The 115,343-nt window shown below is 65.2% G+C and carries 104 protein-coding genes and 1 riboswitch (2 of these 105 running past the window's edge); of the genes, 62 read left to right on the plus strand and 42 right to left on the minus strand.

Translation table 11 applies throughout. The features are described from left to right. From ABFX18_RS00280 to ABFX18_RS00300, 5 genes are all read right to left on the minus strand, one after another. Nucleotides 1-783, minus strand: partial view of a ParB N-terminal domain-containing protein gene (locus ABFX18_RS00280; protein WP_346056896.1) — the 5' portion only. It extends 216 nt beyond the left edge of the window; only the first 783 of its 999 coding nucleotides appear in the window; it begins with the start codon at nt 781-783; its stop codon lies beyond the left edge, outside the window. Next, complete coding sequence (locus ABFX18_RS00285; protein WP_346057151.1) at nt 780-1,646, minus strand: hypothetical protein; 867 nt, start codon at nt 1,644-1,646, stop codon at nt 780-782. Before ABFX18_RS00285 ends, ABFX18_RS00280 begins: the two co-directional genes overlap by 4 nt. A 450-nt stretch (nt 1,647-2,096) precedes the next feature. Then, entirely contained in the window at nt 2,097-2,690 is a 594-nt protein-coding gene (locus tag ABFX18_RS00290) for a DUF2637 domain-containing protein (protein ID WP_428833607.1), read from the minus strand. A gap of 53 nt (nt 2,691-2,743) precedes the next feature. Further along, a complete protein-coding gene (locus tag ABFX18_RS00295; protein ID WP_346056900.1) occupies nt 2,744-3,664 on the minus strand; it encodes a bifunctional DNA primase/polymerase in 921 nt (306 codons plus the stop codon). Beyond that, entirely contained in the window at nt 3,661-4,761 is a 1,101-nt protein-coding gene (locus tag ABFX18_RS00300; RefSeq protein WP_346056902.1) for an ArdC-like ssDNA-binding domain-containing protein, read from the minus strand. Before ABFX18_RS00300 ends, ABFX18_RS00295 begins: the two co-directional genes overlap by 4 nt. Nucleotides 4,762-5,102: 341 nt before the next feature. On the opposite strand from ABFX18_RS00300, the gene ABFX18_RS00305 reads away from it, so the two are divergent. The 11 genes from ABFX18_RS00305 to mobF all read left to right on the plus strand — a co-directional run bounded on the left by ABFX18_RS00305 (nt 5,103) and on the right by mobF (nt 22,338). Then, nucleotides 5,103-5,528, plus strand: coding sequence for a hypothetical protein (locus tag ABFX18_RS00305; protein ID WP_346056904.1), 426 nt, complete (start codon nt 5,103-5,105; stop codon nt 5,526-5,528). 3 nt (nt 5,529-5,531) lie between these two features. Then, nucleotides 5,532-6,008, plus strand: coding sequence for a hypothetical protein (locus tag ABFX18_RS00310; RefSeq protein ID WP_217132837.1), 477 nt, complete (start codon nt 5,532-5,534; stop codon nt 6,006-6,008). Continuing rightward, nucleotides 6,005-7,066, plus strand: a complete 1,062-nt coding sequence (locus ABFX18_RS00315; protein ID WP_346056907.1) for a hypothetical protein — start codon at nt 6,005-6,007, stop codon at nt 7,064-7,066. The genes ABFX18_RS00310 and ABFX18_RS00315 overlap by 4 nt, the downstream gene beginning before the upstream one ends. Before the next feature lie 14 nt (nt 7,067-7,080). Further along, entirely contained in the window at nt 7,081-8,217 is a 1,137-nt protein-coding gene (locus ABFX18_RS00320; protein WP_346056909.1) for an alpha/beta hydrolase family protein, read from the plus strand. Nucleotides 8,218-8,312: 95 nt separating this feature from the next. Beyond that, nucleotides 8,313-8,513, plus strand: coding sequence for a helix-turn-helix domain-containing protein (locus ABFX18_RS00325; protein WP_346056911.1), 201 nt, complete (start codon nt 8,313-8,315; stop codon nt 8,511-8,513). 2 nt (nt 8,514-8,515) lie between these two features. After that, nucleotides 8,516-11,785 carry a helicase-related protein gene (locus tag ABFX18_RS00330; RefSeq protein ID WP_346056913.1) on the plus strand — a complete coding sequence of 1,090 codons (3,270 nt, stop codon included), beginning with the start codon at nt 8,516-8,518 and terminating at the stop codon, nt 11,783-11,785. Continuing rightward, the gene (locus ABFX18_RS00335) at nt 11,782-12,447 is read left to right on the plus strand and encodes a DUF4391 domain-containing protein (protein WP_346056915.1); all 666 of its coding nucleotides are present in this window, start codon (nt 11,782-11,784) and stop codon (nt 12,445-12,447) included. The genes ABFX18_RS00330 and ABFX18_RS00335 overlap by 4 nt, the downstream gene beginning before the upstream one ends. Before the next feature lie 4 nt (nt 12,448-12,451). After that, nucleotides 12,452-14,383: a site-specific DNA-methyltransferase gene (locus ABFX18_RS00340; protein ID WP_346056917.1), complete on the plus strand. Its 1,932-nt coding sequence runs from the start codon at nt 12,452-12,454 to the stop codon at nt 14,381-14,383. A gap of 4 nt (nt 14,384-14,387) precedes the next feature. Further along, a complete protein-coding gene (locus tag ABFX18_RS00345; protein WP_346056919.1) occupies nt 14,388-17,462 on the plus strand; it encodes a type III restriction-modification system endonuclease in 3,075 nt (1,024 codons plus the stop codon). Further along, nucleotides 17,459-18,226, plus strand: a complete 768-nt coding sequence (locus ABFX18_RS00350; protein ID WP_346056921.1) for a hypothetical protein — start codon at nt 17,459-17,461, stop codon at nt 18,224-18,226. Before ABFX18_RS00345 ends, ABFX18_RS00350 begins: the two co-directional genes overlap by 4 nt. 563 nt (nt 18,227-18,789) lie before the next feature. Continuing rightward, nucleotides 18,790-22,338, plus strand: a complete 3,549-nt coding sequence (gene mobF, locus ABFX18_RS00355) for a MobF family relaxase (RefSeq protein ID WP_346056923.1) — start codon at nt 18,790-18,792, stop codon at nt 22,336-22,338. A gap of 9 nt (nt 22,339-22,347) precedes the next feature. On the opposite strand, the gene ABFX18_RS00360 is transcribed toward mobF, so the two are convergent. Continuing rightward, a complete protein-coding gene (locus tag ABFX18_RS00360) occupies nt 22,348-23,352 on the minus strand; it encodes a DNA-processing protein DprA (protein WP_346056925.1) in 1,005 nt (334 codons plus the stop codon). Nucleotides 23,353-23,468: 116 nt separating this feature from the next. Between ABFX18_RS00360 and ABFX18_RS00365 the strand changes: the two genes are divergently transcribed. Continuing rightward, nucleotides 23,469-23,891, plus strand: a complete 423-nt coding sequence (locus ABFX18_RS00365; protein WP_346056927.1) for a LexA family protein — start codon at nt 23,469-23,471, stop codon at nt 23,889-23,891. A gap of 103 nt (nt 23,892-23,994) precedes the next feature. Here the strand turns inward: ABFX18_RS00365 and ABFX18_RS00370 are convergent, their stop codons facing one another. Beyond that, nucleotides 23,995-24,612: a hypothetical protein gene (locus ABFX18_RS00370; RefSeq protein ID WP_346056929.1), complete on the minus strand. Its 618-nt coding sequence runs from the start codon at nt 24,610-24,612 to the stop codon at nt 23,995-23,997. Nucleotides 24,613-24,641: 29 nt separating this feature from the next. Beyond that, nucleotides 24,642-24,758, minus strand: a riboswitch (SAM riboswitch). A 106-nt stretch (nt 24,759-24,864) separates the two neighbouring features. Between ABFX18_RS00370 and ABFX18_RS00375 the strand changes: the two genes are divergently transcribed. From ABFX18_RS00375 to ABFX18_RS00395, 5 genes are all read left to right on the plus strand, one after another. After that, entirely contained in the window at nt 24,865-25,638 is a 774-nt protein-coding gene (locus ABFX18_RS00375; RefSeq protein ID WP_346056931.1) for a CBS domain-containing protein, read from the plus strand. A 69-nt stretch (nt 25,639-25,707) separates the two neighbouring features. Continuing rightward, the gene (locus ABFX18_RS00380) at nt 25,708-26,001 is read left to right on the plus strand and encodes a Y-family DNA polymerase (protein ID WP_346056933.1); all 294 of its coding nucleotides are present in this window, start codon (nt 25,708-25,710) and stop codon (nt 25,999-26,001) included. 547 nt (nt 26,002-26,548) lie between these two features. Next, nucleotides 26,549-27,259 carry a tyrosine-type recombinase/integrase gene (locus ABFX18_RS00385; RefSeq protein WP_346056935.1) on the plus strand — a complete coding sequence of 237 codons (711 nt, stop codon included), beginning with the start codon at nt 26,549-26,551 and terminating at the stop codon, nt 27,257-27,259. Beyond that, nucleotides 27,249-27,584: a helix-turn-helix domain-containing protein gene (locus tag ABFX18_RS00390; RefSeq protein WP_346056937.1), complete on the plus strand. Its 336-nt coding sequence runs from the start codon at nt 27,249-27,251 to the stop codon at nt 27,582-27,584. The genes ABFX18_RS00385 and ABFX18_RS00390 overlap by 11 nt, the downstream gene beginning before the upstream one ends. 938 nt (nt 27,585-28,522) lie before the next feature. Further along, complete coding sequence (locus ABFX18_RS00395) at nt 28,523-29,539, plus strand: hypothetical protein (protein ID WP_346056939.1); 1,017 nt, start codon at nt 28,523-28,525, stop codon at nt 29,537-29,539. A gap of 7 nt (nt 29,540-29,546) precedes the next feature. Here the strand turns inward: ABFX18_RS00395 and ABFX18_RS00400 are convergent, their stop codons facing one another. Genes ABFX18_RS00400 through cmtR form a run of 5 tightly spaced genes read right to left on the minus strand, consistent with a single transcriptional unit; the run spans nt 29,547 to nt 33,271 of the window. Next, nucleotides 29,547-29,858, minus strand: coding sequence for a thioredoxin family protein (locus ABFX18_RS00400; RefSeq protein ID WP_147039248.1), 312 nt, complete (start codon nt 29,856-29,858; stop codon nt 29,547-29,549). Between the two features lie 11 nt (nt 29,859-29,869). Further along, the gene (locus ABFX18_RS00405) at nt 29,870-30,394 is read right to left on the minus strand and encodes a signal peptidase II (protein WP_346056942.1); all 525 of its coding nucleotides are present in this window, start codon (nt 30,392-30,394) and stop codon (nt 29,870-29,872) included. Next, nucleotides 30,391-31,002, minus strand: coding sequence for a cadmium resistance transporter (locus ABFX18_RS00410; protein ID WP_147039250.1), 612 nt, complete (start codon nt 31,000-31,002; stop codon nt 30,391-30,393). The genes ABFX18_RS00405 and ABFX18_RS00410 overlap by 4 nt, the downstream gene beginning before the upstream one ends. After that, nucleotides 31,002-32,915 (minus strand): heavy metal translocating P-type ATPase, encoded by a 1,914-nt coding sequence (locus tag ABFX18_RS00415; protein WP_346056943.1) that lies wholly within the window; start codon nt 32,913-32,915, stop codon nt 31,002-31,004. The genes ABFX18_RS00410 and ABFX18_RS00415 overlap by 1 nt, the downstream gene beginning before the upstream one ends. Continuing rightward, the gene (cmtR, locus tag ABFX18_RS00420; protein WP_147039205.1) at nt 32,912-33,271 is read right to left on the minus strand and encodes a Cd(II)/Pb(II)-sensing metalloregulatory transcriptional regulator CmtR; all 360 of its coding nucleotides are present in this window, start codon (nt 33,269-33,271) and stop codon (nt 32,912-32,914) included. The genes ABFX18_RS00415 and cmtR overlap by 4 nt, the downstream gene beginning before the upstream one ends. Before the next feature lie 96 nt (nt 33,272-33,367). Between cmtR and ABFX18_RS00425 the strand changes: the two genes are divergently transcribed. Continuing rightward, nucleotides 33,368-34,399 carry a DinB/UmuC family translesion DNA polymerase gene (locus ABFX18_RS00425; RefSeq protein ID WP_346056946.1) on the plus strand — a complete coding sequence of 344 codons (1,032 nt, stop codon included), beginning with the start codon at nt 33,368-33,370 and terminating at the stop codon, nt 34,397-34,399. A gap of 31 nt (nt 34,400-34,430) precedes the next feature. On the opposite strand, the gene ABFX18_RS00430 is transcribed toward ABFX18_RS00425, so the two are convergent. The 3 genes from ABFX18_RS00430 to ABFX18_RS00440 all read right to left on the minus strand — a co-directional run bounded on the left by ABFX18_RS00430 (nt 34,431) and on the right by ABFX18_RS00440 (nt 38,521). Beyond that, nucleotides 34,431-34,796, minus strand: coding sequence for a sulfate permease (locus ABFX18_RS00430; RefSeq protein ID WP_346056948.1), 366 nt, complete (start codon nt 34,794-34,796; stop codon nt 34,431-34,433). Nucleotides 34,797-35,600: 804 nt separating this feature from the next. Further along, nucleotides 35,601-36,869 (minus strand): MFS transporter, encoded by a 1,269-nt coding sequence (locus ABFX18_RS00435; RefSeq protein WP_346056950.1) that lies wholly within the window; start codon nt 36,867-36,869, stop codon nt 35,601-35,603. Next, on the minus strand, nt 36,866-38,521 hold the full coding sequence (locus ABFX18_RS00440; protein WP_346056952.1) for an ABC-F family ATP-binding cassette domain-containing protein: 1,656 nt from the start codon (nt 38,519-38,521) through the stop codon (nt 36,866-36,868). The genes ABFX18_RS00435 and ABFX18_RS00440 overlap by 4 nt, the downstream gene beginning before the upstream one ends. Nucleotides 38,522-39,005: 484 nt before the next feature. On the opposite strand from ABFX18_RS00440, the gene ABFX18_RS00445 reads away from it, so the two are divergent. Genes ABFX18_RS00445 through ABFX18_RS00455 form a run of 3 tightly spaced genes read left to right on the plus strand, consistent with a single transcriptional unit; the run spans nt 39,006 to nt 40,836 of the window. Beyond that, entirely contained in the window at nt 39,006-39,524 is a 519-nt protein-coding gene (locus ABFX18_RS00445; RefSeq protein ID WP_346056954.1) for a TIR domain-containing protein, read from the plus strand. A 53-nt stretch (nt 39,525-39,577) separates the two neighbouring features. Further along, the gene (locus ABFX18_RS00450; protein ID WP_346056956.1) at nt 39,578-40,363 is read left to right on the plus strand and encodes a macro domain-containing protein; all 786 of its coding nucleotides are present in this window, start codon (nt 39,578-39,580) and stop codon (nt 40,361-40,363) included. Beyond that, a complete protein-coding gene (locus tag ABFX18_RS00455; protein WP_346056958.1) occupies nt 40,360-40,836 on the plus strand; it encodes an HIT family protein in 477 nt (158 codons plus the stop codon). Before ABFX18_RS00450 ends, ABFX18_RS00455 begins: the two co-directional genes overlap by 4 nt. Before the next feature lie 986 nt (nt 40,837-41,822). Here the strand turns inward: ABFX18_RS00455 and ABFX18_RS00460 are convergent. The 11 genes from ABFX18_RS00460 to ABFX18_RS00510 form a co-directional block, all read right to left on the minus strand. Then, nucleotides 41,823-42,632, minus strand: coding sequence for an ABC transporter permease subunit (locus tag ABFX18_RS00460; RefSeq protein ID WP_346056960.1), 810 nt, complete (start codon nt 42,630-42,632; stop codon nt 41,823-41,825). Then, nucleotides 42,629-43,594, minus strand: coding sequence for an ABC transporter ATP-binding protein (locus ABFX18_RS00465; RefSeq protein WP_346056962.1), 966 nt, complete (start codon nt 43,592-43,594; stop codon nt 42,629-42,631). Before ABFX18_RS00465 ends, ABFX18_RS00460 begins: the two co-directional genes overlap by 4 nt. Further along, nucleotides 43,591-43,908: a PLD nuclease N-terminal domain-containing protein gene (locus ABFX18_RS00470; RefSeq protein WP_346056964.1), complete on the minus strand. Its 318-nt coding sequence runs from the start codon at nt 43,906-43,908 to the stop codon at nt 43,591-43,593. The genes ABFX18_RS00465 and ABFX18_RS00470 overlap by 4 nt, the downstream gene beginning before the upstream one ends. Before the next feature lie 144 nt (nt 43,909-44,052). Then, nucleotides 44,053-44,922: a hypothetical protein gene (locus ABFX18_RS00475; protein ID WP_346056966.1), complete on the minus strand. Its 870-nt coding sequence runs from the start codon at nt 44,920-44,922 to the stop codon at nt 44,053-44,055. Then, a complete protein-coding gene (locus ABFX18_RS00480; protein WP_346056968.1) occupies nt 44,919-45,260 on the minus strand; it encodes a PadR family transcriptional regulator in 342 nt (113 codons plus the stop codon). Before ABFX18_RS00480 ends, ABFX18_RS00475 begins: the two co-directional genes overlap by 4 nt. A gap of 149 nt (nt 45,261-45,409) precedes the next feature. Continuing rightward, on the minus strand, nt 45,410-47,707 hold the full coding sequence (locus ABFX18_RS00485) for a DUF262 domain-containing protein (protein WP_346056970.1): 2,298 nt from the start codon (nt 47,705-47,707) through the stop codon (nt 45,410-45,412). After that, entirely contained in the window at nt 47,704-49,434 is a 1,731-nt protein-coding gene (locus ABFX18_RS00490; RefSeq protein WP_346056972.1) for a GmrSD restriction endonuclease domain-containing protein, read from the minus strand. Before ABFX18_RS00490 ends, ABFX18_RS00485 begins: the two co-directional genes overlap by 4 nt. A gap of 77 nt (nt 49,435-49,511) precedes the next feature. Then, nucleotides 49,512-50,426, minus strand: a complete 915-nt coding sequence (locus ABFX18_RS00495) for a class I SAM-dependent methyltransferase (RefSeq protein WP_346056974.1) — start codon at nt 50,424-50,426, stop codon at nt 49,512-49,514. Between the two features lie 211 nt (nt 50,427-50,637). Continuing rightward, on the minus strand, nt 50,638-52,089 hold the full coding sequence (locus ABFX18_RS00500; protein WP_346056976.1) for a hypothetical protein: 1,452 nt from the start codon (nt 52,087-52,089) through the stop codon (nt 50,638-50,640). After that, the gene (locus tag ABFX18_RS00505) at nt 52,082-53,101 is read right to left on the minus strand and encodes a hypothetical protein (protein WP_346056978.1); all 1,020 of its coding nucleotides are present in this window, start codon (nt 53,099-53,101) and stop codon (nt 52,082-52,084) included. Before ABFX18_RS00505 ends, ABFX18_RS00500 begins: the two co-directional genes overlap by 8 nt. Before the next feature lie 311 nt (nt 53,102-53,412). Further along, the gene (locus ABFX18_RS00510; RefSeq protein ID WP_346056980.1) at nt 53,413-53,775 is read right to left on the minus strand and encodes an iron chaperone; all 363 of its coding nucleotides are present in this window, start codon (nt 53,773-53,775) and stop codon (nt 53,413-53,415) included. 112 nt (nt 53,776-53,887) lie between these two features. On the opposite strand from ABFX18_RS00510, the gene ABFX18_RS00515 reads away from it, so the two are divergent. From ABFX18_RS00515 to ABFX18_RS00525, 3 genes are all read left to right on the plus strand, one after another. Continuing rightward, nucleotides 53,888-54,262 carry a PH domain-containing protein gene (locus ABFX18_RS00515; RefSeq protein WP_346056982.1) on the plus strand — a complete coding sequence of 125 codons (375 nt, stop codon included), beginning with the start codon at nt 53,888-53,890 and terminating at the stop codon, nt 54,260-54,262. A 55-nt stretch (nt 54,263-54,317) separates the two neighbouring features. Further along, nucleotides 54,318-55,064 (plus strand): DUF429 domain-containing protein, encoded by a 747-nt coding sequence (locus ABFX18_RS00520; RefSeq protein WP_346056984.1) that lies wholly within the window; start codon nt 54,318-54,320, stop codon nt 55,062-55,064. Between the two features lie 96 nt (nt 55,065-55,160). Further along, nucleotides 55,161-58,160, plus strand: coding sequence for a hypothetical protein (locus ABFX18_RS00525; RefSeq protein ID WP_346056986.1), 3,000 nt, complete (start codon nt 55,161-55,163; stop codon nt 58,158-58,160). Here ABFX18_RS00525 and ABFX18_RS00530 read toward each other — a convergent pair. Next, entirely contained in the window at nt 58,157-59,320 is a 1,164-nt protein-coding gene (locus tag ABFX18_RS00530; RefSeq protein WP_346056988.1) for a heparan-alpha-glucosaminide N-acetyltransferase domain-containing protein, read from the minus strand. The genes ABFX18_RS00525 and ABFX18_RS00530 overlap by 4 nt on opposite strands. Nucleotides 59,321-59,413: 93 nt before the next feature. Between ABFX18_RS00530 and ABFX18_RS00535 the strand changes: the two genes are divergently transcribed. The 7 genes from ABFX18_RS00535 (at nt 59,414) to ABFX18_RS00565 (ending at nt 65,054) form a co-directional block, all read left to right on the plus strand. Beyond that, a complete protein-coding gene (locus ABFX18_RS00535) occupies nt 59,414-61,030 on the plus strand; it encodes a sodium-dependent transporter (RefSeq protein ID WP_336662427.1) in 1,617 nt (538 codons plus the stop codon). Then, nucleotides 61,027-61,149, plus strand: a complete 123-nt coding sequence (locus tag ABFX18_RS00540; RefSeq protein ID WP_090151163.1) for a methionine/alanine import family NSS transporter small subunit — start codon at nt 61,027-61,029, stop codon at nt 61,147-61,149. The genes ABFX18_RS00535 and ABFX18_RS00540 overlap by 4 nt, the downstream gene beginning before the upstream one ends. Nucleotides 61,150-61,194: 45 nt before the next feature. After that, the gene (locus tag ABFX18_RS00545) at nt 61,195-61,563 is read left to right on the plus strand and encodes a hypothetical protein (RefSeq protein ID WP_346056991.1); all 369 of its coding nucleotides are present in this window, start codon (nt 61,195-61,197) and stop codon (nt 61,561-61,563) included. Further along, a complete protein-coding gene (locus ABFX18_RS00550; protein ID WP_346056993.1) occupies nt 61,560-61,841 on the plus strand; it encodes a hypothetical protein in 282 nt (93 codons plus the stop codon). The genes ABFX18_RS00545 and ABFX18_RS00550 overlap by 4 nt, the downstream gene beginning before the upstream one ends. Continuing rightward, on the plus strand, nt 61,838-62,206 hold the full coding sequence (locus tag ABFX18_RS00555; protein WP_346056995.1) for a hypothetical protein: 369 nt from the start codon (nt 61,838-61,840) through the stop codon (nt 62,204-62,206). The genes ABFX18_RS00550 and ABFX18_RS00555 overlap by 4 nt, the downstream gene beginning before the upstream one ends. Continuing rightward, nucleotides 62,200-63,429 (plus strand): C2 family cysteine protease, encoded by a 1,230-nt coding sequence (locus ABFX18_RS00560; protein WP_200331269.1) that lies wholly within the window; start codon nt 62,200-62,202, stop codon nt 63,427-63,429. The genes ABFX18_RS00555 and ABFX18_RS00560 overlap by 7 nt, the downstream gene beginning before the upstream one ends. Before the next feature lie 326 nt (nt 63,430-63,755). Next, complete coding sequence (locus tag ABFX18_RS00565) at nt 63,756-65,054, plus strand: AI-2E family transporter (RefSeq protein WP_346056997.1); 1,299 nt, start codon at nt 63,756-63,758, stop codon at nt 65,052-65,054. Between the two features lie 18 nt (nt 65,055-65,072). Here ABFX18_RS00565 and ABFX18_RS00570 read toward each other — a convergent pair whose 3' ends face one another. Beyond that, nucleotides 65,073-66,548, minus strand: coding sequence for a dihydrolipoyl dehydrogenase family protein (locus ABFX18_RS00570; protein ID WP_346056999.1), 1,476 nt, complete (start codon nt 66,546-66,548; stop codon nt 65,073-65,075). 288 nt (nt 66,549-66,836) lie between these two features. On the opposite strand from ABFX18_RS00570, the gene ABFX18_RS00575 reads away from it, so the two are divergent. The 3 genes from ABFX18_RS00575 to ABFX18_RS00585 are packed head-to-tail and all read left to right on the plus strand — an operon-like array spanning nt 66,837 to nt 68,903. After that, nucleotides 66,837-67,331, plus strand: a complete 495-nt coding sequence (locus ABFX18_RS00575; protein WP_090151139.1) for an FBP domain-containing protein — start codon at nt 66,837-66,839, stop codon at nt 67,329-67,331. 32 nt (nt 67,332-67,363) lie between these two features. Further along, nucleotides 67,364-68,338 carry a zinc-binding dehydrogenase gene (locus tag ABFX18_RS00580; RefSeq protein ID WP_200331279.1) on the plus strand — a complete coding sequence of 325 codons (975 nt, stop codon included), beginning with the start codon at nt 67,364-67,366 and terminating at the stop codon, nt 68,336-68,338. After that, nucleotides 68,325-68,903, plus strand: coding sequence for a YdeI/OmpD-associated family protein (locus ABFX18_RS00585; RefSeq protein WP_346057002.1), 579 nt, complete (start codon nt 68,325-68,327; stop codon nt 68,901-68,903). The genes ABFX18_RS00580 and ABFX18_RS00585 overlap by 14 nt, the downstream gene beginning before the upstream one ends. A gap of 12 nt (nt 68,904-68,915) precedes the next feature. Here the strand turns inward: ABFX18_RS00585 and ABFX18_RS00590 are convergent, their stop codons facing one another. After that, nucleotides 68,916-69,917 carry an SDR family NAD(P)-dependent oxidoreductase gene (locus ABFX18_RS00590; RefSeq protein WP_200331283.1) on the minus strand — a complete coding sequence of 334 codons (1,002 nt, stop codon included), beginning with the start codon at nt 69,915-69,917 and terminating at the stop codon, nt 68,916-68,918. 104 nt (nt 69,918-70,021) lie between these two features. On the opposite strand from ABFX18_RS00590, the gene ABFX18_RS00595 reads away from it, so the two are divergent. From ABFX18_RS00595 to ABFX18_RS00645, 11 genes are all read left to right on the plus strand, one after another. Then, the gene (locus tag ABFX18_RS00595) at nt 70,022-70,618 is read left to right on the plus strand and encodes a TetR/AcrR family transcriptional regulator (protein WP_346057005.1); all 597 of its coding nucleotides are present in this window, start codon (nt 70,022-70,024) and stop codon (nt 70,616-70,618) included. Nucleotides 70,619-70,928: 310 nt separating this feature from the next. After that, complete coding sequence (locus tag ABFX18_RS00600; RefSeq protein WP_090151121.1) at nt 70,929-71,018, plus strand: potassium-transporting ATPase subunit F; 90 nt, start codon at nt 70,929-70,931, stop codon at nt 71,016-71,018. After that, entirely contained in the window at nt 71,018-72,703 is a 1,686-nt protein-coding gene (gene kdpA / locus ABFX18_RS00605; protein WP_211648911.1) for a potassium-transporting ATPase subunit KdpA, read from the plus strand. The genes ABFX18_RS00600 and kdpA overlap by 1 nt, the downstream gene beginning before the upstream one ends. Then, the gene (gene kdpB / locus ABFX18_RS00610) at nt 72,700-74,817 is read left to right on the plus strand and encodes a potassium-transporting ATPase subunit KdpB (RefSeq protein WP_346057008.1); all 2,118 of its coding nucleotides are present in this window, start codon (nt 72,700-72,702) and stop codon (nt 74,815-74,817) included. The genes kdpA and kdpB overlap by 4 nt, the downstream gene beginning before the upstream one ends. Nucleotides 74,818-74,874: 57 nt before the next feature. Next, complete coding sequence (gene kdpC / locus ABFX18_RS00615; RefSeq protein WP_346057010.1) at nt 74,875-75,576, plus strand: potassium-transporting ATPase subunit KdpC; 702 nt, start codon at nt 74,875-74,877, stop codon at nt 75,574-75,576. 2 nt (nt 75,577-75,578) lie between these two features. Then, the gene (locus ABFX18_RS00620) at nt 75,579-78,104 is read left to right on the plus strand and encodes a DUF4118 domain-containing protein (RefSeq protein ID WP_346057012.1); all 2,526 of its coding nucleotides are present in this window, start codon (nt 75,579-75,581) and stop codon (nt 78,102-78,104) included. Next, nucleotides 78,104-78,796 carry a response regulator gene (locus tag ABFX18_RS00625; RefSeq protein ID WP_090151107.1) on the plus strand — a complete coding sequence of 231 codons (693 nt, stop codon included), beginning with the start codon at nt 78,104-78,106 and terminating at the stop codon, nt 78,794-78,796. Before ABFX18_RS00620 ends, ABFX18_RS00625 begins: the two co-directional genes overlap by 1 nt. 282 nt (nt 78,797-79,078) lie before the next feature. Next, entirely contained in the window at nt 79,079-79,492 is a 414-nt protein-coding gene (locus tag ABFX18_RS00630) for a PadR family transcriptional regulator (RefSeq protein ID WP_346057015.1), read from the plus strand. After that, nucleotides 79,489-79,860, plus strand: coding sequence for a DUF1048 domain-containing protein (locus tag ABFX18_RS00635; protein WP_090151105.1), 372 nt, complete (start codon nt 79,489-79,491; stop codon nt 79,858-79,860). Before ABFX18_RS00630 ends, ABFX18_RS00635 begins: the two co-directional genes overlap by 4 nt. Before the next feature lie 5 nt (nt 79,861-79,865). Continuing rightward, a complete protein-coding gene (locus tag ABFX18_RS00640; protein ID WP_346057018.1) occupies nt 79,866-80,666 on the plus strand; it encodes an ABC transporter ATP-binding protein in 801 nt (266 codons plus the stop codon). Next, nucleotides 80,663-81,424 carry an ABC transporter permease gene (locus ABFX18_RS00645; protein ID WP_346057020.1) on the plus strand — a complete coding sequence of 254 codons (762 nt, stop codon included), beginning with the start codon at nt 80,663-80,665 and terminating at the stop codon, nt 81,422-81,424. The genes ABFX18_RS00640 and ABFX18_RS00645 overlap by 4 nt, the downstream gene beginning before the upstream one ends. A gap of 161 nt (nt 81,425-81,585) precedes the next feature. Here ABFX18_RS00645 and ABFX18_RS00650 read toward each other — a convergent pair whose 3' ends face one another. Continuing rightward, nucleotides 81,586-82,983 carry an MFS transporter gene (locus tag ABFX18_RS00650; RefSeq protein WP_346057022.1) on the minus strand — a complete coding sequence of 466 codons (1,398 nt, stop codon included), beginning with the start codon at nt 82,981-82,983 and terminating at the stop codon, nt 81,586-81,588. A gap of 206 nt (nt 82,984-83,189) precedes the next feature. On the opposite strand from ABFX18_RS00650, the gene ABFX18_RS00655 reads away from it, so the two are divergent. Further along, a complete protein-coding gene (locus tag ABFX18_RS00655) occupies nt 83,190-84,656 on the plus strand; it encodes an amino acid permease (RefSeq protein WP_336662447.1) in 1,467 nt (488 codons plus the stop codon). Between the two features lie 48 nt (nt 84,657-84,704). Further along, on the plus strand, nt 84,705-85,736 hold the full coding sequence (locus tag ABFX18_RS00660) for an NYN domain-containing protein (protein WP_200331301.1): 1,032 nt from the start codon (nt 84,705-84,707) through the stop codon (nt 85,734-85,736). A gap of 33 nt (nt 85,737-85,769) precedes the next feature. On the opposite strand, the gene ABFX18_RS00665 is transcribed toward ABFX18_RS00660, so the two are convergent. Further along, entirely contained in the window at nt 85,770-86,849 is a 1,080-nt protein-coding gene (locus tag ABFX18_RS00665) for a flavin-containing monooxygenase (protein ID WP_346057025.1), read from the minus strand. Between the two features lie 43 nt (nt 86,850-86,892). Continuing rightward, on the minus strand, nt 86,893-87,549 hold the full coding sequence (locus tag ABFX18_RS00670) for an NAD(P)H-dependent oxidoreductase (RefSeq protein WP_090151083.1): 657 nt from the start codon (nt 87,547-87,549) through the stop codon (nt 86,893-86,895). A gap of 79 nt (nt 87,550-87,628) precedes the next feature. On the opposite strand from ABFX18_RS00670, the gene ABFX18_RS00675 reads away from it, so the two are divergent. Further along, nucleotides 87,629-87,973 carry a winged helix-turn-helix transcriptional regulator gene (locus ABFX18_RS00675; protein ID WP_090151080.1) on the plus strand — a complete coding sequence of 115 codons (345 nt, stop codon included), beginning with the start codon at nt 87,629-87,631 and terminating at the stop codon, nt 87,971-87,973. Nucleotides 87,974-87,991: 18 nt separating this feature from the next. Here ABFX18_RS00675 and ABFX18_RS00680 read toward each other — a convergent pair whose 3' ends face one another. The 4 genes from ABFX18_RS00680 to ABFX18_RS00690 all read right to left on the minus strand — a co-directional run bounded on the left by ABFX18_RS00680 (nt 87,992) and on the right by ABFX18_RS00690 (nt 92,880). Next, nucleotides 87,992-89,431: an MFS transporter gene (locus ABFX18_RS00680; protein WP_346057028.1), complete on the minus strand. Its 1,440-nt coding sequence runs from the start codon at nt 89,429-89,431 to the stop codon at nt 87,992-87,994. A 199-nt stretch (nt 89,432-89,630) separates the two neighbouring features. Beyond that, nucleotides 89,631-91,070, minus strand: coding sequence for a type II toxin-antitoxin system HipA family toxin (locus ABFX18_RS00685; RefSeq protein WP_211648896.1), 1,440 nt, complete (start codon nt 91,068-91,070; stop codon nt 89,631-89,633). Next, nucleotides 91,067-91,591, minus strand: a complete 525-nt coding sequence (locus tag ABFX18_RS14205) for a helix-turn-helix domain-containing protein (RefSeq protein ID WP_211648894.1) — start codon at nt 91,589-91,591, stop codon at nt 91,067-91,069. The genes ABFX18_RS00685 and ABFX18_RS14205 overlap by 4 nt, the downstream gene beginning before the upstream one ends. A gap of 152 nt (nt 91,592-91,743) precedes the next feature. Continuing rightward, nucleotides 91,744-92,880 (minus strand): 3-isopropylmalate dehydrogenase, encoded by a 1,137-nt coding sequence (locus ABFX18_RS00690; protein ID WP_346057031.1) that lies wholly within the window; start codon nt 92,878-92,880, stop codon nt 91,744-91,746. Nucleotides 92,881-93,027: 147 nt separating this feature from the next. Between ABFX18_RS00690 and ABFX18_RS00695 the strand changes: the two genes are divergently transcribed. Both ABFX18_RS00695 and ABFX18_RS00700 read left to right on the plus strand, forming a co-directional pair. Continuing rightward, nucleotides 93,028-94,500, plus strand: coding sequence for an aldehyde dehydrogenase family protein (locus ABFX18_RS00695; protein WP_346057033.1), 1,473 nt, complete (start codon nt 93,028-93,030; stop codon nt 94,498-94,500). A 62-nt stretch (nt 94,501-94,562) separates the two neighbouring features. Beyond that, entirely contained in the window at nt 94,563-95,360 is a 798-nt protein-coding gene (locus ABFX18_RS00700; RefSeq protein WP_346057035.1) for an SDR family NAD(P)-dependent oxidoreductase, read from the plus strand. A 60-nt stretch (nt 95,361-95,420) separates the two neighbouring features. On the opposite strand, the gene ABFX18_RS00705 is transcribed toward ABFX18_RS00700, so the two are convergent. The 5 genes from ABFX18_RS00705 to ABFX18_RS00725 all read right to left on the minus strand — a co-directional run bounded on the left by ABFX18_RS00705 (nt 95,421) and on the right by ABFX18_RS00725 (nt 102,206). Beyond that, nucleotides 95,421-96,821, minus strand: a complete 1,401-nt coding sequence (locus tag ABFX18_RS00705; RefSeq protein WP_200331313.1) for an amidase — start codon at nt 96,819-96,821, stop codon at nt 95,421-95,423. Nucleotides 96,822-96,866: 45 nt separating this feature from the next. Next, nucleotides 96,867-98,663 (minus strand): dipeptide ABC transporter ATP-binding protein, encoded by a 1,797-nt coding sequence (locus ABFX18_RS00710; RefSeq protein ID WP_346057038.1) that lies wholly within the window; start codon nt 98,661-98,663, stop codon nt 96,867-96,869. After that, on the minus strand, nt 98,663-99,586 hold the full coding sequence (locus tag ABFX18_RS00715; RefSeq protein WP_090151064.1) for an ABC transporter permease: 924 nt from the start codon (nt 99,584-99,586) through the stop codon (nt 98,663-98,665). Before ABFX18_RS00715 ends, ABFX18_RS00710 begins: the two co-directional genes overlap by 1 nt. Nucleotides 99,587-99,588: 2 nt before the next feature. Continuing rightward, nucleotides 99,589-100,536, minus strand: a complete 948-nt coding sequence (locus ABFX18_RS00720; RefSeq protein ID WP_346057041.1) for an ABC transporter permease — start codon at nt 100,534-100,536, stop codon at nt 99,589-99,591. Between the two features lie 149 nt (nt 100,537-100,685). Further along, a complete protein-coding gene (locus ABFX18_RS00725) occupies nt 100,686-102,206 on the minus strand; it encodes an ABC transporter substrate-binding protein (RefSeq protein WP_346057043.1) in 1,521 nt (506 codons plus the stop codon). Nucleotides 102,207-102,443: 237 nt separating this feature from the next. On the opposite strand from ABFX18_RS00725, the gene ABFX18_RS00730 reads away from it, so the two are divergent. Beyond that, nucleotides 102,444-103,202 carry an FCD domain-containing protein gene (locus tag ABFX18_RS00730; RefSeq protein ID WP_090151055.1) on the plus strand — a complete coding sequence of 253 codons (759 nt, stop codon included), beginning with the start codon at nt 102,444-102,446 and terminating at the stop codon, nt 103,200-103,202. A gap of 23 nt (nt 103,203-103,225) precedes the next feature. Here the strand turns inward: ABFX18_RS00730 and ABFX18_RS00735 are convergent, their stop codons facing one another. After that, entirely contained in the window at nt 103,226-104,515 is a 1,290-nt protein-coding gene (locus tag ABFX18_RS00735) for an MFS transporter (RefSeq protein WP_346057045.1), read from the minus strand. 204 nt (nt 104,516-104,719) lie between these two features. On the opposite strand from ABFX18_RS00735, the gene ABFX18_RS00740 reads away from it, so the two are divergent. The 11 genes from ABFX18_RS00740 to ABFX18_RS00790 form a co-directional block, all read left to right on the plus strand. Then, nucleotides 104,720-105,241 carry an Lrp/AsnC family transcriptional regulator gene (locus ABFX18_RS00740; RefSeq protein WP_346057047.1) on the plus strand — a complete coding sequence of 174 codons (522 nt, stop codon included), beginning with the start codon at nt 104,720-104,722 and terminating at the stop codon, nt 105,239-105,241. Between the two features lie 9 nt (nt 105,242-105,250). Beyond that, the gene (locus ABFX18_RS00745) at nt 105,251-106,777 is read left to right on the plus strand and encodes a class I adenylate-forming enzyme family protein (protein ID WP_346057048.1); all 1,527 of its coding nucleotides are present in this window, start codon (nt 105,251-105,253) and stop codon (nt 106,775-106,777) included. A 38-nt stretch (nt 106,778-106,815) separates the two neighbouring features. Further along, nucleotides 106,816-108,138 carry a beta-ketoacyl-[acyl-carrier-protein] synthase family protein gene (locus ABFX18_RS00750; RefSeq protein ID WP_428833615.1) on the plus strand — a complete coding sequence of 441 codons (1,323 nt, stop codon included), beginning with the start codon at nt 106,816-106,818 and terminating at the stop codon, nt 108,136-108,138. Beyond that, a complete protein-coding gene (locus ABFX18_RS00755; RefSeq protein ID WP_346057050.1) occupies nt 108,135-109,310 on the plus strand; it encodes an acyl-CoA dehydrogenase family protein in 1,176 nt (391 codons plus the stop codon). Before ABFX18_RS00750 ends, ABFX18_RS00755 begins: the two co-directional genes overlap by 4 nt. A 200-nt stretch (nt 109,311-109,510) precedes the next feature. Beyond that, on the plus strand, nt 109,511-109,789 hold the full coding sequence (locus ABFX18_RS00760) for a hypothetical protein (protein ID WP_211648881.1): 279 nt from the start codon (nt 109,511-109,513) through the stop codon (nt 109,787-109,789). Between the two features lie 9 nt (nt 109,790-109,798). Further along, nucleotides 109,799-111,505 carry an alpha/beta hydrolase gene (locus ABFX18_RS00765; protein ID WP_346057051.1) on the plus strand — a complete coding sequence of 569 codons (1,707 nt, stop codon included), beginning with the start codon at nt 109,799-109,801 and terminating at the stop codon, nt 111,503-111,505. 119 nt (nt 111,506-111,624) lie between these two features. Next, complete coding sequence (locus tag ABFX18_RS00770; protein ID WP_346057052.1) at nt 111,625-112,194, plus strand: hypothetical protein; 570 nt, start codon at nt 111,625-111,627, stop codon at nt 112,192-112,194. Between the two features lie 67 nt (nt 112,195-112,261). Continuing rightward, the gene (locus ABFX18_RS00775; protein ID WP_346057053.1) at nt 112,262-112,903 is read left to right on the plus strand and encodes a hypothetical protein; all 642 of its coding nucleotides are present in this window, start codon (nt 112,262-112,264) and stop codon (nt 112,901-112,903) included. Between the two features lie 67 nt (nt 112,904-112,970). Then, nucleotides 112,971-113,621, plus strand: a complete 651-nt coding sequence (locus ABFX18_RS00780; protein WP_346057054.1) for a hypothetical protein — start codon at nt 112,971-112,973, stop codon at nt 113,619-113,621. Nucleotides 113,622-113,892: 271 nt separating this feature from the next. Continuing rightward, nucleotides 113,893-114,363, plus strand: a complete 471-nt coding sequence (locus tag ABFX18_RS00785; RefSeq protein WP_346057055.1) for a MarR family winged helix-turn-helix transcriptional regulator — start codon at nt 113,893-113,895, stop codon at nt 114,361-114,363. Between the two features lie 90 nt (nt 114,364-114,453). Continuing rightward, on the plus strand, nt 114,454-115,343 hold the 5' portion of the coding sequence (locus ABFX18_RS00790; RefSeq protein ID WP_346057056.1) for a peptidoglycan DD-metalloendopeptidase family protein. It continues 457 nt past the right edge of the window; the window shows 890 of its 1,347 coding nt (coding positions 1-890); the start codon lies at nt 114,454-114,456; its stop codon lies beyond the right edge, outside the window.

Raw genomic sequence — 115,343 nt, forward strand, 5'->3', positions numbered from 1 at the left:
CGGCTCCATCCGGGCTGGTGTGGAAGTACGTTGCCCACGCTTCTTCGGTTTCTGCTCCGCTCGCAGCTCGGCAAGTTTTTCTTCGGCGATCCGGTGCAGCAAGACGTCACGATCTGCCTTCGCCGCCGCGAGCAGTTCCTTTAGCTGTTGCCAGCACGGGTGCACTGGAGCCTCGTCGCGAATGTCGTCGAGAAACCCTTGTGCCGCGGCACGAATTTCCTCGGGCTGGTTCGGGTCTTCGGCGACGCCTTGGATGAAGTTAATCTCTTCGAGGCGAGTGTAAGAGGACGTGCCGGTAACCATCTCGGCAGCCTGGCGCCGTGCATCCCCACGTGGTTCAGTTGACGGTCCCGCCGAATCGGCGGGACCGGACATTCCGCGGTTCTCGCCGCTCACGAACTGCGTTGCAGCTTTTCGCTGTGCAGCATCCTCGGCGAGAATTACCTTCATCTCCCGATACAGCTCCACCGCTTCCAACTGGCTGAGTGGCTTATGGAGCATGTTGTCGTTCTGTTCGGCGAGCATGTACCCGAGTTGGGTGGAGATGCCAGAGCGCACCCACACTCGCACCTCAGCCCAAGCAAGCTGTTTGATTGCGGCAAGTCGCCGCGCACCGCACACAAGCACACCCTCGGGGGTAACGGTGATTGGCTGCAGTAAGCCGTCTCGTGCGATCGACGCGGCGAGTGCGTCGATATCACCGAGGTCTTTGCGGTGTCGGTTGCCGACTTGAATGGAGTCGACGGTTCTGATGACGACGAAATTGTCGTCCCTGTTGCTCATGATCGCTCGCCTCGCTTCGGAGCGGCGAGTGCGATCTGAAACACGAGATCCTCGTCGTGCAGCAGTGAGTGGACTGTTTCGCCGAGCAGCAGGCGCAGCAGAATGCCCCGACCTGCTGAGGTTGCTTGCAACGCTGGGTGCGTATTGCCGAGGATCGCGCGAAGCAGTGCCGACCATGAAGCTGCGGGCAGATCGAGCAGCACGAGCGCGTGCTTGTCGCGTCGGAGAGCTTCGTAAGCGCTCACTCGTGATCCGGCGCGTTCGGTTGCTTCGCAGACTCTGTCGATCGCGAGTGTGGCAACATCTTCGGGCCAGTCGAGCAAGGTGAATAGCCGCACCGCATCAGCGATCGCTGTGCGCGCGGACGCACGTGCCACCGAGGTCTCGGTTTGCTGCTCGTCGTTTGCTGGCTCTTCTTCGAACTCGAAGTGATCGGTCGCGCGGAACGAAGGATGGTAGTCAAAGAGCGGTGTCTCTCGGTCGGAGATGCGCTCGGGGTCATGCAACTCGGAGATGTGGGGGCGGCGGGCCTTGTTTGTTGAGCACAGCAGCCCTTGCCCGCGCTCTTCTGCGATGCAGGTGACTTGCACACCGCGGGTGACGACCGCCCAGGGGTCATTGGCGAGCCTGGTGGAGCGAAGACGCATCACATCAAACGCGGCGCTTGCAGCCTCCCATGGGTCGAGACCGTGCTTCCGTGCGAGGGCTGCATACTTTTCAGCGGCGAAGCTCATGAGATCAGTAGCAACTGGGTCGCGTTGCCATGCGCCCCGCCCTTGCTGATGCAATCGCTTGAGCACTCGTCGGAGTCCTTCGCTACTTGTGTAGTCCTCGGAAGCCGCGTTCTGGGTTGCAGTAATCATTGTGTGGAACCTCCTGGCAAGCAGGTGCACACCGGTTCCCACGAACTGACCCTCCGCAAATTTCTGCATGATCTGCCTCCGTGTCGTCGTCTGCTCAGCGCATGCCGACGGCGCCTCGATCCATGCCACGGTCAGTGTTACCTCGCCCAAATGCCGACAACGGTGGGAGCCTCCGTGCTCGCTGCCCGAGCGCACGCACGTGGTCGGATGTTGCAGCGCGAGCACGACGCGCGAGTTCTCTCTGAAAGTCGATTCCAGCACCGGCAACCCGAGATGCGCCGCGGGCCACGAGATCCGTAGGCCGCACCCATTCAACACCGCGGGCGGTGGCTATAGACGGGTTGACCGGCAGCCCGCGAAGTCGCCGTGACGATGCTGCTTCAACTGCATCGGGAATACCGTCGATCCCGGCAACATCGCCAAGTACGGGTCGGGGGTCTCTGTTGACATTCATGATCTCTCCTCTGCTGATTCGCTACTGGCGAGTAGGTGTGCATCGCTTTCAACCACCTCGGGGTCATCAGCGGAAAGCCAGCGGCCGATAGTCGAGGGGTGCACATCGAGTTCGTTCGCAATTTGTTTGTTCGTCCAGCCGATGCCGCGTAGCGCCGACGCGAGAGCACGGCGATCCGGTGCCGCTGTCTCGGCTCCAACTTCTTCGAAGGCTTCGATTGATGACTCGACTTCTTTCGAACCCGACGCCCTGGCCAGGATCACCGTGAGATGCGTGATTGCCAAGAGCACCACTGGAGGTACCGCAGCGACGGCTCCGGCGAGGATGCTGGGCACGTCGGCATCGGCAGCAATGACCGCGTGGATCGCGTTGGCAGTCACCGACACCACCGCACCACCGACCAGGAGCGCCCACGGGTACCAGGAGGCGCGATTGCCAGCGAGGGCGACGACAGCCACGGTTGCGACCACGATGATGCCGTCCACGATGAGTGGCCACGCCCAAGCTTGTCCCGCACCGATCCCAGATCGGTGCGCAAGGTCGGCAAGCGAGGTGAATGACAGCCAGAAGGCGCCCACGGCGATGAACACGGTCCCGCAGACCGCGGTCCGTACCGCCCAACGGTGACTAGATGGTGATGTGCTCACGAGAGCACCTGCGCTCGTGTTGAGGTAGGCGGTGGCCGGTCAGTCGACGACAGCGCTGCCGTAAATGGTTCTCGCGCAGGTGCGCCGTGAACCGTGCGATACGCCGACCGAACCGTCGTCATGATCTCGCGCTCGGCGAGTCCGGCACTGCCACCGGCTGCAGCAAGTGCGTCAAGTGCCGTGTCTGATGGGATATCGTTTTCGGCCATTTTGCAGGCCGCCCAAAATAATCCGTGATTCCTTTCGCCCTCTTGCAGACGCGACACCCACGCTGCAAGCCGACCAACATCCATCCCGCGATCACCTGTGGGTACCCGACGGGGCCGACCAGGCCTCGGATCGAGGAACTCGCGAAGTCGATCTGCGTCGAGGCTGCGCGTAAGGCCATGATTTACTCGTTCAACCGCGTACCGCTCAAGGCGGGCACCAATCATTCGCGATGAAGGCGGGATGATGATGTAACCGCCGTCACCTCGGAAGTCGATGCCAGAACTCGCTGACTGCCAGGACCGCTGCTCGGCGGCATCAATCACGGGGTAATACAGGTGCAGACCGCCAGAGGGAGTGCGGACCATCAGCTCCCACCCCGAGAGAAGGCCTGCGCGCTCGGTGCGCGCTGCGGCGTCGTAACCGTTCACGCGGCCGTGCACGTCAATGTCGACAACAACGACGCCAGATGCTTGGCCCGTCGGTATCGCGAGAGAGGCTTCTGGTGTCGATGACCACCAGGCTTCAATCTGTTCAGCGTCCGTGCTGGCATCATGAAAACCGTGGCGCGTCACTGGTCGCTTCGATTCTGACCAGACCGGAAACACGGGCACGCCAAGTGAAGCGAGCTTGCTCGCAACTGCGAAGGCGCTCACCTGATTCGGCATCTGTCCCAGTACTGCCGAGCACGAACTCAGACGCACGTTCACGAGAGGCTCCTCGCCGCAGCTGCAGCCGGTTCTCGCAGTGGGGTGGATCCCGCCGCACTGCCAACCGGATGTGCAATGGAAGCTCGCTCCGTCGTGGGTGCTTGCCGCTGCGGTACATCCCGTTCAAGACCGGGAGGGGTGCCGTTGCCGAGCTGCTCAGTATCGAGTTGATCGAGGATCTTCAGGGCGGTGGCTCGCACTCGATCTCCGGTGGCCTTGACGATCTCGACTGGCTCTTTGCCATCAACGTTTGCTGCCCAACCTGCGACGTACGGGATCGTATAACTGCTGGTGTCCATGCCGTGTGCGGCCCCGATCATCAGCGCCACTGATTCGGCCTCGACCTCACCAATTCCGCGGTGCAGGCGTACCTCGCTGCTCTCGGGGTCGTGCATAAGCACATGCCCCAGCTCGTGTGCGAGCGTCTTCACTCGGGCCGCGTCATCAATGTCGGCCCTTATGAGCACGGTGCGATCGGTGTAGTTCGTCACTCCGTTTGCACCGTGGATCGATGCCGCATCCGGCGCATCACCCAGCAAGAACCCCGCAGCCTCGATCCGCGCCGCAAGCCCGGACCACAGCCCTCGGGGTGCCTCACCTTCGAGTAGCTTTGGCGAAGGCGGTTCAGGCAAGGGATCGCCCGCGGTCTGGGAAGCGTCCCACACATAGGCGGGACGCACCCCGATCAATTTCGAGCGCACGGCTTCACCCGGGCGAGGCTTCTCGAACTTCTTGAGCCTGCGCCAAGACTCCGCATCTGCAGGCGTCGCCGAAGCGAATCGACCGGTGACCGGAGCAAGGATCTGATATCCAGGCTGTCCCTTCTGCACTTGACGTCCGAGATCCTGCCATTGCCTATACCCGGCAACGTAAGACGGCATTGGATCAGGTACCAACCCCCGTTCGAACGCTGCTTGGTGCTGCACCCAAATCAGCAGGGTGTTATTGAACGAACGACTGCGAAAGTTTGCTGCGAACGTCAGAGCGCGCTTCCAGTCATCACCTGACACCAGTTGCTCGACCGCGCCGGTCAACGTCTCATGCAGTTCATCGAGCTTTGCATCACGCGCGGCTTGGCGATCCTCGTATGTAGCCATCGCTCGTCCTCCTCTTTGCTGCACAACCGGTGAATCCCGGAGGGCAATACATCTGAGAGGTGGGCATAACTGACCGGTGGAATGATGCGGGGGCCGATTTTTGGCATGGCGGTATCGCATGGTGCACCTCCTCGGTGCTGAAGTGGCGCAGGTCAAAATGCATGACCAACAAGTCTTCGTTGAGCATGCTTAACGCCACATGGCTTCAAGTCTTACCCGGATCGTTGAGCATGCGCAACCCTTGATTTGTGCATGCTCAAGGGCTATATTGAGCATGACCAAAAAGTCGCACTGGCGTGAAACGTCACCGTTGCCGAACCCATCCCGAGGGGAGGGGCATCATGAGCAAGACTCAAGAGCAGAACCAGGCCGCTGCCGACCTGCTGGCGAAGCGCCTGCGCCTGCTACTCGACGTGAAGACCGCTGAAACCGGGACCGAACCCTCACATTCTGTGATCGCCGCGTTCTTGAACGAGCGTGGCGTGAACCTATCGAGATCACGATGGACGTATATGGTCAACGGCCACCGCAAAGTCGATGATCCGCTCGTCTTTGAGGGGCTCGCGGAGTTTTTCGACGTCGATGTTGCATTCCTCACTGGAAACAGCGACGTTTCTGCTCCCGACAAGGTAAACGCGCAGCTTGATCTTGTTCGTGCCATGAGGGCTGCACGAGTGAAGTCATACGCGACTCGCACGCTCGGAGACTTGTCTCCAAAAACACTTGAAGCCATCACCAAGTTCCTGGATGAAGAGATAACCGAGTGAATCATGAACATCGATCAGGAAGTAGCCATCGCACTCGCGGGCTTACACCTGGGCGAGCACTTTACCTTTGAAGAACTTACGGGCGCGGTGCAGCGCCTCCGTCAGCGAAGAATCGTAGTCGCGGAAGTTCCTGAGATTGGGGAATCTAGCGGGCTTTGCGCCGTGTTGTTATTTTCCGACGATCGTGACGTTATCCTGCATGCTCACAGCGACTCCGCGCTACACACTCAACAGTTCGTGCTGCACGAGTTCGCACACATCATCCTGGGCCACTGCGAAAACGACAGTGATGCTCTCGCAGGCAACATCCCAGATACGCTCCTGCCCGACATTCCCGCGGAATTACGTGTCCGAGCACTCGCCCGCGGAGATGTAAGCACCGAAGAGGAGATCGCGGCCGAGAGCCTCGCGGACCAGCTTGCGGCGAGGATCCGCGGGGTTGCCTTTGCCGAGACGAGTTACACGGAGATATTCGGGTGATCCAGGTGCTTGTTTCCTGCGTCATGTGGGCGCTGGTTACAAGCCTGCTCGTTCTCCGCCGCGGTCGCACGGACCACAGCATCACCTACGCATCAATCATCATCGCTCTCGCGATGACCTTGAACATCGATCCCGTCTATCTCGTTCTCGATCCGCTATTTGGCGGCACCAACTTCATTACGCTTGCCGGGGACATGCTGCTCATGGTCGGCCTGTACTTTCTCGGTAGAGGCGTCATGCGAGCTGGAGAGTACCGGCCTCGACTCGTGCGGATCGCTATCAGCTTGCCCACGCTCCTCATCTTTCTTGTTTGCGTGGCCAAGATGTTCAGTTTCGCGGACCGAGGTCACACCACCGCCACGTTCATGAGTGATCACGGAGATCAGCCATTGGTCGGCGCATATTCGATCACCGTGTTTTCCTACTGTGGCGTAGTCCTTGCCGCGATGCTCGCACTGGCTATCGGCCAATGCCGGGTCACGCAGGGCATGCTGCGCGTCCCTGCTCTGCTACTCGCGATCGGCGCAAGCTGCGGAATTGCGCTCTGTGTCACGGTTGTCATCATGGATGTCACGCATGTGATCGGAGCCCTAGATCTCATGCGGCTTGTTGATGCAGCCTACGGGCCGCTCACACTCGCAACATTCTTATTCCTGTGCGCGGGCTTCGTCGCGCAGCCCGCCACGCGCTCAGTGCTACGTCGTTTGCGAGGAGTGCGCACGGACGCCTTACTAATACAGCTTGATCCAATCTGGCGTAACGCGACGAAGCTCAGACCAGGCTTGAGCAAATGGCACCCCGCCTCAGAGGTATTCGAGGACCCAGAAGCAAAGCTGTATCGACATGTCGTGGAAATCCGAGATGCAATGATCGACCCACGTGTCGTCTTCGAGATCAGCCCTACCGATCTCGCGCACGACCCACGTGTCGTCTTCGAGATCAGCCCTACCGATCTCGCGCTGCTTGAACGAGCCGAGAATCACCTCCTGGTACAGGGGGCCTCGTCCGTAACATCAACTCAGTTTGGCTCGACTGACCTTGGCCAGGCGTTGAAATGAGAAAGAGAAGGATCGTGGCGGCGAGCCTGAGCGTTGCGGCTGCGATACTCGGTGCCGGAGGCGCTGCTCTCGGTTGGGGTATTGCTCGAAAGCTCACTGCACCGATCGGGCCGCGCGACTTCGACCTCACTGTGCATGGTGTTGAACAAGCTGATGGACAGTCGCGTCTTGTACTCGATCGCACTCAGGGCACAGAAGCACAAGGCGTCTATAACCTCTGGTTCGAACGCGGTGGCTGGGTGCAACTCGGAAGCGAAGTCGACGACCGAGGACCCAGGTGCATCGCGCGAACCATCACCGGAGCCTCCGATGGATTCACTCCGCGAGCAGGAGATCTGGCCTCGTGGAGTGGCATCTATTATGCATCCCCAGCAGACGCAGGGCTTGAACACCGAGACAACGTTATTGTCACGCCAGTTGGCCACGCGCCTGCCTGGCGAATCGATGGCGACCTTTCAACGTGGGCAATACACGTTCACGGGCTCGGCAGTTCCCGAGCAGGTACGATTCGCGGCGTGCAGGTCGCGACCGAACTTGGCTTCACCTCGCTCGTGGTCAGCTACCGGAACGATGGCGAAGGCTCACTCCTCGGCAACGGCAGGTCGACACTCGGCGTCACTGAAGTCGAAGACGTCGATGCTGCAATCGGTTACGCGATCAGGCGTGGTGCCGACCGGATCGTGCTCTTCGGCTGGTCAATGGGTGCCGCGATTGCGCTGCAACTTGCACACCGAGCGGAGTATCGAGAACTGATCGTCGGACTCGTGCTTGACTCACCAGTACTGAACTGGCGATCGGTAATCCACGCGAACTGCAAGCGCGCCGGGCTGCCCAGCAGTGCAGGCGCACTCGCGATGCCCTGGTTGATGAAGGGACCGCTTGCGCGCATGGTCGGCCTGCCAACGGCTTTGCCTCTCGAAGATTTCAACTGGGTGAAGATGGCTCACGAACTCACTGTTCCGATGTTGATCCTTCATGGTACCTGCGATAACTCGGTGCCGTTTGCAACCTCCAAGCGCTTACGGGACCAGCGCCCAGAACTCGTCTCTCTTGATGCTTTCGACGCTGGTCACACCCTCAACTGGAATACCGATAACGAACGCTGGCATGCCACCGCAGCAAACTGGCTCGGCCAGCGTCTAGATCGCTGACAACCATGTTTACCCGGAAAAACCCGGTTCAATCGGCATAACTTCGATATCATCGGGAGTGACGGCCCATATGGGCTGATGAGGGAGGACCAAGCGTGACTGAGCCGTGGCTGTCTGCCGACGACATCGCCGCCCACCTTGGCGTCACGAAGGACACCATCTATACCTGGATCGCCGAAAAGGGCATGCCTGCGCACAAGATCGGTCGCCTCTGGAAGTTCCAAGCCACAGAGGTCGACGACTGGGTTCGTCGCGGTGGTGCCGCGGCCGCGCATACCGACGTGGCGAAGGACTGAGTATGGAGATCATCAACAACGTCACTGACCTGCTGGGTGAGGACCTCAAAGCCGAGATTTCACCGGGCTCGAAGGTACGAATCGCCGCATCGACGTTCTCAATTTTTGCATTCGAGGCGCTCCGCAGAGAGCTGGAGCAGGTCGATGAGCTGGAGTTCATCTTCACCTCGCCTGCCTTTGCTACCGAGAAGGTGACCGACAAGCTCCGCAAGGAACGCCGTGAGTTCTTCGTGGCCCCGCCAGTGGAGTCAACCCTCGCGGGCTCTGAGTTCGAGATCAAGCTGCGCAACAAGCTGACTCAGCGTGCAATCGCCCGAGAATGTGCGGACTGGATTCGCGCCAAAGTTTCGTTCCGTTCAAACGCAAATGGCAATGCGATTCAGGCCCTCGCCGCGGTCGATGACCGTGCTGCATACTTCCCGATCCAGGGATTCACGACGACTGATCTTGGATACGAGCGCGGCTCGGCGGTTTCGAACGTGGTCACGAAGTTTGAGGGGGCAGCAGAGACGCAGCAGTTCCTCGCAATCTTTGACCAGATTTGGCACGACCCTGAACAGCTCAATGACGTCACACAAGCGGTTCACGATCACATCGCGACCGTCTATGCAGAGAACTCTCCCGCTCGCATCTACTTCCTTATCCTCTATAATCTGTTCTCCGAGTTCCTCGACGACATCAGCGAAGATGTGCTCCCGAACGACCGCACCGGATACCAGGAGACGAAGGTCTGGCAGAGCCTGTACAACTTTCAGCGCGATGCCGCTACGGGAATCATCAACAAGCTGGAGACGTATAACGGTTGTATCCTCGCGGACAGCGTCGGCCTGGGAAAGACGTTCACAGCACTTGCGGTGATCAAGTACTACGAGCTGCGGAACAAGTCGGTGCTCGTGCTGTGCCCGAAGAAGCTCGCTGAGAACTGGACGAACTACAACGCCAACCTCACGACGAACATCTTCGCTTCCGACCGGTTCAACTATGACGTCCTTGCCCACACGGACCTCTCTCGCACGAAGGGGGAGTCCCTCGGGTTGAGGCTGGACCGAATCAACTGGGGTAATTACGACCTGGTCGTGATCGACGAATCCCACAACTTCCGCAATGCTGACTATGCAGAAGAAAAGGAATCCCGCTACCAGCGACTCATGCGGCAGGTGATTCGCGAGGGCGTGAAGACCAAGGTGCTGATGCTTTCAGCGACTCCTGTGAATAACCGATTCAACGATCTGAAGAATCAACTCCAGCTTGCCTACGAGGGCGAGTCCGAGAACCTCGCTCAGCACCTGAACCTTTCGACGTCAGTTGAGAAAGTGTTCTCCGATGCGCAGCGTGTGTTCAACGAGTGGTCGAAGCTTGACGCTGCAGATCGGACAACCGATCGCATCCTGCAGATGCTCGACTTTGACTTCTTCGAACTGCTGGACTCGGTGACAATCGCCCGGTCACGAAAGCACATCCAGGCGTTCTATGACACAACAGAGATCGGGGCGTTCCCTGAGCGTCGACCACCGGTATCGATCCGTGAGCCCTTGACCGGCCTGCCAAATGTACCGACCTTCAACGAGATATTTGAGCAACTCGACGCGCTCACGATGGCGGTGTACACGCCATTGGAGTATGTCTTCAAGAGCAGGCTCTCGAAGTACGAAGACCTCTACAACGTCACTACAGGCACCGCCCGATCCAACCTTGGCCAGCGTGGGCGTGAGCAGGGGCTGAAGAAGCTTATGACCGTGAACCTACTCAAACGTCTGGAGAGTTCCGTCGACGCGTTCCGGCTCACGTTGGAAAAGATCCAGGCATCGGTGACCCGCACTTACCAGTTGATCGGAAACCACGCAGGAAACTTGGCAGACCTTAGTCCCGAACTCGCCGAGATGGACTTCGACGTTGATGACGAAGACGATGCCAACATTGAGGCGCTCTCGTATGGCGAGAAAATTAGGATCGACCTAAACGATATCGACATCGAGTCGTGGCAGCGCGACCTTTGGAACGACCGCGAAACGCTGCGCGAACTGCTCGACGAGATGAACAAGATCACGCCGGAGCACGATCTCAAGCTCCAGAAACTGAAGCGGATCATCGAGCACAAGGCACAGCATCCGATCAATGACGGCAACCGGAAAGTGCTCGTCTTCTCTGCGTTCGCTGACACGGCAAACTACCTGTACCGCGAACTCGCTCCTGCGCTGAAGGATGTCAGCCTCGACAGTGCCGTCATCACTGGTGGCGGGCATGGAGCAAAGACCACTCTTGGTACCGGACTCGACTTCCAGGAAGTCATGACCCTGTTTTCGCCACGCTCGAAGCAACGCGAGGTGACCATGCCGAACGACACGCGCAACCTCGATGTACTTATCGGTACGGACGTCATCAGCGAGGGCCAGAACCTTCAAGACTGCGACTACCTCGTCAACTACGACATCCACTGGAACCCCGTACGCATCATCCAGCGCTTCGGGCGAATCGACCGGATCGGGTCCACAAACAAAGAGATCCAGCTCGTCAACTTCTGGCCGGACATCTCTCTCGACGAGTACATCAACCTTAAGGACCGCGTCGAAAGCCGCATGGTGATCGCCGATATCGCCGGAACTGCCGACGACAATGTGCTCACCCTCGAAGACTCTGACGCGGTCTTTCGCAAGGAACAGCTCCGCAAACTCCAAGACGACGTCATCGAGCTGGAAGACGTCCGCACCGGAGTCTCAATTACCGACCTGGGTCTCAACGACTTCCGGATGGATCTGCTCGGCTACATACAGGAGTACGGCGATCTCGCCGCCGTACCCAAAGGGCTACACGCTGTGATCCCGGCGGCGCCAGACAAAGGCCTCGTGCCAGGTGTGATCTTTGCGCTCCGCAACGTCAACGCCGACGAACACATCAACCGAGGGAACCGACTCCACCCGCACTATCTCGTCTACCTCGACGAGCACGGCGACGTAGTTTCAAACCACACCGAAGCCAAGCACCTCCTCGACCTCCTTCGGAGCGGCTGCCGTCCCTTTGAAGAACCAGTCGAAGACGTCGTCAAAGCGTTCAACACGGCAACGGCCGAGGGGGCTCGCATGGGCAAGTACTCGGAGTTGCTCACTGATGCGATCCACTCGATGATCGAAGTCACCGAAGAACGTGACATCGACAGTCTCTTCACCGGCGGGCACACGACAGCGCTCACGCAGACGATCGCGGGGCTTGACGACTTCGAGTTGATCGCATTCATCGCAGTCGTCCACCCAAGCAGTGGCGGCGGTCACTCATGAGCGATGTGCTGTACCGATGGCCCGAAGCCGCGAAGTTCGGACGACGGATACCGAAAGAAAGGTTCTACGAGCAAGGCACAGTCTCGGCGTCGACACGAGAGCGCTTTGTCTCCGACGTTGCACGCATTACCTGGGCGTTCAAGCTTGCTGAAGCCACGATCCACCTTCCCGACAGCGAGTCCGTGCCTGAGATTCAGGTTCTCCGCATCGACGCTAAGGACGCAGACATCTCTGAACACGTGCTGGCGACGATTGACAAGACGATACCTTCACCCATCATCTTCGAACTGGTGCGAAACACCTCAGGAGATGAACAGGTGCGCATGGTGGCGGCTCACAAGCAGCCGGGCTCAAACTCTCCGAAGATCAGCCAGTACTTCAGCACCGGTTGGTTAGCCGCTGACGTTCACCGCCAGCCACTGCCAACGGCCATTAGCTTGCCCGCGCTGTACGCAGCTCTCCTGGAGCCTCTGATTGAGATAGAGGTGCGACCCGGCGAGGCGATGTCGGAGGTTGCTGACAGGCTTAAAGAGATCGGCAAGCTCGAACGCGAGATCGCTGCGCTCCGCCGCAAGATCAAGAACGAGAAGCAACTCAACCGCAAGATTGAGTTGCGCAAAGTCCTCATGACTAAAGAATCCGAGTTGGAACAGCAAAGGTAACACCGTGGAAAAACTACGAATGACGTCGCCAGACTTAACCGACGCCAACATCACGAAGCTCGCGGAACTGTTCCCGACTGTGGTCACAGAGACACTTGACGAAGACGGCAAACTCAAACGGGCGATCGATTTTGATCTCCTGAGGCAGGAGCTTTCTGACCACATCGTCGAAGGCCCGCAGGAGCGCTATCAGCTTGAATGGCCCGGCAAGCGTGCCGCCGCATTCACCGCCAACGCACCGATCGCGAAGACGCTCCGACCGGTGCGAGAAGAGTCCGTTGACTTCGATACTACGAAGAATCTCTTCATCGAGGGCGACAACCTTGACGCGCTCAAGCTTCTCCAAGAGTCCTACCTCGGCAAGGTTAAGCTGATCTATATCGATCCGCCGTACAACACTGGTAATGACTTCATCTACGAAGACGATTTTGCCGAGTCAAGCGAGGAGTATCTCGCACGCTCCGGTCAGCGATCAGATTCTGGAGAACGCCTCGTCGCAAACCCGGAATCGAATGGGCGTTTCCATTCAGACTGGTTGAGCATGATGTACCCGAGGCTTAGGCTTTCCAGAAACCTTCTTAGCGATGATGGGCTCTTCGTAGCTTCAATTGATGAGAATGAAGTATCGAACCTTCGCGCTCTCTGCGATGAGGTCTTTGGTGCTGCAAACTTCGTGTTTCAGATTGCCGTCTTGAGTAATCCAAAGGGTCGCAACCAGGACAAGTATGTTGCGCGGTGCCATGAATACTTGGTTGGATATTCTCGACAGAGACTGCCGAAAGGTGCAGTAAGCGTCCCTCGACCAACTTCGGAGATTGAGAAGAATTTTCGACTCAGGGACGATCGAGGTGCCTATCGTGAGCTTGAACTGAGGAATACGCATCGAGAGTTTGGTCGATTTAACCGGCCAAACTTGTATTACCCGTTTTTCGTCGATGCGGTGGGAACAGTTAGTCTCAACGAGGTTCCGGGGTCTACCACTGTCTTGCCAAACTGGGATGACGGGTTCGAGGGTTGTTGGACATGGTCCGCGGCTAAATCTCAAGAGCAGATTGATGAACTCGTCGGAAAGCAAGTAGGTGGCAATTGGAAGGTCTACCGTAAGGCTTACGCCATCGGCGAGGACGGCGTGTCCATGAAGCAAGTCAAGTCTCTCTGGGCCGAGAGACAGTTCCATACTGAGGTTGGACAAGCAGACTTTGGCGAACTATTTGGCAATCGTGAGAAATTGTTTCAGGCGCCCAAGCCTGTAGACCTTGTGCGACAAGTAATCATGATGGGGGCCGCTGAGGACTCGATCATTCTTGACTTTTTCGCCGGTTCGGGGACTACGGCACACGCGGTTCTTGAAGCGAATGCTGAAGATGGTGGATCTCGGCGCTTCATTCTAGTTCAGCTAGATGAAGAAACTGACCCTCTCTCCGAGGCCGCGAAAGCCGGGTACCGAACGATCTCGCAGCTATCCCGCGAGAGGGTAAGGCGTGCTGCTCAGGCAGTTGATTTCGGCGAACAAGCGAGTGCGAGTATTGACCGGGGATTCCGCGCGCTACGGGTTGACAGCACAAACATGATTGATGTTGCGTGCTCACCGGATGATCTGGTTCAAGCCTCACTTTCTGGGTTTGCCAACAGCGTCAAAGAAGGACGAGGTGAAGAAGATCTTTTGTTCCAAGTCTTGCTTGAAGCCGGGCTGGAAATCACGGAGCCTGTCTCGGCTGAAACGCTTGCTGGCCAGCGCTACTGGACGTTCGCGGGCGATGCGCTCATGGCATGCTTCGCAGACGAGGTCACCGACGTCGTTGTACGAACGATTGCTGTGCGACGTCCACTACGTGCGGTGTTCAAGGACTCAGGTTTCGCCAATGATTCCGCGCGTATCAACGCCGAGCAAATCTTCCGAGAGCTGTCGCCCGAGACCGAAGTAAGGACAATCTGACTCAATGAAACTTCAGTTCAAGGTACAGCCCTACCAGACCGCGGCGGTTGATTCGGTCGTCAACGTGTTCGACGGACAACCGTACGCTGACGGCGTGAGGTACCGCGTCGACCCCGGTAAGAGCGCCGCCCCGGCGCTGCTCGACGACGCAGGGTTCCGCAACGCCGAGCTCACCCTCACATCTTCACAAATCCTAACGAATCTCCATAACATCCAGCAGTCCCGTGGTCTGCCGTTGTCGAAGGAATTGAAGGACCCGGTCAAGGTTTCTGCGGCCTCTCTCAATCTCGATATTGAGATGGAGACCGGCACCGGGAAAACCTACGTCTACATCAAAACGATCATGGAGCTGCATAAGCGGTATGGCTGGTCGAAGTACATTGTCGTTGTGCCGTCGATTGCGATCCGTGAAGGTGTTAAGAAGTCGTTCGACATCACCGCCGATCATTTCCAACAGCATTACGGCACCAAACCACGCACGTTCGTCTACAACTCGTCGCGCCTCCATGAGCTGGAACGATTCTCGTCTGATGCGGGCGTGCAGGTGATGATCATCAACGTCCAAGCCTTCAACGCCACAGGTAAGGACGCGCGCCGAATCTATGAGGTGTTGGACGACTTCCAGTCTCGTAAGCCAATCGATGTGATCGCGGCAAACCGCCCAATTCTCATTATTGATGAACCGCAGAAGATCGAGGGAGACGTGAAGAAGCCGTCCAAGTCGCTCGCGGCGCTTGGTCAGTTCAACGCTCTGTTCGCGATCCGCTACTCTGCGACGCACAAGATACCGCGCACGAAGGTGCACCGTCTCGATGCAGTGGACGCGTACAACCAGAAGTTGGTGAAGAAGATCGCAGTGCGTGGCATCACTGTCAAACAGCTGGCGGGAAGTAGCGCCTATCTGTACGTTGACGGCCTAGAGATCGGGAAGGGCGCTGACTTCCCAAAGGCACGTGTCGAGCTTGAAGTCCAGACTGCTCAGGGCATCCGACGGCAAGTCAAACGACTCAGCCAGGGCATGAACCTCCACGACATCTCCGGCGGTATCGAGGCATACAAGGGACTCTTCATTCGAGATGTCGACGCGAACCGCGACATCATCGAACTTAGCAACGGCGACATCCTCGGCGCGGGTGAGGTCACCCAAGACGTGACAGACGACACCAAACGTCGCATTCAAATCCGCGAAGTGATCCGCGCCCACCTCGACAAGGAACGGGAGCTGTTCACGCAAGGCATCAAGACGTTGTCGCTGTTCTTCATCGATGAAGTGGCAAAGTATCGTGACTACGATCGCGAAGACACACTTGGCGACTACGCCAGGATGTTCGAGGAAGAGTACGAGGCAGTGCTCGCTGACACCCTCGCACAGCTCGACTTGGACGAGGCAGCCGAACGGTACCGAAAACATGTCGAAGCCATCCCAGTTCGTGCGACGCACGAGGGCTACTTCTCGATCGACAAGAAAACGGGACGCTCAGTCGATGGCAAAATCGCCGCCCGTGGCGACTTCGCTGGTATGTCGGACGACGTTGACGCCTACGATCTGATCTTAAAAGACAAGGAACGCCTCCTCTCGTTCGAGGAACCGGTGCGGTTCATCTGGTCACACTCTGCGCTTCGCGAGGGCTGGGACAACCCGAACGTGTTCGTTATGGGAATGCTCAAGAAGAGCGATAACACCACCACGAGACGGCAAGAGATTGGCCGCGGACTAAGACTTTCAGTCGATCAACACGGCGAACGAATGGATAACCCGGTCACAGTTCACGACATCAACGAGCTGACCGTTGTTACTGATGAGTCGTACACCGACTTCGTGACAGCGTTGCAGAAGGAGATCGTTGAGTCCTTGTCTGCCCGTCCACGCAAGGCGAGTGTGGACTACTTCGTTGGCAAGCACATCACCATCGAGGACGGGTCCACAAGCGTGCTGGAGCAGGTTGTCGCACAGGCGCTCTACGACCACCTCATCCGACACGACTACATTGACGATGACGGACACGTCACTGAGGCGTACAAGGAAGCCCGGGCGGAGGGAGTGCTTGCCTCGCCAACTTCAGAGGTGCTGCTCCCCGTGGTCGACTTCGTCTGGCCACTTGTCGATGCCTTGTACCTCGACATGCCTAAGCCGGTTGACGGCCGCAAGCCCAAGAAGATTCCCCTCAACGAGGCGAACTTCTATAGGCGCGAGTTCCAGGAACTGTGGGGCCGCATCAATCACAAAGCGGTTTACCAAGTCAAGTTCGACTCGGAAGAGCTGATCACCAACTGCGTTCAGGTGCTCGACAAGTCACTCAACGTCACCGTCATGCAGTACGTCGTGGAGAGCGGCAAGCAAGTCGTCGAACTCGAAGTCGAGCAACTCGAAACAGGTACCGGCTTCAAGGTCTCCGAGACGAAAATCGAGCAGTCAGCCGTCTCGGCGGGCTCGACCGTCAAGTACGACTTGCTTGGAGAGATTGCGGAGAAAACGCAACTCACCCGGCGTACGTGCGCGGCGATTCTGACCGGCATAAACCCGGCGACGTTCGCGAAGTTCAAACAAAACCCGGAGCAATTCATCACCGAGGCTTCGCGGCTGATCAACGAGCAGAAGGCGACCGTAATCGTCGAGCACCTCGCATACGACTCTTTGGAAGACCGGTTTGACTCTGCCATCTTCACGGAGAACCAGACAGCCCAAGATCTGTCGAAGGCGGGCGACAAGCTCAAGAAGAGCGTTTACGAATACGTCGTCACCGATTCCAAGATTGAACGTGCCTTCGTGAGTGAACTGGACACGAGTCAGGAGGTCGCGGTCTACGCCAAGCTGCCGCGCGGGTTCTTCATCCCCACCCCAGTCGGCGACTACAACCCCGACTGGGCGATCGCTTTCACCGAGGGGACAGTCAAGCATGTCTACTTTGTTGCAGAGACGAAGGGTTCGCTCTCGACTCTTCAATTGAAGGGGGTCGAAGACGCGAAGATTGAGTGCGCCCGTAAGTTCTTCGCATCGCTCAACGCGAAGAACGGCGATGATGTCAAGTACGACGTCGTCACCGACTACTCTGAGCTGATGCAGTTGGTTACGGCATGAGCGACAGCAGAATCCCGTATGACAGGAGGGCCGAGGCTGAAGCGGTTCTTGAAACCGAGCCGAGCCGCCTCGGTGACACGTTCAGAGGTGACCGTGAAGGGCTGACGCTTGAGCAGCAAGCCGAGCTTGCTGGAGCGAAGGCCGGGAATTACGGGTACAACAACCGGGTCACGATTGCGGCCTTGACCGAGGGATTTCTCCCGGCGGGGCCAACTCTTGCGCTGCAGGCTGCACGCCGAGTTCGAACCCTCCTGAAACGACCAGACCTTTCACCCGAACTGAGGGCGGACTGGATACTGCTTGAAGAGCAACTGACTGCGCGTGCGGAGGACCGCGTCGCCGCTGAAGTCGAAGATGCTGCTACGGCAAAGGCCACTGTGGAAGCCGAGGCTGCAGGTACACCCGGCATCTACGTCTATACACTGCCGCACTACTTGAAGTACCCCGTTGACCCCGACACAGGGAAGACCCTGCTGAAGGTCGGGCACTCGTCCCGTGACGCATTGCATCGCGCGGGGTCGCAGGGCAGGTTTACGGCGCTACCCGAAGATCCGATCCTGCTTCGTATTTACCCTGTGGTCATGTCCAACGACGTTGAGAGGAAGTTTCACGAGTGGCTCCGCATGGCGGACCATCACGGTACCCGCACGCGTCGAGGGGGCACTGAGTGGTTCCTCACCTCAACGAAGTTCCTTGACCACATTGCCGAGCACCTCGGATTGGAGCGTAAGACCATCAACGATCTCGACGTAGGGGATGACTAGTGTGTCGATTGATCGTTCCTCTCTACTTGTAGATCGTCCAGTCCTCGCATCAATCACCGATGAGGTCCGATCTGCGATTGAGACCATAGATGCGGAGCCGAGCCGAGGACTGAAGCGCTTGTTTCCCGCGATGTGGTGTGAGTACGCCTCGATCGTTCTGGCTGAAGTGCTCGAATCGCGTGGCCTCGGAACGTGGGCGTTCGTAGATGCTGGGCACCACGACCAGCCGAACGGACATGCTTGGCTCGAGCTTCGCCACCAATCGGGCCTGCGACTATGGACTATTGATTCGACGGTTGACCAATTTAGTTGGGGCGGTGACACGCCGTACATCGGCAAGGCACAAACTCCTGCGGCGCAGACCTTCAATCGAATTCGGTTCGAAGGTCACTGGAGTGACTGGCCCGTACTCAGTCACAATCCGTCGTATCGCGCTTACCTTGAAGCCTTCGCTGCGCGCTCAGGCTTGCTTTAAATTGGCAACGTGTCCTCACGCCTCTGGCAGATCGAGGTTCTGACCCTTTCTGACCACCTCCTTCATAACGAAGGAAAGGTGCTCGACCATGACGGTGTCAATGCGGGTGATGTCTGCCGGTGACGGGTACAAGTACCTGCTGCGCACAGTCGCGGCGGGCGACGGAGACCGGTCATTAACGACGCCGTTGACTCGTTACTACTCCGCTGAAGGGACGCCGCCAGGCCGGTGGATGGGGGCAGGGCTTTCGGCGCTCGGTAGCGGGCAGCTGGTGCCTGGTGACGAAGTCAGTGAAGCACAGCTTCAGCTCCTCGTCGGTATGGGGCGCGATCCAATAACCCGCGCACCTTTGGGTCGGGCGTACCCGGTCTATAAGAGTGTCGAACAGCGCGTTCAAGCCCGAGTCGAGGCGCTCAATTCGTTGCTGAGCCCGGTCGAACGAGGCCGAGCGATTGCGGCCATCGAAGCCGAGGAAGCTGAACGAGGTGGTCGCAAAGCCGTTGCCGGTTTCGACTTCACCCTTTCCATCCCAAAGTCGGCGAGCGTGCTCTGGGCAGTCGCCGACGCAGGGACCCAGGCGTTGATCGCGGAAGCGCATCATGCTGCGGTTGCGCAGATGGTTGCGTACATGGAACGCGAGGTTGCATTCACCCGTGCAGGTGCAAGCGCAGGCAACGGTGCGGTTGCACAAGTTGATGTGCGCGGCGTGATCGCAACTGCTTACGATCACTACGATTCACGCGCCGGTGATCCGCACTTGCACACGCACGTCGTCATCAGCAACAAAGTGCAGACCGTGCTCGATAGCAAGTGGAGGTCTCTCGATAGTCGGCCGATGCATGCCGCGACGGTTGCGATCTCAGAACTGCACGAAGCGGTGTTCGCAGATCATCTGACCCGAATTCTCGGTGTCGAATGGGAACTTCGAGCGATGGGACGCAACCGCAACCCGGGCTGGGCGATCAATTCGGTGCCTGAATCCATTGCTTCCGAGTTCTCAACGCGCTCCCGCCACATTGACGTTGAAACCGACAGGCTCATTGATGAGTACGTTGAGCGGCATGGGCGCAGGCCGAACGCCGCGGTGATTATGAAGTTGCGAGCACAGGCAACACTCTCGACGCGGCCGGAGAAGACCTTGCACTCGCTCGCCGACTTGACTACTGGGTGGCGTGACCGGGCGAACAGGATTCTGGGCGAGGATGCAACCACGTGGGCGCGGCGGGTTGCATCGAACAATCAGCCGTTGCTGTTTCGTGCAGATGACATTCCGCTCGACGTGCTTCGATCGATCGGTGAGAGCGTGGTTGCTGCCGTTGGTGAAAAGCGTTCAACCTGGCGGCGTTGGAACCTCACCGCAGAAGCGGCACGACAGACCATGGGTTACCGGTTTGCATCGATGGAGGATCGCGAAGCCGTCGTCGGGCTCGTGGTCGATGCCGCCCAGCAAGCGTCCCTGCGGCTGACTCCATTCGAGTTGGCTTCCAGTCCTGTGGAGTTTCGGCGAAGCGATCAGTCATCGGTGTTCAGGCCGAAGAACTCAACCGTGTATTCGTCGAACCTGCTACTCGAAGCCGAGGATCGACTACTTGAACTCAGTCGCGACGTCAGCGCTCCGACGGTGCCTCTGGCGGTGATCGAGAAGTCGGCGCGTACGCCTGATCGTGAGAAGTGCGTGCTCGGGGACGATCAGGCAGAAGCCCTCACTCGGATCGCGGTCTCGGGCCGTGTTGTCGATCTGCTGGTAGGTCCTGCAGGCGCAGGGAAGACAACCGCGATGCGTGCACTACGAACTGCATGGGAGTCAGTCCATGGAACAGGCTCTGTTGTGGGGCTCGCGCCTTCAGCTGGTGCGGCGGAGGTGCTCGCCGAGGACCTCGGGATCGCAACCGAGAACACTGCGAAATGGTGGCAGAACCACCTGGTCACCGGTGAAGGGTTCTCTGCTGGTCAACTGGTGATCCTCGACGAAGCATCTCTCGCGGGAACACTTTCGCTTGACCGCATCGCAGGCCTAGCGGCGTCAGCTGGTGCGAAAGTACTGCTCGTCGGTGACTATGCGCAGCTCCAATCGGTCGATGCAGGCGGAGCCTTCGGGCTACTCGCACACAGCCGAGACGACGTTCCCGAACTCGTCGATGTGCACCGCTTCACCCACATCTGGGAGAAAACCACTTCGCTTAATCTGCGGCACGGCCGCACCGAAGCCATCGACGCCTATCACCAGCACTCCCGCATCCTCGATGGTGAGACCGAAGCCATGGTCGATGCCGCGTACGAGGCCTGGCGAGCGGATCGAGCGGCGGGGCGATCCTCGATATTGATCTCTGACTCCAATGAGTCAGTAGCCGCACTCAACAACAGAGCACGTACCGACCTGATCCTTGACGGTACCGTGCGCGGGCCGCGCGAAGCGATGCTGCACGATGACAGTCGAGCGGCCGCCGGTGACACGGTGATCACGCGCAAGAATGAGCGCAGGCTCGTTGCGGGGCGCCGATGGGTGCGCAACGGTGACCGATGGACGGTACTCGATGTGCGGACCGATGGTGCGGTCGTCGTCCGTCGGCTTGGAGCGACCAGGGGGTGCTCTGTTGTGTTGCCCGCTGACTATGTTGCCGAGCATCTGGAGCTGGGATATGCGGTCACCTCGTATCGCGCTCAGGGGGTCACGACCGACACTGCGCATGTGCTCGTCGACTCGTCGATGACGCGCGAGAACCTGTACGTTGCTATGACCCGCGGTCGTGAGCGGAACCAGGCGTATGTAACGGTGGATCGACCAGACTCTTTGCACAGTGGACCGCACCCTGCTGATGATGGTGAGGCAACAGCCAGGAGTGTTCTCTATGGTGTGTTGCAAAACGTTGGTGCGGAACTCTCGGCTCATGAATCGCTCGTTGCCGAGCAAGAGACCTGGGGTACGATCGCACAGTTTGCGGCAGAGTACGAGACCATCGCAGCCGCTGCGCAGCGAGACCGCTGGGCATCGCTGATTCGTGCATCGGGGCTCTCAGAAGGTGACGCTGTCGCTGCGATCGAGTCCGATGCCTTCGGCCCGCTGGCTGCCGATCTACGTCGCGCTGAAGCTAACCACCATGATGTCGATGCGCTGCTGCCTCGGCTGGTGCGCGCACGAGGATTCGGTGATGCAGATGATGTTGCAGCAGTGTTGCGGCATCGGGTCGCGGTGGCCACTGCACGTTCCACTGGGGCAAGGCGTGCGCGCAACACCCCAAGGTTGATCGCTGGGCTCGTGCCCGAGGCAACCGGGATTATGAGCGACGACATGGTGGTCGCGCTTACGGAGCGTCGGGCCTTGATGGAAGAGCGTGCTGATGCGGTGCTCGACCGTGATGTTGCTGGCGGAGCAAGATGGGTCGGTTCACTTGGGGCCGTGCCGACTGATCCACGACGTGCAACCGCGTGGCGACGGTCAGCTCGCGTCATTGCTGCTTACCGTGACCGCTACCAGATCACCAGCGACGCAGCGCTCGGCGCACCACCCGACGCGACCACTCAGAAGATCGACCGCGCACGCGCTGAAGCAGCATTGCGTACGATCGAGAAACTCAACCGCCCACGCCACCCAGAAGCGCCCGTGCGTGCAGCAGAGCCCCGCGGGTTGCGCTTGTGAAAGGATTGCTCACATCCCTTGCGGGGTAATGCTCCGCGGACGTGAATGCCACTGCTTGTACTGGTGTGTTTGGTTGAATACCGGCTGAGGCGGTTGTTGCGACTCAGATGCGAGAAGCAATCGCTCGAAGTCGAAACTGCCAGAAACTAGCTGTGCGCGGCGGTCTCGAATCGCCTGATTCGTGCCGTAGCTCGCTGCGCTCGTGACCGGGCCTGGGACCGCACCCACGATGCGGCCGAGATCCTGCGCCTCTTGGGCGGTGCGCATGCTGCCAGAGTGGGCGCCAGCCTCAACGATGACGGTGGCACCCGCGAGTGCCGCCTGAAGGCGCGCCCTGTCGATGAAACGCTGTCGGGTTGGTGCGGACCCGGGCGGCACCTCAGATATGACAAGCCCGCGCTGGGCGATCCTTTCGAGGAGCTGATTGTGAGCTGCCGGGTACGGGCGGTCGATACCCGACGCCATCACTGCGATCGTGCTGCCACCCCCGGCAAGTGCGGCGCGGTGAGCGGAACCTTCGATGCCGTAGGCGGCACCAGCCACGACCGTTCGGCCTTTCTCGGAGAGGCCGCTTGCGATTTCTTCGGCGACGGAAGTGCCGTAGCCGGTAGCTGCGCGTGCTCCCGTAATTGTGACGCGGTCAGCAGCATCTCCACGGAGCAGATCGGTGTTGCCGTTTACCCAGAGCCCGTAAGGGGTGCGGTCACCGAGGTCGTTCAATGAGGAAGGCCAGTCGGCGTCGGAAGGAATGATGAACCGATCTCGTGCGCTCTTTGCCATGAGGGAGGCGGCTTGACCCACGCCGTGATGAGTGCGAATATGTTCGCGCCAGACCGCAGCTTCGGCGCGATCCATGCCGGGTATCTCAGTGTCGCGATCTGCAAGCGCGATCAACTCTTCTGCGCCAACGCGGGTGAGTAATCGTCCGGTTGCCTCGTCGTTAGGCGTGCCGACAAGCGAGAGCAGCAGGCGTGCGGATCGCTCGTCTCGTACGAGATCGGAGAGGGTAGGCATCAGCTGGCTCCTTCGTTGTCAATGCTCACCACTTCGTTGTCAAAGCTCACCACACAGGTGCGTCCCCAGGGCCACAACACAGTCACTCGAAGATATGTTCGATAGAATGCTCGGCGATGCAAAATCCCGAACCCCTGCTGCTCACGCTCGACGTTTCACTGCCAGTCGCACCCGAGGCTGCGCAGTGCGGGTTTCCGAGCCCAGCCCAAGACTACCCAACTGAAGAGCTGAGCCTTGTCGAGCATCTCATTCGCGACCGTGCGGCCACCTACTTTTGGCGAGCTGCGGGGCGGTCGATGGAGCCCCTGATTCCAGACGGGGCGCTGCTGATCGTTGATCGCGGTGTCACGCCAGTGCCCGGGCGCATCGTGGTTGCGATTGTTGACGGCGAGTATACGGTGAAGCGCCTGCATGTTGACCAGAGTGGTCAGGTCACGCTGCGGGCCGAAAACCCAGGGTTTCCGCACCTCGTGCTGCCCGAGCTGAGCGAGATGACGGTGTGGGGCGTCGTCACGTTCATCATCAGCCCGGCCTCATAATCTCGGTGGCTCGGTGCGCACTCAACCGTCACTCAACAAGAGTCGCAGAGAACCTGAGAGGGGCTGTTGTTCACCCCTGCTCAGGTCCCTGCTTCTATCGCACTTAGGGCCGAGGATGCTTGACGTCCAGGGCAGCGAATATACGAGCGCCTAGAGCCTCCTGGTGCCGCCGGTACTCGCGCGGCGTCAGCCCACGGGCTACGAGTTCGCGAGCACGCTCGGGATAACCGAACACCTCGGGCAACCCACCGGCCTGCAATTGCCGCATGGCCTCGTGGCGCACCTGCGAGCCGGGGTGGGTGAAGCCGTGCGGCTCGTACTGAAACAGATTCCAGCACCAGGCGACGGCGTCGCCCCGGCTGAACCCTGCCCAGCGACCTTCATTGATCACCCGATCATCGTTGGGGTTGGACAGCGCCTCCTCGATCTTCGCCCAACCGAGCAAGCGGCGCTCCTCAGCAGCAGACTCCCGCTGGTTTTTTGCTTCCTGCTCGGCGTTCTCGACCGCGCCTCTGACTAGCTCGTTGAGCTGATCCGCAGAGATCTCGCTGCCTCCCGTGTCACCGACGAAGCCGACCGGCGGATGGGCCGCCAGCACTGCGAGTGCGGCTTGCTCGGCTTCGAACTCATGCCCTGACTGAAACGGGACGTGCTGGTAACGCAAGTTGAGTTCGCCCCACCAGCCGTCGCGGTGGGTGAACCTGTTCTTTGACGTAGGCATGTTGAATGCCCCTCTCCGGGGCATCGCCCCATCGGATCTTGCATCACGAGGTTTCGTGAGCCCGTTCTTCCCCTGGGACACCCGGGAATCGATGGATTCGGGTTGTCGCGCGACCAGCCAGGTACCTACGGTCACGACTCTTGAACGTGAAAGTGACTCTAGCACGATTATGTGGCGGCCGGCCCTTTCGTTCAGTGTCGGTCATTGAGGTTTGAGAACGTCAAGTCTGAGAGGATCACCTAGAATCTCCATGTGGCCTACGAACGAAAACCTGGCGAACCACTAACTGTTGAGTTCGTTCCCGCTGCGACAGTCGAACCGTTAGTTTCTGTCAAAGAGTCTGACTCGCTCGCACTTGCCCGCACGCAAATGGAACTGCATGATTTCTCACAACTTCCCGTCCTTCGGGGTCCGAAAGCCGTAGGCGTCGTGAGTTGGGAAAGCATCGGCCGCACACTTGTGCGCAACCCGGATGCGACGCTTAAAGATTGCTTGGATGAGTCCTGGCAAACAGTACGTCTTACCGATGAGTTACTGCCGATCATTCCCCGAGTAAACGAGCACGGATACGTTGTTGTCCTTGACGAACGTGACCATGTTCGTGGAATTGTCACAGGTGCAGATCTCGGCGAATTGCTTGCGGGAGTTGCGGGGCCTTTTCTTGAGTTTGAAACCATCGAGAATGTACTACGTGAAATTGTCACGAAGTTGAAAATCGCGAACTTGCTCAGTGTAGACACCATCAAGGCAGTGCTCCCGAAGAGCGACAAACCAGCCGATCGCATTGCTCAGGACTTCACATTCGGTGAACTCCGACAGATCATTTGCAGCGAGAAGGTCTGGCCTGCCTTGCAGAGCAGTTACGACCGTGAAGCAATACTGGTGCACCTAGATGATGCTGTTCGCACCCGAAACCTTCTCATGCACTTTCGCACCCTCACAGAAATGGACAATGACGCCATCTCGCGACTACCAAGCCTGAGAAAAGTGATGGTCGAGGTGCGAGACGGGTTGGAGAACAACTGAATTACTGGCATAGCCGCCTTGTAATCAGCCCGGCCTCATAATGTCGGCGGCTCGGCATAGCATCATCGCGTGCCTGCCCCAATATCCATTGCTCTGATAGACGCTGAAAGCTTCTACGCGAGCTGCGAAGCTGCATTCGACCCGAAACTTCGCGGCCGACCTATCGTGGTGCTCTCGAACAACGACGGTTGCGTCGTTGCGGCCAACTCGATAGCGAAGCAGATCGACCCTGGCATCATGTTCAAGCCCTACTTCCAGATCAAGGCCTGGGCGCAAACGATGGGTGTCGCAGTGCGGTCATCGAACTACGAGCTGTACGGAGCCGTGTCGAACAGGATCGCCAACCCTCGCATGTTGCAGTGAATGCAACTGTCCGTGCTTGCAATCGATACCTATTCGGCTCCTTCGGTGTCGAAGTGTTCCGACCATAACAGCGTGATCTCGCGGATGCGGAGATCTGGGTTGACACAGTGATGCACTGTCCCATACTTTGTTGCATCTAATGCAAGATTTTGAGGCTTCTCCAGCGGCGCTTCGGCTGATCACGTCAGCATCGAACGTCGCACTGGCGAACCCGGAAGCGCAGGTTTTCAGTGCGATGATCGATGGTTGGCGGAACCAGCAGCTGTCGCGCGGGCTCCGTGAGCAGACGATCCGGAACCGGACGGCGACGGTGACACGGTTCCGTGATTTCGTGGACAAACCGCCTTGGAGGTGGACTGTCGCGGATGTGGATGAGTTCACTGCTCAGTCTGGCGGTCGCACTCGGACGTTGTCGACGATGCGCGCCAACCATGGGTCTATCCGTGGGTTCTGTGACTACCTCACGAACCCGTTGTACGACTGGATGGAGATCTGCGATCGCGAGTTTGGGGAGGTCCCTTCGCAGGTGTGCCTGCCGTGGAACACGGTGGCGCACCGGTTCGAGTTCGAAGGCGATGGGAAGCGTCGCCCGTTCACGTACGACGAGATCGAGCGCCTGTTCGATACGGCCGACGCCCGCGTCGAGCTGCTCGTGAGTTCCGGGCGAAAGGGTGCGCTCGGCGCGTTGCGGGATGCCCAGTTGCTGAAGACGGTCTACGCGTTCGGTCTGCGCCGCACTGAGGCGGTGATGCTCGATACCGTCGATTTGCACCACAACGCGAAGATGCGCCAGTGGGGCCGCTACGGCGCGGTCCACGTGCGATGGGCGAAGGCGGCGGGCGGTGGCGCGCCACGACGTCGCACGGTGCTGCTGGTGCCGGAATTCGACTGGTGGGTCCCCGGCATGCAGCAATGGCTCGAGCAGGCCCGGGCCCGTTTCGCGCCCGGAGACGACCTCGACGCGCTCTGGGTGACCGAGCGCCGCACGCGTCTGTCTGCTGGGTATCTCGATCGGAGGTTCGCAGAGTTGCGTGATGAAGCCGGCCTGTCGAAGGACCTGACGTTGCACAGCCTCCGGCACTCCTATGTCACGCACCTTCTGGAGTTCGGGTACGCCGATCGATTCGTCCAAGAGCAGGTCGGGCATATGCATGCCTCGACGACCTCGATCTACGCCTCCGTCAGCTCGGACTACAAGAACCGTGTGCTCGCCGAAGCGCTGAAGGCCCTCATCGAAGGAGAAGCTGATGACCGTTGAGCTCGACACAGGCTGGAATCTGCGCAGCGTGATGGCGTCGCGCGGGATCTTCCAGACCTCCAAGCTGAAGCCCCTGCTCGAAGAGCGCGGCATCGACCTGTCCCGGGAGCAGGTGTATCGGCTGGTGACTCAGCCGCCACAGCGGGTGCGTCTCGACGTGTTGGCGGCGTTGTGCGATGCGCTGGAGTGCTCGCTCGACGATCTCGTGACGATCACTCGCCGGGAGGTCACGGCCCCGGTGGCGGTGGGTGAGGAGGCGACACGGGGGTCGATCGGTGATCTCCGTCCTGTTCGCGCGGCGATTCGTCGGCCGCGTACGAAGTAGCCGCGGTGGCCAAGCCTCCGCAGCTGCCGCGAGTCGCGGAAGTCGTCGCTCTCGTCCGCCCTCTCGTTCCCGAGATCTCTCCCGAGCGACTCGCTGAGATCGTGCATTCGGTCGCGCCAGTACCCCTCACGCAGCGGCTTCTTGAGCTCGCGCTGATCAAGCAGCCCGGAGTCCTGGAGGGGCAGCATGCGAACGTCCCGGTGACCGTTCAGGATCTGGCCCGTGTGTTGGTCGAAGAAGGGGCAAGCCGGGTGGTGCTGCCGACGTGCGAGTCCTGCGGACGTGCGGTGAGAATGCCCCACAAGACGCCGAGCGGTGGTCGGCACTGTTCCCGATGCGAGCGGAACGCCCGGTCCGTCTCGTGCGCGTCCTGTGGCCGGGTCCGGCCCGTGCAGCGCACGATCGACGGACAGCGCTTCTGCCGTGACTGTTGGCGAGCCGACCCTCGATCGTTCGGCGACTGCTCGCGATGCGGTCAGCATGCGACCATCATCGTCCGCCGCCCGCAACTCGTCTGTCTGGCCTGTTACACCGCACCGATCAAGACCTGTGGTCTCTGCGGAGAACCTGGCCGCGTCGCCTCCCACCTCGACGGACGACGAGTATGCGCGCGCTGCTACTACGCGATGCGCAGACCACAACCTTGTCCCGAGTGCGCGCGCAGGGTGTTCCTGACGGGCTTCATGAACGGTCAGAAGGTCTGCGCTGATTGCGCGGGCGCTCCGATCACGATGGCCTGTCCCGGATGCGGCTCGATTGAGGAGATTCGCAAACATCACCTCTGCGTCGAGTGCCGCCGGCCAGTCGCGATCCAACAGCTTCTCGCCGACGATGCGGGAGAGATCCGCGCGGACCTCCACCCCCTTGCTGACTATCTGCTCACGCACCATGGCAAAGCGGCGTCGCTTGAACGCTGGCTACACAAGAGCAAGTGCGCGATGGTGCTCCGCGAGCTCGCGGACGGGACCCTGCCACTCACCGCCGAGGCGATCATCACCCGAGCCCGCTCGGGACAGTCGGTCGCGTTCCTCCTCTCACTGCTGGTCCGTTCCGGCGTGCTGCCGGAGCTTGACGTCGAGAGCACGCGTTTCGACCACTGGCTCAACGGCTGGCTCGATGACATCGAGGATCCTGAAGACCGGCTGATACTGCGCCGCTACTGCACCTGGGAGCTCCTCCGTTCCGCTCGGACCCTGCGCAGCGCGTCCAGCCCTGCTTCCGGCTTCCTGAGGCAACGGGCTGCGCTGAAGTACTGCGCCGCGTTCCTTCGAGAGATCCGGTCGCAGCAGGAGACGTTGGCGACCTTCCCGCAGCGCCGACTTGACGCGTATCTGACCGATTCGCCGAGCCAACGCGACGCGCTGGCACCATTCACTCGCTGGCTGCGAAAGCACCGGCTGAGCACCGTTCGGGTCGAGTTCCGATCCCATCGTCTCGAAGGCCGAGACTACGCCTCCGACCACCGATGGCAAATGGCCCGCAGGTTCCTCTCCGCTGCCGACATGGACCCGAAGACCCGAGCCGCGGGCCTCCTCGTGCTGCTCTACGGGATCCAGCTGACCCGCATCGTCACGATCACACGGGCACAGGTCGATACGAACTCGCGGCCCGTAACGCTCACCGTCGGGGCCGAGCCGATCGAACTCCCTGAAATCCTCGGGAATGCGATGGTCAACCTCGTCGCCGCATCCGCGAGGCATCCCGAGGGATGGCTCTTCCCCGGTCGGAACCCTGGCAAACACCTCACCCCAGGCCCGCTGAGCCGCCGTCTTCGCGCCGAAGGCCTGCTCACCGGAAGCGCCCGCACAACAGCGCTCATCGAGCTCACCCGGCAAATGCATCCCCGGATCGTCTCGGATCTCCTCGGCATCACGACCGCGTCCGCTGCCGCATGGTCGCGTCTCGCCGGCGGTGAGTGGTCCGACTATCCGGCACTCCGTTCCACCCATGCCTGACCGAGCATCACACCTCGGAGCCTTGGCCCGATATCGCTACACGCAGCTGGTCGACGGTTGGCGACCCGGCGAGCCCCGCTGGGGTGCGGAACACCCTGCAGGCGAGCCCGACAGTGGCGTGCTCGTCAGCGAAGGGGTCCACACCGTCGACGAGCACGGTCGGGGACCCGTGGAACCCAAGTCGCACCGCGTCCTCAGCGGTCTCGACTCGCTGATGCGTGATCCGGACATCTGATCGGCCATCGACGACCTGAGCGAGCCGCTGGTCGAGCGCCTCCCAGTTGGGGCAGCCGTCGAAGTACTGCAGGGTGATCTCCATGGTTGGTCCTCTCAGTTCTCGGCGCTGCGGAGCATCAGGAGCGCTCCGGCGATCGCGGCGATGACGATGACGATGTCGGCGACGTTCCCGATGAACCAGTTGCCGTAGGCGAGGAAGTCCACGACGTGCCCCTGCGCGAATCCTGGTTGGCGGAAAAGCCGGTCGCCGGCGTGCGAGGCTGCGGCCCCGCCGAGCGCACCGATCACGATCGCCCATCCGGGGCGTCGGACTCGGAAGGCGAACACGATCGCGGTGACCGTGGCCGCGACGGCGATGAGAGCGAACACCCGGGTGGAGCCCTCGCCGAAGGAGAATGCCGCGCCGGGGTTGTAGGCGAGTTGCAGGCCGAGCAGGTCGCCGATCAGCGGGATGCGCTCGTGCTCCGACAGAGTGGCCTCGGCCCATGCCTTCGTCCCCTGATCGATGAAGACGACGACCACGGCGATCAGGAGTGCCCAGGCAGTGAGCCGCCAGCGCCCCCTCTGCGGCCGCTGTTCCGATGCCGACTCAACGTCTGCGTTCGTGTCCGGAGTCATGCGAGGACCTCGAAGAGACGGACGATGACGCCGGACTCGATCAGGATGAACAGGCCCAGGCCGATGAACACGACCGGGACGAGCCAGTGCTCGACGCGCTCGAGCGTCTCGGTGACCGCCTTGTGCGTGCCGATCAGGCGTCCGGCGGCACACCAGACGGCGACGAGGATCAGGAACACGACGATCATGATCACGACGTCGCCGGGAGTGCTGGTGCGGAAGATCGGCGTGTAGAGGGAGATGTTGTCCGCCCCGTTGGCGATCGTGATCCCCGCGACGCCCCACAGGCCTACTGCGCTGATCTTGTCGTCGTCGTCGTCATCATCGTCGCCGTTGCGGCGCAGGCCGCGCACTAGGGTCCAGATGCCGATGCCGAGCGGGATGAGACCGAGGAAGCCCACCCATTCGTCCGGGACGATCGTGAGACCGAGCGCGGCGATCACGCTGATCACGACGAGGGTGATGAACCCGAGATACTGGCCAGCAATGATCTGCCACGGCCGTGGCTTCCCCCGGCTGGAGGCAAGGAACAGTACCGTGAGCACGACGATGTCGTCGATGTTGGTCGCAGCGAACAGGCCGATCGCTGAGCCGATGGTCGCGAGCATCAGCTCGCCAACCGTGGTGTGCGGGTGCGTGCGGCGCGCAGGCCGTTGAGGATCACGATGACCTCCGCGACCTCGTGGACCAGGACGACAGCCGCAAGTCCCAGCACACCGAACAGCGCCAGCGGGAGCAGTGCGGTGATGATCAGCAGCGACAGGATGATGTTCTGGTTGATGATCCGCCGGCCCCGCCGGGCGTGCTCGAACGCCCGCGGGATGAGACGCAGGTCATGGCCGGTGAAGGCCACGTCCGCGGACTCGATCGCTGCATCGGAGCCGGTCGCCCCCATCGCGATGCCGATGTCCGCGGACGCCAGGGCCGGGGCGTCGTTGATGCCGTCGCCGATCATCGCGACCGATCCCGCCTTCGACAACTCGCCGATCGCGGCCGCCTTGTCCTCGGGACGCAGCTCCGCGCGCACGTCACCGATCCCCGCCTGCGCAGCCAGCGCACGAGCAGTGCGGGCGTTGTCCCCGGTGAGCATCGTCACGCCGATACCCTGATCCGCGAGCGTGCGGACGACTTCGGGGACTTCGGGGCGCAGCTCGTCGCGGACACCGATCGCGGCGACCGCCACTCCACCGCGGTGGACGATCACGACGGTCATGCCCTGTTCCTCAAGAAGCGCGACCCGGTCGCCGAGCTCGCCGGCGTCGAGCCAGCGGGGGCTGCCGACCGTGATACGAGCGCCATCGACGGTGCCTTCGATGCCGTGCCCGGCCTGCTCGGTCACGTCCGCGGCCGCGGGAACGCCCGGGGCGGCGGCGGTGATCGCGGAGGCGAGGGGGTGCGTGCTGTGCTGCTCCAGCGCCGCCGCCCAGGCCAGTGCCTGCGTCTCGGTCACGCCGTCCGCGGTGAGGACGACGGTGACCGCGGGCTCGTTGCGGGTGAGGGTGCCGGTCTTGTCGACCGCGACGTGCCGGACCGTTCCGAAGCGCTCGAACACCGCGCCGGATTTGATGATCACGCCGAACTTGCTCGCCGCGCCGATCGCGGCGACGACCGTCAGCGGCACAGAGATCGCCAGCGCGCACGGAGAGGCGGCGACCAGCACGACGAGCGCGCGGGTGATCCATACCTCCGGGTCGCCCAGCAGCGACCCGATGATCGCGACGAGGGCGGCGAGGATCAGCACACCCGGGACCAGCGGCCGCGCGATCCGGTCGGCGAGACGCGCCCGCTCGCCCTTCTCGGTCTGCGCCTGCTCCACCAGCTCGACGATCGTGGTGAGCGAGTTGTCGGTGCCCGCCGCGGTCGTCTCGACCTCCAGCGCGCCGGCGCTGTTGATCGCGCCGGCCGACACCGCAGCGCCGGGCTCGACCTCAACCGGGATCGACTCTCCGGTGATCGCCGAGGTGTCCAGGCTGGAACGCCCCGCCCGGACGATCCCGTCGGTCGCGATCCGCTCACCCGGACGGACCACCATGACCTGGCCGACCGTCAGCTCTTTCGCCTGAACCTGCACGGACCCCCCGTCGCGCAGCACTGTCGCCGTCTCCGGCACGAGCTTCAGCAGCGCCCGCAGTCCGCCACGGGCGCGGTCCATCGCCTTGTCCTCGAGGGCCTCTGCGATTGAGTACAGGAACGCCAGCGCCGCGGCCTCTTCGACGTAGCCGAGGATGACCGCGCCGATCGCGCTGATCGTCATCAGCAGCCCGATGCCGAGTTTGCCCTTGAACAGCTTGCGAATCGCGCCGGGCGTGAACGTCGACGCGCCCAGCAACAGGCCGGCCCAGAACAGCATGAGCGCCGGGATCTCGAGAACGGACCACTCGAAGACCAGACCTGTCAGGAACGCGACACCGGAGAAGACCGGCACCATGATCCCGCGGTCCTTCCACCAGGGCCGCTCCACCTCTTCGGGCTCATCCGCCGCAACGGCAGGCTCGTGCTCGCAGCCACACGCCGCACTCACGCGTCCGCCCCTGTACCGCAGCAGCCCGGCACCGTGCACGCTGAGTCCACGCAAGGTGCGTGCTCATCTACAGCCAGCGTCACATCCACGAGCGCGACGAGCGCAGCAGCAAGATGCGGGTCAGCGATCTCGTAGCGAGTCTGGCGGCCCTCAGGCTCAGCGACCACGATCCCGCAGTCTCGCAGACAAGTGAGGTGGTTCGACACGTTCGAGCGAGTTAGGTCGAGCTCACGTGAGAGCACCGCCGGGTAGCTCGGTCCCCCGAGCAACGTCATCAGGATCCGAGAGCGCGTCGGGTCGGCCATGGCCCGGCCAAGCCGGTTCATGACGTCGAGACGCGAAGCAATAGTCAGCATGCACTGAACTATACAGCACCGGCTGATCAATCAGCGCTCCACCAACAAGCGGCACAGCTACCGATTGCTCGTGAATACGCGACTCAGCAACAATCGGTGCTACCAGTAGAGATCATCTCGCGCTACTCCGCTTGGCAAGAGGTGTACTCGATCGACGAATCATTCGTCGGGCTCCGAGGAAAACCAGCCGAGCTGGAGCGGGTCGGCACTGAGATTCGCCAGACGGTTCATCGGTTCACAGGGGTGCCGGTGCGCATCGCAATGGGACCAACCAAGTCCCTTGCGAAGGTTGCCGCCATAGGTATCAAGAAGACACCCGCGATGAACGGAGTGCTGCACGTCGGGCGATATGGCGAAGAGCAAATGAGCCGGATCCTCGAATCCATCCCCGTCACTGACCTTTGGGGAGTCGCAGGGCGCAGCAGAAAAAAGCTAGCAGCGATGAACGTGCACAGCGCAAGAGACCTGCGAGATCTTGACCCAAAATGGGCCAGGAAGAAGTTCAACGTGAATATGGAGCGCATCGTGCTCGAACTACGCGGCATTCCATGCGTTCCGCTCGAACTGATCCCACCGACAACCAAAGACCAACTGATCTTCTCGCGCAGTTTCTCGAAGAAGATCGCCGACGACCGTGAGATGGAGCAGGTGATCTCGCTGTACGCGCAGCGAGTATCGGCGAGGCTACGTGCACAGGGTTCACTCGCCGGGCTTTTGTCTGCCTGGGCAATGACTGGCTGGGCAGATACCGGCACCGTTGCCCACAGCGCTCAAGTTTCCGTAGGGCTCTCCGCACCAACTGACGACCCGATCACACTCACCAAGGCTGCACGAGCACTGATGCCGAAACTTTTTCCAACCGAGGGCATCAGGTACGCCCGTGCAGGTGTTGTGCTCACTGACCTGCGTCAGGCTGACGGTGTGCAACCGCTCGACCTCTTCAGGCCAGAGTTCGAGGGGCGCGGCGTCGGGCAAGCCCTCGACGCGATCAATCGCAAGTTCGCAACCACCGCGGTTGGCGTCGGACGTGGCGGCATGAAGGCCCCTCCCGGTTGGGAGATGAAACGCGAGTTACTATCTCGCCGATGTCTCACCAACTGGGACGAGCTACTCGTCGCCGCGGCATAGTTCAGCGCGAGGACGGTTGCTGGCTTCGGGCTCAGGCTCCGACAAGTTGCTTGTTCGCGTGCACGGCAGACGATTCTGCAGCAGACCTCTGGCGCCGCCGCTCGTGAACGCGAACCCGCGCGAGGAGCCCCATGCAGACGATGCCGTTCGCTACAAACTTCAACGCGTTCCAGATGCACACAAGGAAGATGACATAGAGCCACTTCGATGCGCCACCGTCAACGAGAGTCGCGACGTAGGTTGCAGCGAACAAGTAGGGCACCGACAGAAGCATCGCCGGTGCGGCCCACTTGAGGCCGCTGCGAGTGCGGAGCGCGGTGATCGCAATATTGCTAGGCATGAAGCGTCGCATGAAGCTGCGAACGTAGATGCTGACGATCCAGATCAGGCGAAACATGGTGACAGTCCTCTCCAAGTCGAGGGCGACAGGAGGAAGAAAAACTGTTCAGCCAAGGCCGTTGAGTTGTGTCACCGCTCGAAGCGATGACGTAGCAGGTAGAGGCCGCCTAACCCCAGGGTACGCTTGCTTCTGAAGGAACGGAAGCGGAATGCTCCGGTTTGGGTAGTTCAATCAGCCGAAGGCGCGTGTCGCCCGTGCGTCGCGGCATGCTTAGACGAGTCCGATGGCTCTCAGTTGTCCTAGCACGTGTCTCGCGCCGTACACACCGCAAACCCAACTCAATCACTCCTGACGGACCGACGATGATCGGGTACACTCGAAAGAGGCGAAACGCCTACTTCCCAGTCCACACTAGGGAACCCGAGACAATCCAAGATTTTCGGAAAAACCCGCTCTGACCAGGGATTTTCCAAGGGGTCGCAGGTTCAAATCCTGTCAGCCCGACCGAAAAGCCCAGGTGGGAGCATGTTTCTCACCTGGGCTTCGTCGGTTCTGGATGTGATCACTCGCTTGTCCACTTGCTCGATCTGCTCGATCCTTGCGCTGACTAAGTGGACCAATCCACTTCGGGCTCGTCGCCCGTGGGTGTGCCGATAGGTGCCCATGAGGTGGACTAAGAATCCGAGCAGGCCGCTGCTCCGGCCCCTTCTGGAAAGGTCGGAGCGGCTGTTCAGCGGTGGTCATAGGTGGGGTCCGTTGTTGCGGTCGCTGCGAAGAGGAACTGGTCGGCCTGTCTGCCGGTCTCCGCGAGGTGCCGGTGGTGGTCGGAGCTGCATTGCTTCGCACGACGCTCGTTGCTGTTCAGTGAGCGTCCAGGGGGTGCCGTACCTCGCTTTCTCGCATGCGCCCAGCCATCAGCGCGATGAGCGCCAGAACTGGTGGGATGACTCCTGCGATCACGAAGATCGTGGGGATGGGTACGAGGAGCGAAAGAGGGCCGGCTATAGCGATCGAGACCGGCATGAACGCGATCGAGACGAAGAAGTCGAGGCTCGCGACTCGGCCGATCATGTCGAGCGGCACGAGTCGCTGAAGCAGCGTCCCCCAGACAACGACCCCGGCTCCCGTCGTTGCGCCGACAAGGAACAGCGCTCCGAGCATCAGGATCAGGTTGTTGGCGACGCCGATAACCACGAGAGGAAGCGTGCCCCCGCCCCAGCAGACGATCATGAACGTGAGGTAGCGACGCGGGAGTTTCAGCGACGACACGACGAGCGAGCCGACCGCCCCGCCGATCCCGTATGCAGCGAGGAGGAATCCGAAAGTCGCTTCGGCGTCCTCGAATCGGTCGCGGGTAAGGAAGGGCAGGAGCACCTCGATCGGACCCTGGATGATGAGCGCGAGTGAGGAACCGAAAATCAGCGTCCAGAGCAGCCAGCGCGTGCGCGACACGTAACTTACTCCCGCACGGAGGTCTCCCCAGATGCTCGTACGCTCCTCGGGCGATGTGCCGCGAACTGGTTCGTCGCGGTGGCTGAGGAACAGAGTGATGACGAATGCAACCAAGTACGAACCCGCGACGATTGCCGCCCCGATGGCAGGGAAGAAAAGACCGACGACGATTCCCCCGAGAGCGGGGCCGAGCCCTTGACCCATCGATGGGCGTAGTGCGCCCTCGAGTCCATTCGCAGCAAGGAGTTGTTCTGCCGGAAGTACCTCTGGCAAGTACGCGCTGTGCGCCGGATAGAAAAACGCGCTTCCGGCGCCCATCGCGAACGAGGCGACGCCGACATGCCACAGCTCGATCGTTCCGGTGAGCGATAGAACGGCCACCATACCCATAACGACGGCGGTGCAGCCCTGAACGGTGATGATGATTCGGCGTTTGGAGAATCTATCCGCGACCACGCCGCCGAGAATCGAGAACGCGAACAGGCCGAGACTCATGCCTGTTGCGACCGCGGAGAGCGCAAGAGGACTGTCATCAAGCGCGAGCACTTGAAAGACCATGACGATCGTCCACATACCCGTTCCGAAAACCTCGATGCCCACCGCAGCGAACAGAAGGCGGTAGTCCCGAGTCGCCAGAGGCCGCAAGGCAGGCATCCGGTCGAACTTCTTCTCGCTCATACGAGTGCCTCGCGATCGACCGACGCCGTCAGTTGAAGACTCGGCCAATCCTCCACGTCACGGAGGAGCTGCCGATCATGCGTCGAGAGAACGACGGCCGCCTGAGTTGCGCCGAGAGCCTCGGTGAGTTCATCAACGAGCGCAATGGAGAGATGATTGGTGGGTTCATCCAACAGCAGCACGTGGGGACGTGTCGCGAGCACGAGGGCCAGATCAAGTCGGCGCTGTTGCCCCATCGACAGCTCTCCCACGCGCTTGCCCGCCTCACGCGGACGCAGGAGACCGAGTTGTGAGAGGCCGATGGCTTCCGAGGATTCCATGACGCCTGCGGCGATGAGTTCGCCGACGTGCGCGGCATATAGCTCGCTGACCCTCCGGTCCTCTGGCAGGGCGGTTTCCTGGCGGAGGTAGCCCAGCCGCGTTCCACGAGGACACCGAGCAGTTCCGGTGTCCGGACTCAGATCGCCAGCGGCGATGCTCAGCAGCGTCGACTTGCCGACGCCGTTCGGTCCGGTCACCACGAGGCGGCCACGGTGTGAGAGCGAGAACGAAACCGGCTCGGTCAGCCGCCCCGCGACACTGACGTTGTCAACATCAATGAGGACGGCCCCGGTCCTTGTCGGAAGGTCGGGGAACCGGAAGAGCTGCGGTGGTTCGGGGACCGTAATGGCGTGAGCTTCGAGGACTTCCTGGCGCCGGTGCACGTTCTGCACGAGCCCGCCGGCGCGGGTTGCGCGGCCGTGCTTATTGGTGCCCTTTTCCGGACGCCATCCCGAGACGAGCCTGTTCTGTGCGGCGCTAAGGCTCTCCTGCAGGCGGGCATGCTCGGCTTGCTGGCGGTCGTAATCCTGCTCCCACCGGACGCGTTCGGCTTGGCGCCCCTCCCTGTATCTGGAGTAACCGCTGCCGTAGATGCGCGGGCGATCATCCAGTGTCGGGTCAAGATCGACAACGGTGTCCGCAATGTCGGACAGCAGGGCTCGATCGTGGCTGACAACGACCACACCGCCGCTGCGACTTCGGAGCTGCGCCGTCAAGAAATCGAGTCCGCTGCGATCAATATGGTTGGTGGGCTCGTCGAGTAGTAGGAAGTCATGGTCCGCGCCTAAGAGGCAAGCCAAGCGGACCCGATACCTCTGCCCCACAGATAGATCAGCGAGCAACTTAGTCTTGTCGGTCTCCGCCTCAAGGGCTTCGAGCGCTATCTGCACGCGCCGCTCGGCATCCCAGGCATCGAGCGCCTCGGCGAGTTCCAACGAGGCGGCGTACTCCTCTGCGGCTCCATCTATTCCGTTGGCAAGCGCGCGAGCCGCTGCATCGAATGTCGCCAACGCCGCAAGCGGTTCGGCGATTGAGTCCGCCACAGCCTGGCCAACGGTTCTCTCGTCGGCAGCTGTCATCTCCTGTTCGGCGAGACCAAGAGTGCCAATGCGTCGCACAGTTCCGCTATCGGGCGGCAATGTGCCGGCCAGGACGTGCAGGAGGGTGGACTTTCCGCGCCCGTTCTCTCCCACGATCGCGACTCGGGATGAGGGCGTGACGACGAGGTTGACGTAATTAAGCACAGACATCGTGCCCCTCATCACAGAGACGTCGGTGGCAGTGAGCTGCGCGTGATGGCGCGCCGGATGACGGTTGGTAGGGGTGAGCATTCGAATCCTTCGATACGGCGCACCAGAAGCCGAGAGGCAATCGGGTACGCAAATGACGGCGACCCTAGGAAGGGTTAGAACGGGCGGCCGCCGGGGGCTCGGAGTTACTCCACGAGCGCGGTGGGCCTACTCAGCCGTCACAGGAAGTACAAATGCATCTGATCAGTGTACAGGACAAGGCTGAACTCTCGCCAGGGCCGTTCCGCTCGCCCCGAAGCACCCGCGGTCTCGGGCAGCCGGTCTCGCTGTCCGAAACGGCTTCGCGCCCAGAGCTGCCACGCCTCTTGCAGGTCGAGGGCGAGAGCGGCTGACAGCATGCGCTCGGGGGTGTCCGCGATGAAGCGAGGGGGCCGCCCATGCACGCTGAGCGTCTTTGGGAGAGGCGCGTAAAAGCAACGAGGGCGTCGCCGCTCGACGTTAGAATCGGGTCTAGGGTCCGGGTTTCCGTCGATCCTCAGCGACGACACGATTCAGGAGCCCGACGATGAGCTACCGCAACAAGACCTATGTCGCCTTCGCCAGCGAAGACATCCACAACTACCGGCTCATGACGGCCTGGCGAGCGAACAAGAACATTGAATTCGACTTCACTAACGCGCACGACATCTACGAGGCGCGTGACACGAGCACGCCTGAGACGATCAAGCGGCGACTGCGGGAGCGTCTGAACAACACGAAGCAGGTCGTGCTGCTTGGCAGTCCTGCCGCCCGACGCAAGGGAGGCGACGGCTCCTCGTTCCTCGCCTATGAGGTCGGAGCGATCATCTCCCTTGGCCTTCCTGTTGTCGTCGCCAATCTCGACGGAGCCCGTCGCGGCAAGAGCGGCACCAACATTCCTGCCCCTTTAACTGACGAGGACTACTTCGCAATGTCCGTGTCGTTCGGGCCGACGATCATCAAGTACGCACTGAATCACTACGTTCCTGACTTCAATAACTCGGACAAGACCGGTCCACATAATTACAACGAGTCCGTGTATGAGAGCCTGGGGCTGAACAAGTAGTGCGCCACAAGCGGTCACTACGACGGTACGCGGGAAGATTTGCCCGGCGATTCTTGGAAGCCCTGGGTGCGTTGGCTATAGTGGGCGGCGCCCTTGCGCTCTTCGCGCCCGGTCTTCTGAACGGTCAATGGTGGCTTCTAGCGGTCGCGGGAGCACTTGCCGTGGTGTGGGCGCTGTTCTCCCTGCGACAAAAAGACCCCGATCAGAGATTTCCTTCGGAGAGCATCAGCATCCGCTTGGTCGAGGGCGACCTGTTCGAGCAGAAGGCATCAGCCCTCGTCGGGATGACGACTACCTTCGACACAGAGCCTGGAATCATTGAAGATGGCAGCGTTCAGGGCAGCCTGCTTCACAGGATCTACGGTGGATCACGGACGCGACTTGATGCCGAACTCGCATCCGCACTGACAGGTATCGGACCAGTGGGCACTATTACGAAGCCCGGCAAGGAAGACGTCTATCCAGTCGGGACCGTCGCTGTCCTCAACGGAGAGGGCACGACCTGCTACTACTGCGTCGCCTACACCTGCATGGACGAACACAACCGCGCCCAGGGCACGATCCGAGGCATCCTGGACAGCCTCGACAGCGTGTGGGACGCCGTTGATCGCAACGGCAACGGAGAGCCGATCTGCGTGCCACTGCTCGGCCAGGGGCAGTCCCGTATACCTGAGCTGACGGCCGAGGTTGCCGTCAGGCTGATCGCGTTCTCGTTCCTCCTTCGCGCCCGGCGCGGACGGTTCTCGAAGGAGTTGCGCATCGTCGTGCATCCGAACGAGATCGGCAAGATCGACCGCGCCGAGTTCCAAGCGTTCCTGCGATCCTTGGTCGCCGGATGAAGGACAGCGAGAGCAGCCTCGACATCCCCGAGCAAGAGCCCTGCGCGTTCTGCGATTACCTCAGTGGGGTGCGTCCATTTACGGTCCTCTATCGCGACGATCTGATTGCTGTGCTCGTCACAAGAGAACAACGCGGCATCGGACACCTGCTCGTGTTGCCGGCGCGGCATTACCCGACCCTGTTGGAATCCGAGCCCAACGAGCGTCATTCGATGATGGACACCCTCGCGTGGGCCGCCGCAGCGATCGACGCTGCGTTCGAGCGCCCAGGAATCGCGGTTTGGCAGAACAACGGTACAGCAGCGCACCAGGCCATTCCACACCTCCACTTTCACATCGCCGGCACTCTGAGCGGAGGAGGCACCGACTTCGGAGACGTTCCAGAGCTCACCGTGGAGCAGACCGATCAGATCGCCGCACAGATTCTGGCGGCAATCCACATCGCCCCCGATCTCCGATCAACACCCCGCTAGTCTCGCCTCAGGAGTTACGCGGACGTCCACCCCATGTCATCGCAAGTTAAAGACGCCTGCGTGTCGTCGTCGCTCGCTCACCTGCCTACCGAAAGGCGGTGGCGCGGTGACGGTCTCGATGCGCGTGATGAGCGCTGGCGATGGATACAAGTATCTCCTGTCACCGTCGCTGCCAGCGGCGGCGACAGGTAGCTCTCGACCCCGCTGACGAGGTTTTACGTGGAGGCGGGAACCCTGCCAGGACAATGGCTCGGGTTGAGCGTCGCGTCCCTCGGGAAGGGCAGCTCGCGGTGGGTGATTGAGTGTCCGGTCGACTCTAACCTCGATGAATCGCCACTGTGGACTTCACCGATCAGTTCCACGCTGGGCATCGAGTTCGAGATAGGTCTCTTCGATCTGTTTCACGACCTCAGCTGGGGGCACATGCTCCCAGAACCTCAGCACATACCATCCCGCGGATTCGAGCAGCAGATTTGTATCCCTGTCCCGTCTTCTGTTCGCCTCCAACTTCGGAAGCCAGTAGTCCGCATTCCGTCTAGGGGAAGTAGCGTGCTCAGGGCAACTGTGCCAGAAGCAGCCGTCTAAGAAGACTGCGAGCTTGACGCGCGTGAACACAATGTCTGCCCTTCGTCGCCTTTGCTCGCGCAAAGGTGCGAAATCCACTCTGTAGCGATAGCGTGGGCGAACAGTTCCCTTCGGACCGCGAGTTCCGGGCCCGTGTCTCGACGCCGGTTTGCGAGCATGGATCGCCTCACGGCTGCAGACGTCGCCCACGATCGCTTCATCCCGTCACATTAGCGCGAGCCCCGAACGAGAGATCGATGCTTGGGCAACCGGCCTTCGCGATGACAAAGGGTCGCTCTAGCTCCCAAGGCCGGCACTCTCTGCCGCTGCGAAGAACCTTAGACCGCGTGCTTGCGCCCTGAAAACTGAGAGCGGCTGCGGCTGAAACGCTCTGTGCAAGCCAGCCTCGCGGTGATCGTGACTCACCGAAGCTCCCGCCGCCGAAATACCACCACAGCCGCCGCAACCAGCACCACGTTCACCCCGAGCCCGGTTGCCACCGGCCACCAGATCGCAGCCGCATCCGGAGGAGTCCCCGTCGCGACCGCGGCGGCGGCCGGGAGCAGGCCGGCGGGCGTGAACTCCGCGAGTCGGGGTGCCACGCCCGCGAGTGCAAGCAAGAAGAACGTGCCGACGCCGACGCCCGCAGCAGCGGCCATCGCGTCGAAGGTCGCCGAAGCGAGCAGTGACACCGTGATGAGCACCGTGGCGAGTACGACCCACAGGCCGGTCGCGCCGAGCATCGCCCCGAGATCACCAACGCCACCACTGGCACCGCCGCCACCCCCAAAAGCACCAAACACGACCCGGGTCACACCCCAAGACACCAACGCCCCGATGAATGCAGCAACCGCAACGAACCCCACGAGCACCACCGCGTGGCTCACCACGTACGCGGCCCGCGACGCGGGCTTCACCAGCAGCAGCGATGCAACGCCCGAGCGCACCTCGGTGTTGATCGCACCGGCGGCCATGATCACGACCACGAAGACGGCGAGCTGTGAGAGGTCGGTGATCCAACGCGCTGCCGCGTCAGCGGCCGTGGGTTCGGGCAGCGCGAGCGCGGTGAGCTCGCCTCCGCCGAGCGCCCCGGCGAGAATCTCGTTGGTGAAGCGCGCGATGAGGGGGCCGCTCGCCGCGAGGAAGACGAGCACGACGGGCAGCACCCAGATGCGCCAGGTGCGCACCACCTCGCGAGCGCGCAGCCGCAGGAGCGGAAGCATGGCGTTCATCGGGCACCCTCCACGAGATCGACGAACACGTCTTCGAGGCTGGCCGCCCGAGGTTCGAGCCGGAAGAGGCGGCAACCGAGCGAGCTCACGACGGCGGCGACGCGGGCGGCGCCGTCCTCGACATCGTCGACGGTGACCACGAGGGCGCGCGACCCGGGGGCGTCCTCGGCCACGTCGAGCACCCAGCCGGATCCGGCACCAACCCTCGTAGCAGCACGAAGCGCCTCGCGCAGCCGCTCCGGCTCATCGGCCTCGACGACGAGTCGACTGCGCGATCCGCCGAGCCTGGCCCGCACATCGCGGAGCGCACCTTCGGCGGCGACGCGTCCGTTGCTGAGAATTGCGACGTCGTCGCAGACGCGCTCGACGTCGGGCAGCAGGTGCGTGGAGAAGAACACGGTCGTCTTTCCTTTGAGTTCGGTGATGAGTTCGAGCACGGCTCGGCGGCCCATCGGGTCGAGTGCGGAGGTCGGTTCGTCGAGCACGAGCAGCTGCGGGCTGTTGATGAGGGCTTGCGCGAGGCCGAGCCGCTGACGCATTCCGCGCGAGTATCCGCCGACGCGGGCGCGGGTGTCGGCGAGGCCGGTGAGTTCGAGCAGCTCGGGAACCCGACGACGAACAGTGCTCTGGGGGAGCTGAAACAGCGTCGCGGCCTGCTCGAGCACCTCGCGCGCGGTCATCCACGACGGGAACCCGGGAACATCGGGGCAGTAGCCGATGAGGGGCCGCACCTCGGCGCTTCCGGGCGCGTGGCCGAACAGGCGGGCGCTGCCACTGGTCGCGCGGGCGAGCGCGAGCAGGATCCGGATCGCCGTCGTCTTGCCCGCCCCATTCGCGCCGAGAAAGCCGAACACCGACCCCCGCTCGACCCGCAGGTTCAGGCCATCGAGTGCGAGCCGCGATCCGTAGTGCTTCGTGAGCGAACGGGTTTCGATCGCGGGGGAGTCGTGGGGGCCGCTCATCGCTGCGCCCCGGTCGCACCGGGCTCGGAGCCGTACAGGCCCTGGACGGTGCTCGCCACGTTCGCCGGAGCCTGCGCGGCAGTGTCGGCGACGGGCGCGGGTCGGCGGCCCACCGCGAGGAACAGGATCGGCCCGATCGTATTCGCCACCAGGATGATGAGCACCCACGGCCACTTGCGTCCGAACTGCACCCGCTGCGTGGGGGTCTTGACGAGCACCAGCAGGCTGACCGCGGCGAGCAACGCCTGCAGCGACAGGGCGACCACCACGATGAGCCCGGTCGTCGTGGCCAGTGAGGGGAAATCCGTATTCATGCGCGATCTTCTTTCTCGGCGACGAAGCCAGCGGATAGGTATTGCCTACATCCTTGCAATACAAAGTACCCGAGTCAAGTCCGCCGTGTCGGTGGCCGGATCGCGCAGCGCACCGCCGCCAAAGCCCCTGCGGGCCCGTTTCGCTTACGGAGCCGGCGTCGTGCCAGCGCCCGCACCGGCCGCGCGCCAGGCACGGCGCAGCCCCGCCCGCAACGGCAGCACGATCACGGCGAGCGCTGCGGCGATCCCGAGGGGGAGGGTCGCGGGGACCAGCAGCCCCCAGCGTCCGCGCGGGTGCCGCGCGTCGAGTATCGATGCGGCGATCACGGAAGCCGACATCGCGGTGAGCGTCGTCGCGCTCGCGGTGCGCACGAGCTGGTCCTCGGTCGACGTCTGCTTCCGCGCGGCCCACAGTGCCGCGCCGACGCCGAGCGCAGCGGTAGCGGCGAGCGCGCGCTTCGATCCGGAGCGATTGCGTCGCCCGGTGAGGCTGAAGCCGGAGGCGACGCGGTCGGGGAGCCGCTTCCAGGTCAGCGCCAGCGCGCCGGACGATGCCGCCGCGATCACGAGGGGAGTGAGTTGCGCCGTGCGCACCGCGCGATCGGGAATCTGGTCGAGCACATCGCTCGTGGCGTCATCGGGGCGAATGAGCCCCAGACGCACCGCCAGCGCCCCGAGGTTCACGGTCCAGCCGGCTCCGAGCAACCGCGGCACGAAGAGCTGCGAGCTGTCCGGGTTCCAGGTGCGCGACCGCACCTCCGCGCTCAGCGGTCCCCGCAGCTCGACGGGCACGCCCAGCACGCGGAGGTTGGGATTCTCGGCAGGGGTGTCGCTCGTCAGTGCGTCGAGCAGATCCGCAGCGTAATCCTGAGCCGGCCCCAGCGCCTCGACCGGATCGATGCCGGCCTCGGCGAGCTCGTCGAGCTGGGCTGCGAGCGCTTCGAGCGCGAGCATCCGATCCTGCCGTGAGAGTGCGCCGAGGTGCGCGTCGACCTCCCGCAGATACGTCTTCATGCGTCGCCCTCCAGCTGCAAGACGCGGTGCATCGCGCTGCTCAGGGCGCTCCATGCGGCCGCTCCCTCCGTGAGCGCGGCGCGTCCCTCATCGGTGAGTCGGTAGTACTTGCGCGGCGGGCCGCCAGCGGCCTCCACCCAGCGTGTCTCCACCTTGTCGGCCTTGTCGAGGCGCGCGAGCAGCGGATAGACCGTGCCCGGGGTCGCGGTCAGCGCCGGGTACTGGCCGAGCTGCTCGATGATCTCGATGGAGTAGCACTCGTCGCGGTCGAGCACGGCGAGAATCGCGAGTTCGAGCACTCCCTTGCGGAGTTGCGCGGTGCGGTCGCTCGTGGCCATGCTGAACAGCCTTGCAATACATGGGTGGGTTGTCAAAGTTGTATGACGACGCCCCCTTTGCCAGGTTGGACCCGATCACGAGACCATAGATGTTTGGGCGCGTTCTGAGACCTCTGAGTTACGGAAGCCTTCGCCAATCGCGGTTCGACCTATAAGCCCGCTGCGACGAGATCTCGGATCAGCGCCGCGCACTTCTGGACCCGGTCCTCGCGATCGATGGCCTCGCCGTCGATAGTCACTTGACTGACGCGTAGGAAAGCAACGTCATCTGCGCCATGCCGCTCGCAGACTTGTCGAAAACGAACTGCAGCGTCCTGATCAACAGGCGGACTGAGTTCGAAACCTTCCTTTACGCACCGGATGCCCGTATCGCTCGCGGACAAACGCAGCCATCGGGGTTCTGTTTCGTAACCACGGAACCACGGGTCCTGCACGGCTTGCCCAACGCTACTCGTATTCCAGGAAGCGAGGAGGAAAGGATCGCGATAGCGTGCAGAGCCAGTGAGACTATCGGTTCTCAACATGCACATTGAGTAGTTCCATGTACCGGCGACTCGAAGCTGATCACCGTAGTAAATGCCAGTCTTTCCCTCCCGCATTTCTTCGTACGCAACGAGGTAGTAACGCCAATCAAAGTACTGCTCGGTCCGGCGCTGTGCGACGAACTGCGTCGTTATTCTTCCGAAAACCTCGGAAGGGTTCTCAGCGTTGGAATCGACCTTGTCGAGAACTCCGTTCAGCGCGCTTCGTAGTTCTGCGTTTCTTCCACGCCCACGTCGTGTGAGTACGTCACGCCAGCGGCTCTCCTGCTCCCCGGAACCGAATTGATACCCACGTTCTCCGATTGCGAGACCGTAGTTTCCTTCTGCCAGAAGGGCTGCCCCGAGCTGGGACCAATGCGCCTTTGACGCGATGGCTACGAACGCCTGTGCCCGTTGTGCCAAACGACGAGGTTCGAGGTCGAAAGCGAATACTCGGCCACGTAACAAGGGGTGGTCTTCGAGCGCGTAAAGCTCTCCGAGCTGGTCTTCGTGGTCGTCGAAGTACTTCCGTTTTTCGATCTCGTCGCGTACACGCTCCTGGTTGAAGCCCCTGAGATCGCTAAGCGCGCCAGTTCGGATGAGCACCTCAGTGGCTTCGAGGAGCGCCGGCATGCGTTCTTCTCGGACTTCGTCGTCGGCACGATCGGTCAAGTTTCGCAGAATCCGGAGCCGTGTCTGGATGTCGTCGGTGTTGTGCTGACGGTGAAGCAATATTGCGAATAGGAAGAGCGTCTCAGAGAGGCTGAACGACCTTGCGCGGCCGCGCTTCTCGCCATACCGACGGCAGCACTCTTCGAAAAGGTTGACGTTCGCCGAGTCAAAAAGCACCACTTGATCCTGCTCTGCCCCGTCGATCTCGGATGCGCTCACCAGGTGGGAACCGAACACTCCTGCGATGTCCACCGGGCAGTGGGCTTCTGAATCGAACCAGGTGTCAAATGCGTGGAACAGGAACTTCGTGTGGTCTTCATTGCCCGCAGTGAAGACCCGCTCTGCTCGATCGAGCAGTCGCCCGGCTTCGGCAATGCCGTCGCGCCACTCGCAAACTTCGATGATGAATTCGAGATAACGAAGAAACTCGTCATCGACGATCTTGTCCTCGCCGGCATAGATCCACAGCACATCGGCCCACGCTCCGTCAATCTTGTGGATGATCTTCTGGAACTCCTCGGGCGTGAGCACGCTCTCAAGAATGCGCTCGAATCTGGCCTTGAAATTCTCGAACTCAGTTAAGGGTTTACCCCGGGAGTTCATCTTGATGTACAGCTCCTCGCTTGAGGGCATGTCATCGATCGGGAGGAGATGGAACGCAATCGAGGGATTGATCGTGTCAGTGAGACGGTTCCAAGCGGTCTCGAGACTGGTCGCCGCGCTATCGAGGCGATCATGAATCGCATCAAGCATCACAAGCATCGATTGGATCGTCGGGTCGTGTTGCCAACTAAACAGATACCAAGGTTGGTCGACAATCCATGACGAAGGTTTCTCGAACTCGGTCGGGAGCGGGTGCTTCGGATTCACCAGCTGTCTGCAGAACAGTTCGGCTGTCTGACGCGTCGCATAGGAGAACCTCAACCAGCTTTCTGCAGCATCGAGACGCCCGAGACGCGCAGCGACGTACCAGTGGATGAGAAAGAGGGTGGTAAGCCGTTGCTGTCCGTCAAGCGGGCGAAGAGTTCCATCGCTGATCTCCCCGTAGACGAAGTCGAGATCGACCGGGTCACCATTCGTTATTGCCGCGATGAGCACGTCAAGGAAGTCTCGACGTATGAGGTCGACCGCGGAGTCACGGCGCCCCTGTGCATAGTCGCGCTGAATGAGCGGAATCTCGACGAGGTTAATTGGTGCCATGCCAGACTGCGGCGGCTGGAACATGCCTACATAGGTCGTTTTGTAACCCTTCATGCGAGTACCTCTTCAGGAAGGAGATAGGGGGCGAGAACCGCGCGTATCGCGCCCAAATAGGACTCGCGGTCTGCAGGGCTCCAGAAGTGGATCTGTTGAGCGTCAGATTCGGTGTAGTACTTCAGGAACACGTTTCGGGTGCACGCGGGGATGTAGGAGCCGGATCGATCGCGTCGGAGGATCTCTCGACGCTTGACTTCGAAGGTCGAGTTGCTCAGTGCGCTGTTGTCCCCACCGGCAAGTAGTGCCAAGTTCGAGATCGCGTGTACGCCATCGTCTGCGATCACAGAAGAATCTGAAAGGGCCGCTTCGGTTCTCGCCTTCACCGAATCGAAGCGGGGTGCGATACCGTGTGATTGCTTGTGCTGAATGAGCGAGAGCACGTCATCAATCTCGGCGGTGAGTTGGGAACGCAGAGTGGGGTCGATCGTAGGAACTCCCTGTAGCGCTGCGCGATGCAGCCGCAGCCACTCCGCCCAGATTCTTTCGTCTCGCTTGAGTGGCTGAGCATTTTGCGCGTGGATGTGTTCGAGCGTCCAGGCGCCCCTGGCGTGTGCGCGGAAAGAATATCGTTCAGATGAATCCGCACGCGTGCGAACAGTCTCGGCATTCATGAGTAGCAGGGCGTCCTCGCATTTGCTGGCCGCCGACTCGTAATTGAGTTCAGTGAGTTGTTCCGGCGTGAGTCTGAGACGAAGTCGGATCTTTGTGTCGAGTGCTGCGTGGAGCGCACTCTTCGAAAGGTCCGATGCCGACTCAACAAGGTCTGCGAATGATTCGCCGGTCGCGACGAGGTAGCCAACCTTGTGGAAGAGATCCCGATCCTCGTACCAGCCAACCACCAGAGAATGAAGCCTGACCACGTCATCCCAGAAATCCTGAGGACTGTTCTCGATCGCAGGTCGAAGCGTTTCGAAAGTGTAATACCTCGGACGATGCGGCCCCGTCGGACGGCCACCGAGCCGGTCGGCGAGCGTATCAAGGATCAAGCCGATGTGAGTAGCTTCGTCTTCGTGCTTGGCAGTGATGAACGACCATACCTCCGGAGAGCGTAACTCGCGCTCGAATACATCCCATTGGGCGGCAATTTGCTCACTCTTATCTGAGACCCCGGGCAACAGTCGGCCGCGTGCGAGAACGAGCGCCTTCACGAGTTCCGCGTCTGTGAGCGGGATGCGTCCAACGTTCAACCGAGTGAACAATGAAATGGAGTCGAACTCGGGCTCGTCCGGCGCCTCGTACCAGATCACTTGGACAGTTTCGAATAGGTATCCGTAAATCTTGTTCGCGGCCCACTGTTTCCTGTGTCCGTGAGTTTCGAACCAATCGCGAATGTGCTCATAGGCGCCGAAGATGTGGTGGAAATCGATGTTGTCGTCGCATTGCTCGGCCTTCGGGTTCTGGAGAAACGATCGACTATTCTCGCGGGTCTCGTATTCGATCGCGTAGCCTGCGCCCGCGCTCTGGAGACCATGATCCACCATGAATTTGAAGATGAGATAGAGTGTCGTCAGGCGTTGCTGGCCGTCAATGAGCTCCCAGCGTCCATCGGCCATCGCTTTCACAACGACTGGTTGGAGATAATACGGTTTGCCATCACTCGCCCAGATGTCTGCAAGAAGTCGATCAACTTCGTCTTTGCCCCACCGGTAGCCGCGCTGATAAGCGGGGACATAGAACGCGCCGGAAATGTCGCCTACGGCTTTAGGTTCAAGAAGCGCCTCCACCGTTCTCCCTCCGATGTCTGCCTCCTCGCAGGAAGCGACGCTCCCAGCCTGTTCCAGCCTAGCGATCGATCTCCATGTCATGGCAGAACCGTTGCATTTCCGGGCAGCGCAGAAGCGATGAACCGTCCGACTTGAATTTGCAATGTGGCCGACGCGGAGGCCGCGCGCAACGACTGCTCGGCTACTTCCGAATCAAGGTCACCCGTTACAGGCGACACTCCGGGCAAGTAATGCATGAGGAGGACTGCGCGTGTCGAGCGCGCGCAGAGTTGTTTGATCTCGTCAGGGGCGAGATAGGACGCGGAGCCCCCGAGCGCAAGAACCGCGTCGTATGTGGACCCGCACAGCACCCGGCGACGTTCGGCCTCAGCATATGTCAAGGGATGAACGCCTGCGAGTAGAGGGTGCTTCATGACGAGAGCATTGAGCATCGCCGTGGACGGATCGATACCGACGTAACGCACCGATTCAGCAAGATTCAGATCCAGAGGAACGCCGGTTCCGCACCCGACATCGAGAGTACGCCCCAACGTGGCGCCGAAGATCTCGCGGATGAGGCTAGTCAGAACGTGTAGTTCGTTCTCGTTCATGCAGTGATCCCGGTCCCAGGTCGTTGCGATTTCGTCATACGAAGATTGCACGCCTGAAGCAGTTCGCGGCATGTTTTGCGCACCATAGACATGCTCGATCCGGCCGCGATTGATCAGTGTGACGCTGGCATCATCGATGATTGCGCCCTGCATGTCCCAGTGCTTCCATCCCATCGGTGTGACGAGATAAATGCGTGTCTGCTTGTAGAACTTCATCGGCTCACCATGTGTCCTGATGACATGGGCTGCTCTTGCGACGTCGTCCTGGGTGAGGCCGGGAGTCTTGCCTGCGACAACGTATTCGTGGGGTGCCCCATCGGCATATGTTGTCGCAAATCGCCAATCAAGTTCGGGCTCGAGCTTCAACCACCAGTCCAAGTCAGGTTTCGTGATCACGGTCATCTTCTCCTCGCAAGCGGCGTCAAAAGATCGCTCGGCGCTAGTTTCGAGCCGACCTCCGACAGTCACCGGTCGGGGGAGCGATGTGATGCGACGGGAGACCGTCGAAACGGCTGCGAAAACCACCGTGAGGCACTGAAACCCTTTTAGTCGGTCATGAACTAGTTTGCAGAGCCAAGCGAGACGAATGCCGTTCGCGATCTGGGTCGCTCGTTCAGCTCAGGAAGTACGCGGCAATTTTCTTCTCGGAATCGAGGATCTGCTCGGTAGGAACACCGAGCTTCTTCGCGAGTTTGACCGACCCGAGCAAGGCTGCTTGGGGCTCCGGCGAAAAGGCTAGATCGATCACAGTGAGGTAGTTCGAAAAACTGTCCTCGAGGTCGGCGAGAAGCCGCGTGTGCTCTGCGGAGAGCCGCAGATCGAGCGCCTGCTGCGCTGCAGCGAACTGCTGGATGATTGCCACTTCGCGCCGCGACAACGCGTCCTTCCCGCACTTGAACAGGATCATGCCGACCGCGTTTCCGATGACCGCGCCAAACACAGGCATGGGTATGACGGCCTGGCCGATGATTGAAGAGAGGGCGCTCACGGCCGCATCGATTGCCAGATACTCGGTGTTCTCGATGAACTCGAGCTCGGTGATGTCGCCACTGCGCAGCCGGTGCGCCTGTTCGGCAACTCCGAAGGCGACCGTCACGAGTGCGCTGGCTACCGCCGACGATGTCGCGGTGAAGTTCGTCAGCGTATAAAGGCTGATCCCGCGCACCCCGCCCTTCGCGGCTCCATGCGACGACTTGCCAACAACCTCGCTCCAGTCGCTCGACGTGAAATCTCGGAGTTTGACGCCTGTCCGACGCTTTTCAATCACTGCTGCAACGAAAGCCGTCGCGCCCTCTGCCGCTGCTGCGAACGTGGACACCTTTGCGGCCTCCCGCACAGAGGGCAGACTCAGCCCGTACGCCTGAGCGCGGATACCACTGTCAACGCCCGCGAGCGCATCCGCCTCCCCGCTCATCGTCTGCGCGATTACGCCACGCTGCACCTGTGCGTATTCGAGCTTCGATGGCTCGATCGAATCGATCGAGATTCCGCTTTTCACGAAGAGCGCCTGTACGCGTTTCCATTGTGCATACGACGGGCCGTTCACGTCGCCCGTCAGTGTTCGCGTCGCTTCTTCCTGCGACATCCCGTGCAACTGTTTCAGGCTCGCGTAGAAGTCAGAAGGCACCTGGTACGTCCCGCCTCGCTCCAGATAGTCGGGATACTTCTCCAGGTGCGACACGATCGCCTGGAGTGAAAAGGTTCCGCCTGCGGCGACGAACTTCTGCTGAATCTCGGCGCCTGCGCGAAGAATGTCCGTCGGCCCATTGTCATTCACCCAGATGGAGGCCGGTGCGTTCCCTCGTATCGCCTCCCGCGCATTCGCGACACCGACCTCGGTAACCTCGGCGATGAACCCGTGCATCCCCTTCAGGCCGCCGAGATTGCGCTCGATTACGAACTCGCTGATGGTCTCCATCGCCTCGTGCACATGCTGGAGCGCGTTTTCCAGATGTACGTCCTGGAGGGTGCAGGAAGCGAGCAGGGCATCGATGCGCTGCTGGTTGACGAGGGTGACCCACGCCGCGATGGCCTGTTCCTGCGTCGACTTCAGTAGCTTAGACATCGGCGTCCTCTGCGCCAGCGACGCGGCTCTCGAGCTCGGCGGTGCAAGCGAGGGTGTTATTGACGAGGGCGCCGAGCAGTGCTTGCTCACGCGTCTCCAGTGCGACGAAATCGGCTCCGTGGTGGGCGATGGCAGCGTGATACTGAGCGAGGAGCTGCGCTCGCATCGCATGTGAGCGCTTCAGCAGATCTCGAATCTGCACGTCCAGTTTTCTGACTGTCGCTGTGTTCTCTTTGACCGACGTCAGTGCCTGTTCCTTGGCGTCTCGGGTCTCGAGCTTTCGTCTGGTGAACAGGACCACCGAGGTGAGCAGGGTGGCTCCAGCAATGCTCCAGCCGATGGGACCTGCGAGCGCGAGAAGAGCTGTGCCTGCGGCGGTACCGCCTCCGCCGATGGCGACAGCCCCGCCGCCCAGCCACGCGAGGGTGGCGTTGGTCGCGGCGGCGCCCGAAAGCGCCGAAATCGCTGTGCCGGTCGAGGCCGTTCCGAAAGTTGTTGCGACCCACACCGCTGCGGACGGTGCCAGCGTAGCCACAGCTGCCGCAGCTGCGACACCCACTCCCGCACCGAACGCGGACTGCTGGGCGGCTGCAAGGTCGCGCCGAATGAACGCCTCCGACTCGAGAAATTCAGTTCGTCGGGTCTCAATCCGTTGCACATCAGCGTCGAACGACTTCGGAGTGTTCGCGATGCTGTTAATGAGTCGTTCGACCAGTTCCACGAGGTCGGTCGTGCGCTGACGAACGATCAACAGCTCCAGCCCGGCGTCGCTCATCGACGTGTACGCCGCGTTATATTCATCGATCGCGACTTCGTAAGGGTCGGGTGCTTTCTCGGTCGCCGCTCGCGCTTTCTGCTTCGCGCCCTCGATACGGTAACCGACGATGGTACCGATGCGGGCGGCGGCCATATGCACCCCGTCCGCGGCGGCGCGAACCGACTTAGAGCGGTGGTGCGTACCCAGTTCTTCGATCTCTGATAAAAGCGGTTCGACTTCCGAACGCTCACCCACGCGCATCTCCTCTGTACGTCGGAGAATCGAGTATCTCCGGTGCATCGTTGTTAGCGGAGACGATACTCATACCTCCCGACATCCGCAGCGCTCACCGAGACACCGGCGCGATGGTCGCCCAAACGGCTCGGTGTTACGACCCCATCCCTGCGGATGCACGGGGTTCCTTCACTCCGCAGGGTCGCGCGGTGCAAGCCAACGCGTCGAGTGGTCAGTTACATGCGTTAAGCCGCGGAATGCTGCACGTAACTGACCGCGCAAGCGCACCACTCACCGAGCAGAAGCGTTCCAGCGAGGGGCGACACCGGCACCTACTGCCGCCCCGCCTCGATCTCGCGCACGTGCACGTGCACGAGATCCGCGATGAGCTCATCAGGGAGCGGCACCTGCAGCGTGAACTGCACGGCATGCGCGGTGGTCTTGTACGGGGTGAGTCGATCCTGCAGCTCTTCGATCGCCCATGACGACGGATAGAAGCTCAGGTGCTTCTTCGACGCCGTGAAGTAGACGAGCGCCCGCCCCAGATAGGAGAGGGTCGGCATCCCGTAGCTCATCGACTCGACAGCGTCGGGCACGAGCGATGTCACGAGCGCGCGAATTCGTTCGAGCTCGGCGCGAGGCTCGGGATCGAGCGCGGCCAGATACTCGTCGATCGTTGCCGCCTTCGAGACCATGAGGCGAGTGTAACCGGAAGCTGGTGATGGGCGGTGAGCTCAGTTGCACTAGGTTCAGGTACGTCGCCCACAATCGGACAGTGGTCGAGATCCACTGACAAAGGAGTTACTGATGGAAACCGCCCCCATTCTCGCGTGGACCTTGCGCAGTGAAATAGCCGTGCCGAACGACATTCAAGCTCTGTTGGTGCAGGGCGAGCAAGCCGTGGCCGCGTTTCAGACCTTCCGTGACTCGGCGACCTTCACTACGAAGCGGCTTATCGTGCGCGATGCCCAGGGAATAACTGGTAAGAAGATCGAGATCTACTCGCTGCCCTATAGTTCGATCAACATGTGGTCTTCGGAGAACGCGGGAGGGATCCTCGATCGCGACGGCGAGATCGAACTCTGGACTCGAGCCGGCCACATCAAGGTGAAACTCGGCAAGGGTGCCGACGTGCGTCGAATCGACGGCCTGATCGCATGGGCGGTGCTGAACAGCCACTAGTCGAGACTGGAAGCTCAGCGTTCAGGAGCGTGGGCGTCGCACCTATCATGGTGGGATGCTGACCGCTGGAGTCGACCTTGCGGCGGAGAGCGCTGGCACGGCTCTCGCCATCGTCGAATGGAGCTATGCAGGAGCTGCCCTTCGAGAGCTGCATCTCGGCGTCGAAGATGCGCAGATCGTCCAAGCCGCGCCCAGAGTCACGAAGCTTGGCATCGATTGCGCCTTTGGGCGGCCGGATGAGTTCGTCAACTTCGTCTCAGCGCATGCTGCCGGTGAGCGCGAGTCCACAGGAGTTGACGGTGGGAAGGCCTGGCGACGCACGCTCGCGTACCGAGCTACCGACCGCGATATTCGAGAGCGAACCGGTCGCTGGCCATTGAGCGTATCGACCGATCGTCTCGGCCTCACCGCGATGCGTTGCGCCGGGCTGCTCGCGCGGCTCGATGACAGCGGTGTAACCGTCGATCGTGCGGGAGAGGGTGACGTCGTGGAGGTGTACCCGGGAGCGACGCTGAGACAGTGGGGCTTTGCCATGACGGCGTATCGCACCCAATCGGAGAGCCGAGCGCGCTTGCTCGAAGAGATTGAAGCCGCCGCACCATGGCTCGACATGGCGGGGTACGGGGACGCGATGGTGGCCTCAGCAGATGCGTTCGACGCCGTCATCGCCGCGCTCGCGGCTCGCAGCTCGGCAACGGGTAGGAGTACTCAACCGCCACCCGAGCTCCGAGGCCGCGCTCGACGAGAAGGGTGGATTGCGCTGCCCATCGGCGAAATCGACCTGCTCCGAGTAGATCACTAACCCGTAGCGGGCCAACCCGCATACACTGCCGCAAGCGGCGCCCCTTTGCTAGCGTAAGCCGCGTACGGGGCCCGATTCGAGAACGGCGAGTGAGCGATGACCGAAGACACCGGAACCAACGGCGGCACGGGCGACACGAGCGCCGACGACGATGACGACGACGGGCTGCCGATCTTCGAGCCGCCGTTCGGCCTCGACGACGTGCCCGGCTTCTGCGAGCGGCTCGTCGACCACCTGATCTCGACCGAGACGGGTGAGGAGTTCACGTTCGAGGGCGTCGAGGGCGAGCAGGCGCAGGGCGTCTGGATCCTGCCCCTCGGAGGCTACGACCCGAAAGAAGACCGGACGCTCACCGAGGGCGCCCCAGCAGACCGCGAGCTGCCGCCGGGCGGCTACGCCGAGGTCGCCGACACGTGGGCGCAGGGCGTGCGCCGGGTGCTGCGCGTGTCGTGGGGCACGCCGCTCGTGCGCACCCCCAAGCTCGTGGGGGTCTCGATGGAGCCCGAGGGCATTCTCGACTACCTCATGGTCGCGGTGCGGATCGAAGAGGCCGAGATGTGGGATCGCGGTGCGCTCTGCTGCGTGCTCCTCACCAGCTGGGACGGCGAGCCGTTGACGAGCATGCTGCGCCAGATCCTCGTCGTCATGCCCCGCGAGTACGCCTTCGGCGGCATGGCGGTGCTCGCCGACGATGAGATCACGGTGCACGACCTCCTGATGCACGGCGAGCACCTCACCGAGCTGCGCCGTCGCGCCTGGCTCATGAGCGCGCTCGCCGGCCAGGGAGAGGTGCGCGTGCGCGACACCGCGCTCGAGGCGTCCCGCTTCAGCCTGCGGGCGAGGAACGGCACCACAACGGTGTGGACGTTCACCGATGACGGCCGCGCGCTGGTGCTCATGCAGGATCCCCAGTCCGATTTCGTCTCCAGCGCCGCCGAGCAGCTCATCGCCGATCAGCTCGCGGAGGCGGAGCACGCGGACGAGCCCTTCGAGGATCAGCTGGAGGAGGCCCAGCTGATCCTCATCGCCCGCATGCTCGACGGCGTGCCCGAGGATCTGCGCGAGCTGATCGCCGCCCGCACCGAGAACGGCCGCGGCGAGCCTGCCGAGCACGAGCTCGAGTTCCGCATGCTGGGCGACCAGCCGCTGCCGCTCATCTCGGGCGCCGTGTGGTTCGACGGGGAGCACTGGCGGGTGACGCGCAGTCTGCTCGAGATCGGCAGCCTCAACGACTTCGGCATGGACGACTTCGGATTCGCCGAGGCCGTGCGCAAGCCCTACCGCCTCGGCGGATCGTTCACCCTCGAAGACTTCTCGGGGCGCGCCAGTGAGGATCGCCGCGCGCAGATCGAGCAGGTCTTCGCGGCGTGCCCGTACCCCGAGCAGCCGCGCCCGTCCGACGCTGAGCGCCTCGGCTACGGGCTGCCGCGCGACACGACCCACGCCGAGATGGTGCTGGAGATCGAGCAGGCGACCGAGAAGTGGTGGGATTTCGACCCGGAGCAGGTCGATGTGCAGGATCGCACGTTCCGCGTCGGCGGCCGCGAGCTGCGCGCCATGGGCGGCCGCGTGCTGCGCTCGGTGATCGCCCTCGCCGAGCCCTGGTCGGTCGACGTGCTGCAGGCCTGGGTCACGGAGCTGAGCGACGCGATGGAGGATCGGTGGGGGCCCGCCTTCGAGATGCAGGCGCGCGAACCGAAGACCGGCATGGAGCGCAAAACGCCGGTGGCGCGGGTGATGCGCGCGGTCGGGCTGATGAACGCGCCGATGTGGTGGGTGAACGGCCACGCGGTGCTGCTGATCGCGGGCGCTCCCGACCCGAGTTACGCCGAGGAGCCGCAGGCGATCATCGTGATCGGCCGAGCCGACGCGGTCATCGACCTGATGCGCGGCACCCGCACGTGGGAGCTGCGCCAGCGCACGCGGGTCATCGGCGCGCTCGCCGCACAGGTGGCGGGCGAAGCCGCACCGCACGAGATCTCGTGGCGCGGGCCGAGCCTCGCGGGATCCGATCTGCGACCGAACGCGGTGCGCGGGCGCATCCGGGCCGACGATCACTACTGGGTGTGGCACTTCGCTCACGACGGGCGCGGACTGCTCATGTCCTATCCGGTCGATGACACCGCCGCGGCCGTCGCGCGGTCGTCGTTCGAGGATCAGGCCGAGCTCTTCCGCGGCGTTCCGGTCGACCTGCTGTCACTCGTGACGGACCGCGACCCCGCCGGCCTGTATCCGGTGGTGACGCGGCCGGGCGGTGCCGATCCGGATCGCCCGCCGATTCCCGGTCTGCTGCGCACCGCGACCTCGCTCCCTGCCGTGCAAGCCGTGTTCTGGCGCGACGAGAGTGATTGGCGTGCGTCGACGGGCATGCTGCAGCGGGTGCGGACGGGCACGGGCAACCCGTTCGCCACGCTGTACTCCGACGCGACCGGCGTGCCGCAGCTGCAGTGGGTGGTCGGAGCGGGTGAGAGTCTCACCCCCGACATCCTCGCCGACGACCGCTACTCGAGCGTGGTATTCGGCAACCGGGTGACGCTCGACGAAGCCGAGGCGGCGTATGCGCAGCTCGGCGACGTGCACCAGGTCGCGCTCACGGGCACGCTGAACCAGTTTCTCGACACGGTGCTCGGCATGCCAGCGCGCCGGTACGTGCTCGACGCCGCGCTCGCGAACCCCGACCCGCGCAACCGCCGCGAGCTCGCGATGCTGCTCCTCGAAGATGTCGACGACATCGACGCCTCGATCCAGCTCTCGCACCTGACGCCGATCAACGTGCTGTTCGAGAACCCGACGCTGGAAGCCGACGACCTGCTCCTGCTCATCCGACTGCTCGAAGCCGGCGCGCAGGCTGGCCCCGGGCTCGGCGGCCCGAGCGTCGCACGGCACCCGCTCGTGCAGCTGGCCGACCGCGACGCGGAGGAGGCCGAGTTCGAGCCGCTCGTGCACACGCTGCTCATGCGGGGCGAGCTCGACCTGCACGCCCCCGCGCTGCCCGACGGGCGCAGCGTGCTCGACTACGTGGAGGCCGGCGTGTTTCCGCACCGGTATTCGCGGGCGGGCCTCCTCGCCCAGCTGCGCGAGGCGGCAGCGGCTTAGCGCCGTCTCCACCGCGGCGCCTTGGTGAGCTTGCCGAGCACCCACTCCAGCGGGCCCTGACCCACAAGCAGCGCCCACGCCGTGCATCCCACCAGCACGCCCATCGTCATCGGCCAGAACGGGTCCAGCGCGCGGAATCCCAGCGACGGGTCGACGCCGGGGTCGCGCGCGGTCTCGGCCGCGATCCAGATCGCCCAGATGCCGATGTGCACGACGTAGGCGGTGAGCGGCATCGAACCGACCGCCCGCAGGGGCAACGCGATCCAGCGCAGGGGAGTCATGCACACGAGCACGGCGGCGCAGGTGACCGCGAGGGCGAATCCGCCAGAGCCGAGGGCCTCGCCGACCCCTGACGAGTGCGGTGCGTCGCTCAACGCGGCGACCCACCACTCGGTCGGGCCGACGCCGACCGCGGCGAGACCGGCGGGGCCGACCACGCCGTATCCGACGACGGCGAGCACGATGCCCACCGCGAGCAGCGGCCACGCGAACTTCCACGAGCGCATCAGCAGCGCCCCGGTCGCCATGCCGCAGAGCATGAACGCCAGCCACAGCGGAAGCGGGTAGTTCCAGGCGATGAGGCGGAGCGACTCCTCGACTGACACCGGATCGTCGCTGCGGGCGACCATCGAATTGATCCACCACACGACGAACGGAGCACCGACGGCGAGCACCGCCGCGAGGGCGAACAGATGCCGTGCGGCGAGCGAGGTGAAGGGGATCGCCAGCACGAAGAGCGCGCCGTACGCGGGAAGGATGACGTACACGGGCACATCGAGATCGTCGAGCCAGACCCCGAGCAGCCAGAGCAGGATGCCGCGCAGCAGCAACTGCGTGCGGAGCCCCCAGAGCGGCCTCGACCGATCGGCCGACTCGGCCGCGCCCACTCGACGACGCCGAGACGCCGCCGAGATGATGCCGAGCGACACCCCAGCGAGCATCGCGAAGAGCACCGCGGACCGGCCCTCGACGAGCCCCGACCACGTGCCGGGATCTCCCCACTCCAACGGTGTGATCACGGCGAGGTGCGCGGCGAAGACCCCGACCACGGCCAACCCGCGCGCGAGATCCACTCCGGCGAGGCGGTGCGGGGGCTCCAGCCGGGAGATCTGCGCGCGAAGGCGCGAAGCGAGAATAGTGATGCCGTTATTCTCGCTCACGGCCAGAAGCGAGAACAAGCGGCGCGGTATTCTCGCTTCCCACCCAGCGGGGCGCTGATCGCGAGGGGCCGTCCGGCCTGCTACCGTATCTGCGTGACTGAATCGGTGAAGACCAGTGCGCCCGAACGCGAGACGTGGGGGCGGCGCAGCGCCTTCATCATCGCAGCCATCAGCTCGGCCGTCGGGCTCGGCAACATCTGGCGATTCCCCGGTGTCGCCTACGAGAACGGCGGTGGGGCGTTCCTGATCCCGTATCTCGTCGCCTTCTTGACCGCCGGTCTGCCGATCCTCTTCCTCGACTACGCGATCGGCCACAAGTACCGCGCGGCGCCGCCGCTCGCCTTCAAACGGCTCAATCGCAAGGCAGAGCCGCTCGGCTGGTGGCAGGTGGGCGTGTCCTTCCTGATCCTCACCTACTACGCGGTGATCATCGCCTGGGCGCTCGGCTTCGTCTGGTTCAGCTTCGGCCGCCAGTGGGGCGACGACGCGGTCGGCTTCTTCACCGGCGAGTACCTGCAGCTCGCAGAGGCGCCCGGCGTGACCTTCGACTTCGTGCCCGCCGTGCTCATCACGCTGCTCATCGTGTGGATCGCCGCGATCATCGTGATGTCGCTGGGGCTCCGCCGCGGTCTCGATCGCGCGAACCGCATCACGCTGCCGCTGCTCGTCATCGTCTTCGTGATCATCGTCGTCTACGCGATGACGCTGCCCGGCGCCTGGGACGGCATCAACCAGTTCTTCGAACCCGACTTCGCCGCCCTCGCGAATCCCGCGGTGTGGCTCGCCGCCTACGGCCACATCTTCTTCTCGTTCTCGATCGCCTTCGGCATCATGCTCACGTACTCCTCGTACATGAAGCGGCGCAGCGACCTCGCCGGCTCCGGCCTCGTCGTCGCCTTCGCGAACTGCGCGTTCGAGATCCTCGCGGGCATCGGCGTGTTCGCGGCACTCGGGTTCCTGGCCTACTCGCAGAACGTGCAGATCGACGACCTCGAAGGGCTGAGCGGTGTCGCGCTCGCCTTCATGACGTTCCCCACACTCCTCAGCGAGATGCCGGCGGGCGCCTTCATGGGGGTGCTGTTCTTCGGATCGCTCGTGCTCGCCGGGTTCTCGTCGCTGCTGTCGATCTACCAGGTGGTCACCGGGTCGCTGCAGGACAAGACCGGCTGGTCGACCCGCCGCGTCGCGGTCACCGTCGGCCTCGCGGCAGGCATCCCCTCCGTGCTGCTGTTCGGCACGTCGTCCGGGCTCAACGTCCTCGATGTGCTCGACGCGTTCGTCAACAACATCGGCGTCACCGGCTCGGCCGTCGCGACGCTCGTGCTCGTCGCGTGGGTGTTCCGCGCCGTACCGAGCCTGCGCTCGCACCTCAACGCCCTGTCGTCGCTGAAGCTCGGCCGGGTGTGGACGATCGCCGTGACGGCGGTGACCCCCGTGATTCTCGCGGTCATCCTGGTGCGCGGCGTCGCCGAGTACCTCACCGAGGGCTACGGCGGGTTCCCCACCTGGTTCATCACGACGATCGGGTGGGGCGCCATCGCCCTGCTCGCGATCTTCTCGTTCGCGATGAGCTACCGCAGGTACCGCCGCTCCGATGCCGATACGTTCGTTCCCGATGAACCCGAGCAACTGCACACGGAGATGAACGATCTCATCACGGTCGCCAAGGAAGCCTCAGCCACTCGCCGAAACTCAGGGGGAACACGATGACCACCAGCGCACTCGTCATGATGGCGCTCTCCATCGGCATTCTGTGGGGCGGGCTCGCCTGGGCGATCCTGCGCCTGCGCAAGCACCCCGACGTGAGCGGGGTCGACGACGAGGCGTGACGGTCGCCGTATGATGTCACGCAGGGAACTCGGGGGAGGGCAAGCGTGACGATCGCGATCGATGCCGACGACGTGGCGACCATTCGCAAGCATCTGCGAACCGCTGCAGAAGACGTCGGTGAGGCTGTTCCGCAGCTGCCGGGCGCGGCGGCGTTCGGGCCGCAGGTGCTCGGCAGCGCCGTCGCATCGTTCGAAGCGGCGATGCGTCGCGAGGCCGACCGACTCGCCGAGCGGTGGGCGGCGCTCGACACGGGGGTGCGCGACACCCTCGACGATATGAGCGCGGTCGAAGACGAGCTCGTCGCCGGAATCGGGCGATACGGTGCGGTCTTCGGTGCGGCCGCGGGTGCTGCAGGGAGCGACATGGTCGGTGCCGGCGCCGACGCGCCCCGCACTGATGGGCCGCTCCGGTGACCGGGGCTCCCGAGCTGCTGCGGCAGGGCGCGCAACGGCGCGGTACGAGCTGCTCGATCGGCTTCATCGCGACGAAGCTGCGGCCGTCCGACGCTGGCGGGGGAATCGCGGCACGCCTCGGCATCTCGAGCCGGGAGGGCCGCACCACGGTCGAGCTCCGCCCCGGCGAGTCAGCGGCCCTGCCGGGCGGTGGGTCGGTGCACGTCGTCGACATCTTCGTCAGCCCGGATGGCACGCAGACCGCCGCAGCGATCGAGGTCGCGGAGCCGGACGCATGAGCCGCGGGCGCAGGATCGCCGTGATCGTCGGCGGGGCCGCCGTCGCAGGGGCGGTCGTGGCCGTCGGGTGGCTCGGCTTCGCCGGGATCGAGCGCACGGTGGTCGCTGGCACGCAGTCTCGGATCTGCGGGACGATGGTCGGCGTCTCATCCGTCGAGCCCGGTCGCTCGGTGCGCGTGCTCGGCCCCTCGGACGCGACGCTGGCCGTCGGGGATCGGGCGCGCGTGCATGCGCTCTGCGTCGTCGAGGTCGTCGGAATCGAGGGCCAGCATGCCGAGGGTGCGGATGTCGACCGTGCGGATGCCGAGGGTGCGGATGCCGAGGGTGCAGCAGAGCGCGTGCGACTGAGGTGGCGGCTGTGGTGAGCTCGTTCGGCGATCCGGCGGCCGTCGAGGCCGCCGCTGCTGCGCTGCACACCGGGGCGCAGGCCGCAGAGCGCGCCCGGAACGAGGCCGCGCGTGCGCGGCCGGACACCTGGACCGGTGCCGCTGCAGACGCATACACCGCCGCTGCCTCGGAGACGCTGCCCGAAAGCCTGCGCATCGCGGACGCGCTCGAAGGGGCGGCCGGCACGCTGCGCCGGTACGCGGCCGTCCAGCGGGAGGCGCAGTCGCAGTACGACGAGGCCCAGGGCGATGTGGATCGCGCGGCCCGGGCGCTGCGCAGCAACCCGCTCGACATTCCGGCAGCGCTCTCCGTTGCGCGCGCGGAGCTCGCCGCGTTCGGCGCGCTCGGGCAGGTGCAGCAGGCGGCGTCGACGGCGGCCGATGAACTGCGCGCCGCGATCGGCGAGGAGGGCGACGGCCGACCCTGGTGGGATCCGTTCGGGTGGTTCAACGATCCAGAGGATCCCGACGAGCGCGTCTCGGACAACATCCTCGACGACGACGCATTCGACCCCGATGACGTCGCGCAGGGCAGCATCGGCGACTGCTTCATGCTCAGCTCGATCGTGTCGCTGCTGGACAGCGACGAGGGCGACGAGTTCATTCGCGACAACGTGCGCTGGGACCCCGAGAAGGAGGGGTACTGGGTGACGCTCTACTCGAACGGGGAGCCGCAGGAGGTCTTCGTCGAGCACGTCTTCGACAACGGGGCGAAGCAGAGCGACTGGGACTGGTGGATCTTCGGCGGCGACAAGCCCTCGATCGCGGCGCTGTACGAGGCGGCGATCCGTCAGGAGTACGGGTACGACTTCATCGACGGCGGAGTGCCGGCCGAGGCCATGGAGATCATCACCGGTCACCCCGTCGACGTGATCGAGAACAGCAACTACGCCGGGCTCGACCCCGAACAGGTCGACGACCTCAGAGAGGTGCTCGACGACGGCGGGCAGGTCGTGATCTCGTCGCCGAGAAGCGGCGATCACCAGATCACGGTCACCGACGCCGACGGCAACTCGCGTGACGTCGACGTCGTGACCTCGCACTCCTACGTCATCACCCGCATCGACCCCGACGGAAGCGTGTGGATGCGCAACCCGTGGGGGCCGGGCAACAGCGCCGACGGCGGCGGCGAGTTCCGCGTCAGCCCGGAAGACGTCGAAGATCTCTTCTGGCGGGCGACGATGACGAACGTCACCGAGTAGTCACGAGACGTCGCCGAGAGACGGCAGTGCCCCCGGAACCAGAAGTTATTTGGAGGTTACGAGCTCTGGGAATCGCGGCGCACCGCGTCAGCGAGTACCTGGAACTCGGTTCCAGAGGAAGCGAAGAGTGCGCAGGAGATCGGCTAGAAATCGCTCACGTCTTGGAGACCGGAATTCGGGCTCGCCCCGAACGCCGAGTAGCGCAGCCGGTCCATCCGGACGCTGCAACGAACACCACCGCTCTGCCTTCCCGCGTGGAGCGGGGTGGACGGCAGAGCGCGTCGTTGCGGCCAACGGTAGCGCGACACGCGGCGACCCACAACGGGATGAGCTTGACCCGGACCCTGCCGAGTGATCCACTGGCAGCAGGCGGCGCTGAGCTCTGCACCGCGACGAGGGGGAACGACATGCTGCGGTGGTGGACTGCGAAAGACGGCGCAGACAAGGTCGGCGCAGATGAGCTGCCGACTACGGCGGCCTCCAGCCCGGGGTACATCCCGTGGGGCAACGGCGCGCGTATCAATCCGTTCACCTTCGGTCTGCTCGGAGCGCTGGGGGTGCTCGTCGCGCTGCTCATCGGCGCGATCATCGGGCAACTCGGCACAGTGCTCGTCTACGTCGGCGTCGCCCTCTTCCTCTCCCTCGGTCTCGACCCCATCGTGTCGCGCATCGAGCGTCGGCTGCCGAGAGGCGCGGCGGTCGCGGTCGTCGTCGGCGGAGTGCTCCTGGCCTGCGCTGGCATACTGCTCGCGATCGTGCCGGTGCTCGTGAAGCAGATCGGCAACCTGGTCGAGAACGCCCCGCAGATGGTCGGCGACGTCATCCACTCCGACTGGTACGCGTGGCTCACCGATCAGCTCGGCACGAATTTCGACAATGCCATCTCGGGCGCGCTCGACTTCCTGCAGGATCCCACGAACCTCGGCGAGATCGGCGGCGGCATCGTTGCGGTCGGAGCCGGCATCGCGGGCGGCGTGACCGGGGTCATAATCGTGCTGATCCTGACCCTCTACTTCATGGCATCGATGCGGGCGATGAAGCGGCTCGTCGTGCGATTCGTGCCCGCCTACCACCGACCCCGCTTCCGGGAGCTGCTCGAAGACGTCTCGGGTGCGGTCGGACGCTATGTGATCGGGCAGGTGAGCCTCGCGCTCTGCAACGGTGTGCTCAGCCTCATCTTCCTGAGCATCATCGATGCACCGCTCCCGGCGCTGCTGGCGCTGATCGCGTTCGTCGGATCGCTGATCCCGCTGGTGGGCACGCTCTCCGCATCGATCATCATCACCGCGGTCTGCTTGGTGAACTCGCCGACGACCGCCCTCATCGCGGGTATCTACTATCTCGTCTACATGCAGATCGAGGCATACGTGCTGAGCCCGCGCATCATGAGCCGGGCGGTCGCCGTACCCGGATCCCTCGTCGTGATCGCAGCCGTCGGCGGCGGTGCACTCGGCGGCATTCTCGGCGCGCTCGTCGCGATCCCCGTCGCGGCGAGCGTCATCATCATCGTGCAGAAGGTCGTCTTCCCCGCGCAAGACATGAAGCGACTCCCGCCGGGGGAGCGAGCGGTGAGCGAGCCCGAGGCCGAAGCGCAGGCCGAGGCGCTACCGACCACCGGCGCGTGACCCTGGCGCAGGATCGCCCTACTGCTCGACCTGCTCGTTCGAACGCCCGTACGTCTCGAGCAGCCGCAGCCAGATCTCGCTGATCGTCGGATACGACGGCACCGCGTGCCAGAGCCGTTCGAGCGGAACCTCGCCGACGATGGCCACCGTGGCCGAGTGGAGGAGCTCGTGCACGTCGGGGCCGACGAAGGTCGCGCCGACGAGCACCCCGCGATCCTCGTCGACGACCATGCGCGCCGTGCCGCGGTACCCGTCGGCGTGCAGGCTCGCACCGGCGACGCTGCCGATCTCGAAGTCGACGACCCGCGTCAAGACGCCCTGCTTCTCCGCTTCGGCCGCGGTCAATCCGACCGAGGCGACGGGCGGATCGGTGAATGTGACCTGGGGCACCGCGGTGTGGTCGGCGGTCGCGACGTGGCGCCCCCAGCGCTCATCGTGCAGCGCAGTGCCGTTCGCGCGGGCGGCGATCGCGTCGCCGGCCGCACGCGCCTGGTACTTGCCCTGGTGCGTGAGGAGCGCGCGGTGATTGACATCGCCCACGGCGTAGAGCCAGTCGCCGGCGAGGGGTGCGCCGTCGGCGCCGAGCACGAGCAAGGTGTCGTCGGTTTCGAGCCAGCGACCGGGCTCGAGTCCGATCCGCTCCACGCCGAGGTCGGAGGTGCGGGGCACCCGGCCGGTTGCGACGAGGATCTCGTCGGCTTCGACCACATCGCCTTCGTTGGTCGTGACGCGCACCACGCCGTCGTCGCCGCGCTCGACCGACGCGGGCGAGGTGCGGAGACGGAGGTCGACGCCGAGCTCGCGCAGCGCCGCACCGACCAGTTCGCCGGCGAACGGCTCCTGGCCCGAGAGCAGCTCGCTCCGCACGAGAGCGGTCACGTGCGAACCGAGCGACGCGAAGGCGGTGGCGAGCTCGGCCGCGATCACGCCCCCGCCGATGATGGCGAGTCGCGAGGGGATCTGCTCTGCGCTGGTCGCTTCGCGGTTCGTCCAGGGGCTCGATTCGGCGAGTCCCGGAATGTCGGGAAGGAGCGCCGCCGAGCCGGTCGCGACGACGACGGCATGCCGGGCGCTGAGCACGCGCTCGCTCGCCGCCTCGGGCGCGGCGCTCTCCGCAGACCGCACGGTGACCTCTCGCTCGCCCGAGATCACTCCGTGACCGCGCACGAGGTCGATGCCGGCACTCGCCACCCACTCGACCTGGCCCGAATCGTCCCACCCGCTCGTGAAGGCATCGCGACGGCGCAGCACCGCAGCTGCGTCGACCGGGCCGGTGACCGCCTGCTTCGCGCCCTCCAGTCGGCCGGCGGCGCGCACGGCTTCACTCGAACGCAGCAGGGCCTTCGACGGCATGCACGCCCAGTAGGAGCACTCGCCGCCGACGAGCTCGGCCTCGATCAGCGCGACCGTGAGACCGCCCTGGACGGCCCGGTCAGCCACGTTCTCGCCGACGGGGCCGGCACCGATCACAATGACGTCGTATTCACTGGGCATGGTGCTCCTTCTCGATCGCGGCGGTGCTGACCGCATGCTACCGTGGTCGGGTGAACGGTACGAAGCAGACGGCCCTCGGGCGTCAGGAGGTCGGCGGCGGAGCATCCGCCCTCGACAGCTGATCGGTCGCTCGGCGATGCGAGCCGCAGGTGCGGCCCCGCCGAGACGCGCTTCCGCGCCCGATCCGGGCGCCTCCCCATCACACGCCGGCCTCTTCCGTCGCCGTCGCTCGCCGCGCACCTCTGCCGCGGCCGCACCTCGGAACGCCCCGTACGAACAGGTTCTCCCATGCTCCCGCTCACCGCGGCATCCATCCGCTCCAGCTTCGTCAACGCCTCACGGAAAGAGGTCTCCGTCGCCGGGCTCCCCGAAGACCTCGAGGCCCGCGACTGGGATGCGCTCGACTACTTCGGCTGGCATGATCCGAAATTCGCCAAGCGCGCCTATGTCGTTCTGCCCGCGCCCGACGGCACCCCGATCGGCATCCTGCTGCGGCAGGCCGACGCATCGCCGCAGCGACGGCAGATCTGCGAGTGGTGCCGCGACGCGCGGCTGATCAACGAGGTCGTGTTCTTCTCCGCGCGCCGCGTCGGCGAATCGGGCCGTCGGGGCAACACCGTCGGCACACTCGTCTGCCGGAACTTCCAGTGCTCCTGGGTCGTGCGCACCGACCCGCCCGTGCCGTACGACGGATTCGACATGGCGGCCGATCGGGAGCGGCGCATCGAGCGCCTGCAGCAGCGGGTCGCCGGGTTCGCCGACATGCTGGTCACCGGGCGCTAGCGGTGGCGGGCGGCCGGGTCTAGCGTTGAGGCATGCGCGCCATCGTCATCACAGCAGATCACCGGCTCGAACTCGCCGACGTGCCCGAACCGGCAGCAGGCGACGGCGAGATCCTCATCGACGTCGTCGCCGCGGGGGTGAATCGCGCCGACGTCGCCCAGGCGGCCGGCCAGTATCCGCCCCCGCCCGGAGCCTCCGAACTGCCGGGGCTCGAAGTGTCCGGGCGCCGCCGCGACACGGGAGAGGCCGTCGTCGCGCTGCTCGCGGGCGGGGGATACGCGGAGGTCGTCGCCGTGCCAGAAGCGCAAGTGCTGCCGGCGCCGCCGGCGCTCTCGCTCGCGGAGGCCGGCGGCATCATCGAGGTGGCGGCGACCGTGGTGTCGAACCTCGTGATCGAGGGCGGATTGCGGGCGGAGCCCGCTGGCGGCGACGGGGGAGCGGCCCCCGAGCCCCAGACCGTGCTGATCCACGGCGGCACGGGCGGCATCGGCACCTTCGCGATCCAGTTCGCCAGCGCCCTCGGAGCGCGTGTGCTGACGACGGTCGGATCGGACGCGGCCGTCGACGAGGTGCGACGACTCGGAGCGAGCGAAGCATGGAACCGGCACACGACCGACGTGGTGGCGGCGGTTCGCGAGGCGGGCGGAGCGGACATCATCCTCGACGTGATCGGCGGCCCCGCCTTGAACGACAACGTCGCCATGCTGCGCGAGTTCGGGCGGCTCGTCATCATCGGCACGATGGGAGGCGCGACCGGCGAGCTGAACGTCGGAGCCCTGATGGGCAAGCGCGCCCGGGTCATCGGCACCACCGTCCGCTCGCGCGAGCCGCACGACAAGCAGCGGATCCTCGAGCGGACGGCAGAGCTCGTCTGGCCGCTGCTCGAGAACGGCGAAGTCACGCTGCCCGTGCACGCCCGCGTGCCGCTCGCGGACGCCGCACGGGCGCACGAGGTGCTCCGCGCGGGCGGACATCTCGGCAAGGTGATTCTCGATGTCGGAGAGTGACGCTGCTGCCGAGCCGCTCATCTTCGCGGACGCGGCGGCGTGGCGCGCCTGGCTCGAAGTCCACGAAGACGCGCACGACGGCGGATGGGTGGTGCTCGCCAAGAAAGGCACCACCGCGCCGACGTCGCTGAGCTACCAGGAGGCGCTCGAAGTGGCGCTCTGCAGCGGGTGGATCGACGGCCAGAAGCAGTCGCGCGACGCCGCGACGTTTCAGCAGCGCTTCACTCCGCGGCGAGCCCGCTCGATGTGGTCGAAGCGGAACGTCGACATCATCGCCCGGCTCGACAGCGAGGGGCTGCTGCGCCCGCGCGGGCGGGCGGAAGTGGCGCGGGCACAGACCGACGGGCGCTGGGAGCGCGCCTACGCCGGGTCCGCGAGCATGGTTGAACCCGAGGAGCTCACGAGCGCGCTCGCCGCCGAGCCGGCCGCTCGGGCCGCTTTCGACGCGCTGAGCCGGAGCGCGCGCTACAGCGCCCTCCACCCGATCGTCACCGCCGTGCGGGCGGAGACGCGGGTGAAACGCGTCGCCGCGCTCGTCGAGCAGCTGCGGGAGGCTTCTGGCTGATCCGGCTCGTGCCTACTGCACCGACCAGCCCCCATCCGATGCGAGGATCGCGCCGTTGATGTTCACCGCGTCGTCGGAGAGCAGGAACGTGATCGATGCGGCGAGGTGCTCGGCCGTGGCGATGGTGGGAATGGTCTGCTGGAACGGGGCCAGTCGAGCGGAGCCCTCCTCCGACATGTTCGGCGGCATCGGGATGCCCGTGGCGACACCGCCGGGGGCGACTGCGTTCACGCGGATGCCCTTCGGCCCGTACATGAACGCCGCCGATTTCGTGACGCCCACGATGCCGTGCTTGCTCGCCGTGTAGGCGTTGCCCGAAGCGTTTCCACGCAGCGCGGCCTCGCTCGCCACGTTCAGGATCGCGCCGTGCCCGGCAGCCTCCATCGCCGGCAGTACCGCGCGAATCAGCTTGAACGGCGCCGTGAGATTGATCGCGATCACCCGATCCCAGACCGCGTCGGGCGTCTCGCCCGCCGGCGAGAAGTCGTCGTTGATGCCGGCGACATTCGCGAGCCCGTCGATCCGTTGGCCTGCCGCTGCGATCACGCGGTCGATCGCGTCCTGCTGCGTGAGGTCGCCAGCGACAGCGACGATGTCGGCTGCGGGCAGTTCCGCGACGAGCGCGTCGAGCTTCTCGGCCGCGATGTCGCAGGCGATGATGCGGCCGCCCTCCCGTGCGATGCGCGAAGCCGTCGCCTTGCCGATGCCCGACGCTGCGCCGGTCACGATGACCGTCTTGCCGTCGAATCTGCCGGGGGTGACGCGCTCGCTCCACCCGGTCGCCGCGGGCGCATCGGGCATCTCTCCGCCGTTCGCCGCGCGCACCAGGTCGTCGACGACCGACTGCGGCATCGCGCCCTGGCTGAGGACGACGAGCTGCTGGAGGGGGAGCCCGAGCACGGGGGCCAGCGAGTCGGGGTCTGCCCCGGACTGCGCGAGGAGCCCGCGCACGAGCTCGCCTCCCGTCGGATCTGCGAGCCAATCGCCGATGCTGGACTGAGCGGTGAGTGCCATGATGTCTCCTTCGGTGGGAGCGGGCGCGAGGGGAGCCGCGCGAAGCGTGTTTCGCAACGGTGCGTCCACTAATGAAACACGTTACACCCGGGTAGCCTGATTGCGTGCCGAGACCTCGTAGTGAATCCGCCCGCCAGGCGGTGCTCGCCGCGATGCGTCGGGCGGTCGCCGGAGCGGGGTACGAGGCGCTCACCATCGAGCAGCTCGCAGCCGACGCGGAGGTCTCGAAGCAGACGATCTATCGCTGGTGGCCGACGAAGGCGGCCATTCTGGGTGAGGCGCTCGTAGCAGGGGTACTGCCGGCATCCCTCCCGCGACCGACTGCAGCAGGCGAAGACGCCCCCGACCTCGCGAACGATCTGCTCGCCTGGCTCACGGCCTCCTCGCGACAGCTCCAGCAAACCGAGGGCCTCGGAGTGGCTCGCGCGCTGATCGCCGTCACCGCCTCAGACCCGGCCGTCGCGGCGGCGCTCAATGAGCGCCTCGCGGCTCCGATCCGCGACTGGGTGCAGCAGCTCATCGAGCGCGCCGCCGCGCACGGCGCGCTGCGAGAGGGCGTCGACGCGATCCTGCTCGCCGATCACCTCATCGCGATCACCGCGTATGCGGCGCTCACCGGCACGGTGCACAGCGAACAGCGCCTGCGCGGCATCGTCGACCAAGTCATGCACGGAATCGTCGCGACGCCGCCCGTCCGCTAAGCCGGCGCCGACTTCGGGGCTCCCGCTGACCGCGCACCGCCCCGAGATCGGGCCCGATCCCGAATGTGCTCGCACCGCCCGTGAGCGTTGCGTCAGCATCCGCGCGAACGCCGTATGGATTCCGTGAGGATCGCCCGGCACCCCGCGCCGCGGGTGTTCGATCAGGAGATGAGCCCGATGGACGGGCCCCCGGCCGGAGCATCGGTCGGCGCTTCTCGATTGGAGATCCCGTGTTGGATCTGGTCACCGTACTGGGCATGATCGCGGTCTTCGCGCTCATCGGCGTGCTGGGCAAGGCGGTGGAACGACTGTGATCGTCTTCGAACTGCTCGCCGCCGTGCTGGCCCTCGGCGCACTCGCGTACCTCATCGTCGCGCTCGTGAAACCCGAGCGATTCTGATGGCCACCACCACCGCGCTCCTGGCGCTCGCATCGATCGCGACCGTCGCACTCGTGCTCGTCGCCCTCTACCGGCCGTTCGGCGACTACCTCGCCTGGACCTACACGTCTCGGAAGCACTGGCGCGTCGAACGGATCATCTACCGCATCATCGGGGTCGACGGACAGACCGAGCAGACCTGGCGCGCCTACCTGCGCGGCGTGCTCGTCATCTCCGCCGTCGGCGTGCTCATCGTGTACGCGCTGCAGCGGCTGCAGCCGTGGCTGCCCTACGCCCTCGGTCTCCCCGCGCCGTCGGAGCACCTCTCGTTCAACACGGCGGCGTCGTTCGTCACCAACACGAACTGGCAGTCGTACTCGCCCGAGCAGACGCTGGGATACGCCGTGCAGATCGCGGGCCTCGCCGTGCAGAACTTCGTCTCGGCCGCCGTCGGCATGGCGGTCGCGATCGCGCTCGTGCGCGGTTTCGCCGCGCGCCGCTCCGGCACGATCGGGAACTTCTGGGTCGACCTCACCCGCGGCACGGTCCGCGTGCTGCTGCCCCTGGCGACGCTCGCCGCCGTCGTGCTCGCGCTGGGCGGCGTCGTGCAGAACTTCGCCGGATTCACCGATGTGACGACGCTCACCGGGGCGACGCAGAGCATTCCCGGCGGCCCCGTCGCCTCCCAGGAGGCGATCAAGCTCCTCGGAACGAACGGCGGCGGATTCTTCAACGCCAACTCGGCCCATCCGTTCGAGAACCCAACGCCGTGGACCAGTCTGGTGCAGATCGTGCTCATGCTGCTGATCCCGTTCAGCATGCCGCGTGCATTCGGGCGCATGGTCGGCGATCCTCGCCAGGGCGTCGCGATCGTGAGCGTGATGGGGGTGCTGTACCTCGCATCCTTCACCCTCCTCACACTGCTCGAGAGCGCGGGTCGCGGAACGGCGCCCGAGCTCGCCGGGGGCGCCCTCGAGGGCAAGGAGTGGCGCTTCGGCATCGTGGGGTCGACGCTGTTCGCGACGACCAGCACGGGAACGTCGACGGGGGCCGTGAACTCGATGCACGACTCGTACACCGCGCTCGGCGGGATGCTGCCGATGCTGAACATGATGCTCGGCGAGGTGTCGCCAGGCGGCGTCGGATCGGGGCTCTACGCCATTCTCGTGCTCGCCATCATCACCGTCTTCATCGCAGGCCTGCTCATCGGCCGCACGCCGGAGTACCTCGGCAAGAAGATCGGCACTCGCGAGATCAAGCTCGGGGCCATGTACATCCTCGTCACGCCGACACTGGTGCTCGCAGGCACAGCGCTGAGCTTCGCGCTGCCGGGGGTGCGCGACGACGTCGTCTCGACGTCGATCTGGAACCCCGGGACGCACGGCCTCTCCGAAGTGCTCTACGCATTCACCTCCGCGGCGAACAACAACGGCTCGGCCTTCGCCGGACTCACTGCGAACACACCCTGGATGAACAGCGCCCTCGGCGTCGCGATGCTGCTCGGCCGCTTCGTGCCGATCGTGCTCGTGCTCGCGCTCGCCGGTTCGCTGGCGGCGCAGGATCGTGTGCCGACCACTGCCGGCACACTGCCCACCCACCGGCCGCTGTTCATCGGCATGCTCACCGCGGTGACCGTGCTCGTCACCGCACTCACCTTCTTTCCCGTTCTCGCGCTGGGTCCCCTGGCTGAAGGGCTGATGTCATGATCGCCATGCTCCGCGCCGCACTTCCCGGCGCTCTCCGAAAACTCGACCCCCGCCAGCAGTGGCGCAACCCGGTGATGTTCATCGTGTGGGTCGGGGCGGCGCTCACCACGGTGCTCGCCGTGGCGGAGCCGCTCCTCGGCGGACCGCAGGACTCGGGCGGTTCCCCGGTGCCAGGCGCCTTCACCTGGGCGATCGCCCTCTGGCTGTGGGTGACGGTGCTGTTCGCCAATCTCGCCGAATCCGTCGCCGAGGGGCGCGGGAAGGCGCAGGCAGATTCGCTGCGTCAGACCCGGTCGACCACCACTGCCCAGCGCATCGCGCACTACGACGCCACCGGCGACGCGGCGGCGCAGCGCGCCGAGCTGGAGCCGGTCGCCTCTTCGGATCTGCGTCTCGGCGACCACGTCGTCGTGCACGCCGGCGAGCTGATCCCGGGTGACGGCGACATCGTCTGGGGGATCGCCTCGGTCGACGAATCGGCGATCACCGGCGAATCGGCCCCCGTGGTGCGCGAGTCCGGCGGCGACCGATCGGCGGTCACCGGCGGCACGCGAGTGCTCTCCGATCGCGTCGTCGTGCGCATCACGTCGATGCCGGGCGAGACCTTCGTCGACCGCATGATCGCGCTGGTCGAGGGCGCAGCCCGCCAGAAGACGCCGAACGAGGTCGCCCTGAACATCCTCCTCGCGAGTCTCTCGATCATCTTCGTGGTCGTGGCGCTCACCCTGAACCCGATCGCGAGCTACGCGGCGGCGCCGGTCAGCGTGACCGTGCTCGTCGCACTGCTGGTGTGCCTGATTCCGACGACGATCGGCGCCCTGCTGAGCGCCATCGGGATCGCGGGGATGGATCGCCTCGTGCAGCGCAACGTGCTCGCCATGTCGGGGCGCGCGGTCGAGGCGGCGGGCGACGTGACGACGCTGCTGCTCGACAAGACGGGGACGATCACCTACGGCAACCGCCGAGCGAGCGCGTTCCTGCGACTCGACGGAGTGCGCGAGCACGAGCTCATCGACGCGGCCGCACTGTCGTCGCTCGCTGATCCCACACCCGAGGGGGTCTCGATCGTGGAACTCGCCGATGCGGAAGGCGGACGTTTCGACCGGTCGCCGTCGGGCGAGATCGTGCCCTTCACCGCACAGACCCGCATGTCTGGGCTGGACCTGCCCGACGGCACGCGGATCCGCAAGGGTGCCGGGTCGGCGATCCTCGCCTGGGTCGAGGCGGCCGAGGAATCGGGGGAGTCGAACGGTGCGGGGGCCCCGAACGGCGTTCCCCAGCCGGTGCGCGTCGAACTGGAGCAGCGCGTCGCCGAGGTCTCTCAGAGCGGCGGCACGCCCCTGGTCGTCGCCGAGCAGCGCCCCGGCGGCCCGGCGCGGATCCTGGGCGTCGTCCACCTGAAGGACGTCGTCAAGGAGGGCCTCCCCGCGAAGTTCGAGGAACTCAGGGCGATGGGGATCCGGACCGTCATGATCACCGGTGACAATCCGCTCACCGCAGCCGCCATCGCCCGCGAGGCCGGCGTCGACGACTTCCTCGCGGAGGCGACCCCAGAAGACAAACTCGCCTACATCCGCAAGGAGCAGGAGGGCGGCAACCTGGTCGCGATGACCGGCGACGGCACGAACGACGCGCCGGCGCTCGCTCAAGCCGATGTCGGGGTCGCGATGAACACGGGCACCTCAGCGGCGAAAGAGGCCGGCAACATGGTCGACCTCGACTCCGACCCGTCGAAACTCATCGACATCGTGCGCATCGGCAAGCAACTCCTCATCACTCGCGGCGCGCTCACGACATTCTCGATCGCGAACGACGTCGCCAAGTACTTCGCCATCATCCCGGCGATGTTCATGGGCGTCTTCCCGCAACTCGCAGTGCTCAACATCATGGGGCTGCACTCGCCGGCCTCGGCGGTGCTCTCGGCGATCATCTTCAACGCCATCGTGATCGTGTTCCTCATCCCGCTCGCACTGCGCGGAGTCCGCTTCCGCGCCGGAAACGCCTCGCAGATCCTCGGACGAAACCTCGCGATCTACGGCCTCGGCGGGCTCATCACCCCGTTCGCGGGCATCTGGCTCATCGATCAGGTCGTCCGCCTGATCCCCGGGTTCTGACATGCGACGACCCCGCTCCCATCCCACCGCTCCGCACCTCACAGAAAGGCGACTCGCATGCACGCACGCACTCGTCTCCCCGGTCGTCCGCTGATCCGCACGCTCGGCGTCGCGCTCCGCGCAATGGCCCTCTGCACACTCGCCCTCGGCATCGCGTACCCGCTGCTCATCACGGGCGTCGCGCACCTGGTCGCACCCGCGCAAGCCGCAGGGTCGCTCGTCACCGGACCGAGCGGCGACGTCGTCGGATCATCGCTCCTCGGACAGCCGTTCGCCGACGATGACGGCGCGCCGTCGGCCGAGTATTTCCAGCCCCGACCTTCGGCAGCGGGCGACGGATACGACGGCGCCGTGTCCTCCGGGTCGAACCTCGGCCCGGAACACGCCGACCTCATCGCCGCGATCGAAGAGCGACGCACCGAGATCGCCGACTTCAACGGCGTCTCCGAAGCTGCGGTTCCCGCCGACGCCGTCACCGCGTCGGCTTCCGGCCTCGACCCGCACATCAGCCCCGCGTACGCGGAGATCCAGGTGGACCGGGTCGCCGCAGCACGAGGCCTCGATGCGGCCGACGTGCGATCGATCGTCGCGGAGCACACGAGTTCGGCGGATCTCGGATTCCTCGGACAGCCACGAGTCAATATCCTGGAGCTCAACGTGGCGCTCGACGCCGCGCACCCCGCACCGGTAACCGAATCGCAGCTCGATGAGCAGCAGGACGCGAAGCCCAGCGGGTCGTCCGGCGAATCCGAGGAGTGACGATGACGAAACGGGGGCGTCTCCGCGTGCTGCTCGGCGCCGCCCCCGGTGTCGGCAAGACGTTCGCCATGCTCGAGGAGGCCAGGCGAATCCGGGCCGACGGCGTCGACGTGGCGATCGCTTTCGTCGAGACGCACGGACGCGCGGCGACCGCAGCCATGGCCGACGGACTTCCAGAGGTGGCGCGCACGACCGTGACGCACCGCGGGGTCGCCCTGGAGGAGATGGATCTCGATGCCGTGCTCGAACGGCATCCGACCGTCGCCCTGGTCGATGAGCTCGCGCACACGAACGCGCCCGGCGGCGCGCACGAGAAGCGCTGGCAGGACGTCGACGTGCTGCTCGCAGCCGGGATCGACGTCATCTCGACACTCAACATCCAACACATCGAATCGTTGAACGACGTGGTGGAGCAAATCACCGGCGCCCCGCAGCGCGAGACCGTGCCCGACCGCTTTCTCCGCGGCGCGGACCAGGTCGAGGTCGTCGATCTCGCCCCGCAGGCCCTGCGCGACCGGCTCGCGAGCGGCACCGTCTACCCGGCCGAACGCATCGACGCGGCGCTCTCCAACTACTTCCGCATCGGCAACCTCACCGCACTGCGCGAGCTCGCGCTGCTGTGGCTGGCCGATGAAGTCGACCAGGCGCTCAAGGGATACCGTGCCGAGCACGGCATCAGCAGCACCTGGGAGGCGCGCGAGCGGGTCGTCGTCGCGCTCACGGGAGGGCCCGAGGGGGAGACCCTGCTCCGACGCGGGGCCAGGATCGCCGCGCGCTCGGCCGGCGGCGAGCTGCTCGCGGTGCACGTCTCGAGCCAGGACGGGCTGCGCACGGAGCACCCCGCCGCGCTCACCCAGCAGCGGGCCCTCGTCGAGAAACTCGGCGGCACCTACCACCAGGTGATCGGCGAGGATGTGCCGACAGCGCTCGTCGAGTTCGCGCGCTCCGTGAACGCGACCCAGCTCGTGCTCGGCGCGAGCCGGCGGGGTCGTGCCGCTGCGGCGCTGACGGGGCCGGGGATCGGTGCCACCGTGGTGCGAGAATCGGGCGACATCGACGTGCACATGGTGAACCACGCCGAAGGCGTGCGCCGCCTCGCCCTGCCGCGCCGCACCGGAGCGCTCACCGCGCGGCGCAGACTGCTCGGCTTCGCACTCGCGATCGTCGGCGGCCCGCTGCTCACGTGGCTGCTCGCCTCGGTGCGCAGCGACGACTCGATCACGAGCGACGTGCTCAGCTATCAGCTGCTCGTCGTGCTCGTGGCGCTCGTCGGAGGCATCTGGCCGGCGCTCTTCGCGGCGGTGCTCTCCGGCCTCACGCTCGACTTCTTCTTCATCGAGCCCCTGTACGCCGTGCACATCCACGAGCCGCTCCACCTGCTCGCGGTCGCGCTGTACGTGGTCATCGCGGTGCTCGTGAGCGTGATCGTCGACCGCGCGGCGAGGTACACGCGTGCGGCGCGCAGGTCGGCCGCCGAAGCGGAGCTCATCCAGACCATCGCCGGCAGCGTGCTGCGCGGCGACGACGCGCTGCAGGCCCTGGTCGATCGCACGCGGGAGGCGTTCGGGCTCCGCGGCGCACGTCTCGTCGATGCGACGGGCGCCGAGCTCGCCGCATCCGGACAGCCGACGACGCCCTCCCGCGACGGCATCGAGATCCCCGTCGGAGCCGACGCGACGCTCGAGCTCAGCGGCGCCGAGTTGGCTGCCTCCGAGCGCCGTCTGCTCACCGTCGTCGCATCGCAGCTCTCGGCGGCGCTCGAACATCGCCGGCTCGAGCGCACGGCGCGCGAGATCGAGCCGATCGCGGCGTCCGATCGCGTGCGCGGCGCCCTGCTCTCAGCGCTCAGCCATGACCTGCGCCGCCCGCTCGCCGCCGCGACCGCCGCCATCGGAGGGCTCCGAGCGGCCGGCATCTCCCTGAGCGCCGACGACCGCCGAGAACTCCTCGACACCGCGGCCGAGAGCCTCGGCGGGCTCGGCGCCCTCGTCACCGACCTGCTCGACGTCACCCGCATCCAAGCCGGGGCGCTGTCGATCCGCGTCGCCTCGACCGACCCGGAATCCGTGATCGCCCCCGCTCTCGACGAACTCGGGATGGGGCCGAACGAGGTGTCGCTCGCGCTGCAGCACGGGGACGCCTCGGTGCAGGCCGATCCCGTGCTGCTGCAGCGCGTTCTGGTGAATCTGCTCGCGAACGCGTCGCGCTACAGCCCCGCGGGAGAGCGCGTGCTCGTCACCACGAGCACCTTCGCCGATCGCCTCGAGATCCGCATCATCGACCACGGGCCGGGCATCGCGGCGGAGAAGTACGACGACATCTTCGTACCGTTCCAACGCCTCGGCGATACCGACAACTCGACTGGGCTGGGACTCGGGCTCGCCCTATCGCGCGGGTTCGTCGACTCGATGCACGGCACGCTGCTGCCCGAAGACACGCCGGGCGGGGGCCTCACCATGGTGGTCTCGCTCCCGGTGACGCCCGCCGTGCCAGTGTCCGATTCCGCACCGTCTGGAGACCTCAGCTGATGAAGATCCTCATCGCCGACGACGATCCGCAGATCTTGCGCGCGCTGCGCATCACGCTCACCGCGAAGGGATACGACGTGTTCGTCGCCGCAGACGGCGCCCAGGCGATCGCGGCGGCGATCGACCATCGCCCAGACCTCTTCCTGCTCGACCTCGGCATGCCCATGCTCAACGGCATCGAAGTGATCGAGGCGATCAGGGGATGGTCGCAGGCGCCGATTCTCGTGGTGTCCGGTCGGGCGGGCGCCGCCGACAAGGTCGACGCGCTCGATGCCGGCGCCGACGACTACGTGACGAAGCCGTTCGCCATCGAGGAACTGCTGGCTCGCATCCGGGCGCTCTCGCGACGCGTGGTGCGCGATGCAGCGGTGCCCGTGGTGCGGCTCGGCGACGTCACGGTCGACCTCGCGGCGAGAAGCGTCACCCGCTCTTCGCCGGAGGGGGAGCAGCAGATCAGACTCACCCCGACCGAGTGGCAGGTTCTGGAGCTGCTGATCCGCAACCCGGGCCGTCTCGTGACGCGGCAGACGCTGCTCACCTCCATCTGGGGTTCCGAGCACATCGAAGACACGGGGTATCTCAGGCTCTACCTGTCGCAGCTGCGGAAGAAGATCGAGGCGGATCCCGCCAATCCCGTCCACCTCATCACGGAGGCCGGGATGGGCTACCGCTTGGAGCACGTCACCTCCTGAGCCTCAGGCGTCCACTCGCGCCTGTGTCGCGCCCGTGACGCGCCTGTGACGCGCCTGCGCCGCGCCGCGTCATGAGCTCGGGCGAGATCTGCAACGTCCCCGTCCCCGTCCCCGTCCCCGCGGTCGGGGTCACTTGCGGAGTGTGTCGAGCGCCCCTCGCGGTGCGACACGCTCCGCAAGTGACCCTGACCGAAAAGAAGCGGTAGTAAGTGTTGCAGAGTAGCGGTACCTAGTGTTACTCTCTAGCTGTAGTCAGTAACACCGAGTAGCTAGGGGCGGCGCATGGCCACGCAGATGACCGAGATGCTGAAGGGCACCCTCGAGGGGATCGTGCTTGCGATACTCGCGGAGCGCTCCGCGTACGGATACGAGATCACCGCGTCCCTGCGAGAACGCGGCTTCGAAGACATCGCCGAGGGCACGATCTACGCCCTGCTCGTGCGCATCGAGCAGAAGGGGCTCGTCTCGGTCGAGAAGGTGCCCTCGGAGAAAGGCCCGCCGCGCAAGGTGTACTCGCTCGGCGATGCGGGGCGGGCACGGCTCGCGGAGTTCTGGGAGTCCTGGGACTTTCTCGCCGCGCACATCGACGCACTGCGCGCTCCGGCGAACCCCGGAACCCAACCCACCCCTGCGCCCGGCGCGAATTCGGCGCCCGGCACGAACCCTGATGTCCGCACGAATGGAGTACACGCATGACCGCGAAATGGATCGAGACGCTCACGGGCTCTCTCGAAGAGAAGAAGCAGTACAAGGCCGCGACAGCACGCATCGAGGCGCTGCCCGCGCCGTACTCGGACGTCGCCCGAGCGCTGCAGCGCTACTTCCTGTACTACGGCATGATCAGCGACGGATCGGTGCTCACCGCAATGGTCGCGGACCACGCGGACCTGTGGGAACGCGCAGCGCTCGACGGTGCCTCGGTGCGCGACATCATCGGTGACGATCCGGTGGAGTTCGCCGAGACGTTCGCCGCCGCGTACTCCGACAAGCAGTGGATCGACAAGGAGCGGGCGCGCCTGCGCACTGCGGTCGCCGCAGCCGAGTCCACGGGCGATCGTCGGTAGCGATCATGAACACGACTCTGCAGCGACCCGCGGCGTTGAGCGTGCGCGGGGTCGCGAAGTCCTTCGGCACCACTCCCGTGCTGCGCGGCGTCGACTTCGATGTCGAAGCCGGCACGGTCTTCGCCCTGCTCGGATCGAACGGGGCGGGGAAGACCACGCTGATCCGCATTCTCGCCACCCTGCTGCAGCCGGACTCCGGCACCGCGACCGTCCTCGAGTGCGATGTGGCGGGTGAGCCGGAGTCCGTGCGGCGGGCGATCAGCCTCACGGGTCAGTTCGCCGCGGTCGATGAGGTTCTGACCGGCCGCGAGAATCTGCATCTCGTCGCTCGGCTCCGCCACGTGGACCGGCCGGCGCAGGTCGCCGACGAGATGTTGCGCAGGTTCTCGCTCGACGAGGCCGGGGACCGGCGGGCGGGGGAGTACTCGGGCGGGATGCGACGGCGACTCGACATCGCCATGAGCCTGGTCGGCGATCCTCCGATCCTCTTCCTCGACGAGCCGACCACGGGCCTCGACCCGCAGTCGCGCATCGAGGTGTGGAACCTCGTCCGTGAGCTTGTGGCGGCGGGCACCACGGTGCTGCTGACGACGCAGTACCGCGACGAGGCGGAGCATCTCGCCGATCGCATCGCGATCCTGCACGAGGGGCGCATCGCGCGTCAGGGCACCCTGGCCGAGCTCAGATCGCTCCTGCCGAGACGGCAGCCCGTGCTCATCGAGCCGGAGCCGACGCTCGAAGACATCTTCCTCGCACTCGTCTCGAACGCGTCCGAGCCGGTTGCCGGAGCGGGGGTGGACTCATGACCGCGCACGCGCTCGCCGATGCCGGCGCGCTCACCGGGCGTTCGCTGCGGCACGTTCTGCGCAGCCCGGACACGATCATCACGACGGTCGTGACGCCCGTCGCCCTCATGCTGCTGTTCGTCTACGTGCTCGGCGGAGCGATCCGCATCGACGGCGCGGGGGCGTACATCGACTACATGCTGCCGGGGATCCTGCTCATCACGGTCGCCTCCGGGGTCGCGTACACCGCATACCGGCTCTTCCTCGATCGGCAGAGCGGCATCTTCGAGCGTTTCAGGTCGATGCCGATCGCCCGTTCGAGCGCGCTCTGGGCGCACGTGCTGACCTCGATGCTCGCGAATCTCGTATCGGTGGCCGTGGTGGTGGGCGTCGCCCTGCTCATGGGGTTTCGCACGAGCGCCTCATTCGGTGCGAGGCTCGGCGCCGTCGGCATCATCGCGCTCTTCACGCTCGCACTCACCTGGATCGCCGTCGTCGCAGGGCTCACCGCGCGATCGGTCGACGGCGCGAGCGCGTTCAGCTACCCGCTGATCTTTCTGCCGTTCGTCAGTTCGGCGTTCGTGCCGACCGATTCGATGCCGGGGCCGGTGGCCTGGTTCGCGCAGCATCAGCCCGTGACGGCGATCGTCGATACACTGCGAGCGCTGTTCGCGGGGGAGCCGATCGGAGCCGAGATCTGGGTCGCTCTCGCGTGGCTGCTCGCGATCCTCGTGCTCGCAGCCGGAGCGGCGACGCTCCTCAGTCGTCGCCGCTCGTAGGCGCGGGCGGTGCGCCCCGCCGCCCCGCCCGCGCCCGCCCCGCCGCCGCGCCCGCCCCGCCGCCGCGCCCGCCGCTCTCCGCAAGCGGGGTCAGTTCGGGAGGGTGTCGGGCGCTGCAAGAGCTGCGACACCCTCCCGAACTGACCCCGCTCGTGCGCGGGTCACGGCTTCGGCGCGCTCGCCGGCTCCCAGATGTAGATGCCCTCGCGCTGCTCCTCCTCGTCGCCTGGCCGGAGCGAGATGCCCTTGCGGTCGCGCAGCAGCAGCGTGGCGATGAGGCCGATCACGGTCATGCCGACCAGGTAGAGCGTGACCGAGGTCGACGTTCCCGTGGTCTGCTGCAGCCAGGCGGCGATGGTCGGAGCGAACGCGCCGCCGAGAATCGCGCCGATCGCGTACGAGATCGAGACGCCCGAGAACCGCACGGAGGCGGGGAACATCTCGGAGTACCAGGCCGACTGGGGGCCGTAGGTGAAGCCGAGTCCGACCGTCAGCAGCATGAGCCCCGACGCGAGCAGTACCGGGTTCGCGGTGTTCACGAGCGGGAACAGCGCGAAAAGCGCGGCGCCCTGCAGGATCCAGCCGAAGATGTACGTGGTGCGACGGCCGATGCGGTCGCAGATCCACCCCGCGATGAATGTCGAGATGAGCCACGTGACCGATGAGGCGGTCACGGCCCAGAGTACGTCGCCGCGGTCGAGGCCGACGGGGCCCTCGGGGTTCGTCGCGTAGTTCTGCACGTATCCGCCGGTCGTCATGTACCCCACCGCGTTGTTGCCGGCGAAGACGAGTGCGGCGAGGATCACGAGCGGCGTGAAGCGCGCGAACAGTTTGACGATGGGGGCGCCGGTCTGCTCCTCACGTTCGGCGATCTCGGTGAACACGGGGCTCTCCTCGACCCGGCGTCGCACCCAGTAGCCGACGAGGATCAGGACGATGGAGAACAGGAAGGGGATGCGCCAGCCCCAGTCGAGGAAGGCGTCCCCGGGGAAGATGATGTTCATGATCGCGAGCATCGCGCTCGCGAGAAGCAGGCCGATCGGCACGCCGATCTGCGGCATGGCGCCGTAGAGCCCGCGACGGTCGCGCGGAGCGTGCTCGACGGCCATGAGCACGGCACCGCCCCACTCGCCGCCGGCGGAGACGCCCTGCAGGATCCGGAGCAGGATGAGGAGGATCGGCGCCGCGATGCCGATCTGACTGTAGGTCGGGAGGAGGCCGATGAGCACGGTGGCGGCGCCCATGAGGATCAGTGTGACGACGAGCACGATGCGGCGGCCGAAGCGGTCGCCGAAGTGGCCGGCGAGGAACGCGCCGAGGGGGCGGAACAGGAAACTGATGCCGACGGTGAGGAAGGCGAGGATCGTGCCGACGCCCGGGCCGGCCGGTTCGAAGAAGAGCTGGCTGAAGACGAGACCTGCCGCCGAGGCGTAGATGAAGTAGTCGTACCACTCCACGGTGGTGCCGACGACGGTGGCGAAGGCGACCCGACGCCGATCGCTGGATGTGGCGATCGTACCGGTCGGGGTCAGCGATCCTGATGCGGATGCTGGTGACATGCAGACACTCCTTTGTGACGGGATTCGGCGAGGTGACACACCCAAGCCCCAATAATATACGATTTCAAATACGCTTCCGCAAACCGGCCGGTCGCCGGAGCGCGTCGATCGATTTCCCATTGCGCCCACTTTGTCTTAGCATTCTCAGGTTGTTTCCAGTCCGGTCCGCGGGCGGAACCCGAATCAGTGAGACACTCCACCACGCAATGAACTCCGAATCACATCACGCAGCGTCCGGGCCCTCACGGCCGATCTCACCTGAGACAGCTGCCGGCTCGGTGCCGCTCGCGCACAAGAAGCTCCGACCGCGCCACGTCACCATGATCACGCTGGGCGGCATCATCGGCGCGAGCCTCTTCGTCGGTTCGGGAAACGTGATCCGCACCGTCGGGCCGGCCGCCGTGCTCTCGTACCTCATCGGCGGCCTCCTCGTGTTCCTCGCGATGCGCATGCTCGGTGAGATGGCGGCGGCCCGACCGGCGATCGGCTCGTTCATGGAGTACGCGCGCGTCGGTCTGGGCGACTGGGCCGCCTATCTCGTCGGCTGGCTGTACTGGTACTTCTGGGTGGGCGTGCTCGCCTACGAGGCCGTGCTCGGCGGCGAGACCCTGCACGGGTGGTTCCCGGCACTCCCGTCGTGGGTCGGGTCGCTGCTCCTGCTCGCGATCTTCGTCGGCACCAACCTGATCTCCGTGCGCACCTTCGGCGAGGTCGAGTTCTGGCTCGCGAGCGTCAAGGTGCTCGCGATCGTCGTCTTCCTCGGCGCCGGTGTGCTCTTCGCCTTCGGACTCTGGCCCAACGCGACCTACTCGATTCCGAACCTCTGGGAGCACGGCGGCTTCGCCCCCAACGGCTTCGGCGTCGCCTTCACCGGCGTCGCGCTCGTCATCTTCTCGTACTTCGGCACCGAGATCGCGGTCATGGCCTCTGCGGAGTCAGAGGATCCGGCCAAGGGCATCCGTCAGGCGACCAGCACCGTGATCTGGCGCATCCTGCTCTTCTTCGTGGGTGCGGTGCTCGTCATCACCACGATCGTTCCCTGGGACGAGCTGCCGGAGCCGGTCGACGTGGCCTCGGCGCCCTTCACGTATGTCTTCGAGCTCTTCGGGCTTCCGGGGGCGGCGATCGTGATGCAGCTCGTCATCTTCACCGCGGTGATCTCCGTGCTGAACTCGGGGCTCTACTCGGCCTCGCGCATGTTCTCCTCCCTCGCGGAGCAGGGCTTCGCGCCCCGATTCGTCGCGAAGAAGGCGAAGAACGGCGTGCCGGTCGCCGCGCTGCTCGCCTCGACCATCGGCGGAGTCGTCGCGACCGTCGTGAACTTCGCGGCTCCCGATTCCGGCGTCTTCGCGTTCATCATGAACTCGGCCGGACTCGTCGCCCTCTTCGTCTACGTCTTCATCGCACTCACGCAGATGCGCATGCGCCAGAAGATGACCCCGGAGGAAGTCGCGGGGCTCAAGCTCAAGATGTGGCTGCACCCGTGGCTGAATCTGCTGCTCATCGCGGCCATCGTCGCCGTGCTGATCATCATGCTCACGACGGAGGAGGGGCGCACGCAGGTGTGGACGAGTCTCATCGCGACCGGCGTGCTCGTCGTGTGCTGGCCCTTCGTGCGGCGGGTGCGGGCGAAGCGCGCGCGTGCGCAGGCATCGGCGGCGCTCGAGGCCTAACCGTCTCGCGCCGTTGGCGTGTTCAGCGAACAGTGCCACACTGGGAACGTGGCGGATACACAGAATGGCCGGGTCGCGGTCTACCTCGACTTCGATAACATCGTGCTCTCGTGGTACGACCGAGTGCACGGGCGCAATTCGTTCGCGAGGGATCGCCAGCGCATCGCAGAGAACCCGTCCGAGCCCGAGATCGCCGAGCGCCTGCGCGCCGCTGTGGTCGATGTGGGCGCGATCATCGACTACGCATCGTCGTTCGGCACGCTCGTGCTCACGCGGGCGTACGCCGACTGGTCGGCGCCGATGAACGCGGAGTACCGCACGCAGCTCGTCTCGCGCGCGGTCGATCTGGTGCAGCTCTTCCCGGCCGCCGCGTATGCGAAGAACGGCGCCGATATCCGACTGGCGGTCGACACCGTGGAAGACATGTTCCGGCTCGACGACCTGACCCACGTGGTCATCGTCGCGGGCGACTCCGATTACGTGCCGCTCGCCCAGCGCTGCAAGCGGCTCGGCCGGTACGTCGTCGGCATCGGCGTCGCAGGGTCCACCGCGAAGGCGCTGACCGCCGCGTGCGACGAGTTCGCCTCGTACGACGCCCTCCCCGGCATCGAGACCGTGCCGCACGCGCCCGCAGCTCAGCGCGCGCAGCGCGATGACCAGCCCAAGCGGTCGCGCGGCCGCGGCGGCCGGGGTGCCGCGGCGAGCGAGCCAGCAGCCGAGGCCGAGACCGGGGGCACCGTGGAGCAGGACCTCGCGGCTGCGCTCGAGGCCGCTGCGGAGGCGGCCACCGAAGTCGAACCGGGAGACACGATCGACACGATCGAGTCGGGGGAGGACGCGGAGATCGCGGTCACCGGCCTGCTAATCCGCGCGCTCTGGCTGAGCCAGGATAAGGACGACTCCGGCTGGCTGTACAGTTCGGCGGTCAAGCAGCAGATGCGCCGCATGGATCCGTCGTTCAACGAGAAGGCGCTCGGGTTCCGATCCTTCTCCGACTTCTTGAAGTCGCGCTCCGATGTCGCGGAGCTCGAGGAGACCGGGCACGAGCGACTCGTGCGCCTGCGAGACCAGAGCGCGTAGCGCGACGGGATTCAGTGGGCTCCGCGCCTCGGGTCAGGCCGCTCGGGCGCTGCCCAGCAGATATCGCCGCACACCGGCGGCCGCCGACCGGCCAGCCCGATTCGCTCCGATCGTGCTCGCGGACGGGCCGTATCCGACGAGCTGCACGCGCGCGTCGGCGACCGCAGTCGTGCCGCGCCCGCCGCGATCGAGCTGGATGCCGCCGGCCGCGCTCCGCAGATGCAGCGGCGCGAGGTGCGCGATGGCCGGGCGGAACCCGGTCGCCCACAGTATGATGTCAACGCGTTGGAACGTGCCGTCGGCCCACCGCACCCCGTCGCGCTCGACGCTCGCGAACATCGGCCGCCGCCCGCGATACGCCCCGAGGCGCTCGGCCTCGCGTTCCTGCTCGCGCAGCATGAGGCCGGTGACACTCACGACGCTCTGCGGAGGCAGGCCGGCTGCGACGCGCTGCTCGACGAGCGCCACGGAGGCGGCTCCGGCCTCCGGGGTGAAATCGTCGGTGCGCCACACGGGCTCGCTCCTGGTCACCCAGATCGTGTCGGCGAGCGGAGCGATCGCTCCCAGGAACTGCACCGCCGAAGCGCCGCCGCCGACCACGAGCGTCCGCTTGCCGATGAAGTGCTGGGGTCCTGGATATCCGACCGTGTGGAACTGCTCGCCGGCGAACGCCTCCATGCCAGGGTAGCGCGGCACGAACGGCTGCGACCACGTGCCCGTGGCATTGACGAGGGTGCGCGAGCGCAGGCTCCGGTCGCCGGTGGTGACGACGAGCGTCTCGGGATCCTGCGCGTCGTTCTGCACGCGGTCGACGTGCGCGGGCCGGATCACCGGCAGTGCGTGCTCCCGCTCGTACTCGGTGAAGTAAGCGGGAATGGCGGCGTTCGCCCGGTCCTCGGTGCGCGGGGGCGGAAGCGAACCGGGAAGCTCGGCGACGCCGTGCACGTCTCGCATCGTGAGCGCATCCCAGCGATGCTGCCACGCACCACCCGGCTCGCGGTCGGCGTCGAGCACCAGGTGCCGGATGCCGAGCCGCTGCAGGTGGAACGAGGCCGACAGTCCGGCCTGCCCGGCACCGATGACGATGCTGTCGAGGAGGCCGGTGTCGTTCACAGCAGGTGCAACCGGCGGTGAGCGGAACCCATTCCCGGCGGGGTCAGGCGGAGCGCTGCGTCCGCAGTTCCGCGAGCTCGCGGCCTGAACGAGTCGCGTCTGCTTCGGCCTGCTCCTTGAGCGACGCCGCCAGATCCGCGAAGGCGTCGAGTGCGGGGTTCACGCCGACGAGGGTGAACGGCCGCTCGACGATGCGCAGATCGAGGCCCCACACGTCCTCGAGCACTCGGCGCAGCCACGGGGTGGAGTGATCCCAGCCCTCCTTCGGGGTGCCGGGCCCGTAGTTGCCGCCGAGCACGGTGACGAGTGTCGCCGGCTTGCCCTGCAGGGCGGTGCCTTCGGGGTTGATGCGCGGGTCGGTGTACGCGACGTCGAACCAGGTCTTGAAGTGCTGCGAGACGCCGAAGTTGTAGAGCGGTACCGTGAAGAGGAGCGCGTCGGCCGTGATGAGTTCATCTGCGAGCGTCGTGGCGAATGCCATCGCGTCGCGCTGCGCTGGGCTCCGTTCGCTCTCGGGAACGAACCCGCCCGTGACGGCGGCCTGCCACACCTCGGCGGAGACGGGCTCGGCGGCGAGGTCGCGGCGCACCACGTCCGTCTCGGGATGAGAGTCGACCCACTCCTGCTCGACGCGGTCGCCGAGCGCGCGGCTCGCGGAGGTTGCGGGGAGGATGCTCGCATCCAGGCGGAAGAATGTCATGCGGACTCCGATTCATTGATTATGAGTCGCTCATATTTTCGGAGTGACTTCGGCGAGTGTAGCACCGTAGAATGTGGGTATGGAAGCCCCGCAGCACGATCGGCACGAGTGCGACGCCGCCGTCAGCCTCGCGTTCTCGATCCTCGGGAAGCGTTGGAACGGCATGATCATCGACGCCCTCGGCGACGGTCCACTCGCCTTCGCGGAGGTGCGCCGGGCGGTCCCCGGTATCAGCGACGCGGTGCTCTCCGACCGCCTCGCGGAGCTCGCCGAGGCGAAGCTCGTCTCCCGGACCGTCGCTCCCGGCCCGCCCGTTTCGGTGTCGTATGCGCTCACCGTCGGCGGCGAGCAGCTCGTGCCGGTGCTCGCCGACCTGGGGAAGTGGGCGTCCGCGAACCTGACCCCAGCCCCTCGCCGGGACTGACAGGGGCGTCGCGACGCGTCAGTTCGGGAAGGCTGGGCGCTGCTCGCCCGCCGACCGCGGGATCAGCAGCGACAGCACCAGCGCGATCACGCCGGCGGCGATCGCCAGCCAGAAGCAGACGTCGAATGCGGCGCGGCTCGGGATCGACTGCCCGTTGAACTCGATCGTCATCGAGGCGAGCACCCCGCCCATGACCGCGGACGCGCTCGAAGTGCCGACCGACCGGAACAGCGCGTTGAGCCCGTTCGACGCTCCCGTCTCATGCGCGGGCACCGACCGCATGATGATCATCGGCATCGCTGCGAAGCTGAACCCGATGCCCACGCCGATGAAGAGGTTCGCCGCGAAGATGTGCCACACCTCGCTCGACCAGAGCAGCACGAACACGTACGCGAGCACGATCGCGGCCGTGCCGGCGGTGAACAGCGGCCTGGGGCCGACGGTGCGCTCGAGCCAGCCGGAGAGGGGGGACAGGATCATCATCACGATCCCGGCCGGCATCACGATGAGCGCGGCCTGCATCATGTCGAGACCGAAGCCGGATTCCGACGCGACGGGCAGCTCAAGCAGCTGGGGGAACGCGACGTTGGAGGAGAACAGGGCGAACCCCATGCCGATCGCCGCGACATTCGTGAAGAGCACGGCGGGGCGAGCGGCGACGCGGAGATCGAGCAGCGGATCCTTCGCTCGCAACTGGTACCAGCCCCAGAGCAGCAGCACGACGACGCCGCCGATGATGGTCGTGAGCGTCAGGGGCGAGGTCCAGCCCCACTGCGCCCCGCGCGAAACGAAGAGCAGAATCCCCGAGAGGCCGACTGCGAGGCCGAAGGCTCCGAGGATGTCGAGACGACCGCCGGAACGCAGCACGTCGCCCGGAACGCACCAGGCGATCATCGGGACCCCGAGCACTCCGAGCCCGGCCGCGAGCCAGAAGAGCGCGTGCCAGTCGGCGTTGATCGCGAGGTAGGCGGCGAGCGGCATGCCGACGGCGCCGCCGACTCCCATGGTCGCGCTCATCAGCGCCACTGCGGTGCTCAGTCGCTCGGGCGGCAGCACGTCGCGCATGATCGCGATGCCGAGCGGAATCACTCCCGTCACCGCGCCCTGCAATGCGCGACCGATGATCACGCCGACGATCGAGCCGGCGACCGCGGCGATCACCGATCCGACCACGAGCAGGGCGAGCAGCACGAGGGCGACCCGCTTCTTGCCGAAGAGGTCGCCGAGCCGTCCCGAGATCGGCGTCGCGATGGCGGCGACGAGCAGCGTGATGGTGACCACCCATGACGTGTCTTCGCGGGAGGCATCCAGCAGCCTCGGGAGTTCGGCTTGGAGCGGAACGACGAGGGTGAACATGAACGAGGAGCAGAGCCCCGCATACGCGAGCGCTGCGACCGTGGCCCAGCGCGGCGGGGTGCGGGAGAGGCGGCTTCTGCCTCCCCGATCCGCATTCCTCACGCACACACCCTATCGGTGCGGGCGGTCGGGGAGGGGGCTCGGCGGGCGAGCGGATGCCGGCCCCGGAGTCGACGCACGTGCCTGCACCGCCCTCGCCCGGGTGTTGTTCCTCACCGGGCTCGGCGCTCTGGTAGTGATCTGCCGGTGAGTTGTCATGGGTGCCCATCCGATAATCGGCGTGAGCGCGCTGACGGAACACCTATTCGCGGCGTGGTGTGTGGCGCCAGAACCCCGCGACAGGTTTCCCGTTTCGGACATGGGGGCTCACCCAAGTAGCGCCAGAGCTCCCCTCTGATTCCTTGCTCCGTTGGAAATCGCCTGGGCTGTCAGTGCCGAGGTCGATGATGGATCGACCGCCGAGGTTTCTGATCGCCCGCTCGACGTGAGCTTGTTGGTCCTCGGAGAACGCGACTTTCATCACTTCGATCTCGCCTGCACTGATCCCGATATCTCGTGCAATGGTCGCCCACTCTCTTACTGCTGTGAGCACTTCACCAAGGGACTGAGCTGCTTCTTCTCCTGACAGAGAGTACGCGTCAGCTGTACTGACGAGATTTCTGATGTCGCGATCGCTGGGGTCGTCGCTGCTCGACACTGGCCTGGAGAGTACGACGCCCCGGGTCGGCGATGGGTTGATGTCGTAGGCGGGGCTCAGCGCCCACCCTTCTCCCTGGCGGATGAACGCGTGATTTTTCCAGTGATCGTCGACGTTGTTGATGAGGAGCGTGAGCGCGACTCGCTTGAAGAGATCACGCAACTGCTTGCGGTCTCCCGCGGTGAGTGAATCCGTAGCGTCTGCGAGATCAAGGTAGGTGATTGTGCCGTGCTCTTGATCGCCGATTTCCATAGCTGTCCGAGCGGACATGAACCCCAGTCGCGATCCGTCAGGGGTGCGGTCGAACCGGTCGAGCGCGAGGCTCGTCTTACCGCCCGAAACGCGCAGCCGCTCCGCGGATTGGACGCTGATGTTCGCGTTCTTTGCCAGGGTGATTGCGAGGTATTCCCAAGCTTCACCGTCGCGGCCGCTGTCCCGATCCGAAGGCAGTTTGAGAAGCTTGAGGTTTCCACCGAGCCGCACAGTAACTTTGGGTCGAGCCCCGCCTGCCGATGATCCCGGGGCATTGAGCAATTCAATGTCTTCTGCAGTGGCTTCGTGCGCCTCGAGTCTCGATGCTGCACTCGAGTATGCATCGAGCTTCTTCTGGCTCAGGTTCGGCACGCTCGCGGGTCCGAGCCACTGCCCACCTCCGCTGGGTTGGAAGCGGATCGCGCCAAGTCGTGCTTCGTCGCTTGCGATCGTCAGGTAGTCAAACTTCCCAATGCTCCGCGGTGCGTCCACCCCTGTCGACCTCAGGCGTTGCAGGTTCGCATTGATGACTCGTTCTCCCCAGTCGTCCGGGGTGAGATCTTGGAAGGCGCCGAAAAGTTGCTGGTCCTCGCCGGAATAGCTGCGGGACCGACCAAGGGGCAGGGAAGGGTCCAGGGGGTATGCCCCTGGTGCTTGGTCATATCCGGCGTCGTATTCGAACCACGAGCCGCCGAGAGCACGTATGCCGTTGAAAGATGCGCCGAGGGTTCCTGCACGCACGCTCTCCCCGTTGATCTCGACGTACACGTCAAGCGTGTCGTGCAGGTTCATGACTTCACGCGAGCTCGGTCGAGTGCGAGCGAGCGGCCGGCGTCTGTGGTGAATGGGTCGGCTGATGCGATGAAGTGGTCTGCGAATCCGAGCACAGTGATGACAGCGATGAGTGAGTCAATTCGAGGAGATCCCGTGCCGTTCTCGATCTTGCGGAGAGTGTCGCGGGTGATGTGTGCGCGCCGAGACATCTCGGATGCGGACATGCCTTGAAGTTGTCGCCACTTCCGAATGTTCTCGCCGAGACGAGCGAGCCTTCTTTCGCGCGCGGGGGATGATCTCTGAACCACTCGACACCCTTCATTGATATGTGTAGATGCCAGTTTAGCAGCGAACTGACATGTATGGGTATCAGTTCGATGCGGTTCAACCATCTGCACGTCAATGCAGCTGCGAAGTACGCGCCGCAGCATGAGCAGGCCGTCGACGGAGGGAAAAACACCCCGCAGTGCAGGATGCGGCCGTGAAAGCGCAGGCGGCGACCGGCAGCTGGGTGACGCCCAGACCGTGCTCGACATCATGCGTCGTCGATCGTCGATCAGTGATGGCCGATCCGGCGTGCGGCCGAACGCTTCCGTGGATCACCAGTCGTCACGCCATCGCCGATCTTCGAGCCGGCAGGATCGGAGGGCTTTCCCCGTCAGAACGCGCACAACCTCACGAGGCGCTGTGCCTAGCCCGGGATGCGCGACGGCGCCATGCCCGCGAGCACCCCGAGGAGGGAGTCGGGCACGAGTGCCGTGTCGGCGCGCCCCTCGCGCACGATCGCCGCGATGCGCGACCCGAGTTCCGAGGTCGAGGCTCCCATGTCGGCACCGGCCAGGCTCGGCAGCGACCCGAGCACCTCGACGGTCGCAGCCTCGACCGCACGTGCCGCTTCGCCCTCGCCGAGATGGCCGAGCATGAGTGCGAGCGAGAGGATCGCGCCGGCCGGGTTCGCCCACCCCTTGCCCGCGATGTCGGGCGCCGATCCGTGGATGGCCTCGAACATGCTCGGGGCGCTGCCGTCGAGGTTGAGGTTCGCGCTGGTGGCAACCCCGAGCCCGCCCTGGATCACGGCGCCCAAGTCGGTGATGATGTCCCCGAAGAGGTTGTCGGTGACGACCACGTCGAAGCGCTCCGGGGTGAGCGGCAGGTGGAAGCACATCGCGTCGACGTGCACGTAGTCGACCTCCACCTCGGGGTAGCGGGCGCCCACCTCGGCGACCACCTGCTGCCAGAGCTGCCCGGCAGCCACGAGGATGTTGGTCTTGTGGCAGAGCGTCAGCTTCTTGCGGCGCCCGAGTGCGAGGCGGAACGCGAAGTCGACGACGCGTTCGATGCCGTCGTGGGTGTTGAGCGACTCCTGCATGGCGACCGCGTTGGGAGTGCCGGCGTGCACGGTCGAACCGCGGCCGACGTAGGCGCCCTCGGTGTTCTCGCGCACGATCACCATCTCGCAGCGCTCCGGGGTGAGCTCGGCGATCGGGGTCGGAACGCCCGGGTACAGCCGCACCGGGCGCACATTCGCCGCCTGCTGGAAGCGCTGGCGCATCTCGAGGATGAAGCCGCGCTCAAGGATGCCGGGGGTGACTCTCGGATCTCCCATGGAGCCGAAGAGGATCGCCTGCTTGTCGCGGAGCTGCGCCTCGACGGCGTCGAACAGCTCCCCGGTCTCGAGGTAGTGGTTCGCTCCAGCCGCGAAGGTGCTGCGGTCGGTCGAGAAGCCGAATCGTTCCTCCGCGGCGTCGAGCACCTCGAGCGCGCACCCGACGACCTCCGGACCGATTCCGTCTCCGGGGAGTACCGCGATGGCGTAGCTGTTCGTCATGTCGATCCTTTCGAGAACGTGCGGCCGCTCGCGCCTTGGAGATGGGCCTCTGGTGAACTATATTAAATGGTAAGACCACTCGGCGCGAAGGGTTCGCGTGCACGGCCGCACGTGAACGGATCCGCCGCCCGCTGCAGAGGAACCACCATGCCCGAGGCACTCGAACTCATCGCACCCGCAGGAGCACTGCCCATCGGCGGCGAATGGCGCGCGATCGCCGAGCGCTCCGACATCGTCTTCCCGTTCGACGGCAGCGTCGTGGGTCAGGCACCGGTCAGCGGCGAACAGGATTCGCGCGACGCGCTCGACGCTGCTGAGGCGGCGCGAGCGGCCGTCGCAGCGCTGACCACGGCGCAGCGGAAGGCGATCCTCACCGACCTCACGAGCCGCGTGCGCGCGAGCGCCCAGCACCTCGAAGACCTGCTCGTGCTCGAGACCGGCAAGCCCCGCGTCGACTGCCGCACGGAGGTGAACCGCACCATCGTCACCCTCGAGGCGACCGCCGAAGAGGTATCGCACATCCACGGCGAGACCGTGCCGCTCGACCTGCAGGAGCTCGGCCGCGGCATGATCGGCTACTACACCCGCAAACCCGCCGGCATCGTCATCGGCATCGCCGGCTTCAACTACCCGCTGCTGCTCGCCACCCACAAGCTCGCGCCGGCCATCGCAGCCGGCTGCCCCGTCATCATCAAACCGGCCCCGAACACGCCGCTCGCGACGATCGAACTGCTCGCCATCACGCGCGAGATCCTCGACGCGCACGGCGTGACGCCGGCGGCGGTGCAGCTCGTGAACGGCGAACCGATCGTCGGCGAGACGCTCGTGCGCGACCCCCGCGCCTCCGTCGTCTCGTTCACCGGCTCGGCGAAGATCGGCCACCTCATCGCGCAGCAGGCCGCACCCCGCAAGGCCGTGCTCGAACTCGGATCCAACACCGGATTCATCGTCGCAGCCGACGCCGACCTCGAAGCCGCCGTCGACGCCGTGCTGCGCGGCGGGTTCTACGCCAACGGGCAGGCCTGCATCTCGGTGCAGCGCGTCGTGCTCGAGCGCGGGATCGCCGAGCGCTTCTCTGCTCGTCTCGTCGAACGCATGGGCGAACTCGTCGTGGGCGACCCCCGCGACCTCGCGACGAACGTCGCACCCGTCATCAACGCCGCCTCGGGTGAGCGTATCCGCGCCATGATCGACCGGGCCCTCGCCGCGGGAGCAGAACTGCTCACCGACGGCCCTGGCGACGGCGAAGCCGCCCACGTGCGACCCGTCGTGCTCGGCAACGTACCGTCCGACGTCGACGTGTGGTGCGAAGAGATTTTCGGCCCGGTCGTCTGCCTCACCGTCGTCGACTCGGTCGACGCCGCGATCGAGCTCGTCAACGACTCCCGCTACGGGTTGCAGGCCGCCATCTACACCGCCTCGCTCGCGAGCGCCTTCGACGCCATCGAGCGGCTCGAGGTCGGTGGGGTCGTCGTCAACGAGATCCCCGGCTTCCGCTCCGACATCATGCCGTACGGCGGCGTGAAGGACTCCGGCATCGGCCGAGAGGGCCCCCGCTTCGCGATCGAAGAGTTCACCGTGACCCGCATGGCGATGATCCGCCCGCAGGCGCGCAGCTGAGATCCCATCACGATCCTGCCGCATCCCGAACCACATCCCGCACTGACCCTGGAGACACCAGCATGAGCCACACGCAGATCGACTACTCGCAGCTCTTCCGCCTCGACGGACGCACCGTGGTCGTGATCGGCGCGGGCAGCGGCATCGGCCGCGAATCGGCGCAGGCGCTCGCCGCGCAGGGCGCGCACGTCGTCGTCGCCGACTACTCGCTCGGGGGAGCCGAGGCGACCGCCGCGCTCATCACGCAGCGCGGCGGCATCGCCGAGGCGTACGAGATCAACGTGCTGGACGACGACGCCGTCGTCGCCGCGGCCGAGCGCTTCGGCGATGCGTCGGCGCTCGTCTTCACCGCCGCCACCAACGTGCGCAAGCGCATGGAGGACTACACGCTCGACGAGTTCGACCGCGTCGTCAACCTGAACCTGCGCGCCTCGTTCCAGCTGATCCGCCACTTCGGCACACGGTTCGCCGCCAACGGCGGAGGGTCCATCATCGGCTTCGCGTCGATCCGCGCTCAGGTCGTCGAACCCGGCCAGGGCGTGTACGCCGCGACGAAGGCCGGTCTCGTGCAGCTCGCGAAGACCGCCGCCGCCGAGTACGGCGCTCAGGGCGTGCGCGTGAACGTGGTGGCTCCCGGGGTCGTTGAGACCCCGCTCACCGCGCAGATCAAGGCGAACGACGAGTGGTACGGGGCGTACGCGCAGAAGAGCGCGCTCGGCCGCTGGTCGCGACCGGAGGAGCTCGCCGGCGCCGTCGTGTACCTGGCCTCAGACGCGTCCTCGTTCGTCACCGGATCCACCCTCTTCGTCGACGGCGGCTGGACCGCGATCGACGGCCGCTTCACGCCGCCGGCTTCGTAGGGCGCTCCCGGCTCGGCTCGTGTTCGGCGGGTGCAGCCGGGCAGCGGGTGCACCCGGTGATCAGGCGACCTGCGACCAGTCGACCTCTGCGTCGCTGCCGCGCACGCCTTCGAACCAGAGCGCGACTCGCATGAGGCGATCGTCGGTGCCGATCTTCGACGCGATCTGGAGGCCGACGGTGCGCCCGTCCGGCTGCACGCCAGCGCCGATCGATACCGCAGGCTGACCCGACATGTTGTAGGGCACGGTGAACGAGATGTGTCCCATCGTTTCGAGCGGGTCGAGGATCGGCATCGGGTCCTCCGCGGCGAACGCCGCGACCGGGGTCACGGGCGAGAGCACGAGGTCGAACGGCTGCGTCGCGGCTCTCGTGAGGCGGGCCATCTCGTCGATCATGTTGCGGTTGCGCACCGTTTGAGCTGCGGAGAACGTTGCTCCAGCGGCGCACCACTCGGCGATGAAGGGGAGGACCACGGCCCGCTCGGCGTCGGTGAGGGCCTCGAAGTCGGCGTAGGAACGGCTGCGCCAGAAGTCGGCGATGCCGTCGAGCACCGCTGCGGGGATGAACGGCTCGAGCGGTACGACGGTCGCGCCCGCCTCCTCGAATCGGGCCGCGGCGCGCTCGATGATCGCACGCGTCTCGGGCTCGACCGGCAGGCCCGAGCCGGCGTCGAGCTGCAGGGCGACGCGGAGACCGGCGGGGGAGAGCGGCTCGGTCGACCAGTCCATCTCGGCGTACGCGCGCGTCAGATAATCACGGGGATCGGGCTGCGCGACGATCGACATGAGCCGGATCGCGTCGGCAGCCGTGCGCGTCAGCGGGCCGGCGGCGCGTCCGGCGTAGGGCACGTCGAGCGGGATGAGGCCCTCGCTCGGCTTGAGCGCGGTGAGCCCCTGCCAGGAGCCGGGCAGGCGGATGGATCCGCCGATGTCGGTGCCGATGTGGAACGGGCCGTATCCCGCCGCAGCCGCCGTGCCGGCTCCTGCGCTCGAACCGCCGGAGGTGTGCGCCGGGTTCAGCGCTCCGCGGGTGATCCCGTGCAGGCTCGAAACGCCGGACGAGAGCATGCCCCAGTCGGGCATGGTCGTCGAACCCACGATGACGGCGCCCGCTTCGAGCAGTCGATCCGTGGTCGGAGCGTTGTGAGCTGCGACCGGCGGGTTCGGGATCGCCGTCCCGGCGGGTTTCGGCTGCCCGGCGCGCGCGATGTTCTCCTTGACCGTCGCCGGCACCCCGTCGAACGGGCCGAGCTGCGTCCCGGTGCGCCAGCGCTCGGTCGAAGCGGCGGCGTCGGCGCGCACCTGCGCGGCGTCGAACAGGTAGAGCGCGTTGAGCTCCGGCTCGCGCGCTTCGACGCGGGCGATGACGTCTTCGGCGACCTCGCTGGGGGTGAGCGATCCGTCGGCGTAGCGCTCGCTGAGAGCGGCGGCGTCGAGAGCGGCGGGGCGGTGCGAGGTCATCCTGGGCCTTTCGTCGAGATGGTGCGGGTCGAAGCAGCGCCGGCGCTAGGCGCTCTGGGCGAGCTCCTGACGCAGCGTGAGGGAGGAATCGATGAGGCGCTTCGTGTAGGGGTGCTGCGGGGTGCGATACACCGTCTCCGTGTCACCGGCTTCGACGATCTCGCCCGACTGCATCACGATCACCGAGTCGCACAGGTACCGCACGACGTTGAGGTCGTGCGACACGAACACGAGGGTGAGGCCGTACTCGTCGACGAGGTCGGCGAGCAGGTTGAGCACCTGGGCGCGCACCGAGACGTCGAGGGCGCTCACCGGCTCATCTGCGACGACCACCTGAGGGCGGCAGATCAGCGCGCGGGCGATCGAGATGCGCTGACGCTGGCCGCCCGAGAACTGGTGGGGGAAGCGCTCCGCGGAAGACGCGGGCAGACCCACGGCTTCGAGCATCTCCGCGACCATGCGCTTGCGGTCGGCGGCGGTCTCACCGCGCCCGGGCACGAGCAGCGGCTCGGAGATGATCTGCTCGACGGTCATGCGCGGATCGAGCGAACCCATCGGGTCCTGGAACACGATCTGCAGGTTCTGCCGCAGCGCGCGGAGCTGCGGCTCCTTCGCACCCTTCACCTCGTTGCCCGCGACGACGGCGCTGCCGGAGGTCGGCTGGTCGAGCCCGGCGAGAATGCGCAGCAGCGTCGACTTGCCGGATCCCGACTCACCGACGACCCCGAGACGGCCGCCCTCCGGCACCTCGAAGGAGATGCCCTTGAGCGCGTGCACCTCGGGGGCTGGCTTGAGGATGCTCGTGCGTCCGCGCGTGTAGGTGCGCACCAGATCGGTGACGCGCATCACCGGTTCGGCGTGCGCGGGCGCGGTGCCGGCAGCAGCAGTGCCAGCCGCAGCAGGGCCAGCCGCAGCAGTGCCGGCGACCGCCGCGGATGCCTCCGGGCGCGCGACGATCTGCTCGTCGGCGGTCGGCGGCACGTACTCCTGCGCGGTCGCGACGGTGAAGAGGCGGCCCCTCGCATCGACGGCGTCGAGGTCGGACGCCGCGAGCAGCCCCCGCGTGTACGGGTGGGTCGGGCGGGTGAAGACGTCTTCGGTCGTGCCCTCCTCGACGACGGCGCCGTTGTTCATGACGAGCACGCGCGTGCACATGTTCGCGACCACGGCGAGGTCGTGCGTGATGAAGAGCAGGCCAGTGCCGCGTTCGCGCACGAGTTCGAGAATGAGGTCGAGCACCTGCCGCTGCACGGTGACGTCGAGCGCGGTCGTCGGCTCATCGCAGAGCAGCAGCGACGGATCGTTCGCGAGCGCCATGGCCAGCATCACGCGCTGGCGCTGCCCGCCGGAGAGCTGATGCGGGTAGGCCCGCGCGGCCTGAGCGGGATCGGGGAGGTGCACGGCGTCGAGCATCTCGACCGCACGGCGGTTCGCCTCGGCCTTGTTCGGCGCGAGCTTGTGCTGCAGGATGATCTCCGCGACCTGGGCTCCCGCGCGCATCAGCGGATTCAGCGCCGTGAGGGGCTCCTGGAACACCATCGCCATGTTGTTGCCGCGCAGCTTCATGAGATCGGATTCCGGGGCCTGGAGCAGGTTGCCGGAGTATCCGTCGATCTCGACGGACCCGTCGGCGGTGACGCCGTTCGGGAGCAGGCCGAGCAGCGCGGTCGTGGTCATCGATTTGCCCGATCCGGATTCCCCGATGAGGCCGATGCGCTCGCCGTGAGCCATGTGCAGGGAGAAATCCGAGACGAGCGTGCGATAGGGGGTGCGCACGTTGAGGTCGTCGACGCGCAGCAGCAGGTCTGCGCCGGTGCGCGGGACGGTGGATTCGGTGCGCATCAGCCGCGGCTCCCGTTCAGTTTCGGATCGAAGCGGTCGCGCAGGCCGTCACCCAGCAGGTTGAAGCCCATGACCGCGATGGCGATGGCGATGCCGGGCCAGACGGCGAGCATCGGTTCGGTGCCGAGGAACTGCTGCGACTCCTGCAGCATGCGTCCCCACGACGGGGTGGGCGGTGGCGTTCCGAGCCCCAGGAAGCTGAGGCCCGCCTCCGCGAGCACCGCCAGCGCGAACGACACGGAGGACTGCACGACCACCATGCCGATGATGTTGGGCAGCACGTGGCGCAAGGCGATCCTGAATCGCGACTGACTGGCGGCTCGTGCAGCGAGCACGTACTCCGTGGTCATCACCTGCAGGGTGCCGGAGCGCGCGACGCGGGCGAATCCGGGAATGGTCGCGATGCCGATCGCCACCATGGCGGTGAGCGTCGATGCGCCGAAGACGGCGCTGAACATGATCGCGAGCAGCAGCGCCGGGAACGCGAGGGCGATGTCGGAGGCGCGCATGATGACCTCTTCGATCCATCCGCCCCTGATGCCGGCGAGAATGCCGAGCGGCGTGCCGATCACGATCGCGATGCCGACCGAGATGACGCCGACGAACAGCGTGATGCGCGCGCCGTAGAGCATGGCGGAGAAGACGTCGCGACCGTACTTGTCGGTGCCCATCAGGTGCGCGAGGCTCGAGCCCTGCAACCGGTCGGCGGGCATCGCCTGGGTCGGATCGTACGGCGTCCAGAAGAAGGACACGATCGCCGCGAGTGCGACGAGCCCGATCAGGATCAACCCGATCAGCAGCGTCGCCGACAGCTTGCGCTTGCCCGACCTCGAGACGACGCTCGTGCTGGCATTGCCGGGGGCGCTGATCGCGGTGGTGCGCGGCGCCTGAGAGGGTGGGGTGGGAACCTGTTGCGTGCTCATGGCTAGGCGCTCCTTCGCAGACGCGGATCGATGAGCGTGTAGAGCACATCGACGACGAGGTTGAGAATCAGGGTGATGGCGACGAGCACCATGACGACGGACTGCACGGTGAGCATGTCGCGGTTGCCGACGGCGTCGAGCAGCATCGAGCCGAGCCCGGGGATGACGAACACGCGCTCGATGACCACGGCGCCGATGATGAGGGCCGCGATCTGCACGCCGGTGACCGTGATGACGGGGATCGCCGCGTTGCGCAGGCCGTGCTTGAGCAGCGCGCCGTTCTTGCTGAGCCCCTTGGCGCGAGCGGTGCGGAGGTAGTCCTCGCTCATCACCTCGAGCACGGCGGAGCGCACGTATCGCGTGAGGATCGCGCCCTGCACCGAGGCGAGTGCGACGACGGGCAGGATCAGCCGGCGGATGAAGTCGCCGAAGTCGACGGCCGGCGCCGTCCACCCGTTCGCGGGAAACCAGCCGAGGCCGACAGCGAAGACGATGACCAGCAGGATGCCGGCGAGGAAGCCGGGAACCGCGACGCCGATCTGCGAGCCGAGGCCGATCGCGACGCCCGAGAAGTTGCGATGCTTGACGGCCGCCCAGGTGCCGAGCGGGATCGCGACGAGCAGCGCGACCACCATCGCCGTGAGCACGAGGATGAGGCTGACCTGCACGCGGTCGAGCACCATCGGGCTGATATCGGTGCGCGTCACGTACGAGGTGCCGAAGTCGCCCGTGAGCAGCCCGCCGAACCACTCGAAGTACTGCACGATCAGCGGTCGATCCGTGCCGAACTGCTCTCGCGTCTGCTCGAGCAACTCGGGGGTGGCGTTCACGCCGAGTGCGATCTGCGCCGGGTCGCCCGGGATCAGTCGCATGAAGAGGAACACGACGACCGTGGCGACGACGTACGTCACCGCGAATCTCGCGAGATTGATCAGGATCCGTATGGCCATGCGGGTTCGGGTTCCTCGGGTTCAGTGGCGGGTTGGTGTGGTGCTCCCGCGAGAGCGCAGTTGTGGTCTCAGGCGTACGCCTCGTGCGACCTCAACTGCGCTCTCGCGCACTGGAGGGGCGAAAGCGGCGGTTCGCACCGCCGCTCCGCTTACTTCCAGCTCAGGTTCGTCAGGTCGAGCGCCTCGATGATGGCGTTCTCCGGCATGCCCTGGAGATCCGCCTTCGCGACGGTGATGTTCGGGAACAGGAAGAGCACGCCGGAAGCGGCGTCCTCGACGATCTGCTCGGCGACCTGCTTCATGCCGTCGACGTACCCGTCCTCATCGGCGGCGTCCGCTTCCTCGGCGATCGGGGCGATCTTCGAGTTGTCGTAGCCGATGTAGTAGTTCGGGTCGTTGAAGACGGTCAGAATGTCGCGGGCCTCGACGGCGAGCACCGTGGTCATCTGGTAGTCGTGCTTCGTGAAGACCTCGTCGAGCCAGACCGCCGGGAACTCGGCGGACTCGATGGTCGCGTTGATACCGACGTCCTTCAGCTGCGAGACGACGATCTCCGAGACGGCCTGCGCGTAGGGGCGCGTCGGCACGGTGAAGGTGATGTCGAGGTTCTCCTGGCCGGCTTCCTGCAGCAGCTCATTGGCCTTCGCGGGATCGTACGGGTACGCGTCGTTCAGATCTTCGTAGTACGGATCCGTCGGGGCCGCGTACGTGGCGACGAGCGAGCCGTAGCCGTTCCATGCGGTGTCGAGGATCGCCTGCTTGTCGAGGGCGTAGAGCACTGCCTGGCGCACGCGCACGTCGTCGAACGGGGCGGCCTTGTTGTTCATGGAGAGCGAGACCTCGCCACTCGACGTGCCGGTGGTGACGACGAACTGGTCATCGGATTCGAAGCTCGAGAGCAGCTCGGGGGCCTGCAGGTTCGCGATCGCGTCGACGTCGCCGGTCTGCAGGGCGTTCGTGGTGGCCGTCGCATCGGCGAAGTACTTCAGCGTGACCTGCTCGACGCCAGGGGCCTCGCCCCAGTAGTCGTCGCGCGTGTCGAAGACGAGGCTCTCGTTCGGGGTCCACGACTCGACGGCGTACGGGCCGGTGCCGACGGGGGTGTTCGCGAGATCGTCGACGGCGTCTTCCGAGAAGATCGCGCCGACCGGCGTTGCGAGGCTGAAGAGCCACGCGTTCGAGGGCTTGCTCAGCGTGACCGCGACCTCGGTGGGGGAGACGACCTCGACGCTCTCGACGACGTCCATCTTCGCCTTGAGGCTCGACACCCAGTCGGTCTTGACGCGGTCGAAGCTGAACTTCACGTCGTCTGCCGTGAATTCGTCGCCGTTCGAGAAGGTCACGCCTTCCTGCAGGGTGAATGTGTACGTCTTGCGGTCGTCGCTGACCGTCCACTCGCTCGCGAGCAGCGGCTGGATCTCGCCGGCCTGGTCGAGCTCGACGAGGCCCTCGTAGACGTTCGACATGAGTGCCTGCGGAATCGCAGAGCCGGCGGTCGTCGTGAAGTCGAGGTTCGTGGGGGTGCCGGTCAGGGCGATGGTCGCGGTGGTGGGGGTCTCCCCGTCGCTTCCCGAGCTGTTGCCGGCGCCCGCGGAGCAGCCCGCGAGACCGAGGATGGCCGCGGTCGCGATTGCAGCCGTGGTGAGAATCGCATTCTTACGTCGCATCATTGCTTTCCTGTGACTGAGGCCTCGCTGGGCGAAGCCGGGATGGAGGGTGGAGTCGGGCGACGATGCCCAGTCGCCGGTCCGCATGCACAGCGTATTCGCGAAACCGGAGACGGTGTTCCAACAAATCCCGAGAGATTTCGAACCAGGATACATGGTAAGGCCACTTACGTGGGCGCTATCATCGGAGCACGCAGCCGACTCCACAGTGCTGCGCCCCTCGATCAGGAAGAGACTCAGGTGTCCACCACCCACAGCTTCGAGCCCGCGGTGCCCGTGCACACCTATCAGCGCATCGTCGATCAGATCGAGCAGGCGATCATCTCCGGAGGCATCCCGGTGGGATCGCAGCTCGCGAGCGAGCGGGATCTCATGGTGCAGTTCGGCGTGAGCCGGCCGACCGTGCGCGAGGCGCTGCGCATTCTGCAGAGCATGGGGCTGATCGAGTCGCGCCCGGGCACCCGCGGCGGGCCCGTCGTGCTCGCGCCGTCGTCGAAAACCCTGTCTCGCTCGCTGCGCGCCCTCGTGGGCACCGATGCGCTCGACGTCTCAGCGCTCGTCGAGTACCGCGTCGTGCTCGAGGGCACCACGAGTCGCCTGGCTGCCGTGCGGCACGACGCCGAGCAGCTGGAGCGCATGCGCGCCGCGATCGAGCAGATGGAGCGCTACGCCGAGGCGAACTCGGACTCGTTCGCCGCCGCCGACATCGAGTTCCACGAGGCCATCTGGGAGGCCAGCGGCAACGAGGTGCTGCGCCTCACCGGTGAGGCGGTGTCCGGCGTGCTGCGCGCCATCATCCAGCGCGACGTCGAGAACGAGCACCACGACAACCGGTTGAAGCTCGAGTCCGCTGCGATCGACCGGAGCCTCTTCGCTGCGATCGAGCAGCGGGACGGCGCCCGCGCGAGCGGGATCGCGCGACGGGCGGTCGCCGATCGATTCGGGCTGCTCGTCGAGAGCGATCTGGATCGCCGCGCGCTCGCGGCCCTCGCGGAGTAGAGCGGGCCGCCGGCGCCACTCGCTCAGTGGGAGCGGCGGGCCGAGACGCACGCGAGCGCGAGGCTCATGGCTGCCGCGACGAGCGCGAAGACGACGACCGCCTGCGAGAGGCCGAACTGCTCGGCCATCGCACCGAGAGCGATGACCGGCACCGCGCTCCCGAGGTAGGTGACGGTGTACACCGCGCTGACGGTGGAGGCGTGCCGCAGCGGGTGCACTGCAGCCGTGGCCGCGGTGAACGCCGCCTGGAACGCGATGCCCTGCCCCACACCGGCGAGTGCGCTCGCGATGACGAGGAACCACACCGCTCCCACTCCGCCGGCGGCGGCGATCCCGATGAGCGCCACGGCGAGCGCGCTGAGCCCGACCGGCAGTCGCCACGTGCCGGAGAGCGGGACCAGCTGCACGAGTGCTGACGAGGCGAGCGTGACCGCGGCGAGCACTCCGATGACGACGCGCGAATCCGTGCCGGCGATCGTTGCGAAATGCGAGGGCGCCAGGGAGAGGCAGAAGCCGAACACCATGAAGCTCAGGAACCCGGTCGCGGCCGCGATGCGGAACGCGCGGGCGGCGGCGGGATCGTTGCGCCCGTTCGCCCCCGGCGCGTCGGGTCGCGGATCGGGCGCGTCGGCGAGTGCGATGCCCGCGAGTCGCGGGGTGCACTCGTCGTGGGGCGCGACGGCGATGATCACGGGGACGAGTGCGGCGAGTACGACTGCGACGACCAGGTACGGCGTCTGCAGGGGCACGCCGACGAGAGAGAGCAGGCCGCCCGCCACGGGGCCGGCGGCGACGCCGCCTGAGGTCGCGAGCAGTGTCAGGCGCCCGACGAGGGCGGGGCGTCCGGGAAGCAGCACGCGCAGGGCACCGGAGCCGGTGCCCGTCGCGCACGCCACCGCGATGCCCTGCACGGCGCGGGCGACGCAGAACCAGCCGAGCGTCGGCGCGAAGGCAAGGGCCGCGGTGGCGAGCGCGGCGGCCGCGAGTGCCGCGATGAGCACGGTGCGGCGATTGACCCGGTCGGCGACGCGGCGGAACAGGGTCAGACCTACGATCAGCGAGAGCACGTAGCTCGAGAACGCGATCGAGATGCCGAGGGACCCGGTGTTCAGCTGCGCCTCGAGCAGCGGGAACAGCGGCGTGCTGAGATTCGCGCTCACGAGCAGGGCGAAGAGCGCCAGCGAGGTGAGTGCGACGCGGGCCCGAGGGCGGTGCAGTGCGGGAGGAGCCGGGAAGTACGGGGCCTGGGTCGGGGGCGGGGCGCTCGGGGTGCTGAGCGGGGGTCTCGCGGTCGCTGATGCGGTCGCACGCATGGCGGGCTCCTTCTTCGGGCGCAAGGGTGGCGCGTCCGGTGGTTCAGCCCACGGGGTGGTGCGGGCGTTGATCCGAGTGCGGCGGGGGTGTCCGCCTGCACATGAATGAGTTCATCGTACCCCGTCGATCTGCGCAAGCGAGCACTCGCTAATTGGGCGATATGATCAATATGTCACCGGTGAACCGATCAGAAAGTGGTCAAAATGAGCGAACTTGACGCGACGGATCGGAGAATCCTCCTCCTGCTTGATCAGGATGCGCGGATGCCGACCGCGATGATCGCCTCGAAACTCGGCCTCGCGCGCGGCACCGTTCAAGCGCGGCTCGAGAAGCTGAAGGAGGCCGGATCGCTGCGCCTCCACAGTTCCCGGGTCACGCCCGCATCGCTCGGCCGACCGGTGGGAGCGAGCGTGCAGGTCGAACTCGATCAGCATCAGATCAGTGCTGCGGTCGCCGCGCTCGCGAACATTCCCGAAGTGCTGGAGTGCTTTGCGCCCGCGGGCAGCACGGACCTCCTGCTGCGCGTGGTGGCGCGCGACCCCGACGATCTGTACCGCGTCAGCGAGGAGATCCGCCTGTGTCCGGGCATCACCCGCACGTCGACGAGCCTGTTCCTGCGCGAGGTGATCCCGTACCGCGTCACGGGCCTGCTGGGTGAGCGCGCCCTGCGAGCCGGCGGCTCGGAGGGGCCGGCGCCCACGAAGCGCCGACCCATCGGAGCATAGACTGGGCGCATGCCCATCACGTCGGCGATGCTGCGCATCGCGGAGCATCATCCCGAGCACCTCGCGATCGCGGGCGACGGGCAGCGGCTCACGTACGGGGAGCTGGTCGAGCGCTCGCGTCGTACGGCAGCGGTGATCGACACTCTGCAGAACGCACTCGGGGAGACGGGGACTCCGCCGTCGCCCGCGCCCGAGACCGGCGGCATCCCGATCAGCGCGATCAGCGTCGACTCGGCGTTCGCCGCGGCTCGATTCGTGGCGGCGCTCGCCGGGTACCGCGCGGTGTCGGCGACGATCGATCCGCGCTGGCCGCTCGAGCACCGGGTCGGCGTGGTGCTCGCGACGGGCATCGGCGTGATCGTCTCCGACTCCGCCGATCTGGCGGCAGCGCTCGCGGCGCAGGGATGGGGCGGCACGATCCTGACCCTCGCAGCGTTCGAGGAGCGCGAGCGAACCGTCGATCCGGCTCCGCCGCCCGAGGTGCGCGACGGGCGTGAAGCGTTCCTCCTCCTCTTCTCCTCGGGAACGACGAGCCGCCCGAAAGCGTTCCTCAAGACAAGGCAGCAGTACCGGGAGAACGTCGCGGTGTCGAGCGCGCACCTCGAACCGCTGCCAGGCGTCGCGACACTCGCCCCTGGCCCGGTCTCGTACAGCCTGACGCTCTACGCCGTCATCGAGTGCCTCGCCACGGGCGGCAGCGTGCACGTCGCAGACGCGTTCGATCCCTTCGGCGTGGCGGCGCGCGTGCGCGACGAGGCCATCACCCGGGTGGTCGCCGTGCCTGCGGTGGTGCAGACGCTGACCGACGCAGCCCGACGCGAACCCGACGCGTTCGATCGGCTCGAGCTCGTCGTGACGGGTGGAGCGAACCTTCCGGCTGCGATTCGCGACGGGTTGGCCCGCGCGCTGCCGCAGACGCGCCTCATCAGCTACTACGGTGCCGCCGAGATCGGGTTCATCGGCGACAGTCGCGACGGCGACGGCACCGCGATCACGATCTACCCCGGCATCGACGCGAGCGTGCGAGACGAGTCGGGTCGCGAGGTGCCGGAGGGGAGTGCCGGCACGCTCTGGATCCGTGCCGCCGCCTGCTCCGACGGCTACCTCGCAGGCACGACCGATGACGTGCTCCGCGGCGCCGACGGGTGGGCGACCGTGCACGACCAGGCCCGACTCGTCGCCGGCAAGCTGCATCTGCTCGGCCGCGCCGGCGACGTCGCGGTGACGGGCGGGCACAAGGTCTCGCTGCCCGAGGTCGATCGCGCCTTCGCGGCGGCGCCCGGCGTCGGGGCGGCGATCGCCGTGGCGCTCCCGCATGCGTCGCTCGGCAGCATCGTCGCTCTGGTCGTCGAGGCGAACGGCGAAGCGGTGCCGGATCGCGAGGCGCTCGCCGCCTGGGCCTCGGAGCGCCTGGCTCCGCAGTTCGTACCTCGCCGCTGGTTCTCGCTGCCGCAGTTGCCCCGCACCGTGGGCGGCAAGGTGCGTCGCGGGGAGACGGCCGAGCGCATCGCCGATGGATCGGCGGTGCGCCTGTGAGCGCCGCCGCGCGGGGGCGCCGGGTCGTCGTCACGGGCATGGGGGCGGTGACGCCGAGCGGGATCGGCGTCGGAGCGCTGTGGGACGCGGTGATGGGCGGGCGCAGTGCGATCCAGCGCTTGGACGGGCCGGAGTTCGATGCGCTCCCGGTGCGCATCGGGGGCAGGATCGAGGGGTTCAGCGCGGGGGGTCTTGTACCGACCGGACTCGTGCGTCGTCTCAGCCCCGTGCAGCTCTGGGCGATCGCCGCAGCCGACGAGGCGCTGCGGCATGCTGGGGTGATCGGGGGAGACGCTGCCGGTGCGCACGTCGAGGCGTTCTCGGCGGGCGAGGTGTTCTCGGACGACGCGGATCGCGTCGCGATCATCGCGGCGACCGGGTCCGGCCCCGTCGACGCCATGCAGGCCGCCACCCGGGCGCTCGACGCGCGCGGGCCCAGAGCAGTTCCCCTGGCGCTCGCGGTGTACGGGGCGCCCGACGCGGCCGCTGCGCTCCTCTCGCAACGGTACGGTGCAACGGGCCCCGCGCAGGGTGTGTCGGCGACCTGCGCGAGCGGGGCGATCGCGCTCGGCGAGGGGCTTCGACGCATCCGCCACGGGTACGCCGACGCGGTGCTGGTCGTCGGCATGGAGGACTGCCTGGGTCCGGTGAACCTCGCCTCGAACGCGAACCTGCGCGCGCTGGCCGCCGGGTTCGAAGACGCCCCGCAGCTGGCGAGCCGTCCCTTCGACCGCGCCCGCAACGGGTTCGTCATGTCGCAGGGGGCCGGCGCGATCCTGCTCGAATCGGCTGAGCGCGCCGCTTCGCGCGGTGCGACGCCGCTCGCCGAGCTCGCGGGCTTCGGGGCGTCGAGTGACGCCCACCACCCGACGGCCCCGCACCCGGAGGGGCGGGGAGCCGCACGCGCGGTCGCTGAGTGCCTCGACGACGCGGGCGTCGCGCCGGAGCTGGTCGATCACGTCAACGTGCACGGCACCGGCACCCCCGCGGGCGACGCCGCCGAACTCGCGGCTCTCGATCTGGCACTCGGAGCCCGTGCACGAACGGTTCCGCTTTCGGCGACCAAGTCGACCACCGGCCACCTGCTCGGCGCGGCCGGTGTGGTCGAGGCGGTGATCTCGGTGCAGTCGCTGCGGGAGCAGCGCGTTCCCCCGACGCTCAATCTCACCGACCCCGAGTTCCCCGATTTCGATGTGGTGACGGGGCGGGCGCGGGCGGTCGAGCTCCGCACGGTGCTCTCGACCTCGTTCGGATTCGGCGGTCACAACGGGGCGATTCTGCTGCGCGAACCCGGGACTGACGCGAGCGAGAGCCATGCGCGCCCTGCAGCGCGCCGAGACCGGACAGAGGAGATACGATGACCGATCGAGAACTCAGGCACGCCGAGCTTGCCGAGCGCTATCTGCCCGATGCGCTGCTCGCACGGTTCCGCGAACGCGCCGCCGTCGTCGACCGCGAGAACGGGTTCTTCGACGAGGACCTGGGCGACCTGCGCGAGCGCGGATACCTGCAGATCTTCGTGCCCGCGGAGTTCGGCGGGCCCGGCCTGTCGCTGCACGAGGTCTCGCGCCTGCAGCAGCGCCTCGCGGGTGCGGCGCCGGGCACCGCGCTCGGCATCAACATGCACCTCATGTGCACGGGGGTGGCAGCGGCGATGCTCGCGCGCGGGGATCGCTCGCTCTCCCACGTCTTCGCAGAGGCGGCAGCCGGCGAGATCTTCGCGTTCGGCATCAGCGAGCCGGCGAATGACTGGGTGCTGCAGGGCTCGAACACGATCGCTGATCCGCAGCCCGACGGGAGCTACCGGTTGAGCGGGACGAAGATCTTCACCTCGCTCTCGCCCGTGTGGACCCGGCTCATCACTCACGGGCTCGATGCGAGCGAACCCGGTGACCCGCAGCTCGTCTTCGGGTTCGTCGAGCGCACCTCGTCCGGGATCACCGTGTCGGATCACTGGGACGTGCTCGGCATGCGCGCGTCGCAGAGCCGCTCGACGAGGCTCGAAGGCGCGGTCATGCGCGCCGATCGTGTCGCGCGCCGCATCGCGCCGGGGCGTACGCCCGACCTCCTGACGTTCGCGATCACGAGCAACTTCCAACTGCTCGTCGCCTCGGTCTACGCCGGCGTCGCGCGGCGCGCCCTCGACGTGGCGGCCGAGGCGCTGCACCGGCGCCGCTCCGCGTCACGAGACGCCCCGCTCGCCGACGTGCCGGAATGGCGCACACGGCTCGCCGATGCGTACCGCGACTTCCTCTCCGTGCCGGCACAACTCGACGCGTACACCCGTGACTTCGACGAGCTCGTCGACCACGGCGCCGGGTGGCCGCCCCGCCTCGTCGCGGCGCGGATCGCGGCGGGTGAAGCGGCGCGGCGGGCGGCCGAGACGGCGCTCGCGTGCTCCGGCGGAGCAGGCTTCGACAGCGGCAGCGAAGCGGGCAGGCTCTTGCGCGACGCGACGGCGGGGCTCTTCCACCCGCCGAGCACGGATGCCTCACGGCCGATGTTCGCCGCCGCACTGCTCGACCAAGCGTGACGATCAGGTCGCTCCTGCTCCGATCGCTCACCCGCATGGCAAGCACGATTGGAGTACTGCCCGTTACCTGACTCCGGACGTAAAGCGCGACTTCGACCGCTGCATTCCAGAGGTTCGCCCCGCACGCCGTACGCATCCTGCATAGGCTGCACACACGGCGCTGAGGGGGAACCGGCTCTGGACACGCGGAGGATGCGCGAATGCCGAACGACCTTTCCATCGCTGATGCCGAGTTGCACGCTGCTGCGGACGAAATGACGCGAGCGGCTGGCGCGTTCGGCACCGTGTCGCGCGTTTCCACCGGTGCCGACTACGGATCCGGCATGGTGAGCTCGGCCGTCTCGGATTTCTCTGCGGCCCTGCGCGGCGCCTGCGGCGCGATCGAGGAACGTCTGCATGTCAATGCGCACTGGACGTCGAGCACCGTGGAGAGTTTTACGGCGCTCGACGGGCAGGTCGCCGCCGCGGTGAGCGCGTGAGGCGCGGCCATGGGTAACGGTGAGATCGCACGCCTCGGCGACATGGGGTCTGTCTTCGCCGTAGGACGCAATCTAGCGCGCTCGGACCGGATGCACGAGGCGACGAGGTATGTGGCATCCGGTCTGCATCAGCTGCAATCGGCGGGGAGCGCGAAGACCCTCACGCGGCTCGTTGCCGCGTGCCGCCCCATCGAATCCGCGGCGCAGCTTGTGGCCGCCGCACAGGCCGCGGCCGCGGCCGCCCTCGAGGTGTACGCACGCGAGGTGAGCGAGTTGCAGCAGGAGGGGCGTCGCCTCAGCGACCTGAGCGAGGCGGCCCGAGCGCGATGGAACGTCATGTCGCGCGAGTTCGAGGAGAGTTACGGCAGCGACCAAGAGTCCATCGATCGGACGCGACGATTGGGCGGGCTCGTCGAGGAGGCGGATGACGAACTGCGGGGCATTGAGCAAGCGCTGTTCGATGTCGACGAGGCGAGAATGCGAGCGGATCGGCGGTGCGCCGACGCGCTCAATGCTCAGACCGGAGCGCTGCACGCGCTGAAGCGAGACACCGTCGGTAGCGCTGGAGTGGCTTCCCCGATGCAAGCCGTACATCTTGCGGTTCAGGCGTCACCAACCACCGATCGAGACCTGGCCATCGAGGCACTGACCTCGGCCACCTTGTCGGTGAATCAGAATGCCACCGTGTGGGAAGGCTTGGATCTCACTCCCCAGGAGGTCCGAGATCTTCCGATGAAGGACCTCTTCGCACTGGCGAACGTCGACGGTCTGCCCGCGTGGGCGCGCGACATCGCCTCGCGAAAGGCACTGGACTATGCGCTTTCTCAACCCGCCACAGCGTACGGCCTGATGGGGTTCACCGGCGAAGACATGAGCCAAGACGAGTTCGTGGAGCAGGTGACCGCGCTCAAGGCGTCGCTTGAGAAGGCCGAGTCGAATCGGTTTCGGCTTCGCGGGAAACCTCCCGTGCAGATGCTCGGGTTCGACAATCACGATGGCGCGCTGACCACGGCGATCTCGTTCGGGGATCTGGATACCGCTTCGAATGTCGGTGCGAACGTGCCCGGCATGGGGGCAAAGGCTGATGACCTGGACAGCGCGCTGCGTGGGGCGCAGGAGCTATTTCGGGTTGCCAATGAGGAGAATTCGAGCACAAGCTACGCAGTGGTGACCTGGCTTGGCTATCGGACACCCGGAATGCCGCCAGACACGGGAGTACTAGGTATGGATCGAGCAAACGCCGGCGCGCCAAACCTCGCCCGTTTTCTTGATGGGATTCATGCGCTACGAAGTCGGGAGTCCTCCGATGAGCTCGACCGGCTCGTCGTGTTCGCGCACTCGTACGGGTCGACGACCGCAGGGCAGGCCTTGAAGCTGACCACGAATGATGTTGACGCGTTTGTGACGTACGGATCAGCGGGATTGGCCCCCGGTACTGCTCTTGAGGAGCTGCATGCGGCCGACGTATTCTCCACGAAGGCACGCGGAGATAACGTCGCCGGCCTCGGGTACTCGGGGAATGATCGCGTCGACCCGCGTGCGATCGGCGCGCAGGAGTTCGACGCCGACTCGGGCGAAAAGCGAGTCACCGCGCACGATATGTTTTCGGAGGACGCCCCATGGAGTGTGTGGAACTGGGGCGGAGATGTTGGATACCTCTCCATCGGCACCAGCACTTTGGAGTTTATGGGCCGTTCTCTGGTGGGGACTCCGTGATGGTGAGGCGTTGGCCTTCCCGCATCCTGTTGAGTGCGGTTCTGGTTCTGGTTCTGGTACTGGTATTCGGTGTTTCGGGTTGTGCGAGAATCGGAGGTTTCGGCGTGGATGCTGCGGGGATGACGCGGGAAGAGGCGGAGCGCTTGCCGTTGGAGCGGCAGTTCGACCTGTTGGGTGGGCGCTATGTGCGTATGCAGGAGATGCTGGCAGATGCGCAGCGCGTGGTGAGCGCGGACGAGTGGATCTGGGTGAGTGAAGGCTTCAGTCCGATAGACGGTGACGGTCAGCGGTGGTCGATGCGAGGCGCTACGTCGAAGAATAGTTACTACCTCAACATGTCGCGCACGATCAAGCTTCCCGGTGCGAGTGGGGCGGTTGAGGACGCTGAGTTGATGGCGGAGTACTTCGAGGCGCAGGGGTGGTCGACCACGCTGAGACAGGTGGATGCCAGAAGGTATCGTGTGGAGGCGATGACCGACGAGGGCTTCTGGTTCGAATACCAGGTGCGACCACATGGGCAGTACTCGCTCGGTCTGTACAGCAAGGTGTTCTGGGGCGACACGTATGCATTGACCTTCGCAATCGTGGATCGCATTCCCGAGGAGCGGTTCGGTATCGAGGAGTCGCTTCCCGGTGAGTACATCCCGTTCCCGAAGTGGAGTGATCCGGTTGTTCCGAAGGTCGACTGATCGGACTGTGGAGAGTTATCGTCAGCGTCGGCTGATTCTTCGGCAGAGGGTTCGTTTTGGGCTCGCTGTGGCGGTGCTGGCCGGGATGGTGAGCTTCTCAGTTTGCGCCTGGGTGGGAGGCGCCGTGGATGCTGCGGGGATGACGCGGGAAGAGGCGGAGCGCTTGCCGTTGGAGCGGCAGTTCGACCTGCTCGGCGAGCGGTACGAGGTGATGCAGGGGTTGTTGACTGACGCGCAGCGCGTGGTGAGCCCGAACGTGTGGACGTGGACGAGTCACGGGTTCTATCCGGGTAGTGGTGATGGGCAGCGGTGGTCGATGCGTGGTGCGACGTCGAAGAACAGTTATTACCTGAGTATGTCGCGCACGATCAGGCTCCCCGGTGCAAGTGGGGCGGTTGAGGATGCTGAGTTGATGGCGGAGTACTTCGTGGCGCAGGGGTGGTCGACCACGCTGCGAAAGGAGGGTGCTAGACGATATCAAGTGGAGGCGATGACTGACGAAGGGTATTGGCTCGACTATTGGGTCGAACCGAACGGGCAATACTCAGTGGGGGTACACAGCAAGGTCTACTGGTGCAACCGGAGCGAGTTGTCATCGGCGGTGATCGATCGCATTCCCGAGGAGCGGTTCGATATCGAGGAGTCGCTTCCCGGTGAGTTCATCCCGTTCCCGAAGTGGAGTGATCCGGTTGTTCCGAAGGTCGGCTGATCGGACTGTGGAGAGTTATCGTCAGCATCGGCTGATTCTCCGGCAGAGGGTTCGTTTTGGGCTCGCTGTGGCGGTGCTGGCCGGGATGGTGAGCTTCTCAGGTTGCGCCTGGGTGGGAGGTGACGTGGATGCTGCGGGGATGACGCGGGAAGAGGCGGAGCGCTTGCCGTTGGAGCGGCAGTTCGACCTGCTAGGCGAGCGGTACCAGGCCATGCAGGAGCTGATGACGCACGCTCAGCGAATGGTGAGCCCAAACATTTGGACCTGGACGAGCCACGGATTCTATCCGGGTAGCGGCGATGCGCAGCGTTGGTCGATGCGTGGTGCGACCCCGAAGAACAGTTACTACCTCAGCATGTCGCGCACGATCAAGCTTCCGGGTGCGAGTGGGGCGGTTGAGGACGCTGAGTTGATGGTGGAGTACTTCGAGGCGCAGGGGTGGTCGACCACGCTGAGACAGGTGGATGCCAGACGGTATCGTGTGGATGCGATGACCGACGAGGGCTTCTGGTTCGAATACCAGGTGCGACCCCATGGGCAGTACTCGCTCGGGTTGCACAGCAAGGTGTTCTGGTGTGACAGGGACGCGTTGTCGTCGGCGGTGATCGATCGCATTCCCGAGGAGCGGTTCGATATCGAGGAGTCGCCTCCCGGTGAGTACATCCCGTTCCCGAAGTGGAGCGACCCGGTTGTTCCCAAGACCGGCTCATCCGAATGAGTTCGGTCGGCTTCGCATAGGGGATCCGGCGTCGTGCAGGGCGAGATCCGCAAGTCGTCACTGCACGAGCGCGGATCCACTGGACGAGCGCGGATCCACTGCACGACGACCAGGAGACTCGGATTCGGCATTCCAGGCGACTTGGAGCCGGCGCATCATTGGAGCGGAAGCAGGCGACCGGCGACTCCGTTGTCGGCGGTCTCGGGCCACCTTAGCCCGTCATCTCGGCTTTGGGAAGCGGTGGACGAGTGACGTCTGAGAAGATGAACGCATGAATCCGCACGACCCCTTGGCGCTCGAGCGCCAAGTCTGCTTCGCGCTCACCGTCGCCTCTCGTGGCATCGTCGCCGCCTACAAGCCGGTGCTCGATCCGATGGGCATCACGCATCCGCAGTATCTGGTGCTCCTCGCGCTCTGGGAGCACCGCACCCTCGATTTGCGCACGCTCGCCGAACTGCTGCATCAAGAGGCCTCCACCCTGTCGCCGCTGATCAAACGACTCGAGGCGCAGGGGCTCGCGCGACGTGAGCGGAGCTCGGCGGATGAACGGCGTCTCGAGATCACCCTCACGGAAGCTGGGGAGGCCCTGCGAGCGCGCGCCGAGCAGGTGCCGGTGCGCATGGCGGAGCGGCTCGGCATGACACCGACTGAGCTGGAGGAACTGCACCGATCGATGCTGCGGCTCATCGACGCGAGCCAGATCTCGCTCGATGCGGGAGGCGATCCGACTCCGGCCGCCTGAGCGCATCGCGCCTCGAGATGCTACCGTTGCCGGAGAACTGCGTACATTGCACGATATGGGGGCAGGATGCAGAAACGGAAGACGAGCACGATGAGGCGTGTGCTCGGAGTGCTCGCCGCATGCGCGATCGGCGCCGGAGTGCTCGTCGGAGGCCAGCTCACTGCGCCTCCCGCTCAGGCCCTCGATCTTCCCACCTGGGACGATGTGCAGGAGGCGAAGCAGAACCAGTCGTCTGCCGCGAAGAAGGTCAAGGAGATCGAGTCCCTCATCGCCGAGGGCGAGAAGGAACTCGACCGACTGCGCAACCTGCATGCGACGACGATCGACGAATTGCATGCGGCAGAAGATGCGCTCGCCGTCGCCTCTGAGAAGGCGGCGAACCTCGAGGTGCAGGCGGAAGCGAGCCGCAAGGAGGCCGACGAGGCCGCCGACCGCGCCGGGGCGCTCGTCGCTCAGATGTACCGATCGGGCGGAGTGGACCGCAGCGTCGAGATGTTCCTCGACTCCGACGGCAGCACGGCAGACGCGCTGCTCGACCGCATGGCGTCGATGTCGAAGGCGACCGAGCGGAACACGACGCTCTCGCAGGAGGCTCAACAGGCTGCGAACACGGCCGATACCCTCGGCCAGCAGGCGGAGGCGGCCACGCAGGAGCGCGAGCGGCTGCGCCAGGTGCAGCAGGAGAAGGAGCTGGCGGCTGCCGAAGCCGTCGCCGGGCAAGGCGAGAAGGTCAAGGCGCAGGAAGCTCAGCAGAAGACGCTGCAGACGCAGCTCGCGGCGCTGAAGGACACGACCACGAAGACCGTGGCCGGTTACGAGGAGCGGCTGCGCGTTGAAGAGGAGCAGCGGCGCGCGGAGGCAGAGCGTCTGCGTAAGGAAGCTGAAGCGGCGCAGAGGGCAGCCGAGGAGGCCGCTCAACGAGCGGCGGAAGAAGCCGCGAACAATCCCGGTGGTGGTGGTGGTGGTGGTGCTCCTGCCCC

Origin of the sequence: Leucobacter alluvii (assembly GCF_039530485.1) — a bacterium.
In the GTDB taxonomy this organism is placed as follows: Bacteria; Actinomycetota; Actinomycetes; order Actinomycetales; family Microbacteriaceae; genus Leucobacter; species Leucobacter alluvii.

Coding starts and splice junctions, on each gene's coding strand:
- ABFX18_RS00285 (WP_346057151.1), bottom strand. CDS start 1,646: ATGATTACTGCAACCCAGAACGCGGCTTCCGAGGACTACACAAGTAGC.
- ABFX18_RS00300 (WP_346056902.1), bottom strand. CDS start 4,761: ATGGCTACATACGAGGATCGCCAAGCCGCGCGTGATGCAAAGCTCGAT.
- ABFX18_RS00305 (WP_346056904.1), top strand. CDS start 5,103: ATGAGCAAGACTCAAGAGCAGAACCAGGCCGCTGCCGACCTGCTGGCG.
- ABFX18_RS00310 (WP_217132837.1), top strand. CDS start 5,532: ATGAACATCGATCAGGAAGTAGCCATCGCACTCGCGGGCTTACACCTG.
- ABFX18_RS00330 (WP_346056913.1), top strand. CDS start 8,516: ATGGAGATCATCAACAACGTCACTGACCTGCTGGGTGAGGACCTCAAA.
- ABFX18_RS00335 (WP_346056915.1), top strand. CDS start 11,782: ATGAGCGATGTGCTGTACCGATGGCCCGAAGCCGCGAAGTTCGGACGA.
- ABFX18_RS00345 (WP_346056919.1), top strand. CDS start 14,388: ATGAAACTTCAGTTCAAGGTACAGCCCTACCAGACCGCGGCGGTTGAT.
- ABFX18_RS00350 (WP_346056921.1), top strand. CDS start 17,459: ATGAGCGACAGCAGAATCCCGTATGACAGGAGGGCCGAGGCTGAAGCG.
- mobF (WP_346056923.1), top strand. CDS start 18,790: ATGACGGTGTCAATGCGGGTGATGTCTGCCGGTGACGGGTACAAGTAC.
- ABFX18_RS00360 (WP_346056925.1), bottom strand. CDS start 23,352: ATGCCTACCCTCTCCGATCTCGTACGAGACGAGCGATCCGCACGCCTG.
- ABFX18_RS00365 (WP_346056927.1), top strand. CDS start 23,469: ATGCAAAATCCCGAACCCCTGCTGCTCACGCTCGACGTTTCACTGCCA.
- ABFX18_RS00370 (WP_346056929.1), bottom strand. CDS start 24,612: ATGCCTACGTCAAAGAACAGGTTCACCCACCGCGACGGCTGGTGGGGC.
- ABFX18_RS00390 (WP_346056937.1), top strand. CDS start 27,249: ATGACCGTTGAGCTCGACACAGGCTGGAATCTGCGCAGCGTGATGGCG.
- ABFX18_RS00395 (WP_346056939.1), top strand. CDS start 28,523: ATGGTGCTCCGCGAGCTCGCGGACGGGACCCTGCCACTCACCGCCGAG.
- ABFX18_RS00400 (WP_147039248.1), bottom strand. CDS start 29,858: ATGGAGATCACCCTGCAGTACTTCGACGGCTGCCCCAACTGGGAGGCG.
- ABFX18_RS00405 (WP_346056942.1), bottom strand. CDS start 30,394: ATGACTCCGGACACGAACGCAGACGTTGAGTCGGCATCGGAACAGCGG.
- ABFX18_RS00410 (WP_147039250.1), bottom strand. CDS start 31,002: ATGCTCGCGACCATCGGCTCAGCGATCGGCCTGTTCGCTGCGACCAAC.
- cmtR (WP_147039205.1), bottom strand. CDS start 33,271: ATGCTGACTATTGCTTCGCGTCTCGACGTCATGAACCGGCTTGGCCGG.
- ABFX18_RS00430 (WP_346056948.1), bottom strand. CDS start 34,796: ATGTTTCGCCTGATCTGGATCGTCAGCATCTACGTTCGCAGCTTCATG.
- ABFX18_RS00435 (WP_346056950.1), bottom strand. CDS start 36,869: ATGAGCGAGAAGAAGTTCGACCGGATGCCTGCCTTGCGGCCTCTGGCG.
- ABFX18_RS00440 (WP_346056952.1), bottom strand. CDS start 38,521: ATGCTCACCCCTACCAACCGTCATCCGGCGCGCCATCACGCGCAGCTC.
- ABFX18_RS00445 (WP_346056954.1), top strand. CDS start 39,006: ATGAGCTACCGCAACAAGACCTATGTCGCCTTCGCCAGCGAAGACATC.
- ABFX18_RS00455 (WP_346056958.1), top strand. CDS start 40,360: ATGAAGGACAGCGAGAGCAGCCTCGACATCCCCGAGCAAGAGCCCTGC.
- ABFX18_RS00460 (WP_346056960.1), bottom strand. CDS start 42,632: ATGAACGCCATGCTTCCGCTCCTGCGGCTGCGCGCTCGCGAGGTGGTG.
- ABFX18_RS00465 (WP_346056962.1), bottom strand. CDS start 43,594: ATGAGCGGCCCCCACGACTCCCCCGCGATCGAAACCCGTTCGCTCACG.
- ABFX18_RS00470 (WP_346056964.1), bottom strand. CDS start 43,908: ATGAATACGGATTTCCCCTCACTGGCCACGACGACCGGGCTCATCGTG.
- ABFX18_RS00475 (WP_346056966.1), bottom strand. CDS start 44,922: ATGAAGACGTATCTGCGGGAGGTCGACGCGCACCTCGGCGCACTCTCA.
- ABFX18_RS00480 (WP_346056968.1), bottom strand. CDS start 45,260: ATGGCCACGAGCGACCGCACCGCGCAACTCCGCAAGGGAGTGCTCGAA.
- ABFX18_RS00485 (WP_346056970.1), bottom strand. CDS start 47,707: ATGAAGGGTTACAAAACGACCTATGTAGGCATGTTCCAGCCGCCGCAG.
- ABFX18_RS00495 (WP_346056974.1), bottom strand. CDS start 50,426: ATGACCGTGATCACGAAACCTGACTTGGACTGGTGGTTGAAGCTCGAG.
- ABFX18_RS00500 (WP_346056976.1), bottom strand. CDS start 52,089: ATGTCTAAGCTACTGAAGTCGACGCAGGAACAGGCCATCGCGGCGTGG.
- ABFX18_RS00510 (WP_346056980.1), bottom strand. CDS start 53,775: ATGGTCTCGAAGGCGGCAACGATCGACGAGTATCTGGCCGCGCTCGAT.
- ABFX18_RS00515 (WP_346056982.1), top strand. CDS start 53,888: ATGGAAACCGCCCCCATTCTCGCGTGGACCTTGCGCAGTGAAATAGCC.
- ABFX18_RS00520 (WP_346056984.1), top strand. CDS start 54,318: ATGCTGACCGCTGGAGTCGACCTTGCGGCGGAGAGCGCTGGCACGGCT.
- ABFX18_RS00525 (WP_346056986.1), top strand. CDS start 55,161: ATGACCGAAGACACCGGAACCAACGGCGGCACGGGCGACACGAGCGCC.
- ABFX18_RS00540 (WP_090151163.1), top strand. CDS start 61,027: ATGACCACCAGCGCACTCGTCATGATGGCGCTCTCCATCGGCATTCTG.
- ABFX18_RS00555 (WP_346056995.1), top strand. CDS start 61,838: ATGAGCCGCGGGCGCAGGATCGCCGTGATCGTCGGCGGGGCCGCCGTC.
- ABFX18_RS00565 (WP_346056997.1), top strand. CDS start 63,756: ATGAGCTTGACCCGGACCCTGCCGAGTGATCCACTGGCAGCAGGCGGC.
- ABFX18_RS00570 (WP_346056999.1), bottom strand. CDS start 66,548: ATGCCCAGTGAATACGACGTCATTGTGATCGGTGCCGGCCCCGTCGGC.
- ABFX18_RS00575 (WP_090151139.1), top strand. CDS start 66,837: ATGCTCCCGCTCACCGCGGCATCCATCCGCTCCAGCTTCGTCAACGCC.
- ABFX18_RS00580 (WP_200331279.1), top strand. CDS start 67,364: ATGCGCGCCATCGTCATCACAGCAGATCACCGGCTCGAACTCGCCGAC.
- ABFX18_RS00585 (WP_346057002.1), top strand. CDS start 68,325: ATGTCGGAGAGTGACGCTGCTGCCGAGCCGCTCATCTTCGCGGACGCG.
- ABFX18_RS00590 (WP_200331283.1), bottom strand. CDS start 69,917: ATGGCACTCACCGCTCAGTCCAGCATCGGCGATTGGCTCGCAGATCCG.
- kdpA (WP_211648911.1), top strand. CDS start 71,018: ATGGCCACCACCACCGCGCTCCTGGCGCTCGCATCGATCGCGACCGTC.
- kdpB (WP_346057008.1), top strand. CDS start 72,700: ATGATCGCCATGCTCCGCGCCGCACTTCCCGGCGCTCTCCGAAAACTC.
- kdpC (WP_346057010.1), top strand. CDS start 74,875: ATGCACGCACGCACTCGTCTCCCCGGTCGTCCGCTGATCCGCACGCTC.
- ABFX18_RS00620 (WP_346057012.1), top strand. CDS start 75,579: ATGACGAAACGGGGGCGTCTCCGCGTGCTGCTCGGCGCCGCCCCCGGT.
- ABFX18_RS00625 (WP_090151107.1), top strand. CDS start 78,104: ATGAAGATCCTCATCGCCGACGACGATCCGCAGATCTTGCGCGCGCTG.
- ABFX18_RS00630 (WP_346057015.1), top strand. CDS start 79,079: ATGGCCACGCAGATGACCGAGATGCTGAAGGGCACCCTCGAGGGGATC.
- ABFX18_RS00635 (WP_090151105.1), top strand. CDS start 79,489: ATGACCGCGAAATGGATCGAGACGCTCACGGGCTCTCTCGAAGAGAAG.
- ABFX18_RS00640 (WP_346057018.1), top strand. CDS start 79,866: ATGAACACGACTCTGCAGCGACCCGCGGCGTTGAGCGTGCGCGGGGTC.
- ABFX18_RS00645 (WP_346057020.1), top strand. CDS start 80,663: ATGACCGCGCACGCGCTCGCCGATGCCGGCGCGCTCACCGGGCGTTCG.
- ABFX18_RS00650 (WP_346057022.1), bottom strand. CDS start 82,983: ATGTCACCAGCATCCGCATCAGGATCGCTGACCCCGACCGGTACGATC.
- ABFX18_RS00655 (WP_336662447.1), top strand. CDS start 83,190: ATGAACTCCGAATCACATCACGCAGCGTCCGGGCCCTCACGGCCGATC.
- ABFX18_RS00670 (WP_090151083.1), bottom strand. CDS start 87,549: ATGACATTCTTCCGCCTGGATGCGAGCATCCTCCCCGCAACCTCCGCG.
- ABFX18_RS00675 (WP_090151080.1), top strand. CDS start 87,629: ATGGAAGCCCCGCAGCACGATCGGCACGAGTGCGACGCCGCCGTCAGC.
- ABFX18_RS00685 (WP_211648896.1), bottom strand. CDS start 91,070: ATGAACCTGCACGACACGCTTGACGTGTACGTCGAGATCAACGGGGAG.
- ABFX18_RS14205 (WP_211648894.1), bottom strand. CDS start 91,591: ATGATGTCGAGCACGGTCTGGGCGTCACCCAGCTGCCGGTCGCCGCCT.
- ABFX18_RS00690 (WP_346057031.1), bottom strand. CDS start 92,880: ATGACGAACAGCTACGCCATCGCGGTACTCCCCGGAGACGGAATCGGT.
- ABFX18_RS00695 (WP_346057033.1), top strand. CDS start 93,028: ATGCCCGAGGCACTCGAACTCATCGCACCCGCAGGAGCACTGCCCATC.
- ABFX18_RS00700 (WP_346057035.1), top strand. CDS start 94,563: ATGAGCCACACGCAGATCGACTACTCGCAGCTCTTCCGCCTCGACGGA.
- ABFX18_RS00705 (WP_200331313.1), bottom strand. CDS start 96,821: ATGACCTCGCACCGCCCCGCCGCTCTCGACGCCGCCGCTCTCAGCGAG.
- ABFX18_RS00710 (WP_346057038.1), bottom strand. CDS start 98,663: ATGCGCACCGAATCCACCGTCCCGCGCACCGGCGCAGACCTGCTGCTG.
- ABFX18_RS00715 (WP_090151064.1), bottom strand. CDS start 99,586: ATGAGCACGCAACAGGTTCCCACCCCACCCTCTCAGGCGCCGCGCACC.
- ABFX18_RS00720 (WP_346057041.1), bottom strand. CDS start 100,536: ATGGCCATACGGATCCTGATCAATCTCGCGAGATTCGCGGTGACGTAC.
- ABFX18_RS00725 (WP_346057043.1), bottom strand. CDS start 102,206: ATGATGCGACGTAAGAATGCGATTCTCACCACGGCTGCAATCGCGACC.
- ABFX18_RS00735 (WP_346057045.1), bottom strand. CDS start 104,515: ATGCGTGCGACCGCATCAGCGACCGCGAGACCCCCGCTCAGCACCCCG.
- ABFX18_RS00740 (WP_346057047.1), top strand. CDS start 104,720: ATGAGCGAACTTGACGCGACGGATCGGAGAATCCTCCTCCTGCTTGAT.
- ABFX18_RS00745 (WP_346057048.1), top strand. CDS start 105,251: ATGCCCATCACGTCGGCGATGCTGCGCATCGCGGAGCATCATCCCGAG.
- ABFX18_RS00750 (WP_428833615.1), top strand. CDS start 106,816: ATGGGGGCGGTGACGCCGAGCGGGATCGGCGTCGGAGCGCTGTGGGAC.
- ABFX18_RS00755 (WP_346057050.1), top strand. CDS start 108,135: ATGACCGATCGAGAACTCAGGCACGCCGAGCTTGCCGAGCGCTATCTG.
- ABFX18_RS00760 (WP_211648881.1), top strand. CDS start 109,511: ATGCCGAACGACCTTTCCATCGCTGATGCCGAGTTGCACGCTGCTGCG.
- ABFX18_RS00765 (WP_346057051.1), top strand. CDS start 109,799: ATGGGTAACGGTGAGATCGCACGCCTCGGCGACATGGGGTCTGTCTTC.
- ABFX18_RS00770 (WP_346057052.1), top strand. CDS start 111,625: ATGACGCGGGAAGAGGCGGAGCGCTTGCCGTTGGAGCGGCAGTTCGAC.
- ABFX18_RS00785 (WP_346057055.1), top strand. CDS start 113,893: ATGAATCCGCACGACCCCTTGGCGCTCGAGCGCCAAGTCTGCTTCGCG.